Source organism: Streptomyces venezuelae (assembly GCF_008642315.1).
Lineage (GTDB): Bacteria > Actinomycetota > Actinomycetes > Streptomycetales > Streptomycetaceae > Streptomyces > Streptomyces venezuelae_D.
This window is the reverse complement of record NZ_CP029192.1, coordinates 6,654,513-6,766,978: the sequence shown is the minus strand read 5'-3', so window position 1 is coordinate 6,766,978 and position 112,466 is coordinate 6,654,513. Positions and strand designations below refer to the sequence as shown.

Here is a 112,466-nt window from a genome sequence, read left to right as displayed (position 1 = left end):
GGCGCCGCCCTGCCGGACGGTCCACAGGGACGCCTCCTGGCCGTCGGAGGAGACCGCCTTGCTGGCGAGGAACTCCATACGGGCGATGGGTGCGCCCTTCTTGCCCGCGACGAAGTCCGCGGAGAGGTAGTACACGGGCACGGTCCCGCCCTCGACGCGCGGGTCGGCCGCGGCCTTGGCGACCGCTCCCTCCCTCGCGAAGAAGCGGGAGAGCGTGTCGAGGTTCTCGGGCGCCTCCGCCGCCCGGTGCGCGGCGTCCCGGGACGCGGCGGAGGGCGCGGCGGGGCGGGTGTCGGCGGAGGCCGCGGGGGCGGCCAGACCGAGGAGCAGCGTGGCGGCGGTGCCCGCGAGCGCGGCTCTCACCAGCCGGCCGGACAGGGGGTGGGAAAGGTGACGGGTCATCGCTGTCACGCCCCGATCCGGTAGAGCGAGTGGGTCCAGGAGAAGGTGTTGTTGTCGACGTACCAGGCGTGCGAGGCCCAGTTGTAGCGGTCGTTGGAGGGCCAGGGGTCGCCCCAGTAGACCCAGCTGCTCGCGTCGTCGTAGCCGTACAGGACGTGCATGTGACCGCCGCCGTTGGACCACTGGATGCGGGTCTCCACCGGGCGGCCCGCGTCGATCTCGGCCTTCACGGTCGGATAGCGCAGCCATCCGGTGACGTACGAGCCGGAGTTGATGCCCGCCCAGCGCAGGCCGTTCTGCACGTTGCCGAGGGTGGCCTGGTTGTTGGGGCACTCGGTGTTCTGGTTCCGCCCGAAGGCGGCGTTGCAGAACTGGTTCTGGCTGTAGTTGCGGCCCATGTAGGTCGCGATGGTGTTGCCGCCCGCGGCCCAGCACCAGTTGGTCTTCTGCTGGGCCTGCATGGTGATGTTCAGCCGCTTGGCGGCGAGAACGGACGGACCGGCGGCGTTCTTGCCTGTGCTGGAGTCCGTGGTGGTGCCGCTCGCCGTGCGGGCCTCGGGCGCGGCCGACGTGGCGGGGGCGGTGTCGAGCGGGGCTGCCGTGGCCGTGGCCACCGGCGCGGCGAACAGGGCCGCCGTGACGACGGCGAGCGCGGAAAGACATCTCTGTCTGCCGGCGCCGCCGCTCCTGCTGTGTGGTGAGCGCATCGCGTTCCTCCCGTGCGGGTGGGGTTGGAGGAGCGCGTCCGGACGCTTCGATTGAGCATCAAGTGTTGTCGGGTGCAGGTCAACACGCTTCAATGCGGAATTACTTGGGCCGTGAACGGCGGCGTACGGATGTGAACGCGGGCCGTGCGTCCACCTGGCAGCCCGCCCCCACCGGCGCGAACGCCGGAACGGCAGATGTGAACGTTCACAAGAGGAGCCCGTTTTGCGGCACGGCACACCACGCGCGGCGGAACCCGGACCCGAGGCGCCCGCGGACCTGGAGGCCGCCCTGCGCACCGGTCCCTTCCACCTCGCCCTGCGCACCGCTATCGCCACGCGGCGCCTGCCCCTGCAGCGCATACGCCACCATCTGGTCCGGCACGGCGTCAACGTAGGGGTGACGAGCCTCAGTTACTGGCAGCAGGGCGCCCGCCGGCCGCAGCGCCCCGAGTCCCTGCGCGCCGTACGCGCCCTGGAGGAGATCCTCCAGCTCCCGGAGGAGTCACTGATCAGGCTGCTCGTGCGGCCGGCCGAGCGCGCCGACCGGGCCAGGCCCGCCGCCCGCTCGTACCGCTCCCTGGTGGAGGCGTCCGACGTGCTGCGCTCCCTCCTGACCGACCTCGGCTCGCCGGTCGACGGTGGACTGCATACGATCGGCCACCACGAACGCGTACGGATCGGGGCGGAACGCGAGATGCTCGGCCGCGATTCACAGCACATCGTGCGCGCCCACCGGGACGGCGTCGACCGCTACGTGGCCATCCACCACGGCGATCCCGGGTGCGCCCCCGACCGCGTCCGGGTGCTCGCCCTGGAGAACTGCCGTACGGGCAGGGTGCGCTGGCACAAGGGCACGGGGGTGCTGGTCGCCGAGCTGCTCTTCGACGCCCGGCTGCGCGCGGGCGACACGCATCTGTTCGGCTACGGCTTCGAGGACGGCACGGCCGGGGCCGCCACTGAGTACATGCGCGGCTTCACCTACGCGGGCGGGCAGTACGCACTGCAGATCCGGTACGACGAGACGGCGCTGCCCGTACGCTGCCACCGCTTCACCCAGCACTCCGCCGCGGCCCCGCGCGGCGGCCGCCAGGAGCTGACGCTGAGCGGCAACCACCGGTCGGTGCACGTGGTCGAGCCGCAGGTGCGGGCGGGGATCCTGGGAATCGCGTGGGACTGGGAGTGAACCCGGGCCCACGGCCGCGACGGGGTCCTACGCCTTCTTCACCGGACCCGCGATGATCTTGCCGTTGGCCACCTTCACCGGCACCTCGGGAAGCGGCTCGTTGGCCGGCTCGTGCAGCACCTTGCCGTTGGTGGCGTCGAACTCGCTGCCGTGACACTGGCAGACCAGCTTGTGCCCCTCCAGGTTCTGGATGGGGCAGCGCGCGTGGGTGCAGATCGTGCTGTACGCCTTGTACTCGTCGTCGGAGATCCGGCTGACCACGACATTGCTGTCCTTGTACAGCTTCGACGCGCCCACCTTCACGTCGTCGGCCTTCCCGAGGTCCACCGGCGCGGTCGGCGCCGACCGGTTCGACCCGTCGCCGGACGAGCAGGCGGTGAGCCCGAGTCCGACGGCCGGGGCGAGAGCGGCGGCCCGCAGCACGGTACGGCGGGCGTGGGGGGTGCCGGACATGGTGTCTCCACAGGTCAGGAGGGCATCGGTGACGGATCAGACCATACCGGTGCACCGGGTTCCGACCGGGTCGGGCACGACCGTGCCCGAGTCCTGCCCGGTTCCGCACGCGGCCCCGCGGACGGCCTAGCCTGGGCGCGGCGAGCCCACCCGGACGGTGCCCGAGAGGAATGACCCGTGATTGTCGTCGCAGGAGAGGCCCTGATCGACCTCGTACCGCAGGACGCGGGCGGGGAGCCGGACAGTGCGCGGCGGGCCGGCGAGGACGGAGGCGCGGGGCTGCCCGCGCTCGCGCCGCGCCTCGGCGGCGGCCCGTACAACACCGCCGTGGCGCTCGGCCGGCTCGGCTCCCCCGTGGCCTTCTGCTCACGCGTCTCCCGGGACGCGTTCGGCGAGGCGCTGCTGGACGGGCTGCGTGCGGCCGACGTCGACGTGACGTCCGTGCAGCGCGGTCCCGAGCCGACGACGCTCGCCGTCGCCTCGATCGGCGCGGACGGCTCGGCGGGGTACTCCTTCTACGTCGAGGGCACGGCCGACCGCCTCTTCGAAGCGCCCGACCACGGCTCCCTTCCCGACGGGGTGCGGGCGATGTCGTTCGGCACCTGCTCGCTCGTCCTTGAACCGGGCGCGAGCGCGTACGAGGGGCTGATGCGGCGGGCGGCGGCGAGCGGTGTCTTCACGGCACTCGACCCGAACGTCCGCGCCGGTCTGATCCCCGACGCGGACGCCTACCGCACGCGCTTCAAGAGCTGGCTGCCGTCGGTGACGCTGCTCAAGCTGTCGCGGGAGGACGCCGAGTGGCTCGGCGGCACTCCGCACGAGTGGCTGGCCGCCGGGCCCGCGGCCGTGGTGGTCACGCACGGCGGGGACGGTCTGGCGCTGTACACCCGGGACGGTACGGAGCTGCGCGTGCCCGGCGAGAAGGTCGACGTCGTCGACACGATCGGCGCGGGCGACACCGTCAACGCGGCGCTGCTGCACGGCCTTCACGCCCGGGACGCGCTGTCGGACGGGGCGCTGGCCGGTCTCGGCGCGGAGGGCTGGACCGACGTGCTGCGGTTCGCGGCGCGCGCGGCGGCACTCACGTGCTCCCGGGCGGGCGCGGAGCCGCCTTACGCGGCGGAACTGGGCTGAGCGGACCCCGGTCGGCCGCGCAGCCGTGTCCGTCAGCGCCCGTTGAACGACCCGTGCCGGCCCGCCCCCGCCGCGAACCGTGCCGCTCCTTGTGCCGCGTCGGCCAGGGAGTGCAGGCCGTGGGCCAGCTCGCCCGCCATCGCCTCCTCCTCGGGCAGACCGCTCTGTTCGAGCAGGGAGAGCCGGTCACGCCGCATGCAGGTCTGCGGGAACGCGGCGATCTCGGCGGCGAGGCGCTCGGCGGCGGCACGTGAGGTTCCCGTGGGCACGGTCCGGTTGACCAGGCCCATGCCGAGCGCCTCCGCGGCGCCCACCGGGCGGCCGGTCAGGATCAGGTCGAGGGCGCGCCCCTCGCCGATCAGCCGGGGCAGTCGCACCGTCCCGCCGTCGATGAGCGGGACGCCCCAGCGACGGCAGAACACCCCGAGGACGGCGTCCTCTTCGGCGACGCGCAGGTCGCACCAGAGGGCGAGTTCGAGGCCGCCCGCGACGGCGTGGCCGGAGATCGCCGCGATCACCGGTTTCGTCAGGCGCATCCGGGTGGGGCCCATGGGGCCGTCCCCGTCCTCGGTGACCGTGTTGCCGTCGGGGGTGCCGATGGCCTTGAGGTCCGCGCCCGCGCAGAAGGTGCCGCCCTCGCCCCACAGCACGGCGACGGAGGCCTGCGGGTCGGCGTCGAAGGCGCGGAAGGCGTCGGCGAGCGCGCGGGCGGTGGGCCCGTCGACAGCGTTCCGCGCGGCGGGGCGGGACAGCACGATGGTGGTGACGTGGCCTGCGCGTTCGCTGCGTACGGGCATGGGGCAAGCCGACCATGGAACGGGCTGCCGGACAAGGAGTGTTCGGGCCGCCACTCCCCCCGCGTACGACGACGCGCCCCGCCCTTGGTGAGGGGCGGGGCGCGTCGTACGGATGGGGCGTCGGCGAGGCGCCGCCCGCGGTGGGCGGAGCGCTGTCGGCCGTGGCCCGACGCCGATCAGGCCTTGCGGGCCCGCGTGGCCTTCTTCGCGACGGCCTTCTTCGTGGAGGCAGTCTTCGTAGCGGCGGTCTTCTTGGCGACCGTCTTCTTGGCCACGGTCTGCTTGGCGGAGGCGGCCGACTTTGCGGCGGCCGCCTTCTTCGTGGCCGCACCGGAACCCGACCCGGCACCCGTCCTGGCCGTGGCCGTCTTCTTCGTGGCCGTGGCGCTCGCCGCCACCACCTTCTTGGCGGTGGCCTTCTTGGCGGCGGACTTCTTCGCGGGAGCCTTCTTCGCCGCCCCGCGCCCCCGCGAGGGCACCGCGTCGCTGATCCGGTCCGCCGCGATGATGTCCCGCAGGAACTTGCCGGTGTGGCTGGCCGGGACCCCCGCGACCTCCTCGGGCGTGCCTTCGGCGACGACGAGACCACCGCCGTTGCCGCCCTCGGGGCCCATGTCGACGACCCAGTCGGCCGTCTTGATCACGTCGAGGTTGTGCTCGATGACGATGACCGTGTTGCCCTTGTCGACCAGGCCGGAGAGGACCGTGATCAGCTTGCTGATGTCCTCGAAGTGCAGACCGGTGGTCGGCTCGTCCAGCACGTACACGGTCCGGCCCGTGGACCGCTTCTGGAGTTCGGACGCCAGCTTCACGCGCTGGGCCTCGCCTCCGGAGAGCGTGGGCGCCGACTGCCCGAGGCGCACGTACCCGAGGCCGACGTCGTGGAGCGTCTTCAGGTGACGGGCGATGGCGGGGACGGCCTCGAAGAAGCCGAGCGCTTCTTCGATCGGCATGTCGAGGACCTCGGCGATGGACTTGCCCTTGTAGTGCACGTCCAGCGTCTCGCGGTTGTAGCGCGCGCCGTGGCAGACCTCGCACGGCACGTACACATCCGGGAGGAAGTTCATCTCGATCTTGATCGTGCCGTCGCCGGAGCAGTTCTCGCAGCGGCCGCCCTTGACGTTGAAGGAGAAGCGGCCGGGCAGATAGCCCCGGACCTTCGCCTCCGTGGTCTCCGCGAAGAGCCTGCGGACGTGGTCGAAGACTCCCGTGTACGTCGCCGGGTTCGACCGCGGGGTGCGGCCGATGGGCGACTGGTCGACGTGCACGACCTTGTCGACCTGGTCGTCGCCGTCCACACGCGTGTGGCGGCCGGGGACGGACCGGGCGCCGTTCAGCTCGCGGGCCAGGTGGGTGTAGAGGATGTCGTTCACGAGCGTCGACTTGCCGGAGCCCGAGACACCCGTGACCGCGGTGAGGACGCCGAGCGGGAAGGAGACGTCGATGTCCTGGAGGTTGTTCTCGCGGGCGCCGTGCACCGTGAGCTGCCGGGACGGGTCGGCCGGGCGGCGCACGTCGGGCACCGGGATGGCCTTCTTGCCCGACAGGTACTGCCCGGTGATCGACTTGTCGTTGCCGAGCAGCTCCTTCATGGAGCCGCTGTGCACGACCTTGCCGCCGTGCTCGCCCGCGCCGGGGCCGATGTCGACGACCCAGTCGGCGACCTTGATCGTGTCCTCGTCGTGCTCGACGACGATGAGGGTGTTGCCCATGTCGCGCAGGCGGACGAGGGTCTCGATCAGGCGGTGGTTGTCGCGCTGGTGCAGGCCGATCGACGGCTCGTCCAGGACGTACAGGACGCCGACCAGGCCGGAGCCGATCTGCGTGGCCAGGCGGATGCGCTGGGCCTCGCCTCCGGAGAGGGTGCCCGCGGCACGGTTGAGCGAGAGGTAGTCCAGGCCGACGTCGACCAGGAACCGCAGGCGCTCGTTGACCTCCTTGAGGACCCGCTCGGCGATCTTCTTGTCGCGGGCGCCCAGCCGCAGCTCGGCGAGGAAGTCCGCGCAGTCGCTGATGGACATCGCGGAGACCTCGGCGATGGACTTCCCCATGACCGTGACGGCCAGGACGATCGGCTTGAGGCGGGTGCCCTCACAGGTGGGGCAGGGCACCTCGCGCATGTACCCCTCGAAGCGCTCGCGGCTCGCGTCGCTCTCGGCCTCGCTGTGGCGGCGCTTGACGAAGGGGACGGCGCCTTCGAAGGCGGTGGTGTAGACCCGCTCGCGGCCGTACCGGTTGCGGTAGCGGACCTCGATCTGCGTCTTGTGGCCGTTGAGGAGGGCCTTCTTGGCGCGCTGCGGGAGTCCGGCCCAGGGCATGTCGGTGGAGAAGCCGAGGGCGTCGGCGAGGGCTCCGACGAGCCGGCCGAAGTACTCCTTGGTGTGGCCGTGCGACCAGGGGTGGATGGCGCCCTCGTCGAGGGACTTGTCCTCGTCCGGGACGATCAGCTCGGGGTCGACCTCCATGCGCGTGCCGATGCCGGTGCAGTCCGGGCAGGCGCCGAAGGGCGAGTTGAAGGAGAAGGAGCGGGGCTCCAGCTCTTCGAAGGACAGGTCGTCGTACGGGCAGTAGAGGTGCTCCGAGTACATCCGCTCGCGCTCGGGGTCGTCCTCGGGGAGGTCGACGAAGTCGAGCACGACCATGCCGCCGGAGAGGCCGAGGGCCGTCTCCACGGAGTCGGTCAGGCGGCGCTTGGCGGAGTCCTTCACCGTGAGGCGGTCGACGACGACCTCGATGGTGTGCTTCTCCTGCTTCTTGAGCGTGGGCGGCTCGGAGAGCTGGATCGTCTGTCCGTCGACCCGCGCGCGGGAGTACCCCTTCGTCTGGAGGTCGGCGAAGAGGTCGACGAACTCGCCCTTGCGCTCGCGCACCAGCGGCGAGAGGACCTGGAAGCGGCTGCCCTCGGGCAGCTCCAGGACCTTGTCGACGATGGCCTGCGGCGACTGCCGCGAGATCGGGCGGCCGCACTCGGGACAGTGCGGCTTGCCGATGCGCGCGAAGAGCAGGCGCAGGTAGTCGTACACCTCGGTGATCGTGCCGACCGTGGAGCGCGGGTTGCGCGACGTCGACTTCTGGTCGATGGATACCGCGGGCGAGAGGCCCTCGATGAAGTCGACGTCCGGCTTGTCCATCTGGCCGAGGAACTGCCGGGCGTACGAGGAGAGGGACTCCACGTACCGCCGCTGGCCCTCGGCGAAGATCGTGTCGAACGCGAGCGAGGACTTGCCCGACCCGGAGAGTCCGGTGAAAACGATGAGTGAGTCGCGCGGGAGGTCGAGCGAGACGTTCTTGAGATTGTGCTCGCGCGCGCCACGGACGATGAGACGGTCGGCCACGCCGGGTCCGCACCTTTCTTGAGAGAAGAGACAGGGGGCAGAACCCCCGTCGTTCACAGACTAGGGCGAGCCACTGACAACGCCGGGCCGCTTCCCTGGTTCCACATGCACAACAAACCCGGACCTTCAAGAATGCCCGATGCCGCCCTCGACCATATAGCACGCGTATTCGATTTGCGGCCGTCCTGAGAGCCCTTCACCCGAACGTGTGGCGCAGCTATCGTCGACCGCATGATTGATCATGTGCGCGACCTGGCGTCTGTACGTGACGCGACCGACCGGCTGCTCAGCGCAGCGGCGAAACTGAACAACGATTCGACTGCCGAGCCGTCACGGCTCCCCGGCTGGAGCCGCGGACACGTCCTCGCCCACATCGCCCGGAACGCGGACGCCCTGGTGAACGTCCTCGCCGGGCGGCCGATGTACGAGAGTGCGCAGGCCCGGGACGCGGACATCGAGCGGGACGCCCCGCGGCCGCTGGACGCGCAGCTGGCGGACGTGCGCGAGAGCGGGGCCCGCTTCCTGGCGGAGGGCGAGCGGCCCGCCGACTGGTCCCGCACCGTGGAGCTGCGCAACGGCGTCACGGACTCGGCGGCGCGGGTGCCCTTCCGGCGCTGGGTCGAGGTCGAGCTGCACCACGTCGACCTCGGCATCGGGTACGAGCTCGAAGATCTGCCGACGGAGTTCGTGCAGCGTGAGATCGCGTTCCTGACGGCACGTTTCTCGGGGAACCCCGACGTCCCGCCCACCCGGATCACGGACGGCACGCACGCGTGGGACACCGGCAGGCAGGGCACTCCCGAGGTCACCGTCTCCGGGTCCGCGCCCGACGTGGTCGGCTGGCTGGCCGGCCGCCGCGACGGCACCGCGCTCACGGCCGAAGGGGGCCTCCTGCCCGCTCTGCCCCCGCTATAGGCTGGCGCACATGACGTACAGCGGAGCGGTGAAGGTCGGCGGGCCCGCGGATGTGCACGAGCTGCCGGACCTGATGATTTCGAAGGTCGCGGTCGGGCCGATGGACAACAACGCCTACCTGTTGCGCTGCCGGGCCACCGGCGAGCAGCTGCTGATCGACGCGGCGAACGACGCCGAGACACTGCTGACGCTGATCGGTGACGACGGCATCGCGTCCGTCGTCACCACGCATCAGCACGGCGACCACTGGCAGGCCCTGTCCGCCGTCGTCGGGGCCACCCGGGCGCGGACCTACGCGGGCCGCGAGGACGCCACCGGCATCCCCGTCCCGACGGACGTCCTGGTCGACGACGGCGACACGATCACGGTCGGCCGCGTCACGCTGACCGCGCGGCACCTGGTGGGCCACACCCCGGGCTCGATCGCGCTGGTCTACGACGACCCGCACGGCCACCCGCACGTGTTCACCGGCGACTGCCTCTTCCCGGGCGGCGTCGGCAACACGTGGAAGGACCCGAACGCCTTCGCCAGCCTCATCGATGACGTGGAGACGAAGATCTTCGGGACGCTGCCGGACGAGACGTGGGTCTACCCAGGCCACGGCGGCGACACGACGCTCGGCGCCGAGCGGCCGCACCTCGCCGAATGGCGCGCGCGGGGCTGGTGACCCGAAGGGGTACGCGTCACGCCTGGCCGGCGGCGACCAGCGCCGCCACCCGCTCCACCGCGAACGCGTACCCCTGCACACCGCACCCCGCGATGACGCCGTCGGCGCGCAGCGACACGTAGCTGTGGTGCCGGAACGCCTCGCGCTGGTGGATGTTGGAGATGTGCACCTCCAACACGGGCATGCCGTCACAGGTGTTGAGGGCGTCCAGGATCGCGACGGACGTGTGGGAGTAGGCCGCGGGGTTGATGACGATGCCGACGTGGTGCTCGCGCGCCTCGTGGATCCAGTCGACCAACTCGCCCTCGTGGTTGCTCTGCCGCAGGTCCACGGTCCCACCGTGCGCCGCGGCGGCCTTGGCGCACAGGGCCTCGACGTCGGCGAGGGTGTCCGTGCCGTAGATCTCGGGCTGGCGACGGCCGAGGAGGTTCAGGTTCGGGCCGTTCAAAATCATGATCGGGGCGGTGGCGAGGCTGCGCGTCATAAAGGAGGTCTATCACGCGCCCCACGCGCGCGGGGGACCGCACGAGACAGGCGCGATCGCCAAGCGTTACCACTGGTGACTATGGGTAGTTGACGCGGCATGCACCGAACCGCACCACCCTCACTGCCGCGTCTCGCGGCCGCCTCGCTCGCCGGGACCGCCATCGAGTTTTACGACTTCTTCATCTACGGGACGGCGGCGGCGCTGGTCCTGGGGCCGCTGTTCTTCCCGACCTTCTCGCCGCTCGCCGGAACCCTCGCCGCCTTCGCGACCTTCGGAGTGGGGTTCGTCGCGCGCCCGTTGGGGTCCGTCCTCTTCGGGCACATCGGGGACCGGCACGGACGGCGGCCCGTCCTCGTCGCGTCGCTGCTCCTCACCGGCGTCGCCACGGTCGCCGTCGGCTGCGTCCCCACGTACGAGTCGATCGGGATCGCCGCACCCGTGCTCCTTCTCGTCCTGCGCTTTCTGCAGGGGCTCGGGCTCGGCGGCGAGTGGGGCGGTGCCGTGCTGCTGACCGCGGAGCACGCGCCCGCCGAGCGGCGCGGGCTGTGGGCGAGCTTCCCGCAGGTCGGACCCTCGGTCGGGTTCCTGCTCGCCAACGGCATCATGCTGGCCCTGTCCGCCACGCTCACCGAGGCCCAGTTCGCGGCCTGGGGGTGGCGGGTGCCGTTCTGGGTCGCGGGGCTGCTCGTGGCCGTGGGCCTCGCGCTGCGCAGCTCGCTCGCCGAGAGCCCGGACTTCCTCGGCCTGCGCGAGCACGCGCGCGTGCCGCTCGCCGAAGTGGTGCGCGGCCACTGGCGCCTCGTCCTCCTGACGGCGGGCGCGCTCGCGGTGGGATACGCGGTGTTCTACGCCGTGACGACCTGGTCGCTCTCGTACGGGGTGGAGGAACTCGGCGTCAGCCGCACCGTCATGCTCGGCTGCATCATGGCGGTGGTCGTGGTGAAGGGCGCCCTGACGCCGGTGGTCGCCGTGCTGGGCGACCGTTACGGGCGGCGGCCGTTGTGTCTGCTCGGGTGCGCCGCGACGGCCCTGTGGATGTTCCCGATGATCGCGCTGCTCTCGACCGGGCAGCCGTTGCTGATGTTCACCGGGTTCCTGGTGGCGATGCTCGCGTTCATCACGATGTTCGCGGTGATCGGCGCGTATCTGCCGGAGCTGTACGAGCCCCGGATGCGGTGCACGGGCGCCGCGGTCGGCTACAACCTCGGCGGGGTGGTCGGCGGCGCGCTCACCCCGATCGTGGCGACGGCGGCGGCGCAGGGGGACGGGACGCCGTGGGGCGTGGCCGCGTATCTGACGGGGGTCGCGCTGCTGAGCCTCGGCTGCTTCGCGCTGCTGCCCGAGACCCGTCCCGTCCCGGTTCCCGATCCGGCCGCCGCTACGGGGTGACGGCGAGTTCCAGGAACGCCGCGAACAGCACCAGGTGGACGCCGCCCTGGAGCGGCGTGGCGCGTCCGGGCACGACCGTCAGGGTGCCGACGATCACGGTGAGCGCGAGCAGCACCATGTGGGTCGAGCTGAGCCCCAGCACGAGCGGTCCCGACAGCCATACGGAGGCGATGGCGACGGCCGGGATGGTCAGTCCGATGCTGGCCATCGCCGAGCCGAGGGCGAGGTTCAGGCTGGTCTGGACGCGGTCGCGGCGGGCGGCGCGCACGGCCGCGATGGTCTCCGGGAGCAGCACGAGCAGCGCGATGATCACACCGACGACGGCGTGCGGCATGCCGGCGCTCTCCACACCCGACTCGATCGTCGGGGACACGCCTTTGGCCAGGCCGACCACTCCGACCAGCGCGAGCCCGAGCAGTCCCAGGCTCAGCAGCGCCTCCTTGGAGGAGGGGCCTTCGGCGTGGCTGTCGGTGTCGATGACCTCGCCCTGTTTGGTGAGGGGCAGGAAGTAGTCGCGGTGCCGCACGGTCTGGGTGGTCACGAAGATGCCGTAGAGGACGATCGAGGCGACCGCGGCGAAGGTGAGCTGGGCCGTGGAGAACTCGGGGCCCTGCTTGGTGGTGGTGAAGGTCGGCAGGACCAGACAGAGCGTGGCCAGCGTCGCGACGGTGGCGAGGGCGGCGCCGGTGCCCTCGGGGTTGAAGACGGCGACGCGATGGCGGAGGGCGCCCACCAGGAGGCAGAGCCCGACGATGCCGTTGCAGGTGATCATCACGGCGGCGAAGACGGTGTCCCGCGCGAGGGTGGTGCTCTTGTCGCCGCCGTCGGCCATGAGGGTGACGATCAGCGCCACCTCGATGATCGTGACGGCGACCGCGAGGACGAGTGAGCCGAAGGGTTCGCCCACCCGGTGCGCGATGACCTCGGCGTGGTGGACGGCGGCGAGCACCGCCCCCGCGAGGATCAGCGTCACCACGGCGACCACCACGCCGGGCAGGTCCCGCCCCCAGGTGAGGGCGAGGAGAACGATGGCGAGGACCGGCACCACGGCCGTCCACTGCATGCCGAGCGCCCGGAGCCGAGTGACCATGACTCGATGCTGCCCCGGGCGCTCTGGTGCCGCTACTCGGTGCCTCCCGCCCGGTGAGGGGCGGGAGGGGTGCCGTCAGGCCTCGACGCTGTCCTTGCGGGCGTCGTCCCCGGCCTCGGCGGCCGCCTGCTGCTCCTGCTTCTTGGAGGCGATGAGGCTGGTGATCGTGGTGATCACCAGGACGCCGCAGATGACGCCCAGCGAGACGGGAATGGAGATCTCGGGGACGTGCACCCCGTTCTCGTGCAGGGCGTGCAGGACGAGCTTCACGCCGATGAAGCCGAGGATCACCGACAGGCCGTAGCTGAGGTGGACCAGCTTCCTGAGGAGTCCGCCGATGAGGAAGTACAGCTGGCGGAGGCCCATCAGGGCGAAGGCGTTCGCGGTGAAGACGATGTACGGGTCCTGGGTGAGGCCGAAGATCGCCGGGATGGAGTCCATCGCGAAGAGCACGTCGGTGGTGCCGATGGCGAGCATGACGACCATGAGCGGCGTCATGATCTTCTTGCCGTTCTTCCTGACGAACAGCTTCGTGCCCTCGTACCGGTCCGAGACGCCGAACTTCTTCTCGATGGACTTCAGGAGGCGGTTCTCCTCCCAGTCCTCTTCCTCCTCGTCGGCGCGGGCCTCCTGGATGAGCTTCCAGGCGGTGTAGATCAGGAACGCGCCGAAGATGTAGAAGACCCACGAGAAGTTGGCGATCACCGCGGCGCCGGCGGCGATGAAGATCGCACGCAGCACCAGGGCGATGAGCACGCCGAACAGCAGCACGCGCTGCTGCAGGTGGGAGGGGACCGAGAACTTCGCCATGATCAGGATGAAGACGAAGAGGTTGTCCACGGAGAGGGACTTCTCGGTGATGAAGCCGGCGAAGAACTCGCCCGACGCCTGGCTCTCGCCCGCGATCAGCAGGCCGAGTCCGAAGAGCGCCGCGAGGACGATCCAGACGATCGTCCAGATTCCGGCTTCCTTGATCGACACGTCATGGGGCTTGCGCCCGATGAAGAAGTCGACCGCGATCAGGGCACACAGACCGAGAACGGTCGTCACCCACAGGGTCATTGAAACGTCCACTGCGCCTCCGGCGTCGTACGGCTACTGATCAGCGTCGTCGCTGCCGGAGGTCTCTTCCACCCGAGGCGGTCGCCGCCATGTGTCGGGCCGACGCCCCGGGACCGATGGCGGTCCGTATTGACGGGTACGTCGCAGCCGGGAGTACTCCCCTCCGCAGGTAGAAGCGTACGCGAAATACCAAGCATTGGTAAAGGAGACGGCAAACAAGAGCCAAAAGCCCTGGTCAGGGCGGCACAAAAGTCGCTTTGACGTCAACGCCCGCCGTTGCGTCGGGCCGTGGCGACCCGGTCCAGGAGCTGCCGCAGGATCTGGCTCCCCCGCGGGATCACCGGCGGGTCGTACGTCCACGTGTGCCCGACCCACGGGTCGGCGAGGTGGTCGTCGGGCACCGGCGTCAGCCGCAGCAGCGCACGCCACAGCGGGTCGAGCAGCGGCCCGTACGCGGCGGCGTCCTCGCGGTCGGCGACCATCATGAGGTGGACGCCGACGGCCGGGCCCTCGTCCGCGAGGTAGCGCAGCTGGGTCACGGCGCGGTCGTCGAAACCGTGCGGGAAGTCGTTGACGATCAGGAGCTGCTCGGCGATGTCCAGATCCGGCGGCAGCGCGTCGGCGGCACCGCCTCGGACGGCCATCTGGACCAGGTCCACGCGCTGCGTGAGCCCGCCGAGGACGTCCGCGACGCCCGCCGCCCCGGTGGCCGGGGGCCCGGCGAGCACACCGGCCTCCACGAGCGGGGCGAGCGAGGACGCGGCGGCACCCGCCGCGTCGATGACGTGCACCTGGAACTCGCCCGCCGGATAGGCCGCGAGGAGCCGCGCCGCGTGCGCCACGGCGGTGTCCATGGCCAGCCTGCGCAGCTCGGCGGAGTCGGTGAAGGAGTTGGTGAGGGCCTTGCCGCTGTCGATCCACAGGCCGCGCTCCAGCGGCAGCCGGACGAGCATCGGGATCCGCAGGTCGACGCGCTCGGGCAGATGGAGGTCGCCGAGGCGCAGCGCCATGGGGATCTCCATCGGCGCCCGGTAGGCGTGCCAGGCGGGACTGCTCCACGACGCGTACGCCGGGGGCAGGGCGGGCTCGACGACGTCGGCCTCGGCGGCGAGCTGGGCCAGGTCGCGGTCGAGGGCGGCCCTGGCCCGCGCGACGAGGTCGGCGTGCTTGGCGCGGGCGCTCTCGCGCGCGGCGTCACCGGCGCCGCCGATGCGGCTGCGCGGGTCGGAGAGGACCTTGTCGAGCTCCTGCTCCATGCGGGAGTCGGCGAAGTCGACGGCGCTGCGGTACGCCGCCGTGGTGCGGGCCAAATCCTCGAACATGCCCCACACCTGGTTGTAGAGCCGCTCCTCCATGGACCAGCCGGTGGCGTCGCCCGCGACGGGCTGGGCGGGCTCGCCGGGGCGGGCCGGCGGCACGGCGGGCGGGGGCGGCGGGGGCGCTGTGGTCTGGCGTCGCGGGTGCGCGTAGTTGACGGGGCCGCCGCTCGGCTGGTCGGCGGGGGCGAGGGGGGTGTCGTCGGCCTGCTGCCGCGCGGGGTGGCCCGGTGCGGCGTCGGGGTGGCCCTCGGGCGGCGGGGCCGAGCGGCCGTCCTGGCCCTGTGAGGCGGTGCGCACCCGGGTGCCGTCGGCGGGGCGGGGCGGCGGGGCGGCCACGGAGCGGGCCAGGCCCTGGGCGACCGCTTCGTTGATGGCGGCGGCCAGCTCGCGGGCCTGGGGCAGGCCCTGGTCGGTGAGCATGTCGGCGAGGCCGCCCGCGTACCCCTGGCCGACGGCGCGGACCTTCCAGGCACCCTGGCGGCGGTAGAGCTCCAGGGCGACGACGGCGGACTCGGCGTCCAGGTCGGTGATGGTGTAACTGGCGATCTCGGTGCCGTCGAGTCCGGTGACCGCGACGAAGGGCGCCGCGAGGGCGCGGAACGTGGCCGGGCCCTCGACGCCGACGGGCAGCGCGAGCAGGACGCTGACGCGGTGCACGGTGTCCTTGAGGGCGCCGAGGTCGACGACGAGCCGGTGGTCGGCGGCCGCCTGCTTGGACACCTCGATGCCCGGGAGGGTGGGCGAACCGGGGTGGGCCACCCACTCCACGCCGTGGACCCGGCCCCGGTCGTCGCCGAGCGTGGCGCCCGCGACGACGGGGCGGCCCGCCGACACGCGGATCTCCAGGCGGGTCCCGGGAAGCGGGTGGTTCTGCCCCCGCACCAGCTCGGCCGTCATCGCGTTCGTTCCCCCTTGTACGTACGGATGGTGCTTGCGGAGCCGGTGGCGTTCGTGTGACTCCGGTTACTGCCGTGGTGCTGGTTGCTGCTGGTGGCGCCGGTTGTTGTTGTCGTGCTTTACAGGTGCGGCAGGATCGACGGCATCAGGTCCTGGAAGGTGCGGCCGTTGGCCGGGGTGCCGATGGCCGTCATCTGCCAGCCGGCGCCCGCCCGGTGGACCTTCGCCATGATCTGCGCGGTGTACTGGCCGCCGCCGTCCAGGGTGTAGCGCGCGAGCTCCTGGCCGTTGGTCTCGTCGACCAGACGGCAGAACGCGTTCTGCACCTCCTGGAAGGTCTGGCCGGTGAACGAGTTCACCGTGAAGACGATCTGGTCGATGTGGACGGGGATCCGCTGGAGGTCGACGAGGATCGCCTCGTCGTCCCCGCCCGCGCCGACGCCGCCCACGAGGTTGTCGCCGGTGTGCCGCACCGAGCCGTCGTCGCTGACCAGGTGGCGGAAGAACACGACGTCCACCGGCTGCTTGTCCGCGAACAGCACCGCCGAGGCGTCCAGATCGACCTCACGGGTCCGCGAGCCGAACAGGCCACGGCGCGGAGCCGCCTGCCACCCGAGTCCCATGCGCACCGCGGTCAGGGCGCCCCCGTCGTCCTTCTGCAGGCTGATGGCCTGACCCTTGGTCATGTTGACCGTCACGCGCTGTCCCCTCTCGAACTGCCTGGGCAACCGCCTCTTGCGGTTGCCCAGCACCTTATGCACTCCGACCTGCGAAGCAGCACTCCGGGGCGCACATTGTGGCGGTCTTGCAACAGACCGGGCAGTACGCCGTTTCCCGGGCCCCAGGCGTGTTCTCCAGGCCCCGGCGACACAGCCTCAGGCCTGGCCCGCCTCCCGCATCTGCCGCAGCTCCTTCTTCATCTCAGACACCTCGTCGCGCAGCCGGGCCGCGATCTCGAACTGCAGGTCGGCGGCGGCCGCGCGCATGCGCTCGGTCATCTCGTCGATCTGCTCGGCCAGCTCGGCGGCCGGGCGGTCGGTCGGGACGGTCTCCGCGCCCTTCTTGCCCTTCGCCTTGCCCTTGGCGGGCGCGGCGGCCTTGCCGGCCTTGGCCGCCTCGCCGCCGAGCGCGGGCACCGGGGCCTTGCCGGCCTTCGCCTTGCGGTAGTCCGAGCCGAGGAGCTGCTCGGTGTCGACTTCCTCGCGGGCGATCTGCGACACGATGTCGTTGATCTTCTTGCGGAGGGGCTGCGGGTCGATGCCCTTCTCCTTGTTGTACGCGATCTGCTTCTCGCGGCGCCGGTTGGTCTCGTCGATGGCCTTCTCCATCGCCGGCGTGATCTTGTCGGCGTACATGTGGACCTGACCGGACACGTTGCGCGCCGCGCGGCCGATGGTCTGGATCAGGGAGGTGCCGGAGCGCAGGAAGCCCTCCTTGTCGGCGTCGAGGATCGCCACGAGGGAGACCTCGGGGAGGTCGAGTCCCTCACGCAGGAGGTTGATGCCGACCAGGACGTCGTACTCCCCCGCCCGCAGTTCGCGCAGGAGCTCCACGCGGCGCAGGGTGTCGACGTCGCTGTGGAGATAGCGGACCTGGATGCCGAGCTCGAGGAAGTAGTCCGTGAGGTCCTCGGCCATCTTCTTGGTGAGCGTGGTGACCAGGACGCGCTCGTCCTTCTCGGTGCGCGTGCGGATCTCGTGCACCAGGTCGTCGATCTGGCCCTCGGTGGGCTTGACGACGACCTCGGGGTCGACGAGGCCGGTGGGGCGGATGATCTGCTCGACGAAGCCGTCACCGCGCGAGAGCTCGTACTTCCCCGGGGTCGCCGAGAGGTAGACCGTCTGCCCGATGCGGCCGAGGAACTCCTCCCACTTCAGGGGACGGTTGTCCAACGCGGAGGGCAGTCGGAAACCGTGGTCCACGAGGGTGCGCTTGCGGGAGGCGTCCCCCTCGTACATCGCGCCGATCTGCGGGACCGTGACGTGCGACTCGTCCAGGACCAGGAGGAAGTCCTCCGGGAAGTAGTCGAGGAGGGTGTTGGGGGCCGTGCCCGGGGCGCGGTCGTCGAAGTGCATCGAGTAGTTCTCGACGCCGGAGCAGGAGCCGATCTGGCGGAGCATCTCCAGGTCGTACGTCGTGCGCATGCGCAGGCGCTGGGCCTCCAGCATCTTGCCCTGCTTCTCCAGCTCGGCGAGGCGCTCGGTGAGCTCCTTCTCGATGCCGGTGACGGCCTTCTCCAGGCGCTCGGGACCCGCTACGTAGTGCGAGGCGGGGAAGACGTACAGGTGGTCGTCGTCGCTGATGACCTCGCCGGTGAGCGGGTGCAGCGTGGAGAGCGCCTCGATCTCGTCGCCGAACATCTCGATGCGCACGGCCAGCTCTTCATAGACCGGGAAGATCTCGATGGTGTCGCCGCGGACGCGGAAGGTGCCGCGGGTGAAGGCCAGGTCGTTGCGCGTGTACTGGATGTCGACGAAGCGGCGCAGGAGCTGGTCGCGGTCGATCTCCTCGCCGACCTTCAGGGGGACCATGCGGTCCACGTACTCCTGCGGGGTGCCCAGGCCGTAGATGCAGGAGACGGAGGCGACCACGACCACGTCGCGGCGGGTCAGCAGCGAGTTGGTGGCGGAGTGGCGCAGACGCTCCACCTCCTCGTTGATCGAGGAGTCCTTCTCGATGTACGTGTCCGACTGCGGAACGTACGCCTCCGGCTGGTAGTAGTCGTAGTACGAGACGAAGTACTCGACGGCGTTGTTGGGCAGTAGCTCGCGGAATTCGTTCGCCAGCTGGGCGGCCAGTGTCTTGTTCGGCGCCATCACGAGGGTGGGGCGCTGGAGCTTCTCGATCATCCACGCGGTGGTGGCCGACTTGCCGGTGCCGGTCGCGCCGAGCAGGACGACATCCTTCTCACCCGCACGGATGCGCCGCTCGAGGTCGGCGATGGCGGTCGGCTGGTCGCCGCTGGGCTGGTACGGACTGACGACCTCGAAAGGTGCCACCGTGCGTTCGATCTTGGATACGGGCCGCATGGAATCCACCGTACGACCCCGCACTGACAACGGGGCGGGACCGGCCGTCCGACGGCGCCCCGGTTCGGTCCCGCGGGGCCCGGCCGGCCGGGGCCGGGCTCACCAGTTCTGCGGGCTGCGGGAGCCGGGGCGGGTTCGGGAGCGGGGGCGGGTCCTGCGGCGGGGGACCGGCACATGGCGGTCGCCGGAGCGCGGGACGGGGTAGGCCTGCCGGGTGCGGCTGCCGTTCGCGGGGTTCCTGACGTCCGCCTGGCCGCCCATCACCATGAGCGGGTCGAACATCACGATGACGCCCGCGAGGAGCAGGAAGGCGAGCGGCCCGATCATCATGGGCGCGAGGATCTCGGCGGGCGAGTCGCCGGGCGGGGCGGCACCCGAGCCGTGCAGATGGACGCTGAGGCCCGCCATGCCCATGTAGTGCATGCCGCTCACGGCCAGGCCCATGACGAGGCTGGCACCGAGGCTCCACAGGATCCCTCTGACCTGTCCGGCCGCCCAGAGCGCGGCGGTCGCGGCGACCATGGCGATCACCACGGACGCGGCGACGGTCAGGGTGTTGTACTCCAGCGTCCCGCGCAGACGCATACCGGCCATACCCAGGTAGTGCATGGTGGCGACGCCGAGTCCCGTGACCGTCCCGCCGGTGAAGAGGGCGGTGCCCGTCGCGCCGCGGTAGCCGACGATGAAGATCCCGATGCCGACCATGACGATGGCGACGGCGAGACTCGCGAAGGTCAGCGGCTTGTCGTAGTGGATCGGGGCCTCCTCGACGGTGAAGCCCATCATCGCCACGAAGTGCATGGTCCAGATCCCGGAGCCGATCGCGGCCGAGCCGAGCGCCAGCCAGCCGGGCCGCCACGAGTGCTCGACGAGGAGCGATCTGGTCGTGCAGCGCAGCCCGAGCGCCCCTCCCAGACACGCCATGAGGTAGGCCACCACCGGCGTGACGACTCCGTAGCTGAACCCGTCGACCGTGCCCTGCATGCCCGGTAGCCCTTCCGCCTGTTGTGACCAAATGCCCTGAATACGCCCCATGCACCCCCTGCCGGCGGCCATCTGAAAGACCGTCGGCTGAGGCTGAGAGTAAAGCTCAGCCCGGAACGTACGAACGATTTTCCGGCAAAGAATCGCCATCCCCACGCGCGGGGTCCTCGTCTTTGACGACTCCGTTCAACCTGTGGCCATCCTGCACCTGTCTCCCGTTGGCCGTGGACTGTCACTCTCAAGCGGTCCGCGATCACACGACGCGAGGAGTACCCGTGTACGCACGTGCTGCCGCCACCACCGCTGCCCTTCTGGGAGCCGGTGCACTCGTCCTCCCCACCGCCACCGCCAGCGCGCAGACCCCGGCGCCGAGCACCGTCAAGCACGACCGGCCGCTGGTCGTCGCCCACCGCGGCGCATCGGCCTACGCCCCCGAGAACACCTTCGCGGCCATCGACAAGGCCCGCGCCATGGGGTTCCGCTGGGTCGAGAACGACGTCCAGCGCACCAAGGACGGCGAACTGGTGATCATGCACGACGACACCCTGAAGCGGACGACGAACGTCGAGGAGGTCTACCCCGGCCGCTCCCCCTGGAAGGTCAAGGACTTCACGGCGGCCGAGATAGCCAAGCTCGACGCGGGCAGCTGGTTCAGCGAGAAGTACGCGGGGCAGCGCGTCCCGACCCTCAAGCAGTACATGCGCCGGGTCTCGCACAACCACCAGAGCCTGGTCTTCGAGTTCAAGAAGCCCGAGCTGTACCCCGGCATCGAGAAGCAGGGCCTGCGCGTCCTGCGCAACGAGGGCTGGCTCGACAAGCACCACGTGAAGAGCAAGCTGGTCATCCAGAGCTTCAGTGCGGACAGTGTGAAGACGGTGCACAAGCTGCGGCCCGACGTGAAGACCGGTTTCCTCGGCACCCCGTCGGTCGCCGAGCTGCCCGCCTACGCGCGCTTCGCCGACCAGATCAACTCGTCGCACACGACCATCTCGGCCGCGTACGTCTCCGCGATCCACGCCCTCAAGGGCCCGCACGGCAAGCCGCTGGAAATCTTCACGTGGACCGTGAACGACGCCCCGAACGCCAAGCGGGCCGCGGGCTTCGGCGTGAACGGGATCATCACCAACACGCCGGACGTCGTGCGCAAGGCGCTGCGCGAGGACTGACGGACCCGCGTTGTCAGTGGGCGGTCGTACGGTGGTCGACATGAACGCCATGGCGCAGGACCAGCGTGCGGCCGTGTGGGCCGTCGTCGACAGCGACATCGGACCGCTGCTGCTCGTCGCGACCGGCGAAGGCCTGGTCACCGTGGGCTTCCACGCCACGGAGGCGGTGCGCGAGAAGACCCTGGACCGGCTCGGCTCCCGCCTGGGTGCCGAGCCGGTCCACGCACCGGACTCGCCCCTGCTCGCCGGGCCGACGGCGCAGCTCCGGGAGTACTTCGCGGGCGACCGGCACGACTTCGAGCTGCCGCTCGACTGGTCCATGGTCACCGGCTTCAACCGCCAGGTGCTGCGCGAACTCGCGGACGGGGTGCCGTACGGGGCAGTGGTGGGCTACGGGGACCTCGCCCGCCGCGTCGGCAGTCCGGGCGCGGCCCAGGCCGTGGGGCTCGCGATGGGCGCCAATCCGCTGCCGGTCGTGGTGCCGTGCCACCGCGTGGTCGAGAGCGACGGCGGAATAGGCGGCTTCGGAGGCGGCCTGGAGACCAAGCGGCAGCTGCTCGCCCTCGAAGGGGTGCTCCCCCAGCCACTGTTCTGACCCGGTTCAGCGTTCCCGGGGGCGCGACCCCCCTGGCACACTGCGTCAGTGACTTCGACCGTCGACGCCCCTGACATACCCGGCCCGGAGGCGCTCGCCGCCCTGCGCCGCCGCACGAACGCGGTGCTGATCGCCAGTCAGATCCTGGGAGGCCTGGGCGTGCCGATCGGCATCGCCCTGGCTCCGATGCTGGCCACCGACGTGAGCGGGACAGAGGCCCTGTCCGGTCTCGCGCCGACGGCCTCCGTGGCGGGCACGGCCCTTCTCTCGCTGCCGCTCGCCGCGCTGATGAACGCGCGCGGACGGCGCGCCGGTCTCGTCCTCGCCTATGTGATCGGCGCGCTGGGCGCGGGACTCGTCGTGTGTGCCTCGGTCGTCGAGAGCTTCCCGCTGCTGCTGCTCGGCATGGCGGCCTTCGGCGCGGGCTCGCTGGCGACACTGCAGGCACGTTTCGCCGCGGCCGATCTCGTGGAGCCCGACCGGCGCGGGCGTGCCATCTCCCACGTCATCTGGGCCACGACGATCGGTTCGGTGCTGGGCCCGAACATCTCCGCGCCCGCGAGCCGGGTCTTCACCGACACGTCGATCCCGAAGGAGGCCGGTCCCTTCCTCTTCGCCGCCGGGATCTTCGCGGCCGCCGCCGTGCTGGTGGCGGTGCTGCTGCGGCCCGATCCGCTGCTCACGGCCCGTGCGCTGGCACCCCAGGAGAGCGGCACCGCACAGAGCCGTTCGCTGAAGGCGGGCATCGCGGCGGTGGCCGCCTCGCCGATGGCGCGGCTCGCCCTCGTGACGGTGGCCGCCTCGCACACCGTGATGGTCTCGATCATGGTGATGACCCCGGTCGACCTCGGACACCACGGGGCGAGCCTGCAGCTGGTGGGGCTGGTCATCAGCGGCCACATCGCTGGTATGTACGCGTTCTCGCCGGTGATGGGGTGGCTCGCCGACCGGTTCGGCAGGCTCTCCGTGATCGGGCTCGCGGTGGGACTGCTGTGCTGCGCCGCGCTGCTCGCCGGCACGGCGGGGCCGAGCCACGGCCAGACCGCCGCCGGACTCTTCGTGCTGGGCCTCGGCTGGTCCGCGGGCCTGGTCTCCGGCTCGGCGCTGCTCACCGATTCGGTGCCGCCGCCCGCACGGGCGGCCGTGCAAGGGCTCTCGGACCTGACGATGAACGCGGCGGCGGGCATCGGCGGCGCCGCCGCGGGTCTGATCGTCGCGCGCGCCAGTTACGGCTGGCTCAACCTGGTCGGCGTCTGCCTGCTGCTGCCGATGGCCGCGCTCGCCCTGCGCCGGGCGCTCAAGAAAGCGTGAGGCGCGGCGCCGGGGCGGGCGCGAGGACGGTCACGGAAGCGTGCTGAGGACGGTCACGGGAGCGTGATGTGGTACGCCTTGCGCAGCGTCTCGTGCACCGTCCAGGTCGTGCGGTCGCCCTCGCGCAGCACGGCCGCGTCGCCCGGGCCGACCTCCAGGGTGTCGCCGCCCTCGACGGCGACGGTGGCGCGTCCGCTGACGACCACGAAGAGCTCGTTGGCCTCGGTGTCGGTGACCACGCCCGGCGTGATCTGCCAGATGCCGCGCAGCTGCTTGCCGTCGGCGGACTCCCACAGCACCTTGCCGGTCACGACCGGGTCTCCCGAAACGATCTGGGCCGGGTCGAGCGGCTCGACCTCCAGCTCGACGTCCGGAATGTGCACGGCAAAAGACGCAACAGTCTGATCATTCGTGGTCATGGCCGGTCACCCTAGCCCGGGGCCGGGAGGCCCCTCGCCGCCGGGGGTTTGACGGAAGGCACCGCCCGCCAGGGATGAGGGGAGACCCGACAGGCAGGAGGCAGGCCCGTGCTGGTGGTGTCCGAAGAGGTGCGGACGGCGGTCGCGGAGCGCCGTCCCGTGGTGGCCCTGGAGTCCACGATCATCGCGCACGGCCTGCCGAGGCCGCGCAACCTCCAGGTGGCCGAGGAACTCGAAGCAGTCGTACGGGACGAGGGTGCCGTACCGGCGACGATCGCCGTGCTGGACGGCGTCCCGCGCGTCGGCCTGACCAAGGACCAGTTGCAGCGCGTCGCGAACGACGACGGCATCCGCAAGCTCGGCCACCGCGATCTGCCCCTCGCCGTCGCGACGGCCGCGAGCGGCGCCACGACGGTGTCGGCGACGGCGCTGCTCGCCGCACGCGCGGGGTTGCGCGTGTTCGCCACGGGCGGGCTCGGCGGGGTGCACCGGCAGTGGACGCAGGCGCAGGACGAGTCGGCCGACCTGGGACTGCTCGCCCGCACGAGGATCGCGGTGGTGTGCGCGGGCGTGAAGTCGATCCTGGACGTCGGGGCGACGCTGGAGCGCCTGGAGACGCTGGGCGTCGCCGTGGCGGGGTACGGGACCGACCGCTTCCCGGGCTTCTACCTCGCCGACTCCGGGCATCCGGTGGACTGGACGCTGCGCACGCCCGGCGAGGTCGCCGAGGTGATACGGGCCCAGGACGCGCTCGGCGGCCCCGACTCGGCGCTCATCGTGGCCAATCCGGTGCCGCGCGCCGAACAGCTCGATCCCGCGCTCCACGCGCGCGTGCTCGCCGAGGCGCTGACGGCGTGCGAGGAGCGGGGCATCACCGGGCAGGCGATCACGCCGTTCCTGCTGGGCGAGTTGGTGCGACGCACCGGGGCGCGTCGCTCGAGGCCAACCTCGCGGCGGTCCGCGGCAACGTGCGGCTCGCGGGGCGGGTGGCGACGGCCTGGGCGGGGCGTTGAGCGGACGGGCCGACGGCGCCGTACCGGGCGCGCTGCTGGTCGTCGGGGACGTCGTCACCGACATCGTGGCCCGGCACCGTACGGCGCTCGTACCGGGCACCGACACCGCGGCGGCCATCCGCACCGTGCCGGGCGGCGCGGGCGCCAACGTGGCGTGCTGGGCCGTGTATCGGGGCTGCCGCGACGTACGGTTCGTCGGCCGGGTCGGCGCCGAATCGGCGGCGTGGCACGAAGCGGCCCTCACGCGCGCGGGGGTGCGGTCCCGGCTCGTCGTCGACCCCGGGGCGCCGACGGGGACGGTGATCTGTCTGGTGGACGGGGGCGCCGCGGCGGAGCGGACGTTCCTCACGGACAGCGGTGCCGCGCTGCGGCTGTCCCCCGCCGACTGGTCGTCCCGGGACCTCGACGGCGTCGCCCTGCTGCACCTCTCCGGGTACCTGTTCTTCGCGGAGCCCGGCCGGGCGGCTGCCCGCGCGGCGCTCTCGGCGGCCCGCGCGCGTGGGGTGCCGGTGAGCGTGGATCCCGCGTCGGCGGGGTTCCTCGCGGAGACGGGGCCGGAGCGCTTCCTGTCCGCGGTGGACGGGGTGGCGGTCCTGCTGCCGAGCCGGGACGAAGCGGAGCTCCTCACCGGCCTGCCCGACCCGGCGGACGCGGCAGCGAAGCTGAGCCTCCACTTCCCGTCCGTCGTGGTCAAACTGGGCGCGGAGGGAGCACTGGTGGCCCGGAACGGCGAGGTCCTGCACCGCGTCCCCGCACCCCTCGCACGGCCCCGCGACTCGACGGGGGCGGGCGACGCCTTCACCGGCGCGTTCCTGGCCGCGCGGCTGACCGGGGCGGATCTGCGCGAGGCGGTGACGGCGGGATGCGAGGCGGGGGCGCGGGCGGTGCAGCGGACCGGCGGCAGACCTCCGGACCCGGCGACGGGGGCGTGACGCCGTGCGGCGACCGACCCGCGGCGAGGTCCTCGACGCCGCTTCCGCCGCGGGCTCCCCGCGGCCCGGCGGCAGACTGCGCCGCGGAGCCCGAGCGGGTGGCACGCACGCACCGGTGGTCACCCGGGGGCGGCCGCCCGCCCCCCCTACGCCTTTCTGCCCCAGGCCGACACCAAGGGTGCCGTCGCCAGGTCCAAGGTGCCCGTCGCCACCGTCGACACGTGGTGGTCGATGTCCTCGGACGTGGCCAGGCCCGCCGCGGTGAGGTCGGGGCGCAGGTGCTGGAGCGTCGCCGCTTCCAGCGCCGCGGCGGCCGGGGAGGCCAGTGGGAAGTACACGTCGGACGCCACCTGACGCAGACCCGCGTCGCGCAGGAGGCGGGGCAGCCTGCGTCCGTACGCGAGGTCCGTGCCCCGCTCTGTGAGAAGCGCGTGCACCCCTCGGCGCAGCCGGTTCGCGGCCTCCTGGGCGGGCCCGTGCTCGTCGGGGCAGGCCAGCGGCTGGAGCGCGAAGTCCGGTTCCTCGACGAGGAGCCTGCCGCCGGGCCGCAGCGCCCTGAGCATCGACGCCAGCGCCCGCTCCCGGTCGGCCACGTCGGCCAGCACGAGCCGCGCGTGCACGAGGTCGAAGCCACCGACGGGCGGCGGGTCGGCCGCGATGTCGTGGATCCGCACCTCCAGGGGCGAGCGCGCGGCACGCGTCTGCCAGGAGATGTCGATGTCGGTCGCGAGGACCCGTCCCGTGGGCCCGACCCGCTTGGCGAGCCAGGAGATCACGGACGTGCCACCCGCCCCGACCTCCCAGCAGCGCCAGCCCGGCCCGATGCCGAGGCGCTCGGCGTGTCCGAAGGTCGTGGTGTCGAAGAGCGCGGCGAAGGCGTCGGAGCACGACCGCGCCCCTGACGACCCGGAGTCGGAGAGCTGACGGTGGTCGGAGAGCGCACGGGGACCTGGGTACTGCCGGGGGTCGAGGAGGTGACCGTCGATTCGCGTCATGCCGCGATCATCCCAGTTGTCCCGCTTGCTCCCGGGAGGCAGAACCGGACAATCCGGAACGGAGTCCTCCGTTCCCCCAGGCCTTCGCGTGCCGTCGCGCCGTACTGGCAGACTGGCACGCCAAATCGTCGGTGCGAGGAGCCCACATGTCGATGGCAGGCAATCTGCGCAAGGTGACCGGCCTGCGCAAGGTCGGCGGTCTGCGCGGGGTCGGCGGCCTCCGTAAGGTCGCGCGGCTTGCCCGCCGCGGAACGCGTGTCGATTTGAGCCACCCGGCCCGCTCCCCGCTGGGTTCGTCGGTGGTGAACTGCGTGACGTACCGGGACGGTGTGCGCCAGCCGCCCGGCCGCGACCTGGTCGATTCGGTGGAGCGCATCCGCAGGACCGGTGACGGCTTCGTCTGGCTGGGACTGCACGAGCCGACGGAGGAGGAGTTCGCCGACATCGCCGACCTCTTCGGACTGCACCCCCTCGCCGTCGAGGACGCGGTCCACGCGCACCAGCGCCCGAAGGTGGAGCGGTACGACCAGACGCTGTTCGCCGTCTTCAAGACGGTCTGCTACGTGGAACACACCGAACTGACCGCCACCAGCGAGGTGGTGGACACCGGCGAGATCATGGTCTTCGTCGGCCGGGACTTCGTCATCACGGTCCGGCACGGCCGGCACGGCTCGCTCGGCCCGATGCGCGAAGAGCTCGAATCCTCGCCCGAGCAGCTCGCCCAGGGCCCGGCCGCGGTGCTGCACGCCCTCGCGGACCACGTCGTGGACGGCTATCTGGAGGCGACCGACGCCGTGCAGTCGGACATCGACCAGGTGGAGACCGACGTGTTCGCCCCGGACGGCGCCCGGACCGACCCCGGCCGCATCTACCAGCTCAAGCGTGAACTGCTCGAACTGAAGCGGGCGGTGGTGCCGCTCGGCCGCCCCCTCCAGGTGCTCGCCACGCAGCCGATGCGCGTCATCGCCCCGGAGATACAGGCGTATTTCCGGGACGTCGACGACCACCTGAAGCGGGCCACCGAACAGATCGCCGCCTTCGACGAACTGCTGAACTCGATCCTCCAGGCGCATCTGGCCCAGGTGACGGTCTCGCAGAACGAGGACATGCGGAAGATCACCGCGTGGGCGGCGGTCATCGCAGTCCCCACGATGGTCTGCGGCATGTACGGCATGAACTTCGACCACATGCCGGAGCTGCACTGGCGGTTCGGCTATCCGCTGGTCATGTCCTTGATCGCGGTGGCCTGTGTGGCGCTGTACCGCGGCTTCCGGAGGAACGGCTGGCTCTGAGGCGGACCCCCCGCCGTCCGTCCCGCTCCCCCGGCCGTCCCGCTCCCCTCGACGTCACCCCTTGGCGTACACGCTCTCGACCCAGCCCGCGAGCTGGTCGTCGGTGAGGTGGACCGCCAGGTCGGCCTCGCTGATCATGCCGACGAGCCGCTTGTTCTCGATCACCGGCAGCCGGCGGATCCGGTGGCCCTGCATCTCCCGCAGGACCGCGTCGACGTCGGCGCCCGAGTCGATCCAGCGCGGGGTGCCCTTGGCCATCTCGCCCGCGGTGATCCGGGACGGGTCGTGCCCCATCGCCACACAGCCGATGACGATGTCGCGGTCGGTGAGGATGCCGCAGAGCCGTTCGTTCTCGTCGCTGATGGGCAGGGCGCCCACGTCGAGTTCACGCATCAGCTGCGCGGCGCGGTCCAGGGTCTCGTGCTTCGGGATCCACTGGGCACCCCGGTGCATGATGTCTCCGGCGGTGGTCATCACTGCCTCCGTTGCCGGGCGGTGTGCGGAGCGGCGACGCGAGGGCGCGCCTGGTCCCGGCCCACCCATTGTCACGGCGGGCCGACGGGCACGCATCCGGAGTGCTGCCCTCACTCCCGCCACGCGGGGTGGCGCGGATCGTCCGCGCGTACCACCACGTCAGCCGCCGCCGCGGGGTCGACCTCCGACTCGTACCGCTCGAAGGCCGGCAGCGTCCACCGCTCGCCCTCCGGCGTGCGGCGCGCCAGGGCGCCCGGCGAGAGCCGCACGTGCAGGGTCAGGTCGAACGGGAACCAGTGGCCGAGGAGCAGCGGGCCGTGCAGCAACAGCACGCCGCCGGGCGGCAGCCGCACGTACGGGCTGCGGGTCGCCCGGTCGGCCACCGGGTCCCACAGGTCGGGCAGGACGCGTCCCGTGCCGCCGGGGTCGAGCGGGCCGAAGACCTCGCGCCACAGGGCGCCGGTGTCGAACCACCCGCTGTAGTACGCCTCCACGTCCTCGTGGCCGTACTCGAACCGCAGCGACGCGGGCCGCAGGAAACCCTCCGTGCCGACCACCAGGGCGCTCCGCCCCCGCAGCCGCAGCGCGTCGGCCACCCGGTGCGCCAGCTCGCCGGTGCCGCCCGCCCCGTCGGCGGGCGCCCCGTCGACGGCGACGCGCGGCCAGGAGCCCCCGTCGGCCGGTTTCAGGTCGAGCAGGCGGTCGGCGAGCGTGTCGGCCAGTCGTTCCCAGGTGATCGGTTCGAGTCGCACGGGCCCATGATGCAGAACGGCGCCGCTTCGCGGGGACCGGCCCCGGGGATGAACCGGGCATGGCGAGCCCACCCGACCCTCCCGCCGGACCTCTGGTCGTCCAGCCGTTGAAGCGGCGGTGCTGCGCGGAGTGCGGCGCAGGACCGCTCCCGCTGCTCGCCCTGGAGGGCGGCGAGCCACGCTGCCTGGACTGCGCCGACCTCGGGCACCTCGTGTACCTGCCGCGCGGCGACACCGCGCTCACCCGTCGGGCCCGCGAGGGCAGCGGCCTCTCGGCGGTCGTCGTCCGTTTCCACCGCCGCCGCGGCCGGTACGAGCGGCAGGGCGTCCTCGTCGAGGAGACCGCGCTGGCCCGCGCCGAGGAGCGCTGCCTCGCGGACGCGGAGGCCCGGGCGCGGCGCCGGGTCAGGGACGCGCCGCGCCGGGCCGCGGAGGACGTGCGGTTCACGGCGGCGTTCGCCGCGGAGATCCACCGGCTCTTCCCCGGCTGCCCCCTGGACCGCGCCCACGCCATCGCCGCGCACGCGTCGGTGCGGGGCAGCGGCCGGGTCGGGCGGAGCGCGGCGGGGCGGGCCCTGTCGAAGAGCGCGGTGACGGCGGCGGTCACGGCGGCGGTACGCCACACGGCCACGCCCTACGACGAGCTGCTGATGAGCGGAGTGCCCCGCGGGGAGGCGCGGCGCCGGATCGCCGCCGCGGTCCAGTCGACCCTGCGCGCCTGGCGCGAGCCTTGAGGCCCGATCCGGGGTCACAACCGGAATCCGATCCGTGCGAGACGACGGCGCATGCGGCCGCGAGCGTCGCGTATGGCATTCGTCGACCCGTGGCAATTGACTTGTGGTGACGGGGCGCCGCCCTGGAGGATCACTCGCCCCGCCCGCCATCGGGCGCAACCGCCCCAGTCCCCACGGGAGTTGTCATGATCGACGGACCGTACTTCGTGCTCACCGTGCTCGGGGCGCTCGCCTGCGGCCTCGCCGCCGGAGTCTTCGCCGCGTTCTCGACCTTCGTGATGAAGGGCCTCGCCGCGCTGCCTCCGGCCCAGGGCATCGCCGCGATGAACCGCATCAACGTCTCCGCGGTCACCCCGGCCTTCATGGCCATCTTCCTGGGGGCGACGGGGCTGTGCGTGGTGCTGGCCGTCGTGACGTTCGTGCTCTGGCCCGACGAGGGCACCTTCGAGCTGCTGCTCGGCAGCGCGCTCTACGTCGTCGGCTCGTTCGGGGTGACCGTCGTGGCGAACATTCCGCGCAACGACGCCCTCGCGAAGGTGGACCCGGACAGCGCGGAAGGCGCCGCGTACTGGCGTACGTACGTCAGCGAGTGGACCGTGTGGAACCACGTCCGCACGGGCGCGTCGCTCGCCGCGACGGCCGCCTTCATCCTGGCCCTCACCTGACCTGGTCCGACCGAGGGCCGGGCGGCATCAGGGCTTGCGCGCCACCGCTCCGTACCCCGGTGTGGGGCCGTTCTCCGACTCCGGTGTCCACTCGCCCAGTTCCGGTTTCCAGCGGTCGAGGACCGCCACGCCGGGCACCACCAGCTCGTACTTCTCGAAGAAGCGTTCCACCTCGGCCTGCGAGCGCAGCGCCAGCGTCAGACCGCGCGCCTTGTAGAGCTCGCCGGCCTCTTTCGCCGTCTCCGGGGTGAAGTCGGCCGTGCCGTGCGACAGCATCAGGTGGCTGCCGGCGGGCAGCGCCCGCATCAGCCGCTCCACCAGCTCGTACGCGCCGTCCTCGTCCGCGACGAAGTGCAGCAGCGCGACCAGGCACAGGGCGACGGGCCGTTCGAGGTCGAGGACCTTCGAGGCCTCTTCGAGGATCCTCTCCGGCTCGCGGAAGTCCGCCTGGATGTACTCGGTGACGCCCTGCGGCGTCGAGCGCAGCAGCGCCTCCGCGTGGGCGAGGACGATGGGGTCGTTGTCGCAGTAGACGATCCGGGATTCGGGGGCGATGCCCTGGGCGATCTGGTGGAGGTTCGGCTCGGTCGGTATGCCGGTGCCGATGTCCAGGAACTGCCGTACGCCCTGGGAGGCGAGCCAGCGCGTGGCGCGCTGCATGAACGCGCGGTTGGCCCGCGCCGTCGTCAGGACCCGGCCGTCCATGGCGACGAGCTGCCGGCCCATCTCCTCGTCCACGGGGTAGTTGTCCTTGCCCCCGAGGAACCAGTCGTACATCCGCGCGGGGTGCGGCTTGCTGGTGTCGATGTACGACGAGTCGGTCATGCGAACTCCAAGCGGGGGCGAGGGAGGCGGACGGCGGCTACGACAGCAGGAAGTCCGCCTCGCCGGCCTTCGCGCCCTGGATGAACGCGTGGATCTCCCCGTAGGTGTAGATGAGCGCGGGACCGTCGGGGTCGGCGGACTGGCGCACGGCGACGCGTCCGTCGTCCAGCTTCATGGCTTCCAGGCAGTTGCCGCCGTTGCCGCCGCTCCAGGGCTTGTGCCAGCCCTCGGTGCCCAGGTCGCGGGCGGGCATGCCGTTGTAGATCCGGGACTCCCTGATCTCGCTGCGCGAGTCGTCGCGGGCCCCGGGTGAACGCGGACCGGCAGGGCGCGTTCCGGATCGGTGTCGGTCCATGTTCACAGCTCCTTGCGGAGGTCCCGGAGGAGCTCCTTCGTGCGTTGTGCGGTGGCGGCCTGCGCCGCCATGCGGTCCATGACCTCGAGGTGGGTCGCCACCTCTGTGCGCGCGTCGAGGTAGACGGCGCCGGTCAGGTACTCGCTGTAGACCATGTCGGGCAGCTCCGCCATGGCGAAGCGGAAGAGCACGAACGGTCCGAACGTGCCGGGATGCGGGCCCGCCGCGAAGGTCGCGACCTGCAGGGTGACATGGGGCAGTTCGGCGGCTTCGAGGAGCCGGTCGACCTGGTCCCGCATCAGGTCCGCGTCGCCGACGGGCCTGCGCAGCGCGGTCTCGTCCATCACCACCCACAGGCGGGGCGCGTCCGCACGCGTGAGCAGCGCCTGACGCTCCATCCGGAGCGCCACGTACCGCTCGATGTCCGCGGGCCGGGTCTGGCCGATGGCGCCGGAGCGCATCACCGCGCGCGCGTACTCCTCGGTCTGCAGGAGTCCCGGCACGAAGTGGGGTTCGTACGACCTGATGAGGCTCGCGGCCCCCTCCAGGCTGACGTACATGCTGAACCAGTTCGGCAGGATGTCGTGGAAGCGCTGCCACCAGCCGGGCTTGTTGGCCTCTTCGGCGAGCATGACGAAGGCGTCCGCCTCGTCGTCCGCGACTCCGTACGACTTCAGGAGCAGCTGGAGATACGGGATCTTCAGCGCGACCTCGGCCGTCTCCATCCGGCGGACGGTGGCCGGGGCGACGCGCAGGATCTTCGCCGCCTCCTCGCGTTTCAGGCCCGCGCTCTCGCGCAGGTCCTGCAGGCGACGACCGAGAACGACCTGGCCGACGGTCGGCGCGGACCGCGGTTCGCTCACGTCTCCTACCTCCACCTGACTCCGCGTTGCCTCAACTCACACCGCACCGCGAGCTGTAGCGAGCAGTGTGCCATGTGCCGTCTCGGAGGAACACGCCACTGTGCACTTTTCAGAGTGGGTCTTGCCAAGGTGTTCTGGGCGGGGCGATAGTGGAGAGCGTGACTCCGCCCGCGCCGTTACGAACCGAAGCCACCGAAGGCCGTCCTGGCGATCTCGCCGAGGCGTTGCCCGAGGGCGCCGAGGTCTGCGTCAGTTTCGCCCTCGCACCTCGTCCGGGCTCCGTCGCACAGGCCAGACGCCTGATGCGGACGCAGCTGGACGGGTGGGCGGTGCGCGACGACGACGCCTGCGACGCGGCGGCACTCGTTCTCTCCGAATTGGTCACCAATGCCGTGGTGCACACCGCGAGCCGGCGGATCATCTGCGAGCTCTGCGCGGATTCGGAGAAGCTGCGAATAGCCGTACGTGACGAGGGCTGCGGTTCAGGGATGCCGCGCCCGGTGCACAGGGGGGCCGACGATGAGCACGGGAGGGGATTGCTTCTCGTCGACGCGGTGAGCAGCGCGTGGGGCGTCCACGACGCGGGGCCCGATTTCGGGCGCACGGTGTGGGCGGAGTTGCGGCGGACGACGTCATCGGTGACGACGGCAGCGGCGGCGTACGCGTAAAGGCACAGAACGGAACGATCGAGCGTGGCAGCAGCAGTGGCACGGGCGGGGGGCATGTGAGCGCGGGTACGGTGCGGCCGTTGGACTTGAACACCTTGGTCCGTCTGTCGCGACGGCGGCAGCGCGCCGGGAGACGACCGGCGCCACGACCCCTGCGGCTCGACCTGCCCGAGGGGATGACCGAGCCGCTCGGCTGCGACGCGGTGGCGGTGCCCGCGGCGCTGGGACCCGGACTGATGTCCCGGCTGCCCCGGGTGGGGTGCGTGTACGAGGACGGAGCGCGGTGGTGGTGGATCGTACCGGCGGACTCCGACGTGGCCATGGAATGGCCCGCGCCGGCCGCGTACTCGGCGGGGGCGGTGGTCCGGGACGCGGACCGTCGTCCGGTGCTCATCAACCGTCCTGCGGACGACGTTCCCTATACGCCGCCGATTCCCCTGTATCTGGCGCTGTGCCGGGTCACGGGGACGGTGCCGGGGTGGTCCCGGGCCCTCACGGTGTAGCCGCTCCGTGTCCGCGGGTGCGTGGGGGCTCGTCGCGCAGTTCCCGGCGCCCCCGGGTCGGCCGGTGCACTCGGCGGCGGGACGCACCAGCCCCCGTGCCAGGCTGCCACTGCCACCGTCTCGGGTACGCGCACGATCACCAGGAAGGCGTCCGACGCGAGATCCATGACGACCTCGGCGGGCTGGCCCTCCTGCCGCCGGTCCCGCGCGAACTCCTCCGCGGGCCACGAGCCGCGCGGTCCGCCCGCGGGAAAACGTTCCAGTACCACTCGACCGTTCATCATGATCCCTGTCCCCCGTCGTCGTTCCGTTGCGCGCGCCGTTCTCGCGTGCGCCGTATCGAAGAGAACGCGTGGGACGGTCCCATGGATGCGCGACGTGACGGAATCGAGACGGAGTCGGGGCATTTCCCAGGGTTTTCCCCGGGGGGAACTCCTCAGTCGTCGTACTCGTCGTGGTATCGCACCCGTGGGCTGCCTGCCGGTGCCCCGTACACCGAGGCACGCCCCGCGGGCTGCTCCCACTCCTCCTGCCGGCCCAGCGCGGTGAGGTCGAGGAGGCTCGTCGTGGAGCCGATGCCGTCCAGGCCGCGGGCGAACGTCGCGTACGTGTGGAAGATCCGGTCGCCGTACCGCAGGAAGCAGTTGATCGCGGGCACGTCGTGCGGCTCGTCGGGCGAGGACGCCAGGAAGTCGTAGTTGAAGTCGCCGCCGTTGGTCGAGTACCAGGGCACCGTCCAGCCCATCCGCGCCTTGAACGTCAGCAGCTTGGTGAACGGCGCGCGGGAGACCGCGACGAAGTTCGTGTTCCGGGCCCGCAGGTGAGCGAGGTGCCCGATCTGGTCGAGGAACCCGGAGCAGCTGCGGCAGCCCGCGTCCCATTCGGGCGCGAACATGAAGTGGTAGACGACCAGTTGGTCCCTGCCGTCGAACAGGTCGAGCAGGGTCGCCTTCCCGTCGTAACCGTCGAAGTAGTACTCCTTGTCGACCTCGACCATCGGCAGCCCGCGCCGCTCGGCGTTGAGCGCGTCCCGCGCGCGGGTTGCGGCCTTCTCCTTGGCCAGCAACTCCTCACGCGCGGTGAGCCACTCCTCGCGCGTGACGATGTCCGGAAGTCCCATGGTGTGTCTCCTCCACCCGTCGGGCGCGTACGTCTTCGATACGTCTGCGAAGGGTGGACCGACGGGCTTCGCGGAACTCATCGCTCGCGGGCGAAGAAGTTCCGGAGAACTTTCAGAGCGTCACGGGAAGTTCACGCAGACCCCTGGAACGCAGCGACGGGCGCCACCTGATCTCGTCCCTGGGGACGGCGAGGGCGAGGCGCGGGAAGCGTTCGACGAGGGCGCCGACCGCGATCTCGGTCTCCAGCCGGGCCAGGGGCGCGCCGAGGCAGTGGTGGATGCCGTGGCCGAGGGCGACGTGCCCCGCGGTGGCCCGGTCGAGGTCGAGGCGGCCGGGGTCGGGAAAACGGCCGGGGTCGCGGTTGGCGGAGCCGAGCGACAGCAGCACGGTCTCGCCCGCGGGCACGGTGACGCCCGCGATCGTGATGTCCTCCACGGGGAAGCGGCGGATGGCGAGGGGCGCGGGCCCGTCGTAGCGCTGGAACTCCTCGACGGCCGCGGGGAGTCGGGCGGGATCGGCCCGCAGGGCGGCGAGCTGCTCCGGGTGGTCGAGGAGGGCGAGGACGGCGTTGCCGATGAGGTGGACGGTGTTCTCGTACCCGGCGAAGAGGATGAGGAAGGCGAGCGACATCAGCTCGTCCTCGCTCAGCCGGTCCCCCGCGTCCCGGACGGCGATCAGGTCGGAGAGGAGGTCGTCGGCGGGGTGCTGCCGCTTGTCGGCGAGGAGCCCGGTGAAGAAGCCGAGCATCGCGACGACGGCGTGCTTCGTCCTCTCCGGGTGCGCGGGGTCGGGTGACAGGAGGGCGTCGGTCCACTCCCGGAAGTCGCGCCGGCTGCCGTCCGGCACGCCGAGGAGGTCGCAGATGACGGTGATGGGCAGCGGCGCGGCGTACGCGGCGACGAGGTCGGCGCGGCCGAGCGGCTCGACGGCGTCGAGGAGTGCGTCGGCCGTACGCCGGACGGGAGCACGCAGCTGCTCGACGCGGCGCCGGGTGAAGGCCCGGCCGACCAGGCTCCGGACGCGGGTGTGGTCCGGCGGGTCCATGTTGAGGAGGTTCGCGTCGAGTGCGGGCGGCAGCGCGAGCCCTCGGTAACCGCCGGGCAGCGCATGGCTCTTGTCGAGCGAGAGCAGCGGGTTCGCGAGGGCCTCGCGGACGTCGTCGTACCGGGTGACGAGCCAGGCGGGTTTGCCGTCGGTGCCGGCGATCCGGTGCACGGGGGCGGTGTCGCGGAGCGGTGCGTACGTGCCGTAGGGGTCGTCGACGATGCCGTGGGCCGGGTCCTGGTGTGCGGGCTCATCCTGGGGGCCGGGGGTCGAAATCGGGGTCGGGGTCCCGTGGGTGCTCGTCGCCATGCGTCCCACTCTAGGCAGCCGCCGCTACCCCTCGTACTCCTGGATCCGCTTCCCGTGGCTGCGGTCGACGAGTTCGGGCAGCAGGCCGCTCAACTCGCCCACGACGGCCGCTACATCGAGGGTCAGCAACTCGCGGTCGTGCATGAGGACCCGTCCGGCCACGATGGTCGTGCGTACGTCGCCGGAGCGGGCGCTGTGCACGAGCGTGGCCGCGAGGTCGTGCACGGGCTGGGTGTGCGGACCCGTCAGGTCGACGAGGATGAGATCGGCCCGCCGCCCCGCCGCGAGGCTGCCGATCTCCTCCCCGAGCCCGACGGCCCGCGCGCTCTGCAAGGTGGCGTGGTCCAGGGCCTGGCGGGCGGTGAGCCAGGTGGGATCGCGCTCCACGGACTTCTGGACGAGCGCGGTGAGCGTCATGGACTCCCACACGTCGAGGGTGTTGTTGGACGCGGCGCCGTCCGTGGCCAGGCCGACCGGGACGCCCGCGTCCCGCAGAGCCCGTACGGGTGTCGTGTCCCAGCCGAACTTCAGGTAGCCGCGGGGCGCGGAGGCGACGGCGACGCGGCCCCCGGTGCGTTCCGCGGCCCGGCGCAGGACGGGCAGGTCACGGGCGGTGTCGAGGCCGGTGACGTGGGCGAGCAGCACGTCGGTGCCGGCGTCGAGGAGGCCCGCGCGTTCCAGGATCTCGATGGGGGTGCGGCCGTGGCGGGCCAGGCTGTTGTCGGTCTGCTCCCGGTTCTCGGCGGCGTGGATGTGGACCAGGAGGCCGTGCTGACGGGCGAGTTCGGCGGTGGCGGCGAGGTCGGACTCGTCGACGGTGTAAGGGGCGTGCGGGGCGAGGCAGGTGGTGACGCGTCCGCCCGCCGCGCCCTGCTGCCGAAGCGCGAAGTCGAGGGAGGCGGCGCGGCCTTCGGGGCCCTGCGTGCTGAAGTAGGCCTGGCCGAGGACGGCGCGCAGGCCGCTCTCGTCGGTGGCGGCGGCGACCTCGTCCATCGCGAAGTAGTGGTCGGCGAAGGTGGTGACGCCGGCGCGGATCATCTCGGCGCAGGCGAGCCGCGCGCCGAGCCCGACGACGCGCTCGGTGAGGTTGGACTCGACGGGCCAGATCCAGTCGTTGAACCACGTGTGCGCGGGCAGGTCCTCGGCGAGGCCGCGCAGGGCGACCATCGGCGTGTGGGTGTGGCAGTTGATGAGGCCGGGGAGGGCGAGGGTGCCGCGAGCGTCGATGTGTGCGGCGGGGGCGGGACCGTCCCCCGGGCCGGGGCCGCCTGCGGTGACCGAGGTGATGATTCCGTCGCGTACGGCGATCGTCGCGTCCTCGACGAAGACGATCTCCCCTCGCGGATCGTGGGTCAGCGCGGTGCAGCCGATGATGACGAGGTCGGCGGGGCCGTCGGGACCTTCGGGGCCGGGCGTGATGAGTCCGTCGGGTCCGGGCGCGGGAGGCGGCGTCATCTTTTCAAGGTAGTGCGAGTGCGCATCCGGCAGCCCTGTCGCGGGGACGGTTTCGCGGGCACGCTGGCCCCACCCGCCGATCGGCCGAGGGGACACGGACCAGGGAGTCGGCGATGATCATCGGCACGTGGAACCTGGAGAACCTCTATCGCCCCGGCGGGCAGTTCGGCCCCAAGGACAAGGCCGCGTACGAGGCGAAGCTGGCCTCGCTCGCGGCGACGATCACCGCGTTGGGGCCGAGCGTTCTCGGGGTGCAGGAGGTCGGCGACCCGGCGGCGCTCGACGATCTGGCTGGCCTGCTGGAGGGCACCTGGCACGTCACGCTGTCGCAGCACGCGGACGAGCGCGGGATACGGGTCGGCTTCCTCACCAGCCTCCCCGTCTTCGTCGTCGCCGACGAGGTCGGCTTCCCGGAGCCGGTGCGGCCGGTGCAGGTCGACGACTCGGGCCGGACGGCGGCGCGGGCCGGGCGGGGCGTCCTCGCGGTGACGGTGTCGACGCGGGCGTTCTTCTTCGACGCGGTCGTGTGCCACCTCAAGTCGAAGCTGCTGTCGTACCCCGGCGGGCGCTTCTTCCCGCACGGCGAGGGGGAGCGCGCGCGGTACGGCGCGTACGCCCTGAACCGCCGCGCGGCCGAGGCCACGGTGGTGCGCGCGGTCGCCGACGAGCGGCTGCGGGGCGACGGGCGGGAGCACGGGGTCGCCGTGCTCGGGGACCTCAACGACGAGGTCGGGGCCGCGACGACGCAGATCCTGCTCGGCCCGCCCGGCTCCGAGATCGGCACGCCGGGCTTCGACCGCCCGGACAAGGGCGACGCGACGCGGCTGTGGAACGTCGCACCGCTGATCCCGGCCGACCAGCGCTTCTCCCGCATCCACGCGGGCCGCCGCGAACTCATCGACCACGCGCTGGTGAGCCGCGGCCTGATGGACCAGGTCCGCGGCGCGGGCACGGGCGCGCCGGGCGCCGCGGCGAGCGCGCTGCCGTCGGTGGAGGACGGGGATCCGGGGGTACGGAGGGACGCGCCGGGGTCGGACCACGCGCCGGTGTGGATACGGATTCAGCCTTAGGGGACGGTGCGGGGCGCGGGACGCCCGGGGGCGTTTGCGGGGTGACGCACGTGAGTCGGGGGGACGCACGTGGGCCGAGGTGACGCACGTGGGTCCGGGTGACGCACGTGGGTCGGGGCCGAACGGGAGCCCTAAGCTTCGCCCAGTCACCTCACCCGTCGCCGCCCGCCCTCAGGAGCCCCCACCGTGTTCGACCCCGCCCCGGAGCACCCGTCCTCGGCCTCGTCCTCATCCTCGGCGCCGTCCCCGTTCCCGTACCCGTACCCCGAGAGCCACAGCAGTGACTCCGAGGCGGCGCCCGCCCCGCACGCGCTGCTCGCGCCCGTGCTCGGACTGCTGGGCCGGTGGAGCGGCCGGGGCCGGGGCGAGTACCCGACGCTGCCCGCTGACTTCACGTACGCGCAGGAGGTGACGTTCAGCCACGACGGCAGGCCCTTCCTCCGCTACGAGGCGCGGGCCTGGCTGCTCGACGCCGACGACGCCCCGCTGCGCCCCGCGGCGCGGGAGAGCGGCTGGTGGCGGCTGCAGCCCGACGGCCGGATCGAGGCTCTGGTCACCCAGCCCACCGGCATCGCGGAGATCGCGGTCGGCTACGCGGCCGACGGCACGGTCGACCTCTCCACGCACGACGTGGCGCTCACCCCCACCGCCAAGAACGTCACGGCGACCCGCCGCCGCTACACGCTGACCGACGACGGCACGCTCACCTTCACCCACGACATGGCCGCGGTGGACCAGCCGTTGCAGCACCACCTCTCGGCACACCTGCGCCCCACGAAGTGAGCACGGAGACACACGAACGCACGCGCGCGGAGGAAGCCCGGGCGGCGAGCACGGGGGCGGCGGACTCGGACGGCTGGCCCGACCTCCCCGGCGACACGGCCCTCACGATCCGCATCCCCGAGGCGAACCCCTTGGTACGGGCCGGTTTCCCCGCCCACGTGACCGTGCTCTACCCGTTCCTCAACGAGTCCCGCTTCACCCCGGGCACCCACGCCGACCTGACGGACCTCTTCGCCGCCCACCCCGCGTTCACCCTCACGTTCGACGAATTCCGCCGCTACCCGGGCGTCCTGTACCTCGCCCCGACCCCCGAGACCCCCGTGCGCGCCCTCACCCGGTCCCTCACGGCCCGCTGGCCGGAGGCGCTCCCCTACCGCGGTGTCTTCACCCCACCCCTGGCCCCCCACCTCACCCTGGCGAACGACGAGGGCCCGGAAACCTACGAGGCGGCCTACGACACCCTGCAGTCCCAACTGGCCCCGTCCCTCCCCCTGACCAGCCACGTGGACACCGTCCACCTGATCGTGACGGACGGCCCGGGGAAGGGTTGGCGGGACCTCAGGACCTACCGGCTGGGGACGGGCCGGGTGTCACACCCGCGTGAAACCAACCGAGGGCCAAACAGGCCATAACGCAGGAATAAGGGCATCGGGCGCTCGCGGGTCCGCTACGGTTTGCCGCCGTCCGAACCCCCCTGCTCGTCGGAAAGGGAACCCCCATGGCCCTCACCCTCCCCCGCCTCTCCGGCACCCGCCTCGCCGTGGCCGCCGTGGCGACCACCGTGCTGGCCGTCGGCGCCCCCGCCGCCTACGCCTCACTGGACGACGAAGCGAAGTCCGCACCGTCCGCGTCCTCGTCGGTCGCCGCGTCCACCGTCGCCCGTGGCAAGCCCTTCACCGAGACGCGGCTCTTCTTCGGCACGGAACGCCCCGACGGCGGGCCCGCCGTGACGGACAAGCAGTTCATGGCCTTCATCGACAAGGAGGTCACGCCGGGCTTCCCCGACGGGCTGACCATCCAGAACGGGCGCGGCCAGTGGCGCGACTCCAACGGCAAGATCGAGCGGGAGCGGTCGTACGAGCTGATCCTCCTGTACCCGACGCCCGAGGCGCCCAAGCGGGACGTCCAGATCGAGGAGATCCGCAGCGACTACGAGAAGAAGTTCGCGCAGGACTCGGTGGCGCGGCTGGACGAGCGGACCCGGGTCGACTTCTGACCGACGGGGCGAAATTCGCTGGCGCACCGTCACCGGCGGCCGCAGGCTGAGCTCCTGTGAACCACCATATCCGTGCCCTGCACACCGACAAGACGATCACCGTCTACCAGGCGTACGCCCCCGCACTCGGCCTCCCCGCGGCCCGCACCGGGCGGTTTCCCGCCGCCTGGAAGCGGGACCGCATGACGTGGATCAAGCCGTCGTTCCTGTGGATGATGTACCGCTGCGGCTGGGCGACCAAGGAGGACCAACAGACGGTCCTGGCCGTCGAGATCACCCGCGAGGGCTTCGACTGGGCACTTCGCAACGCGTGCCTCTCCCACTACGTTCGCGGTCTCCACGCCGATCAGGCCGCGTGGAAGCGCGAGTTGCGCCGCTCCCCCGCCCGCGTCCAGTGGGACCCGGAGCGCGACCTGCACCTCAACGCCCTCCCCTGCCGCAGCCTCCAACTGGGCCTCTCCGGCGAGGCGTCCCGCAGCTTCGCGGACGAGTGGACGGTCTCGATCACCGACGTCACCGACCGCGCGCGGGAGATCCACGGGCTCGTACGGGACGGGGAGGAGGAGGCGGCGGCGCGGCTGCTGCCGGAGGAGCGCCCGTACCCGGCGGGCGACGAGCTCCTGGCGCACCTCCAGGCCTGATCTACGCCTCCGCCACGCCGGCCAGCGCCCCCACTGGGTCGACGTCCGCCTCCCCTTCGGGCCACCAGTCGTCGCCGCCCGGCTCGCTCCGGTACGGGTACCAGCGGCCGTCCGTCCCGTAGCGGAGCTGGATCGTGCCTTCCGCGTTGGTGAGCTGGTTGCGGTGGATCGTCATCCGGGGCAGGTCGGCGGCGACCAGGGCGCCGCGGGCCCGGTCGAAGGGGCCCGCCGGCGGGTCCCAGGGGGATTCCAGGGTCGCCAACCCCTCCTCGCCGCCCTGTCGCCAGGCCGCCGCCGCGCGGGACAGGTCCGCGGGGGTGTGTCCCACCGACCTTGCCAGTTCGGCGAACTGACGGCTGAAGGTGCGGCGACCCGTGAGGCCCGGGTGCGAGGCGGCGAGACGGACGGCATCGTGCCAGGGAGAGTCGTCCCCCGGGAACGGAAACGGATTCGCTCGTGCGCCCGTGCCCGCGCCGACCTCCGCCGTGAGGAACGTGTGGGCCCGGCGCGCCGCGTCCGTGATCAGGAACTCCAGCGCCGTCGGGTCCGGGGCACCGGGGAGCGCGGGAAGGACCGGCGCCTCCCCCGGATGGGACGGCGGCGCGAGCGGGGCGGGCAACGGAGACGGATACGCCGTATCGAGCGCCTCACGGGCCAGGACGCCGGGGAGGACGGGGGCGTCGTCGCCGGGGTGTGACCGCTGTCCCCCGGACGCGACCGGGCCGCCGTCCGAGACAGGCTGAAGTGCGGCGTGCGGCAACGGGCCGCCACTTGGAGGCGCGTGGCGTGCCTTGCGAAGCACGGGGTCGCTGCTCGAAGGCGCGTGCGGTGTTCCGGGAAGGGCAGGGTCGCCATCCCGGGACGGCTGGTCTCCACCGGGCAGGGTGGGGCCACCGTCCGGGGGCCGCTGGTCTCCACCGGGCAGGGTGGCGCCGCCATCCGGGGCCCGCTGATCCCCGCCAGGCAGGATGGCGCCACCGTCCGGGGGCCGCTGATCTCCACCGGGCAGGATGGCGCCACCATCCGGGGCCCGCTGATCTCCGCCAGGGAGCGCCGGCTCGCCCTCTGGATGTGGCTGGCGTTCGCCGGGGGGCGTCTGGCGAGCGGCCTCCGCCATGGACCTCCGTGTCTTCTCCGCGTCCGCCGCGCGGCGCTCTCCGGCCGCCTCCACGTCCGCGACGCCCCGCTCTCCGGCCGCCTCCCCCTCCACGCCTCGGTGCTGCCCAGTCGTCGCGGGCTCCGCGTCCCGGCGCTCCCGCATGACCGCCACCCCCCGGAGCTCGTCCGTAGTCCCCGCCCCGCGCAGCGCCTCCGCCGCCTCCGCCGCTCCCCTCCGGGCGTTCCTGCGTGACAGTTCGTCCAGGAGGTCCTGTTCCTCGCCGCCTCGCAGCAGCAGGAGAACGAAGGGGTCCGCGTCCAGGAGGCGGGCCGTCTGGTAGGCGAGGGCCGCCGCGTGTTTGCAGGGGTGGCCCCGGTCGGGGCACGTACAGGAAGGGGAGAGTTCACGGGCGCCGGGGAGGAGCGGGACGTCCGCCCGGTCCGCCGCGTCGGCCAGCGCGTGCGGCATCTCCTGGTCCAACAGCGCGGCGATGCGCGCGGGATCCGTGGCGACCACGTCGAGGAAGCGGTCCCAGTGTTCGGGAAGCATCGTCCGCAGGCGGATCTCCGCGCGGTACGGCCGCGGACGGTTGCCGTGGACGTACGCGACGATGCGGCCCGGCGCGACGGTGATCGTGTCGACCGCGCCGTCGCGCGCGTACGTACGGCCGCGGGCCAGCCGCGCCTGGTCCAGGGCGCTCTCCTCCAGCGCGTCGACCCACGCGTTGCCCCACCAGGACGTGGCGAAGGGCGCCGCGGGATCGGGGTGCTTCGGCAGGGCGGGGAAGACGCGGCCGCTGCCCATGCGGCTCGTCTCGCTCATGCCGCTGGCCCAGCCGAGCCCACCACCCCGTCCCGAACCACCACCCCGCAACGAACCACCGCCCCGTCCCGAGCCACCACCCCGCACCGGCCCACCACCCCGTCCCGAACCGCCCCGCGGCATCATGCCGCCCTCCTCAGTGCGACCAGGTCCGCCAGTTCCGCGTCGGACAGTTCCGTGAGCGCCGCCTCGCCGCCGTCACCGAGCACCGCGTCCGCCAACGCCTGCTTGGCCGCGAGGAGTTCGGCGATGCGGTCCTCGACCGTGCCCTCGGTGATCAGTCGGTGGACCTGGACCGGCTGGGTCTGCCCGATGCGGTAGGCGCGGTCGGTGGCCTGCTCCTCGACGGCCGGGTTCCACCAGCGGTCGTAGTGGATCACGTGGCCCGCCCGGGTCAGGTTCAGGCCCGTGCCGGCCGCCTTCAGGGAGAGCAGGAAGACCGGGACCTCGCCCGACTGGAAGCGGTCCACCATCTCCTCGCGGCGCGCGACCGGCGTACCGCCGTGCAGGAGCTGGGAGGCGATGCCGCGCGCGGAGAGGTGCGCCTCCAGGAGGCGTGCCATCTCCACGTACTGCGTGAAGATCAGGACGGCGCCCGCGCTCTCCGACTCGGCGAGGATCGTGTCGAGGAGCTCGTCGAGGAGTTCCAGCTTGCCCGAGCGCGGGCGGCCCGTCCGGGTCGTGAGCATGCCGTCCTTCAGATACTGCGCCGGGTGGTTGCAGATCTGCTTGAGCGCCATCAGCAGCTTCATGACGAGGCCGCGCCGCGCCATGCCGTCCGACGCCTCGATGCGGGCGAGGGTCTCGCGCACCACCGCCTCGTACAGCGAGGTCTGTTCGCGGGTGAGGGTCACCGGGTGGTCGGTCTCCGTCTTCGGCGGGAGCTCCGGCGCGATGCCGGGGTCCGATTTCTTGCGGCGCAGGAGGAAGGGACGGACCAGGCGGGCGAGGCGGTCCAGCGCTTCGTCGTCCGCTCCGGACCCTGACGGGTCGCCGCCCTCCACCAGGCGTGCGTGGCGGGCCCGGAACGCCTTCAGGGGGCCGAGCAGACCCGGTGTCGTCCAGTCGAGCAGCGCCCACAGCTCGGAGAGGTTGTTCTCGACGGGGGTGCCGGTGAGCGCGACACGCGCCGGGGAGGGGATCGTGCGCAGCGCCTTCGCCGTCGCCGCGTACGGATTCTTGACGTGCTGTGCCTCGTCCGCGACGACGAGACCCCATGTCCGGGCGGCCAGTTCGGGCGCGCTCGTGCGCATCGTGCCGTACGTGGTGAGGACGAAGCCGCCGGTCAGGCCGGTCAGGGTGCGGCCCGTGCCGTGGAAGCGGCGGACCGGCTCGCCGGGCGCGAACCGTTCGATCTCGCGCTGCCAGTTGCCGAGCAGCGAGGCCGGGCAGACGACGAGCGTCGGTGCCCCGGAACCACCGTCCCGCGCGCGGTGCAGGTGCAGGGCGATGACCGTGATCGTCTTGCCGAGGCCCATGTCGTCGGCGAGGCAGCCGCCGAGGCCGAGGGAGGTCATGCGGTCGAGCCAGGCGAGACCCTTGAGCTGGTAGTCACGGAGGGTCGCGTGCAGGCCCGGCGGCGGGGCCGGTACGTCGAGGTCTCCCGTCACGCGGTCGCGCAGCCGCGCCAGCGCGCCGACCGGCACGGCGGGCACCTGCTCGCCGTCCACCTCGGCGGTGCCGGTCAGCGCGACCGACAGGGCGTCCACCGGGTCGAGCAGGCCGAGGTCCCGCTTGCGCGCCTTGCGGACGAGTTCGGGGTCGACGAGGACCCATTGGTCCCGGAGCCGGACGACCGGGCGGTGCGCCTCCGCGAGGATGTCGAGCTCCGCCTCGGTCAGCGGGTCGTCCACCTGGTCGCCGAGCGCCAACTGCCAGCGGAATTCGAGGAGTTCCTCGGTCTTGAAGAAGTCGAAGTTGTCGGCCGCGGTACCGGGGGCGGGGCGGACGACGGCGGTGGCGGTGAGGCCCCGGGTCAGCTCCCTGGGCCAGTGGACGGCCACGCCCGCCGCGGCGAGGCGGCCGGCCGCGGCGCCCAGGAGGTCGTACAACTCGTCCTCGCCCAGCGGGAGTACGTCGGGGCGCGGGCGTTCCAGGAGCCTGCCGAGCGGAGGCCACACGCGGGCGGCGCGGCGCAGCGCGAGGAGGGTGTCGACGCGGGCGCGCGGCCCGAAGTGGTCGGTGCCGGCCCAGAGCTCCGGCACGTCCGCGACGAGCGCGGGGTCGGCGAGGCTGTGCACCTGCACGACAGCGGCGGCGGGGCCGGCGACGGAGGGACGGACCTCCGCGCGGGCGGCCCCCGTGTCGCCGCCATCCCCGTCGGCGACATCCTCCCGGGAGCCCTCGCCCCCGTCGGCCCGGTCGCCCCCGTCGAACACATCGTGCGCCTGCAGGTCGAGGCGCAGCGACACGCGTACCCCCGCGTCCATCCCGGCGGCCACCTCGGCCGCCCACTCCCGGGCGCCCGGGAGGTGCTGCGGCTCGCGCGCGGCGAAGGGCGCGCCGACCGCGTGCGCGGCGGCCGGGGTGCGGGGCAGGGCGTCGAGCACCGCGTCCACGAAGGCTCTGAGCAGGGCGAACGGCTGCGGGAGCAGCAAGGGGCCCGTGCCGCGCCGGGGCAGCGGCACCGCGTGGGCCTCCGCGGGGAGCGCCGCGGCGATCGCGCGCAGGTGGACGACGTCGGCCTCGTCCAGCGGCCCGGCCCGCCACGCGTCCACGTCTCCCGGGGTCAGCCCGGGCAGCAGCCTGCCCCGCGCCGCCAGGTGCAGCGCATGCCGGGCGGCGGCGCCCCAGCAGGCCACCGCCGGGTGCGGACGCTCGGCACCGAGCAGCAGCGGCACCGCTTCGGCGACCGGCAGGAACAGCGCGGGCACGGTACGGCTCCGCGCGCCCTTGCCGTGTTTGCGGGCGACGACGAGGTCACCCCGCACGCCGATGTCGACCTCCGGCCCGCCCCCCGGGTCCGGGTTCCAGAAAGCGACCCGACCTTCCCGCGGCACCTCCGCCGGAAGGAAGACGGCAGCGCACGACCGCACGAGAGCGGCACGGGCGCGTACGAGAGCGGCGTCGCCACCGGCGTCCGGCACCACGGCCCCCATCGTCACCACCGCCTAGCTCAGCCCCTGCTCACGCACCTGTCACTCGTGCTCGCCACCCTAGGCGAGGCCACTGACAACGCCGCCGCAACCGGCCGCCACCTCGAACCGGAACCCCGCCGACGCCCGGCCAGTACCCCGCCAGCACCCTGGCCCCCACACGCACCACCCGCCCCACATGAACACTGGCAGGAAACTTTCCTAACAATAATTCATCCCGAGTTATTGACGCGCACATGCCGCATCGCCAGGATTCCGGATTGACGGTTCGGCACCCCCCCACGCCTCCCGAGGAGACGGACATGCCGCTCACCCTTCGCACGACCATCCCCATCGCCGCCGGCGCCTCGCTCGCCCTCGTCGGCGGCGTACTGCTGTGGTCCCCCGCGGGGGAGGCCGACGCCTCCCCCGCGGCGGCCCCCGCCGCCGCCCGCGCCGGGTTCACGGCGGTCGCCGCGGGCGACATCGCCGAGCAGTGCACGGCGAGCAGCAGCAGCTGCAAGCACCCCAAGACCGCCGCTCTGGTCAAGCAGATCAACCCGTCCTTCGTGCTGACCATGGGCGACAACCAGTACGACGACGCGCGCCTGAAGGACTTCCAGAAGTACTACGACAAGAGCTGGGGCGCCTTCAAGAGCAAGACGCGGCCCGTCCCCGGCAACCACGAGAGCTACGACCCGGCGGGCGCGTTCAAGGGCTACAAGTCCTACTTCGGGTCCGTCGCCTACCCCGACGGCGAGAGCTACTACAGCTTCGACCAGGGCAACTGGCACTTCATCGCCCTCGACTCCAACAACTTCGACGACGACGAGCAGATCGACTGGCTCAAGGACGACCTCGCCGCCAACTCCAAGAAGTGCGTGGCCGCGTACTGGCACCACCCGCTCTTCTCCTCCGGCGAGCACGGCAACGATCCGGTCGGCCGCCCGGTCTGGAAGCTGCTCCAGGCCAACAAGGCCGAGCTGGTGCTCAACGGCCACGACCACCACTACGAGCGGTTCGCCCCGCAGAACGCGGACGGCAAGGCCGATGCCGACGGCATCGTCGAGGTGCTCGGGGGCATGGGCGGCGCCAATCCGTACGACATCGAGGAAGTGCAGCCCAACAGCCAGAAGCGGCTCACCGACACCTTCGGTGTCCTGAAGCTGAACTTCACCGACACCGGCTTCTCCTGGAACCTCGTGGCCACGGACGGCTCCACGAAGGACACCAGCCCGTCCTACAACTGCCGCTGAGCCGGACGAACGCGAACGCCATGTATCTGGCCACCACCGACGCGGTCGCCAAGGCCTCGGAGCAGGAACAGTCCGGGGCCCGGCGCGGCCGCGTCGCGGGACCCGTCCTCGCGCTCGGCGCGGTCAGCCTGGTCACGGACATCTCCTCCGAGATGGTCACCGCCGTCCTGCCGCTCTACTTCGTCCTCCAACTCGGCCTCTCCCCCCTACAGTTCGGCTTTCTCGACGGGCTCTACAACGGAGTCACGGCGCTGGTGCGGCTGGCCGGCGGGTACGCCGCCGACCGCGGCGGCCGGCACAAACTCGTCGCGGGCGGCGGCTACGCACTCTCCGCGCTCTCCCGGCTCGGGCTGCTCCTCGCGGGCGGTGCCACCGCGGGGATCGGCGCGGCGCTCGCCGCCGACCGCATCGGCAAGGGCGTGCGCACCGCGCCGCGCGACGCCCTCATCTCGCTGAGCAGCCCGCCCGACACGCTGGGCCGCGCCTTCGGAGTGCACCGGGCGATGGACACGACGGGCGCGCTGCTCGGGCCGCTCGCCGCGTTCGCGCTGCTGTGGGCGACGGCCGACGCGTACGACGCCGTGTTCGTCGTCAGCTTCTGCTTCGGGCTGCTCGGGGTGCTGATGCTGGTCGCGTTCGTGCCGGGACACCTGTCACCGGCGCTCCCGCGATCACCGCACCCCGCCCCCGAACGACAGCAAACCGAACGACAACGAACCCAACCCTCCGCCCCACGCCCTCGCGCCCTGCACCTGCTCCGCGTCCCCGCCTTCCGGCGCGTCCTGGTCGCGGCGGCGCTGCTCGGCGCCGCCACCATCGGCGACGCGTTCCTCTACCTCCTCCTCCAGCGGCGGCTCGACTTCGCCGTCTCGTGGTTCCCGCTCCTGCCGCTGGGCGCCGCCGCCGTGTACCTGCTGCTCGCCGTCCCCGCGGGGCGGCTCGCCGACCGCGTCGGGCGCCGCGTGCCGTTCCTCGCCGGACACGTCGCACTGCTCGGCGGTTACGTCCTCCTGCTCGCGCCCACCGACGGCTGGCCGCTCCTCATCGGCGTACTGCTGCTCCTCGGGGTCTTCTACGCGGCCACCGACGGCGTGCTGATGGCGCTGGTCGCCCCCGTGGTCGCCCAGGAGCGGCGGGCCAGCGGCATGGCCGTCCTGCAGACCGGCCAGGCGCTGGCCCGGCTCGTCGCCGCGGCCGGGTTCGGCGCGGCGTGGACGCTGTGGGGCGTCGAGACCGCGCTGACCTGCGCGGTGCTCGCCCTGACAGCGGCGGTCGCCGGGGCGGCGGTGCTGCTCCCGCGGTCGGACACATCTTCCGGAGGCTCCACGTGAAGCCACAGTCCCCTTCCGACTCCCACTCCCCCTCTCCGTCCCTCCGCTCCCGCGTCGTCGCCGTGGCCGCGGCGGCGGCCGTCCTCGCGGGTGTCGCCGTCACGTACACGCTGCAGGCGGCCGAGCGCGCCGAATCAGCCGACGCGACCTCGGAGTTCGGCCTGGACCGGGGCAAGCTCTACTTCCGCAGCACGACGGAGACCGCGGGCCGGATCGCACGCGTCCCAGTCTCCGAGGGCGGGGGCGGCGGCGCGCGCACCACCGGCGGCCCGTCCTGCGAGCGCTTCTACGCCGCCTCGGGCACGGGGCTCTGCCTGCAACGCAGGCCCGGTATACCGCCCAAGTCGTACGCGGTCGTACTGGACGACCGGCTTCGCGAGAAGCGCCGGATCGCCCTGACCGGCATCCCCAACCGGGCGCGCGTCTCCGCGTCGGGCCGGATGCTGTCCTGGACGATGTTCGCCACGGGCGACTCATACGCGGGCTCGTCGTTCTCCACCCGCACCTCGATCCTGGACACCCGTACGGGTTACCTCATCAAGAACATGGAGGAGATCCCCCTCACCCTCGACGGCCGCCGCTACCACTCCCCCGACGTCAACTACTGGGGCGTGACCTTCGCGAAGGACGACAACCGCTTCTACGCGACGGTGTCGACGAAGGGCAAGACGTACCTGGTGCGGGGCGACATGGCGAAGTGGTCGGCGACGGCCTTGCGTTCGAACGTCGAGTGCCCGTCGCTCTCCCCCGACAACACGCGCATCGCCTTCAAGAAGCGGGTGCGCGAGGGCACGCGGGACCCGTGGCGGCTGTACGTCCTCGACCTGCGCACGATGCGCGAGCACCCCGTCGCCGAGCGGCACAGCGTCGACGACCAGGCGGCCTGGCTGGACGACGACACCCTGGCGTACGCCCTGCCGGGCGGCGGCGGCCGCAAGCAGGACATCTGGTCGACGCGGGCGGACGGCTCCGGGAACCCCACGCTCCGTATCCGTGGAGGGAGTTCACCGGCGGCGGTGCGGTGAGCCCCCCTCGGGAAAATCGGATGCGTACGCGCTGGCGACCCCGCACGCTCGCTCCATGACCGCACCTGAACGCACCGTCGTCCCCACCCTCTTCCCGCCTCCCGGATACGCCCACGCCGCCGTCGTCGAGGCCGGCACCCGGCTCGCCTTCATGGCGGGCTCCGTCCCGCTCGATCCCGACGGCAGGCTCGTCGGGGAGGGCGACATCACCCGGCAGACCGCGCAGGTCGTCGCCAATCTCGACGAGGCCCTGCGCGCGGTGGGAAGCGACCTGTCGCAGGTGGTCGCCAGCACGGTGTACGTGGTCGGTGACGAGCCCGCGGCACTGAGCGAGGCCTGGGACGTCGTGCGCGGTTCCGCCCTGCACGACGGGCCGCACACGTCGACCTTGCTCGGCACGTCCTGCCTCGGCTACCCGGGGCAGCTCGTCGAGATCACCGCCACCGCCGTCGTCCCCGACCGGCCCTAGCCGCGCGCCCGTCGGGCCATGCCCAGTGCGTACTCCGGCCACCACTGGCCTGCCCGCGGGCCGCCCCGGCACGTGCCGTCCGACTCGCCGGGACGCTTGATCCACAGGTAGGCGTCGAGGGAGGGGTCACCGGTTCTGGTGGTGGGGGGCGTGCCGAGGGCGCGGCCGGGCGGGTTGCACCAGGCCTGGGGGCCTTGGTAGGGGCCGTTTCCGTTGCGGCTGCTGTCGATGACGAAGTGCTTGCCGCCGCCGAGCTCCCGGGCGAGACGGTGCGCGTACGCGGAACTGGTCGCGTCGGTCTGGTGGTTGGAGACGTTCAGGGCGAAGCCGTCGGCCTTGGCGATGCCTGCCCTGCGCAACGGGGCGACCAGGCGCCGTTCGTCCGGGATCCAGCTCGCGTTGCCCGCGTCGAGGTAGACCCTCGTGTGCGGCTGCCGCTTCAGGCGCTCGACGGCGTGGGCGAGCAGCCCGTACCGCTCGGCCGCGTCCGCGCGCGGGCAGCCCGCCACCAGTTGGGCGACGGCGTCCGGTTCGACGATCACGTACGCGCCGCGCGAGCCGAGGCCCGCGGCGAAGTCGTCGATCCACCGGCGGTAGTGCGCGGCGTCGCGGGCCCCGCCCGACGAGTACGCGCCGCAGTCCCGGTGCGGAACGAAGTACGCCACGAGCACCGCCGTGCGCCCCGCCCTGGCCGCTGCCTCGACCTGCGACCGCACCACGGCGCCGGCCCCGTCGCTGTGCAGCCAGACCGCCTGGGGTTGCCCCGCGATGCGCTCGATGAGCCGCGCGTCCGCCTCCCGCCCCGCCCGCCGCCACTCCGCCACCTGCCGCACGGCTGCGCTCTGCGGGTCGACCCAGAACGCGGGAGCGGTGCCTTCGGCGGGGGCGGCTGTTTCGGCGGGGGCGGTGTCGGCAGGGGCGATGTCGGCGGGGGCGGTGTCGGCAGGGGCGGGAGCGAAGCCCATTCCGCCCAGGAGAAGCGCAGCGGCAAGGCCCACCCGTAGGCGGAGGCGGCGGGAGGATGACGGGGACACCGGGCGGCTCCAGTGGCTCGGCGCCGGTCCTGCCCGGCGCTTTCCCGGAGTGTGCGGTCGGCCCGCCGCCGCAGCGCCGCACACCCCCGCCGCCGCGGCCACGGTTCACCCGAAAATCACTCCGACGGCGGCTCCGGGATCACGCCGGACGGAACCGGTCCGTCGCCGCTGTCAGCGCCTCCGCGATACCGCGCGCCCCCGCGTTGTGCCCCGCGAGGTCGACGAGCACGAGTTCGCTGTCGGGCCACGCCTGTCGCAGCCGCCACGGGATGCCGAGGAGGTTCCCGAAGTCCAGGGTGCCCTGGACCAGCACGCCCGGGATCCCCCGGAGGGAATCCGCGTCCCGCAGGACGACCTCGTCGCCGCCCAGCCAGTGGTCGTGGGCGAAGTAGTGCGTGACGGTGCGTGCGAAGCCGGCCCGGAAGGCGGCGTCCTCGTAGCGCGGCACGGACCGGGGAGGCGCCGGTACGCAGGCCGTCTCCCAGTCCGTCCAGGCCCGCGCCGCGGTGGCCCGTACCTCCGGGTCGGGTGACTCCAGGAGGCGGTTGTACGCGGCGGCCAGGTCCCCGTCCCGCTCCGCCTCCGGCACGCCGTCGCGGAACGCCTCCCACGCCTCGGGGAAGACCCGGCCGAGCCCTCGCGTCAGCAGGTCGACTTCGGCGCGGCTACCCGTGGCGAGCCCCGTGAGGACCAGTTCGGAGACGCGGTCCGGATACGTCTGCGCGTAACGGAGGCCCAGCACGGACCCGAACGAGACGCCCCACACGAGCCACTGCCCGATGCCGAGGTGGCGCCGCAGCAGCTCGAGGTCGGCGGTCAGGTGCTTGATCGTGTTGACGCCCATGTCGGCCGCCGGGTCGCTCGCGTGCGGCGTGGAGCGGCCGGCGCCGCGCTGATCGAGCAGGACGATCCGGTACGCATCAGGGTCGAAGTACCGGCGGAAGAAGGGCGTACAGCCGGAACCGGGGCCTCCGTGCAGCACCACGGCCGGCTTGCCGTGCGGGTTGCCGCAGGTCTCCCAGTACACGCGGTTGCCGTCGCCGACGTCGAGCATGCCGTGGTCGTAGGGTTCGATATCCGGATAGAGAGCCATCGGGGCAGGGTAACCGCGCCCCGTCTCACTCCGCCTTCGCGTTTCGCATGCGCCCGTAGGCGTACACGCAGCCCGCGAGCGCCAGGTCGGAGAGGAGCATGAACCCGATGGAGTACGAGTCCTTGGCGCTGTAGATCGCGCCCATGACCAGCGGCGGCAGGAACCCGCCGAGACCGCCCACCGCGCCCACGATGCCGGTGACGGAGCCGACCTGCGGCTGCGGGGTCACCTGGGAGACGAGGGCGAAGACGCTGCCGCTCGCGGTGCCGAGGCCCGCCGCCATGAGCAGGAAGCAGATCGTGCCCGTGGGGTTCAGCCGCGGGTCGAAGGCCTGCACGACGGCGAAGAGCGCGACGACCGCGAGGGCGACCGTGGTGACCGTGGCCGGGTGCATCCGGTCGGAGAGCCAGCCGCCGATGGGCCGGAAGATCACGGTGACGAGCGCGAACCCGGCGGCCTTGGTGCCCGCGTCGGTGGGCGAGAGGTCGTACCAGGTCTTCAGGTACGTGGGCAGGTACACCCCGAAGGCGACGATCCCGCCGAAGCCGATCGCGTACAGGGCGGAGAGCTCCCACGTCACCCTCAGCCGTCCCGCCTGGCCGAGGCGGGTGCCGAGGGAGCTGGTGGGGACGGGCCGGTCGGGGCGGTCGGTGATGAGGAGCAGGGCGAGCACCGCGAAGGCGGCGAGCGCGATGGCCACGACGATGAACGGGAGGTTCTCGCCGTGTTTGGCGATGCGCGGGGTGAAGTAGCCGGAGAGCGCCACACCGCCCATGCCCATGCCGAAGACGCCGAGGGCGAAGCCCCTGCGGGCGGGCGGGAACCAGGAGTTCACCAGCGGGATGCCGATGGCGAACGTCGTGCCGCCGAGGCCGAGCAGGAAACCGACCGCGAGCATCGCGCCGAAGCTGTGCTTGGCCGGGATGATCAGCAGCACCGGGATGATGGTGAGCGCCGAGACGAGCGGGAACATCTTCTTGGCGCCGTAGCGGTCGGTGAGGGCGCCGACCGGGACGCGGCCCAGCGAGCCGACGATCACCGGCACGGCGACCAGCAGCGACTGCTCGAAGGAGCTCAGGTTCAGCCGGTCCTTGAAATCGCTGCCGAGCGGCGCCACCAGGTCCCACGCCCAGAAGGTGAGTGTGAAGCCAATGGTCGCCATGGCCAGGTTGCGGTAGGCGGCACCGGAGGGCTTGGCCGCGGGGGAGCCCGCGGGGGCGGCACCGGAGTGCCCGGCCGCCGGCGTGCCGGAGGGCTTGGCTGCGCGAGTCTCGTCCACGTCCTCACGCTAGGAAGCAGCACCCGGCGCGGCTCACTCTGCTGGGCCGTTCGGGTGCAGCCCCGCCTCGAAGGCCGCCGTGCGCAGCACCTCCCGCAGCATCCGGGGGGTGAGGCGGCCGGTGAACGTGTTGCGCTGGCTGACGTGGAAGCAGCCGAAGACGTCCAGCGGCTCCTGCTCCGGGCGTGCCGGGTCGCCCGCGAGCCGTACGTGCGCGCCGTGCCCGAACGTCGGGCGAGGCCTCGGCACCTGCCAGCCCGCCGCGGCGAAGGCGGGGAACGCGGCCTGCCAGCCGAAGCCGCCGAGCACGATCACCGCCCGGAGGGTCGGGGCGAGCAGTCGCAGTTCGCTCACCAGCCAGGAGCGGCACGTGTCGCGCTCCTGTGTGGTGGGCTTGTTGGCGGGCGGCGCGCAGTGCACGGGTGAGGTGATGCGGGTGCCGTACAGCGTCAGGCCGTCGTCGGCGCTCTCCGCGTGGGGCTGGGAGGCGAGCCCGACGTCGTGGAGCGCCGGATAGAGGAACGCGCCGGAGCGGTCGCCGGTGAACATCCGTCCTGTGCGGTTGGCGCCGTGCGCGGCGGGCGCGAGGCCGACGATGAGGAGCGCGGCGTCGTGCGGCCCGAAGCCGGGCACGGGCCGCCCCCAGTAGTCCCAGTCCTCGAACGCGGCGCGCTTGGTGCGCGCCACCTCCTCGCGCCACGCGACGAGGCGGGGGCAGGCGCGGCACTCGGTGATCCGCTCGTCCAGTTCGCTCAGGCCGTCCATGCCCCCACCGTACGTACGCCCGCGCCCGTGCCGCGCCGGGCGCCCGCTCAGGTCACCGCGGCCCCCAGCGCCACGAACCCGCAGATCAGCACGGCGAGAACGGCGAGCAGCGGCCACACGAAGCGCAGGTACTTGTCGTAGCCGACCTTCGCGAGCGCCACGCCGCCGATGGTGACGGCGGTGGTCGGCACCCAGAGGTTCATCCAGCCGCTGGCCGACTGCCAGGCGGTCACGACGACCGCCCGCGAGACGCCGGCGAAGTCGGCGAGCGGGGCGAGGATCGGCATGGCGAGCGTGGCGTGGCCCGAGGTGGAGGGGATCAGGAAGGCGAGCGGCAGGTTCACCAGGAAGACGATGACGGCGAAGACCCCGGAGGACGTGCCCTTCACGACCCCTTCGATGGAGTGGAGCACGGTGTCCGTGATCTTCGAATTGTTCATGATCGTCGTGACGCCGCGGGCGAGCAGGATGACCAGCGCGGGCGAGACGAAGTCGGCCGCGCCCTGGATGATCGTCGAGCTGAGCCGCTGCTCCCCCATGCGCGCGACGAGCCCCACGAGGACCGCCGCGCACAGGAAGAGCGCGGCCAGCTGCGGGAAGGACCAGCCGAGTTCGAAGCCGTACGGTGTCGCGTCGGCCTTGCCGGTCAGCGCGCTCGACCAGGGCACGACCGAGAAGATCATGAAGGCGAAGACGAGGGCCGTGGCGACGAGCACCGCCTTGTGCAGACCGGTGAGCTCGGGCACCTCGGACGCGCCGTCGGCGGCCCGCTCGCGATCCCGGTCGCCGGGCAGGAAGCCGGAGAGGGAGCGGTCGGGGTCGCGTCGCACGCGTTGCGCGTAGCGGATGACGTACGCGACGGTGACGCCGGTCAGCACGACCCACATGGCGGCGCGGAGCACGATGCCGTCACCGAGCGAGATGCCCGCGGCGGACGAGGCGACGCCCGTCGCGAAGGGGTTCACCGTCGAGCAGAGCACCCCGACGCCCGCGCCGAGGATGATCGCGCCGACCGCGGTCATGCGGTCGTACCCCAGGGCAAGCATCAGCGGCACGATCAGACCGTAGAAGCCGAGCGTCTCCTCGGCGAAGCCCTCGACCGTGCCGAGCAGCGAGAACACCACCATGACACCGGCGATGAGCAGCGCCCCGCGCTCGCGCAGCCGGTGTGCGAGCCGTCCGATGCCCCGGTCGAGCGCGCCGGTCGCGAAGACGACGGTGATGAACGCGCCGATGGCGAGGACGAAGAGGAAGACGCCCGCGCTGCCGTACAGCGCGCCGGTGTTGTCGGGCGCGACCAGCGAGGTCTTCTCGTCCTGGATGCCGTACAGCCCGTTGACGGGCGACAGGAAGAGGTCGTTGAGGCGGTCGACGAAGGACTGACCGGAGTCGACACGGTGGTAGGTGCCCTCCACGGGAGCGCCCGACTTGTTGCGGTCGTACTGCCCCGACGGGACGAGGAACGCGAGCAGCCAGACCGCGACGGTGACGACGGCGAGGACGGTCAGGGCGCTGGGGAAGGTCCACTTGCCCTTGGCGGGCGGGTCTCCGGGCGGCCCGTCGCCCGGTTCCTCTGGCTCTCCCGGACTCCCTCCCACGGGCGTCTGCGTCGTACTCACGCGACACCGCCCCCTGCCTGCCGGAAGCAGGCCGCGTACTCCCGCACGAAGGCGCACATCGCGATGACCGTGCCGCGCAGCTCCGAGAAGAGGACGCGCTCGTTCGGGGCGTGCAGATTGCACATGCCGTCCTGCGCGCCGAACAGCAGCACCTCGGCGCCGGGCGCCGCCTTCGCCAGCCCGTTGACGAGCGGAATGGACCCGCCGGTCGCCACGTACGAGGCGTCCTGTCCCCAGCCCTCCCGCAGCGCGGTGAGCGCGGCGCGATAGGCGGGACCGCCGGTGGCGGCCTCGAAGCCGGGTCCGGTGTCGCCGGGCGTGACGGTGAGCGGAACGCCGAAGGGTTTGAGGGTACGCAGGTGCTCGACGAGCCTGTCCTGCGCCTCCCTCGGGTCCTGCCGAGGGTGGAAGCGGAGGTTCAACTTGGCGCGCGCGTACGGCACCACGGCGGAAGCGGCGTGCTGCACGCTCGGCGCGTCCAGACCGATGACGGTGATCGCGGGCCCGCTCCACAGCCGTTCGCCGAGGCTGCCGCTGCCGACGAGCGGCACGCCCTCGCGCACGCTCGCGAGCGAGCGGAACTCCTCCTCGGTGTACGACGTGCCGCTCCACTCCTCGCGCCGCAGCCCTTCGACGGCGACGTCACCGTGGACGTCGTGCAGGGTGGCGAGGGCCTTCAGGAGGACGAGCAGCGCGTCGGGCGCCGCCCCGCCGAACTCGCCGCTGTGGCGCGGCTCGTCGAGGGTGCGGACCTCGACGGTCACCTCGGCCGCGCCGCGCAGGCCGGTGGTGAGGGTGGGGGTGCCGGGGCGCAAGTTGCCGAGGTCGGCGATGACCATGGCGTCGCAGGCGAACCGCTCCGGGTCGGTGGGCGGGTAGTCGTCGAAGGCGCTGCCGTACTCCTCCTGCCCCTCGACGACGATCTTGATCCCGACCGGCGGCCGCCCTTCGTACGCCCGCACCATCCCGAGGTGCGCGATGACGTTGGACTTGTCGTCCGCGATGCCCCGGGCGCGCAGCCCGCCCTCGACCGGCGTCGGCTCGAAGGGCGGCGACTTCCAGAGCGACGCGTCGCCGGGCGGCTGCACGTCGTAGTGGCCGTAGAGCAGCACGGTCGGCGCGTCCGGCGACGGCGGCGGGATCTCCCCGTAGATCACCGGTGCGGTGTCGGGCAGATCGAGCCGCTCGACGCGCGGAACCCCGGCGTCGCGCAACAACCCGGCCACCAGGTCGTGCGCCTCCTGGACCGGCTCGGCGGGAAACCCGGGAAACGCGATCGAGGGGATCGCGGCGAGCCGTTCCAGGTCGGCGCGGAGACCGTCCATCAGACCGTCGACGGTGGCGACGGTGGCTTCGAAAGACGTCATGGGCAGCACTCCCGGGAGTCGCGTGACATGTCCGCACGTCCGGGCCGTGACGACGTCCGGACCGTTTTGATGCGATCGGTCCGCATTATCGGCGGCCCGGGTCAGCGGATTACGGACGGCTCGCCGGGAGCCGGCCATGCCACACCGAAGCGGGACTAGGGTCGACACATGGCTTGGGAGATTTCAGGAGAGGGCGCGTGGGGCGGGGAGCTGGAGGGTGGCCGGGATACCGGTCCGGGTGACGGCCCACCTGCCGACTCCGACTCCGGCTCCGACTCCGGCGCCGGGCTCGGGGACGACTCGGGTGGCGGACCGCCCGCCGAGCCGTGCAGCCGTCCGGGCACCGGGCCGATGGACGGCTCGGAGAACGCGCCGGGCACGAGGCCGGGGGCCGGCCCTCGGGGCGAGGGGTCCGTGCGCGTCGACAGCTGGATCTGGTCGGTCCGGCTGGCCAAGACCCGCTCGGCGGGTGCCGCCGCGTGCAAGGGCGGCCACGTCCGGGTCAACGGGGAGCGCGTCAAGCCGTCGTACGGCGTGCACGTGGGCGACGATGTGCGCGTACGACAGGCCGGCGGCCGGGAGCGGATCGTCGTCGTGAAGCGTCTCATCCGCAAGCGCGTCGGCGCGCCCGTCGCCGTCGAGTGCTACGTCGACAACTCACCGCCCCCGCCGCCCCGCGAGGCGGCCGCCCCCGCGGGCATCCGCGACCGCGGCACCGGCCGCCCGACGAAACGCGACCGCCGCGAGATGGAACGCCTCCGGGGAGCGGAGGGCCAGGCCCCGGGCGGGCCTTGGAGGACCGGCGGGTCCCGGAGGACCGGCGCGGCCCGGCAGAACCGGCGGGAGCCCGGAGGACCGGCGCGGCCCGGCGGGACCGGCAGGGCCCTGCGGAGCCGACCTGGCCTGGCGAGACCGGCCGGGCCCCACGGGAACGACGGGGCCGGCGGGACCGACAGAGCCCGCAGGACCGACCGAGCCCGGCATGACTCCGGAGAACCCGGCGCGGCCCGGCAGGACCGACAGGACCCCTGAGGACCGGCGCGGCCCGGCAGGACCGGCAGGGACCGGCAGGACTGGCAGGGACCGGCAGGACCGGCAGGGACCGGCAGGACCAGCGCCGCCCTGCGAAACCGGCCTGGCCCGGCCGGACCGGGCGGGCCCACCCGCACCGGCTGGCGTCGCCTCACGCCAAAGGCACCGCCCGCACCCACGTGCCGTCGTCCGTCAGGTACGCGTCGACCTTCAGGCCCGCCTCCGCTAGCGCCGCCTCGAACTGCTCCTTGTCGAGGGGTCTGGCGCGGAACGTCTGGGTCCATTCGGCGTCCGGGAACACGTACTCCGCGCGCACCTCGTTCACGCCGTCGCCGACCGGCGTCGCCGACACGATCCGCACCGTGTAGCCACCGGGGTCGACCCGCTCTCTCGGCAGGTTCGTGTGGTAGTCCGCGCCCTCCCGCTGGATCAGCACGCAGCCCCGGTCCGTGACGTGGTTCCGGCAGACGCGCAGCATCCCGCGCCGGACCGCCGCGTCCCCCGTGTGTACGAGGAACGACGCGAGCATCACCACGGGGAACTTCTCGTCCAGGTCGAGCTTCTCGATGGGGCTGCGGACGGTCCGCACCCCGCCGTCGAGCACGGCGACCTTCTCCAGCATCTCGGCGGACTCGTCCACGGCCGTCACCCGGAAACCCCGCTCCAGGAGCGGGCGGGTCACCCGTCCCGCACCGCAGCCCAGTTCCAGGATGTGCGCCCCGGCGGGCACCGCGGCCTCGATGACATCGGGCTCGTCGCCGACGGACAGGCGCGTGTACAGCTCGACCGCGCACCCGTCCGGCGTGATCGCGCCGGGCCCCGTCCCCTCGTATCCCTCACGCATCTCCACGCTCATGCCCGGCCCAACGAAGCGTGCGGCACGTCCGGTTCCCGGCGCCCGTGCCGTCCCGTCGGCTACAGCGGGAACCAGCCATGCCCCGTGTACCAGTGGCCGCCCGCCCGCAGATGGTCGCCCACCGCCCTCTCCACCCGCGTACGCCTGGGGAGTTCGGCCACGGGAAGGTCCCGGTCGCCGAAGACGAAGGCGACGGGGTCGCCGTCCGACGGCTCCTGCCCGTACCCCGCCGCCGGACGGAATCGCCGCTGGAAGCGGACGATGTTCGAATCGGCGGGAAGGTGGTCCAGCAGCTGCGGGTCGAGCAGCCAGGAGTGGCAGACGGCTGTCTCGAATCGTTCCTCGGGGAAGTGGCGGGCGAAGAAATCCCGGGCCAGAGACAGCGACCGGTCACAGGCCTCGGGCGTCAGCGCGCCCCGGAAGTCGGTGATGTGGACGTTCAGGCACAGGTCCCCCGGCCCCGCCCGGTGCCCGGCCGCCGCGGTCGCGCCGCCCATCCGCTCGCCCAGCACCGCACGCTGGAACTGCAGCCGCCCCAACTGGTAGAGCTCGCCCCGGAAGTGCAGGCCGAGCCAGTCGGGCACGAGGAGCCCCCGACTGCCGCGCGCCCTGCGGTGCACGGCCAGATGGCGCCCGAGGTCGGCGAGAGTGCGCCGCGAGACGTCGTCGGGGATGCCGCGGCCGTGGTGGTACGCGCGTACGTGCTCCAGCGCCGCCACGTACACGTACACGAAGAAGCAGCGCCCGAGCTCGCCCCACACCTCGGCCAGCCGGGACGGCACGGGCGGCTGCCAGCCGACGACCTTCCCCATGTCGCGCACGACGGCGTCCACACAGCGGTCGAGCAGCCGGCGCGCCTCCGGGTCCGCCCACAGCCGGCCGCGCAGCGCCACGAGCGGGTTGATGTCCTCGTGCGGCACGGCGAGGTCGAGGAGCACCTCCGGCAGCGCGTCGGCGTCCGGAAGCACCGCGGCGGCCCGCGGCTCCCCCGCGCTCTCCAGATCCCTCAGCCACGCGGCGAGGTGTTCGTCGGCCCTGAGCGCTTCCAGCACGTTCTCACCCTCTTTATCCTGTAAAGGAGGAGATGACCTCCCATGATGCGTACAGGCAGTGAACCGCTGACCGCGCGCAGTCCCCTGCGGATGCGTTTCTGGTTCAGCGTATGGGGCCTGGCCTGGGCCGTCTTCGGCACCGTGGCCTTCGCGCTCGCAGGAAGGACGGGGTGGGCAGCGGTGTGCGGGGCGCTGCTGGTCGTGATCGCCGCCGACCTGGCGTGGGTCGTACACCGGATGCGACAGGGCCCGCACTACCAGCCGGGCCGGGACGTACCGCCGTACGACCCACCGGGCGCCCGGTAGCCCGGACGAACGCCGCCGCTCGCCTACTCCTCGTCGAAGCGGGCCGCCGCCACGTACTCGGGCTGCGGGTCGAGGGCGGCCGCGAGCCGGAAGTGGCGGCGGGCCTGCTCGGGCCGCGCCCCGCGTTCGTAGGTGCGGGCCAGCGCGAAGTGCGCGAACGCGTTGTCCGGCTCACGCTCCAGGACGATGCTGAACTCCAGCTCGGCGGCGCGCAGTTGCGCGGCGGCGAAGAAGGCGCGGGCCCGCAGCAGACGGGCGGCCGTGTTCTCGGGATGGGCGGCGATGACGGTGTCGAGCAGTTTCACCGCGCCGCGCGGGTCCCGGGCGGCAAGAAGCTGCTCAGCCGCCCGGAAATCGATGACATGGGTCTCCGGGGTGATTTCGGGCACGCCGGACTCCTTCCCTCGCTCCCCCGCGTCAACGCCCGCCGCACCCCGGCCTATTCCGCACGCGCGTGAACACGGGCCCCACGCGCGCGTGACGCTGTCTTCCCGACGCCCCCCTGCGCTCGCCCGACTTCCCTGCCTCAGCCCACCGCCACGGCGAGAACCGCGCCCAGCACCATCAGCGCGACGCCCGCACCGACGAAGGCCCGGTCGAGGCCGGTGCGCTCGCCGCCGATCAGCACGGTCTCGCGCGGGTCCTCCACGTCGTACGCGATGCCGACGCGGTCCCCCGCGGCAAGCGGCGCCCGACGGCTCGGCGGTACGGGCGACACCACCTCGACGACGCGTCCGTCGCCCGTCTCGAACTGCAGCGTGGGCCGCTCGGCACCGGGCAGCGCCGCCTTCACCAGAGCCTGCGTGACGGCTCCGCCCGCACTGATGCGCCGCGTCCGCCGCAGGCCGTACGCACCGGCCAGCGCCGCGACCAGCCCTCCCAGAACCGTGAACGCCGCCAGAACGACCACTGCCACCGCCCTCCCCGAGACTGTCGCCGCCGCTGTGCGGGTGCTACGCGCGTGCCCTTCGTTCCAGGTCCGCCCAGACCTCGCCGACCCGCTCCGAGAGGCCTTCCAGGGGGCCGTCGTTGTCGATCACGACGTCCGCGATCTCCAGGCGCTTCTCGCGGGTGGCCTGGGCGGCCATCCGCGCGCGTGCGTCCTCTTCGCTCATGCCGCGCAGCCGCACCAGGCGGTCCAACTGGGTCACGGGGCTCGCGTCGACGACGATCACGAGGTCGTAGAGCGGCGCGAGGCCGTTCTCGGCGAGGAGGGGCACGTCGTGGACGACGACGGCGTCGTCGGACGCGGCCTGTTCGAGCTCGGCAGAGCGTGCTCCCACCAAGGGGTGCACGATCGCGTTGAGGGCGGCCAGTTTGTCGGCGTCCGCGAACACGACGGCACCCAGCTTCGGCCGGTCGAGCGAGCCGTCCGGAGCGAGGACCTCCGGCCCGAAGGTCTCGACGACGGCCGCGAGACCGGGAGTTCCGGGCTCCACGACCTCCCGCGCGATCTTGTCCGCGTCGATCAGCACCGCTCCGGACGCGACGAGCAGCCGCGACACCTCGCTCTTGCCGGCACCGATGCCGCCGGTCAGGCCAACTTTCAGCATGCCCGGAAGCTTAGGCCCTGGCGTTACGCGTCGCCCTCGCGCTCGGCGAGGAAGCGTTCGAAGTCACGGCCGATCTCGTCCGCCGACGGGATGTCCAGCGGCTCGGCGAGCATGTTGCCCCGCTCCTGTGCGCCCGCCGCGGCGTCGTACTGGTGCTCAAGACCCTGCACGAGCGCGACGAGTTCCTCGTCGCCCTCCTGGATCTGCCGGTCTATCTCGGTCTGCGTCCGGTGCGCCTCGGTGCGCAGTCCGTGGGCGACGGTCGGCAGCACCAGGCCGGTCGCGGCCGTGATGGCCTCCAGGACCGTCAGGGCGGCGTCGGGGTACGCGGAGCGCGCGATGTAGTGCGGCACGTGCGCGGCGACGCCCAGCACGTCGTGGCCCGCCTCCAGGAGGCGGTACTCCACGAGGGACGCCGCGCTGCCCGGCACCTGGGCCTCGTCGAAGGGGCTGCGGTGGCCCGGCACCAGGTCGGTGCGGTTGCCGTGCGGGGTGAGGCCCACGGGGCGCGTGTGCGGGACGCCCATGGGGATGCCGTGGAAGTTCACGGAGAGGCGCACGCCGAGCCGCTCCACGATCTGCTGGACGGCGGCGGCGAACCGCTCCCACTCGACGTCGGGCTCGGGCCCGGAGAGCAGCAGGAAGGGCGCACCGGTGGCGTCCTGGACGAGGCGGACGTCGAGCGTCGGCACCTCGTAGTCGCTCCAGCGGTCGCGGCGGAAGGTGAGCAGCGGGCGTCGGGCGCGGTAGTCCACGAGCCGGTCGTGGTCGAAGGTGGCCACCACCTGCCCGGGAAGGCTGTCCGTGAGCCGCTCGACGATCTGGTCGCCGGTTTCGCCCGCGTCGATGTATCCGTCGAAGTGGTAGAGCATGACAAGTCCGGCCGACTCCTGGGCGAGCGCCATGTCGACGACGGCGAGGCCCTTCGGCTCCCATGCGTACAAACCCTGCGGATCAAGCACTGTGACCGCTCCTCCTCGTGTTCGTAGTGAAGAACACGCGCAGCGTCACGTGCATTCCCGGCCGTCCTTGCCCGGCCACGGAGTTGAAGAACTGGTCCATACCTTGACGCGGACATGCCCCAGCTCTACGTTCATAGGCACATCCAGTGTTCACGTACGAGAACATCTCCATGCACACTCATCGGACCCGTCGACGGGAAGGCCACCCCCATGCGCACCCGACGTCCCCTGCTCACCGCCCTGTTCGCCACAGCAGCCGCCACAGGAGCCCTGGCCGCGCCCTCCGCGGCGGCCGAGACATCACCGTGGGCGCGAGCCATCGAGGTATCCACGGCCGCCGAGCTGAAAGCGGCGCTCGGCGACGCCTCCCCCGGCGACACGATCCACCTAGCCGACGGAACGTACTCCGGGAACTTCAAGACCTCCGTGGCGGCGAGCGCCAACTCCCGCATCACGCTGACCGGTTCGTCGAAGGCGGTGCTCAAGGCCGGCGGTGGCTACGGCCTCCACCTGAACGGCGCCGCGTACTGGACCGTGAAGGGAATCACCGTCACCGGCGGCCAGAAGGGCATCGTGATCGACTCCGCGCGCGGCGCCGTCGTGGACACCGTCACCGTCCACGGCCTCGACATGGAGGGCGTCCACTTCCGTAAGTCGAGCAGCGACGGCGTCATCAAGAACTCACGGATCTACGACACCGGGAACGACGACCGCGGCATGGGAGAGGGCGTCTACGTAGGCACCGCCAACACGCTCTCCGACAAGAGCGACCGTGTCCAGATCCTCGGCAACACCATCGGCCCGGACGTGGGCGGCGAGGCGGTCGACCTCAAGGAGGGCACCACGGGCGGCAAGGTCTCGGGCAACACGTTCGACGGCAAGGGCCTGACCGGCAACCACTACGACGACTCGTGGATCGACGTGAAGGGCAACGACTACGTCATCGAGAACAACACGGGCAAGAACACCACGAACAACGGCTATGAGACGCACTCCCAGCAGTCCGGCTGGGGCTGCGGCACGGTCTTCCGCGGCAACAGGTCCACCCTGACCGGCGCGACGGGCGACAAGCAGCTGGCGATCAACGTGACGAACCAGAGCGGGTCGTGCAGGACGACGGTCCACGCGAGCAACACGGTGACGGGCGGCAAGGGCCTGACGAACGTCGAGGTGACGCCCTAAAGAGCAACGTCCAGCAGGGACGAGCTCTTTAGGGGCGCGGGGAACTGCGCGCCCAGCCCCCCACAGAGCCGCACCCGAAACGAAAAGAAGCGGGCCCGCACCTCCGAAGAGGTACGGGCCCGCAACGTTCAACTGCTACCGCCTAGAGGCGAGCCTCAGCTCTGGCCACCGGCAAGCTTCTCGCGCAGCGCGGCGAGCGCCTCGTCGGAAGCAAGGGCGCCGGAGTTGTCGTCCGACTCCGAGGAGTACGAACCGCCGCCGCCGGTACCGGCGGACGGGGCCGCGCCGGCCGGAGCCGCCGCACCCTCGGCCTCGGCCTGGGCGTCCGCCTCGCGGGACTTGATGACCTGGGCCTGGTGCTGCTCGAAGCGCTGCTGCGCCTCGGCGTACTGGCCCTCCCAAGCCTCGCGCTGGGTCTCGAAGCCCTCGAGCCAGTCGTTCGTCTCGGGGTCGAAGCCCTCGGGGTAGATGTAGTTGCCCTGGTCGTCGTAGGACGCGGCCATGCCGTACAGGGTCGGGTCGAACTCGACGGCCGACGGGTCGGCGCCGAAGGACTCGTTGGCCTGCTTCAGCGACAGCGAGATCCGGCGACGCTCGAGGTCGATGTCGATGACCTTGACGAAGATCTCGTCGTTGACCTGGACGACCTGCTCCGGGATCTCCACGTGGCGCTCGGCCAGCTCGGAGATGTGGACCAGGCCCTCGATGCCCTCGTCGACGCGCACGAACGCACCGAACGGAACGAGCTTGGTGACCTTACCGGGAACGACCTGCCCGATCTGGTGCGTGCGGGCGAACTGCTGCCACGGGTCTTCCTGCGTCGCCTTGAGCGACAGGGAGACACGCTCGCGGTCCATGTCCACGTCGAGAACCTCGACGGTGACTTCCTGGCCGACCTCGACAACCTCGGAGGGGTGGTCGATGTGCTTCCAGGAGAGCTCGGAGACGTGCACGAGACCGTCGACACCGCCGAGGTCCACGAACGCACCGAAGTTGACGATCGAGGAAACGACGCCGGAGCGGACCTGACCCTTCTGCAGGGTCGTGAGGAAGGTCTGGCGGACCTCGCTCTGGGTCTGCTCGAGCCAGGCACGGCGGGACAGGACCACGTTGTTGCGGTTCTTGTCCAGCTCGATGATCTTGGCCTCGAGCTCCTTGCCCACGTAGGGCTGAAGGTCGCGGACGCGGCGCATCTCGACGAGGGAGGCCGGCAGGAAGCCACGGAGGCCGATGTCGAGGATGAGACCACCCTTGACGACCTCGATGACGGTACCGGTGACGATGCCGTCTTCTTCCTTGATCTTCTCGATCGTGCCCCAGGCACGCTCGTACTGAGCGCGCTTCTTGGACAGGATCAGACGGCCTTCCTTGTCCTCCTTCTGGAGAACCAGGGCCTCGATCTCGTCACCGACGGCGACGACCTCGTTCGGGTCGACGTCGTGCTTGATGGAGAGCTCGCGGCTGGGGATGACGCCTTCGGTCTTGTAACCGATGTCGAGCAGGACCTCGTCCCGGTCGACCTTCACGATGACGCCGTCGACGATGTCGCCGTCGTTGAAGTACTTGATCGTCTCGTCGATCGCGGCGAGGAAGGCTTCCTCGTTACCGATGTCGTTGACCGCTACCTGCGGGGTGGTGGCGGTGGTCTCGGTGCTGCTCGTCATGTGGGTAAGGGCTCCGGTACGGACATTGAAGTCGTAGGTACTGCAACGCCGGAGCCGATTTCGCACTCTGTAGAAGCCGGACAGCCTTGGAGACGCGACTTCCGCGAAACGGAAGGCGCCTCGACAACCGAGGGGACATGCAACAGACGCGAGCGCAGCCTGCTATGTCTGAGGAGCGCAGGCTCGCAGCGCAACTTGTAGCATACGGGGGCAGCCGGACAGGGTCAATGCGCGAAGGCGCACACCCGGGGCGGATCGCCGCATACCCGGCACAAAACCTGTCGCATGAGGCCACACGGGCCGCACCGCGCCCCCTTCGCGACGAGGTTTCGACGGAAGACACGGAAGAGTACGACGATGGAGCCGATCATCCAAGAGTCCGAGCTGCCCGAACCCGAGGCCACCCGGCGTGACGCCGACGTCACGGAGAGCAGTCGCGCGAACCGCGGCTGGTGGGACCGGAATGCCGACGACTACCAGATCGAGCACGGCACGTTCCTCGGGGACGACCGTTTCGTGTGGGGTCCCGAAGGGCTCGACGAGGTGGAAGCGGAACTGCTCGGTCCGCCCGAGGAGCTCAAGGGCAAGGACATCCTGGAGATCGGCGCCGGCGCCGCCCAGTGCTCGCGCTGGCTGGTCTCGCAGGGCGCGCGGCCGGTCGCGCTCGACCTCTCGCACCGCCAGCTCCAGCACGCGCTGCGGATCGGCGGAAACGTTCCCTTGGTGCAGGCCGACGCAGGAGTGCTCCCCTTCAAGGACAACTCCTTCGACGTCGTCTGCTCCGCCTACGGCGTGATGCCCTTCGTCGCCGACGCCGTGCAGGTCCTCAAGGAGGTGCGGCGCGTGCTGCGGCCCGGCGGCCGCTTCGTCTTCTCCGCGACGCACCCCATCCGCTGGGCGTTCCCGGACGAGCCGGGCCCGGAAGGCCTCTCCGTAGCGGCCTCCTATTTCGACCGCACTCCTTACGTCGAGCAGGACGAGCAGGGCAACGCCGTCTACGTGGAGCACCACAGGACGATCGGCGACCGCGTGCGGGACATCGTGGCCGCCGGGCTCCGCCTCGTCGACATCGTGGAGCCGGAGTGGCCCGCCTGGAACACCCAGGAGTGGGGCGGCTGGTCCCCGCTGCGCGGAAACCTGATCCCGGGGACGGCCATCTACGTGTGCGTACGAGACTGAGTACGTGATCGGTCTCCGTAACGAAGCACTGGACCTGCCGGTACGCGACGCGCTGCCCGCCCTCCGCTCCGCTCTGGAGGGGCCGGGCAGCGCCGTGCTGTGTGCCCCACCGGGGACGGGCAAGACGACGCTGGTGCCGCTGGACCTGGCCGGGCTGCTCGACGCCTCGCGAGGAGCACGCCGCGTCGTCGTGGCCGAGCCGCGGCGGATCGCGGCGCGGGCGGCGGCGCGGCGGATGGCGTGGCTGCTCGGCGAGAAGGTGGGCGACAGCGTCGGCTACACCGTGCGCGGCGAGCGCGTGGTGGGCGCGCGCACGCGCGTGGAGGTCGTCACGACCGGTGTCCTGCTGCAGCGGCTCCAGCGGGACCAGGAGCTGTCCGGTGTCGACGTGGTCATCCTCGACGAGTGCCACGAACGGCATCTGGACGCGGACACCGTGGCGGCGTTCCTGGTGGACGTGCGGGCGGCGCTGCGGCCCGAGCTGCGTCTGGTCGCGGCGTCCGCGACGACCGACGCGGAGGGCTGGGCGCGGCTCCTCGGGGACGCGCCCGTGGTCGAGGCGCGCGGGACCGCGCACCCCGTGGAGGTGGTGTGGGCGCCACCGCCGCGCGCGGTGCGGCCGCCGCACGGGATGCGGGTCGATCCGGCGCTGCTGTCCCACGTGGCGTCGGTCGTGCGGAGGGCGCTGGCCGAGCGGGACGGGGATGTCCTGTGTTTCCTCCCCGGGGTCGGCGAGATCGCGCGGGTCGCCGGGCAGCTGACGGGCCTCGGCGACGTGGAGGTGCTGCAGGTGCACGGGCGGGCGCCCGCGGCGGTGCAGGACGCGGTGCTCGCCGGTTCCGCGGTCCGGCGCGTGGTGCTCGCGACGTCGGTGGCGGAGTCGTCGTTGACGGTGCCCGGGGTGCGGGTCGTGGTGGACTCGGGGCTGGCACGGGAGCCGCGGGTGGACCACGCGCGGGGGCTGAGCGCGCTGACGACAGTGCGGGCCTCGCAGGCGGCGGGGCGGCAGCGGGCAGGGCGTGCCGGGCGTGAGGCGCCGGGGGCCGTGTACCGGTGCTGGGCCGAGGCGGAGGACGGGCGTCTGCCGCGTTTTCCCGCCCCGGAGATCAAGGTGGCCGATCTCGCGGCGTTCGCGCTGCAGGCGGCGTGCTGGGGCGATCCCGACGCCGCCGGGCTCGCACTCCTCGATCCCCCGCCGGGCGGTGCGATGGCGGCGGCCCGTGAGGTGCTCGCGGCGGTCGGGGCGGTGGACGCGGAGACGGGCCGGGCGACGGAGCGGGGGACGCGGATGTCCCGGGTGGGGCTGCATCCCCGCCTCGCGCGGGCCCTGCTCGACGCGGCTCCCGTCGTCGGCACCCGGCGTGCGGCTGAAGTGGTGGCTCTCCTGAGCGAGGAGCCGCCGCGCGAGTACGGGGACGATCTGGCGGCCGCGTGGCGGGCGGCGCGCGGCGGCACGGACGCGTACGGGTCGCGGTGGCGGACCGAGGCACGGCGCCTGGCGTCGTCGGCACCTGGCGGGGCGTCCAAGGGGGACGGGAGCGACGAGTACGCGGCCGGCCTGGTGGCGGCCCTCGCTTTTCCGGAGCGGGTGGCCAGGAGTGTGGGCGGCGGGACGTATCTGATGGCGGGCGGGACCCGGGCCGAGGTGCGGCAGGGGTCCGCGCTGTCCGGGGCGCGGTGGCTCGCGGTGGCCGTCGCCGACCGTCCGCTGGGTGCGGGCCACGCGCGCGTGCTGCTCGCGGGGCACGTCGACGAGGACGTGGCGCGTGAAGCGGCGGCCCCGCTGTACTCCGAGGGCGACGAGGTGGCGTGGAGCGGCGGCGACGTGGTGGCGCGGCACGTGGAGCGGCTCGGCGCGGTGGAGCTCGCGGTGCGCCCCTTGAAGGAGTCCGCTCCGCGGCTGGTGCGGGAGGCGCTGCTGACCGGGCTGCGGGAGGAGGGGACGGGGCTCCTGAAGTGGTCGCGGGGCGCGTGGGAGCTGCGGGAGCGGCTCGCGTTCCTGCACCGCCACCTCGGGGCGCCCTGGCCCGACGTATCGGAGGACGCGCTCCACGCGCGCGTGGACGAGTGGCTGGAGCCGGAACTGTCCAGGGCACGGCGCCGGGCCGACCTGGCGCGGATCGACGCCGGGCAGGGGCTCGGGCGGCTGCTGCCGTGGGCGACGGGTGAGGCGACGCGTCTGGACGAGCTCGCCCCCGAGCGCCTGGAGGTGCCGAGCGGGTCCAGGATCCGGCTCGACTACTCCGACCCGGGACAGCCGGTGCTCGCCGTCAAGCTGCAGGAGATGTTCGGCCTCGCCGAGACCCCGCGCGTCGCGGACGGCACGGTCCCCGTCGTCGTCCACCTCCTGTCCCCCGCGGGGCGCCCCGCGGCCGTCACCGCGGACCTGGCCTCCTTCTGGCGTTCCGGCTACCGCGCGGTCCGCGCCGACCTGCGCGGCCGCTACCCGAAGCACCCGTGGCCCGAGGACCCGGCGACGGCCGAGCCGACCCGCTACACCAAGGCCCGGCAGGCCGCGCGGGGTTCCGAGGGCTGAGGCTCCCGGGCCGGTTCCCTAGGCGTTGACGGGCTCCGGTTCGGGGTCGCTCTCCGCCGTGGGGGCCGGGTCGCCCGGCCTGCGGCTGCGGGCCTCGAGCCAGAGGGAGAGGGCCAGCAGGAGGATGCCGGTGCCGAGGAAGCCCCAGGGGAGGTACGAGGTCAGCAGGAGGACCAGGACGCGCTGGGACTTGACCAGGTCGACGGTGTCCTTGATGTAGTCCTCGCGCATCTTCACGTGCCCGGAGAAGACGGTGACCTTGTCGCGGTCGCCCAGGAGCGTGCCGCCGCGGAGTTCGTTGTTCTGGATCTCCTCTCCGTAGACGGGCGCTCCGGTGGTGGGTTCGACCCAGAACTTGCGGACGGTGGTGTACCAGCGGGTGGTGCCCGTCTTGGCGAGGGACTCCGGAGTGATGCCTTTGACGGGCATCGTCTTGGGGAAGGGCACTTTGGTCCAGGGGATGGTCTGCTCGAAGTAATAGACCTTCAGGCCGCGGAAGTTCTGGGTGCCCTTGTAGTGGATGGGGCGGGTGATGCGGGCCTGCGCGTCGAAGTACTCGTAGTCCCGCTTCTCGGTGAGGAAGGGCCACTTGAACTCGATGCCCTCGCGTTTGACGGGGTCCCCGTCGACCGCTTCCCCGGTGGCGTGGACGGGTTCCTGGCTGTGCGCGTCGAAGATGTACCGCTCGGGGATCTTGGAGACCATCTTGCCGTCGTCGTCCTGGACGTAGGAGAGCGCGTCCCAGACCACGACGTCGCGGTCGGCGGTCTTCTCGATCTTCTCGGAGGCCTCGACGTTGCCCTTGAGGGTCTGCACGATGGTGACCTTGTCGATCTTCTTGGCCTTCATGGAGCCGTAGTCGATGAGGGTCGGGTCGTTCGCCTCCAGGACCGCCTCCTGGTACTGGCTCGGCGGGATCTTCGCGAGCCGCGGGAACGCGTACCAGCGCATGAGCGGGGACATGGCCGTGCAGAACACGGCGAACGCGAGCAGGACGAGGCTGGCCTTGCGGCGCATCGCGGCGGCCCTCCCTACGTCTATGGGTGCTTGGGGACAGTGGTGAGGAGCGGCTCGGGGGACGTCTCGCCCGGTGGGGCGCCGATCGCCGTGATGGTCAGGACCAGGGCGAGCGCGACGGCGAGACCTGCGGCGGCGGCGATGAGAGCGCGCATGCGGGGCCTCCCGATTCGGCGTACGGCCGGAACTGATAGGTCGTCAGGCCGGGCACCGTAGCAACGGACGGGCGAGATGAGAACACGTTGCACAAACACGGGACCGCCCCTCCGCCGTGGTCGGCGGAGGGGCGGTCCTGTGGAGTCGCGGGGCGGGCCGCTCGGGCCCGCCAGGGTCAGGCGCCGGGCGAGGCGCTCGGGGACGCGCTGGGCGAGGCACTGCCGTCGGTGGAGTCCGACGGCGACGGCGTCGCGTCGGGCTCCGGCGCGGTCACCTTCAGCTCGACGGTCAGCGTGGCGCCGCCCTCGGTGACGATGCGCAGGAGGTACGTGCCCGCCGCGTCGTCCGCGTACATCTTCGGGAGCTTCAGCACGCCGTTCGCGTCGGTCTTCAGCCCCGTCAGGGTACGGACCGGCTTGCCGTCCGTACCCTTGAAGTACGGGCCCTTGTCGTTGGCGGACGCGTCCGTCGCCGACTTGATCATCGTGGCGGTCGCCGCGACGCCGTCCGCGACCTTGCCCTTGTGCGTCGCCTTGACCTCGACCTGCTCGGCGAACTCCTTGCCCGTCTCGCAGACCAGCGGCTTGTCACCGGTCCTGGCGAGCGCGTCGGCGACGCGGGCGAGGGCCCGCGCCTCGAAGTCGACACGGGACGCCGCCTTGCCCGGGACCCGGGCCTGCACGACGAACTCGCCGGCCTTCTGCCCCGCCTTCAAGACCGGCGCGGTGGCCTTGCCCTGGGAGTTCGTGGTGACGGTGACACTCCGCACGCCACCCTCGAAGCGGGCGTCCGTGTCGCCGGACACGGTGAACCGCACCTTCACCTTGGGCACGAAGTCGCCGGACTCGCTCAGGGCGCGCACCGCGACGCGCTCGCCGAAGGCGCTGCCCGTCTTGGCGACGAGGTCGCCCGTCCCGGCGTTCGCCAGCGCGTCGACGTCCGCGGGCGTGGGCTTGTGCGAACCGCCGCCACCCGGCGGCTTCGGCTTGGTGCTGCCGCCGCCGTTGCCGTTCCCCGGCTTGCCGTTGCCGCTGCCCGGCCGCGGCTTCGGCTTGGGCGACGGCGTGTGCGACGGGGTCGGGTCCGGACGCAGGCCCGGGTAGCGGGTGTCGCTGCGGTCGTCCGGCAGGACACCCGTGCCGTCGGGAACCTCGTGAGTGCCCCTGCGGTAGGCCTCCAGCCACGACAGGACCGTGTGCAGGTAGTCCGTCGACCGGTTGTAGCTCAGGATCGCCTTGTGCAGGTCGGCCTCGACGGACAGGTCGCGGCCGTTCGCGCACAGGTAACGGCCCGCGGCGAGCGCCGCGTCGTAGATGTTGTTGGGGTCCTTGTCGCCGTCGCCGTTGCCGTCCTGGCCCCAGGTCGCCCACGTCGACGGAATGAACTGCATCGGGCCGACGGCACGGTCGTGCGTGGTGTCGTTGTCGTACGCGCCCTTGTCCGTGTCGGTGATCTTCGCGAAGCCGTTGCCGTTCAGGGGCGGGCCGAGGATCGGCTTGATCGTCGTGCCGTTCGCGTCGACGTTGCCGCCGCGGGCCTGGCCGGACTCCACCTTGCCGATGGCGGCGAGGAGTTGCCAGGGCAGGTTGCAGCCGGGCTTGTCCTTGTTGAGGGCCGTTTCGGCCTTCTTGTACGCGTCGAGGACCGTGGCCGGCAGGCCCGTCTCGTCCTCCTTGTCGCCCCCGTTCGGAGCGGTCGGCGGGACGGGGCTCTTCAGGCGCGGCAGATCGGTGTAGTACGGGGAGTCACCGGTCGCCGAATCGCCGGACGGCGGCGGGGTGTCGGCCGCGCCCGCGGCAGGACCCTCACGCCCCACATCCGTCACGCCCGGTGCCTGCGACGCGGCGAGGGCCGCCACCGCCGCCGCGGCCACCGCGGCGGTCACCGTTCCTCTGCGCAGCCGCCTGCCGATTACCGGCGCCATGACCGAGCCACCCCTCCCCATTGACGACTGTTGCGCGTCGCCCCACCCCCGGTGCACGCTTCTTCTACGGCCGCGCAGCAGTCCTGCGCGTACACGCCTGCTTTCGCACGCGCGTGCTCTCAGTGGATCGACTCAGCCGACACTACGACAACTTCACGCGCCCAGGCACCCGTTCGTGCCCGGTTTTTACCGGTTGGCCTGGCGGCCGCGACAGCTCTGTTACGCAGCGGGGTCCCACGTCTCCCCGTCCGGCTCCACCGAGCCGTCCGGGACCTCACTGATCTCGCTCTCCGGGGTCAGCCCCTGCCCGGCAGCGCGGCCCTTGTTCAGGCCGCGGTGCACGGCCTGCGCGATGCGCTCGACGGTCCGCACGCCGTACGCCATCGTCGGGTTCCCATGGCTGAGCACGACGATCCGGTACGTCCGTCCCGCGCCCTTGAACACCCCGACGCTGTGCACGCGCCAGCCGAGGGTGGCGCGGGGCAGCCAGCCGTTCTTGAGGTGGGCGCGGACACCGTGCGGCATGCCGGCGGGCACCCCCCAGCGCTGGTCGCGCCGCACGTCGGCCATCTGCCGCAGACCGTAGGCGCGCGCACGCTCCTTCAGTACGTCACGTGCGTGACGGGCCCCCGTCAGCACGCCGAGGAGCCGCATCTGGTCGGCCGCGGTGGTCCGGGTCAGGCCCCAACGGCCGTACGGGCCGAGCGTGGTGGACGTCGTGCCCACGCGGCGCAGGAAACGGTTGAGGTAGGGGTGGCCCAGGTCGTTCCAGAGCCGTCCCGCCGCGGTGTTGTCCGACGTGGTGATCATGGGGCGGATGCGGCGGCGCTCCCACGCGGTGAGGTTGCGGCTCCACTCCTGCGCGCGGCGCAGCGCGGCCTCCATCATCAGGACCTTGGTGACGCTCGCCGCGTCGTAGCGCCGGTTCGCGGCGAGGTGACAGGCGAGGCCGGTGCGGGTGTCGTGGACGGCGACGGAGACGCTGCCCGCCCTGGACGACAGCGCCGCCCGGATGTCCTTGGACATCCGGGCGGCGAGAGTGCGGTCCTGGTCCGCCGTGCAGAGGGCGGCGCTGCTGCCCTGCTGAGGCCTGCTGGCCTCGGCGGCGGTTACGGGTATGGGGGCCAGGAGGGCCGTCGTGAGCGCCGCGGCGAAGGCTGCGCGGCAGTTGCGCAGGTGAGAAGCCATGCGGTCATCCTGACCCTGGGGGGTCAGGGGGGCGCCTCCTTGGGGGCCACGCGGGTGAGACCACACTCCCGCCGCGCGTCCGACGGTGCCCGACCGCGCAGTTCCCCGCGCCCCTTAAATACGGGCCGCCTGTCGGGTGCGGGTGCGTCGTGGTCGATCGCGCAGTTCCCCGCGCCCCTAAAACCGGGCGTCTGTTGAGTGCGGGTGCGTTGTGGCTTGTCGCGCAGTTCCTCGCGCCCCTGGGGGGCGCGAGGAACTGCGCGAACGGCCACAACGGGCCGGCAGCCGAGTTCGCACCCACCGATCCCCGGCCCGGGAGGGCTAGTGCGCTGCGGACTCCCAGTTCGGACCGACCCCCACCGACACATCCAACGGCGCTCGAAGCGACACCGCCCCCGCCATCTCCCGGCGAACCAGCTCCTCCACCTTCGCCCGCTCGCCCGGAGCGATCTCCAGGACGATTTCGTCGTGGACCTGGAGCAGCATGCGGGAGTCGAGCTTCGCCTCCGTGAGCGCCCCGTGGACGTTCAGCATCGCGATCTTGACGATGTCCGCCGCCGTGCCCTGGATCGGCGCGTTCAGAGCCATCCGCTCCGCCATCTCGCGGCGCTGGCGGTTGTCGCTGTTCAGGTCGGGGAGATAGCGCCGACGGCCCAGCATCGTCTCCGTGTAGCCCGTGGCGCGGGCCTCGTCGACCGCGCGGCGGAGATAGTCGCGTACTCCACCGAACCGTTCGAAGTACGTGTCCATGAGCGCACGCGCCTCGCCCGCCTCGATGTTCAGCTGCTGGGAGAGACCGAACGCCGACAAGCCGTACGCCAAGCCGTACGACATCGCCTTGATCTTGCGGCGCATCTCCGCGTCGACCGCCGAGCCGTCCACGCCGAAGACTTGCGAGGCGACCGTCGTGTGCAGGTCCTCTCCGGAGGAGAACGCCTCCAGGAGACCCTCGTCCTCGGACAGGTGCGCCATCACGCGCAGTTCGATCTGGCTGTAGTCCGCCGTCATGAGGGACTCGAAGCCCTCGCCGACCACGAAGCCGCGGCGGATCGCCCGGCCCTCGTCCGTACGGACCGGGATGTTCTGCAGGTTCGGGTCCGTGGAGGAGAGCCGGCCCGTCGCCGCCACCGTCTGGTTGAACGTGGTGTGGATGCGGCCGTCCGCGGCGGTGGTCTTGATCAGGCCCTCGACCGTGACGCGCAGCTTCGCCTGCTCGCGGTGGCGCAGCATGATGACCGGCAGTTCGTTCTCGGTCTGCGCCGCGAGCCACGCCAGCGCGTCCGCGTCCGTGGTGTATCCGGTCTTCGTCTTCTTCGTCTTGGGGAGGTTCAGCTCCCCGAAGAGGACTTCCTGCAGTTGCTTGGGAGAGCCCAGGTTGAACTCGTGGCCCGCCGCCGCGTGCGCCTCCTTCACGGCCTGCTGCACCGCGCCGGCGAACTGCTGCTCCATGGCCTGCAGATGCTCACGGTCCGCGGCGATGCCGTGCCGCTCCAGGCGGGCCAGGAGCGCCGACGTCGGCAGCTCGATGTCCGTGAGGAGGTCGCTCGCGCCGACCTCCGTCAGCTTCTCGCCGAAGGCGGTGCCGAGGTCGAGGATGGTGCGGGCCTGCGACATCAGGGAGTCGGCCTCGGCCCGGTCGTCCTCCTCCGTACCGAACGCGAGCTGTCCGTCGGCCGCGGAGGCGGGCGCCAGCTCACGGCCCAGGTACTCCAGGGACAGCGCGTCCAGCGCGAAGGAGCGCCGACCGGGCTTCACCAGGTACGCGGCGAGGGCCGTGTCCATGGTGACGCCCGCCACCGTCCACCCGTGCTCGGGGAAGACCCGCATGACGCCCTTGGCGTTGTGCAGGACCTTCGGCTTGGTCGGGTCGGCGATCCACGCGGCGAACGCGTTCTCGTCGGCCTCGTCCAGCGTCGCCGGGTCGAACCAGGCGGCCGCACCGCCGGCCGCGGCCAGCGCGACCTCGGTGACCGTGCCCGTGCCGAGCTGCCACGTGTCGACCGTGGCGAGCCCCAGGATCGCGTTGCCGTGCTCCGCCAGCCACGGCGCGAGCCCGCCCGCGCCGAGCACCGACCCGTCCAGCTCCACACCCGGCTCGGCCGGAGCCTGCTCGGCCTCCTCCGCACCCGGGTCGACGGCGAGCAGCCGCTCACGCAACGACGGATTGCGGATCTCCAGGGTGTCCAGGACCATCGCGAGCGCCGTCCGGTCGTACGGAGCGCGCTCCAAGTCGGTGACTGTCTTGGGCAGTTCGACGTCGCGCACCATCTCCGTCAGGACACGGTTCAGCTTGACCGACTCCAGGTGGTCGCGGAAGTTCTGCCCCGCCTTGCCCTTGACCTCCTCGGCACGCTCGACGAGGTCGGCGAACGAACCGAACTGGTTGATCCACTTCGCGGCGGTCTTCTCGCCGACCCCGGGGATGCCGGGCAGGTTGTCCGACGGGTCGCCGCGCAACGCCGCGAAGTCGGGGTACTGACTCGGGGACAGCCCGTACTTCTCCTGGACCTTCTCCGGCGTGAAGCGCGTGAGCTCAGAGACGCCCTTCGTCGGATACAGCACCGTCACGTGGTCCGTGATCAGCTGGAAGGAGTCACGGTCACCCGTGACGATCAGCACGTCAAAACCGGCCGCCTCCGCCTGCGTGGCCAGCGTGGCGATCACGTCGTCCGCCTCGAACCCGTCGACCGCGAACCGCTCCGCGTGCATCGCGTCGAGCATCTCGCCGATCAGCTCGACCTGCCCCTTGAACTCGTCGGGGGTCTTGGAACGGTTCGCCTTGTACTCCGGGAACTCCGTGGAGCGCCACGTCTTGCGCGACACGTCGAACGCCACCGCGAAGTGCGTGGGCGCCTCGTCGCGCAGCGTGTTCGCCAGCATCGACGCGAAGCCGTAGATCGCGTTCGTCGGCTGGCCCGTCGCGGTCGTGAAATTCTCCGCGGGCAGCGCGAAGAACGCCCGGTACGCCAAGGAGTGCCCGTCCATGAGCATCAGGAGCGGGCGCCGCTCACCACCGGCCTGGCCGCCCTTCGCCGCCGCGGTCTCGGACTTCTTCTTCGCTGCTGTTTCTGCCACGTCCCCGATCCTGCCACGCCCCACTGACAGTCCGGCTCCACCCGGCCCCGGCCCCCCGCATTGTCACCGGCACGTGGGAGGATCGGAGACGTAGCTCACGCACGTGCTCGAAGGGGAGCCGACCATGGCAAGCAAGCCGCCCAAGGGCGATCCGGTCCAGGACGCGCCGCAGGTCGCCGAGGTCCAGCACGCGGCCGCCGGCCTCCCCGCCATCGGCCACACCCTGCGCATGGCGCAGCAGCAGATGGGCGTGCGCCGCACCGCCCTCACCCTGCTCCGCGTCAACCAGAAGAACGGCTTCGACTGCCCCGGCTGCGCCTGGCCCGAGCCGGACCACCGGCACAAGGCGGAGTTCTGCGAGAACGGCGCGAAGGCCGTCGCCGAAGAAGCCACGCTGCGCCGCGTCACCCCCGACTTCTTCGCCGAGCACCCCGTCGCGGACCTCGCCACCCGCAGTGGGTACTGGCTGGGACAGCAGGGCCGCCTCACCCACCCCATGTACCTGCCGGAAGGCTCGGAGCGGTACGAGCCGGTGTCCTGGGACCGGGCCTTCGACATCATCGCCGAGGAGATCGCCGCCCTCGACTCCCCCGACGAGTCCGTCTTCTACACCTCGGGCAGGACCAGCAACGAAGCCGCGTTCCTGTACCAGCTGTTCGCCCGCGAGCTCGGCACGAACAACCTCCCCGACTGCTCCAACATGTGCCACGAGTCGTCCGGCTCCGCACTCACCGAGACCATCGGCATCGGCAAGGGCAGCGTCCTCCTGGAGGACCTCTACAAGTCGGATCTGATCATCGTCGCCGGACAGAACCCCGGCACGAACCACCCGCGCATGCTCTCCGCCCTGGAGAAGGCCAAGAACAACGGCGCGAAGATCATCACGGTCAATCCGCTGCCCGAAGCGGGCATGGAACGCTTCAAGAACCCGCAGACCCCGCAGGGCATGCTCAAGGGCACCGCCCTCACCGACCTCTTCCTGCAGATCCGCCTCGGCGGCGACCAGGCCCTCTTCCGCCTCCTCAACAAGCTCATCCTGGAGACCGAGGGCGCCGTCGACGAAGAGTTCGTCCGCGAGCACACCCACGGCTACGAGAACTTCGTCGCCGCCGCACGCGACGCCGACTGGGACGACACCCTGCGCGCCACCGGCCTCGACCGCGCACGCATCGAGGAAGCACTGAGCATGGTGCTCGCCTCCAAGCGCACCGTCGTCTGCTGGGCCATGGGCCTCACCCAGCACAAGCACTCCGTGCCGACCATCCGCGAAGTCGTCAACTTCCTGCTGCTGCGCGGCAACATCGGCCGCCCCGGCGCCGGCGTCTGCCCCGTGCGCGGCCACTCCAACGTGCAGGGCGACCGCACCATGGGCATCTTCGAACGCCCCGCGCCCGCCTTCCTCGACGCCCTGGAGAAGGAGTTCGGCTTCGCGCCGCCCCGCCACCACGGCCTCGACGTCGTCCGCGCCATCCGCGCCCTGCGCGACGGCGACGCGAAGGTGTTCTTCGCGATGGGCGGCAACTTCGTCTCCGCCTCCCCCGACACCGACGTCACCGAGGCCGCGATGCGCCGCGCCCGCCTCACCGTCCACGTGTCGACGAAACTCAACCGCTCCCACACCGTCACCGGCGCCCGCGCCCTCATCCTCCCGACGCTCGGCCGCACCGAACGCGACCTCCAGGGAAGCGGCGAACAGGTCGTGACCGTCGAGGACTCCATGGGCATGGTCCACGCCTCCCGCGGCCGCCTGGAGCCCGCGAGCGCGCAGCTCCTCTCCGAGCCCGCCATCGTGTGCCGCCTCGCCCGCCGCGTCCTCGGCGAGACGTCCCGCACACCGTGGGAGGAGTTCGAGAAGGACTACGCGACCGTCCGCGACCGCATCGCACGCGTGATCCCCGGCTTCGAGGACTTCAACGCCAAGATCGCCCGCCCCGGCGGCTTCGCCCTGCCCCACGCCCCGCGCGACGAGCGCCGCTTCCCCACCGCCACCGGCAAGGCCAACTTCACCGCCGCCCCCGTCGAGTACCCGGCCGTCCCGAAGGGACGGCTGCTGCTCCAGACCATCCGCTCCCACGACCAGTACAACACCACGATCTACGGCCTCGACGACCGCTACCGCGGCATCAAGAACGGCCGCCGCGTCGTCCTCGTCCACCCCGAGGACGCGGCCGACCTCGGCCTCACCGAGGGAACGTACGCCGACCTCGTCAGCGAATGGCAGGACGGCGTGGAGCGCCGCGCCCCCGGCTTCCGCATCGTGCACTACCCGACGGCACGCGGCTGCGCCGCCGCGTACTACCCCGAGACCAACGTCCTGGTGCCGCTCGATGCCACCGCGGACACCAGCAACACCCCTGCCAGCAAGTCCGTGGTCGTCCGCCTGGAACAATCGGCCGTCGACTGAGCGTTTGCTCAGTCGACAGGTGCGACGACGAACGAACGGAGCCTGGCCCCATGGGCGAGCAGCACAGCGTGAAGTTCCCGCAGGAAGTCCTCGACGAGTACGCATCGCTCGGGGTCGACCTGCCCTCCCTGTTCTCGGCCGGACACCTCGGCACCCGCATGGGCGTGCAGATCCTGGAGGCCTCGGCGGAGCGCGTCGTCGGCACGATGCCGGTCGAGGGCAACACACAGCCGTACGGACTCCTGCACGGCGGCGCGTCCGCGGTGCTCGCGGAGACCCTCGGCTCGGTCGGCGCGATGCTGCACGGGGGCGCGCAGAAGCTCGCCGTCGGCGTCGACCTGAACTGCACGCACCACCGCGGCGCCCGCTCCGGCCTGGTCACCGGCGTCGCGACGCCCGTGCACCGGGGCCGCTCCACGGCGACGTACGAGATCGTGATCAGTGACGAGCAGGACAAGCGGGTGTGCACCGCGCGTCTGACGTGCATGCTGCGGGACGCGGGGAACACCACGGGCTGACCCCGCACGGGCGGGGACGGTGGCGCGGTGAGGCCGACGTGCACATTGTCGGAGCGGGCGGCTTCGGTCTAGCGTCTCTTCATGAGGCACCGGATATCGCTCTGTGCGCTCGTCCTCGCCGCCCTCACCGCCGTCGCCGGATGTGGTGATTCCGGATCCGGCGAACCCGATGCGGCCCGGAGCCGCTCCCAGGGCTCCACGTCCCCCGCCGACCTGTGCACCACGATCATCACCAAGTGGGCGCACAAGATCTACGACTCGGGGGACAAGACCTACGGCGACTATCAGTCGATGGGCCTGTCGAACGGGCAGTACCTCATCCTGCGCGACATCCTCGACGCCGCACGCGCCGAGCGCAGGCGTGAAACAGACGCCGCCGGGCGGAAGTTGATCGGCCGTCAGGCGCGCGAGCGGTGCGCGGAGCGCAACCGCGACGGCGGGCCGAGCGGCGGGCCGTGGACATGATGGCCATCGGACCGGTCGAGCCGGGCGAGGACACCTACGACCACGAGTCCGCACGCCCCGGCCGCCCCCGGCCGAGACCGCCCCGGTTCCGCCGCACCACCCTCGCCGCCGCGACAGCCGCGATCATCGGCGCCGCCGCGATCGGCTTCCACGTGACGCGACCGGAGCCGCCACCCCCACCGCCCCCGCCGTGGCCGTCACAGAGCGTCTCCGTGACGTACGAGGGCGACATGTCGCGCCCCCGCGCCGGGGACCGCACGTTCTCCTTCGCCGTCGCGTTCGCGCAGGAGTCGGGACCGCCCGCGACCGTCCGCCGGATCGCCCAGCCGTCGGCGGCCCTTTCGGTCAGCACGTCCCCTCTCACCCCTTTCGAGGTCAAATCGGGATCACCCCGGAAGTTGATCATTACGATGCACATTCGCGAATGCGGAGAAGTGCCCCGGAATGCGGGACTCCCTTTTCTCGAAGTAACGCTGCGTAATGTGCGCGCAAACGAGAAGCAGAGTTACATCCTGGGTCCGGAATACGCGAATGATCTTTCCGCCGCCCTCACGGCCGCATGCCCACGAACACCGCTGTCATGAGTCAAACTGCATTACAGTCCTGCAAGTTGCCCTGGGGTTTCTCAGCATGCGGATACGTCGAGATCCACCGAACAAGGCCATATTCAGCCCCAACCGCCCCCCGCGTTCCAGCCCGGAATACTCCGTGGCATAACAAGAGCGTCACAGCCTTGGCCCGACCACTCCACCAAGAACAAAGGCGCCCTTAGAGTCACGGCCAGTCACCGCGCCCACCGGATTCCTGTCAGTTCGGTTCCGCGCTCGACTCGGCATCCCAACAAGGGACAGCCGTGCCAGGGGAAAGGACTGATCGTGCGTCAACGTTCGCTCATAGCCATCACCGCTGCACTCACCGCGGGGGCTCTCACCCTCACCGCCTGTGGCTCGCGCGACGACAAGGACGACGGAGACGAGGCCGGTGGCGGCACCACCGTGGTCATCGGCGTCGACGCGCCACTGACCGGCGAACTCTCCGCGCTGGGCCTCGGCATCCGCAACTCCGTCGACCTCGCCACCAAGCAGGCCAACGCCAAGGAGTACGTCGACGGCGTCACGTTCAAGATCGAAGCCCTCGACGACCAGGGACAGCCCTCGTCCGGCCAGACCAACGCCACCAAGCTCGTCGCCGACAAGGACGTCCTCGGAGCCGTCGGCCCCCTGAACTCCTCCGTCGCCGAATCGATGCAGAAGGTCTTCGACGACGCCAAACTCGTCCAGGTCTCCCCCGCCAACACCAACCCCGCCCTCACCCAGGGCCCGGACTGGAACGGCGGCAAGAAGGCACGCCCCTACAAGTCCTACTTCCGCACCGCCACCACGGACGCCATCCAGGGCCCGTTCGCCGCCCAGTACCTGTACAACAAGGCCAAGAAGAAGAAGGTCTTCGTCGTCGACGACAAGAAGACCTACGGAGCCGGACTCGCCGCCACCTTCAAGGACGAGTTCACCAAGCTGGGCGGCAAGGTCGTCGGCACCGAGCACATCAACCCCGACACCAAGGACTTCGGCGCCGTCGCCACCAAGATCCGCAACAGCGACGCGGACCTCGTCTACTACGGCGGCGAGTACCCCCAGGCCGGACCCCTCAGCAAGCAGATGAAGCAGGCCGGCTCCAAAGCCCCCCTCGTCGGCGGCGACGGCATCTACAGCGCCGACTTCATCAAGCTCTCCGGCAAGCAGGGCGTCGGCGACTACGCCACCTCCGTCGGCCAGCCCGTCGAAGAACTGCCCTCCGCCAAGGAGTTCATCGCCAACTACAAGAAGGCCGGCTTCAAGGAAGCCTACGAGGCCTACGGCGGCTACTCCTACGACAGCGCCTGGGCCATCATCGAAGCCGTCAAGAAGGTCGTCGACGACAACGACGGCAAGCTCCCCGACGACGCCCGCGCCAAGGTCATCGACGCCATGAAGGGCGTCTCCTTCGACGGCGTCACCGGCAAGGTCTCCTTCGACGAATACGGCGACGCCACCAACAAGCAGCTCACCGTGTACCAGGTCAAGACCACCGACCCCAAGAGCGGCTGGAAGCCCGTCGAGTCCGGCACCTACACCGGGAGCAACTGACCCCGGCCCGTAGCCCACACGACAACCCCCGCGCGGGGCGCCGCAGACAAGCGCCCCGCGCGGCGTCGCATCCGTCGCACGAAAGACTCGGAGGACTGCGGTGCACGAACTGCCGCAACAGCTGGTCAACGGCCTGCTACTGGGATCCATGTACGGCCTCATCGCCATCGGCTACACAATGGTCTACGGCATCGTCCAGCTCATCAACTTCGCCCACGGCGAGATCTTCATGACCGGCGGATTCGGCGCCCTCACCGTCTGGCTCTGGCTCCCCGCCGGCACCAGCGTCTGGGCCGCCCTGCCCCTCATGCTCATAGGCGCCATCTTCGTCTCCACCACCATCGCCATCGGAGCCGAACGCTTCGCCTACCGCCCCCTGCGCGGCGCACCACGCCTCGCCCCGCTCATCACCGCCATCGGCCTCTCCCTCGCCCTCCAGCAAGCCGTCTGGGCCTGGTACCCCGAAGCGAAGTCGGCCCGCTCCTTCCCCGAACTCCCCGGCGGCTCCATCCACATCGGCTCCGTCACCATGCAACCCGGCGACGTCTTCCTGCTCATCACCGCCCCCATCTGCATGGTCGCCCTCGGCTGGTTCGTCATGAAGACCCGCATCGGCCGCGGCATGCAGGCCACCGCGCAGGACCCCGACACCGCCAAACTCATGGGCATCAACACCGACCGCGTCATCGTCGTCGCCTTCGCCATCGGCGCCGCCTTCGCCGGCATCGCCGCCGTCGCCCGCGGACTCAAATACGGCCAGATCGACTTCCGCATGGGATTCATCCTCGGCCTCAAAGCCTTCACCGCAGCCGTACTCGGCGGCATCGGCAACATCTACGGCGCCATGATCGGCGGCGTCGTCCTCGGACTCGCCGAATCCATGGCCACCGCCTACATCAACGACGTACCCGGCATGGACAAGCTCGGCGGCCAGTCCTGGGCCGACGTCTGGGCGTTCGTACTCCTCATCGTCGTACTCCTCGTCAGGCCCCAAGGCCTCCTCGGCGAGCGCGTCGCGGACAGGGCGTGACACCAATGACCACACACACCACCACGGCCGACAGCCCCCAGCCGCACAAGGAGAAGCCCCCCACCGGGCTCATCCCCATCCCCGTCGGCCCCGCCCGCGCCCTCACCACCGGCGGCGGCATCCTCACCATCATCTCCACGTTCATGGCCTGGACCTGGACCGCCAAATTCCCCGGCGACCTCACCGTCTACGGCTACCCCGGCGGCCTCCAAGTCCTCGTCCTCATCGCCGGCGCCCTCACCACACTCCTCGGACTCGCCTCCTACGGAGTAAAAGGCCTGCGCACCATCGCCCCCGCCGGCACCGACGCCGCACTCAAATACGCCGCCATCGCCGCGTTCACCACCGCCTGGTACACGATCATCGCGATCAGCGACACACTCGGCGGCCTCGCCAACCTCGAACCCGGCGGCTGGATAGCGGCCATCGCCACCCTCACCGCCCTCATCGGCGCCCTCGCCCTCCCCTTCCACCGGCCGCACACCTACCCGGTCGACGAAGAGGACAGCACCTGGGAACAGTTCAAACACCGCTGCCGCAACGCCAGCACCATCACCAAGGGCGCCTTCGCCGCCGACACCACCCCGGCACCGGCCCGCAAACTCAACTCGTACCTCGAAATCCTCATCATCATCGCGGCCCTCGCCGTCGGCCTGCTCGTCTTCACCTACGGCATCGGCACCGAATACGACGAACTCTTCATCGGCTTCCTCCTCACCGTCGGCTTCTGCTTCGCCGCACTCGCCAAAGCCGGACTCGTCGCCCAGGTCTCCACGTACACCGCACGCCACCGCAACGTCACCCTCACCGGCGCCTTCCTCGCCGCCGCCGCATTCCCCTTCACCCAGAGCGACGACCAATACGCCACCATCGGCGTCTACATCCTCATCTTCGCCACCGTCGCCCTCGGCCTGAACATCGTCGTCGGACTCGCCGGACTCCTCGACCTCGGATACGTCGCCTTCCTCGGCGTCGGCGCCTACGCCGCCTCCATGGTCTCCGGATCGCCTTCATCCCCCTTCGACGTCCACCTCCCCTTCTGGGGCGCCATCCTCGTCGGCGCAGGCGCATCCCTCGTCTTCGGCGTCCTCATCGGCGCCCCCACACTCCGCCTCCGCGGCGACTACCTCGCCATCGTCACCCTCGGATTCGGCGAAATCTTCCGCCTCGCCGCCAACAACTCCGACGGCTCCTCCGGACCCGACATCACCAACGGATCCAACGGAATCTCCTCCATCCCCAACCTCAAAATCTTCGGCTTCGACTTCGGCGTAGAGCACAGCATCCTCGGCCAGACCATCGGCCGATTCGCCAACTACTTCTTCCTGATGCTGCTCATCACCCTCGTCGTCGTCCTCGTCTTCCGACGCAGCGAGAACAGCCGCATCGGACGCGCCTGGGTCGCCATCCGCGAAGACGAAACCGCCGCACTCGCCATGGGCATCAACGGCTTCCGCGTCAAACTCATCGCCTTCGCCCTCGGCGCCTCACTCGCCGGCCTCGCCGGTACGGTCCAGGCGCACGTCACCTACACCGTGACGCCGGAGCAATACCAGTTCGCGAACTCCGTGCCCCCCAACTCCGCCTTCCTCCTGGCAGCCGTCGTCCTCGGCGGCATGGGCACCATCAGCGGCCCCCTCGTCGGCGCCGCACTGCTCTACCTCATCCCCAACAAACTCCAATTCCTCGGCGACTACCAGCTGTTCGCCTTCGGACTCGCACTCGTCCTCCTCATGCGCTTCCGCCCCGAAGGCCTCATCCCCAACCGCCGCCGCCAACTCGAATTCCACGAGGCCGAACTCAGCCCCGGCGAGACGCCGCCACCCGCAGCCCTCAGCAAGACAGGGGTCTGACCCATGACCACCGACACCACCAAAGAGGACCGCACCCCCGCCACCCCGGCCGGCGAAAACGTCCTCGACGCCCGCGGCGTCACCATGCGCTTCGGCGGCCTCACCGCCGTACGCTCCGTCGACCTCACCGTCAACAGCGGCGAAATCGTCGGCCTCATCGGCCCCAACGGCGCAGGCAAAACCACCTTCTTCAACTGCCTCACCGGCCTCTACATCCCCACCGAGGGCGAGGTCCGCTACAAGGGCGACATCCTCCCCGCCAAATCCTTCAAGGTCACCGCGGCAGGCATCGCCCGCACCTTCCAGAACATCAGGCTCTTCGCCAACATGACGGTCCTGGAGAACGTCCTCGTAGGCCGCCACACGCGGACCAAGGAAGGCCTCTGGTCGGCCCTGCTGCGCGGCCCCGGCTTCCACAAGGCGGAGGCGGCGTCCAAGGCCCGCGCCCTGGAGCTCCTGGAGTTCGTCGGCCTCGCCGACAAGGCCGAACACCTCTCGCGCAACCTCCCCTACGGAGAACAGCGCAAGCTGGAGATCGCCCGAGCCCTGGCGAGCGAACCGGGTCTCCTTCTCCTCGACGAGCCGACGGCCGGCATGAACCCCCAGGAGACCCGCGCCACCGAAGAACTCGTCTTCGCCATCCGCGACATGGGCATCGCCGTCCTCGTCATCGAGCACGACATGCGCTTCATCTTCAACCTCTGCGACCGCGTCGCCGTCCTCGTCCAAGGCGAAAAACTCGTCGAAGGCACCAGCGAAACCGTGCAACAGGACGACCGCGTCATCGCCGCATACCTCGGCGAGCCCTTCGAGGAGAACAACAAATGACCGCACTCCTTGAGGTCGAGGACCTCCGCGTCGCCTACGGCAAAATCGAAGCCGTCAAAGGCATCAGCTTCAAAGTCAACGCCGGAGAAGTCGTCACGCTCATCGGCACGAACGGCGCGGGCAAGACGACCACGCTCCGGACATTGTCGGGACTGCTGAAGCCCGTGGGCGGCTCCATCAAGTTCAACGGCAAGCCGCTACGGAAATACCGCGCCGACCAGATCGTCGCGCAAGGCCTCGCCCACTCCCCCGAAGGCCGCCACATCTTCCCCCGCATGACCATCGAGAACAACCTCCGCCTCGGCGCCTACCTCCGCTCCGACAAGGCAGGCATCGAAAAGGACATCAACCGCGCCTACGAACTCTTCCCCATCCTCGGAGAACGGAAGAAGCAGGCCGCGGGCACGCTCTCGGGCGGCGAACAGCAGATGCTCGCCATGGGCCGCGCGCTGATGTCCCAGCCCAAGCTCCTCATGCTCGACGAACCCTCCATGGGACTCTCGCCGATCATGATGCAGAAGATCATGGCGACGATCTCCGAGCTCAAGGCCAACGGCACGACCATTCTCCTGGTCGAACAGAACGCCCAGGCCGCGCTCTCCCTCGCCGACCACGGCCACGTCATGGAGGTCGGCAAGATCGTCCTCTCCGGCACGGGCGGGGATCTTCTGCACGACGAGTCCGTGCGGAAGGCATACCTCGGCGAGGACTGAGCCGCACACTCCGTCCCACGCCGACGCGAAGAGGCCCGCACCCCCATCGACGGGGGTGCGGGCCTCGGCACGAACGCAGGGGCTACGGACTAGCCCTTCGACGCCTTCTTCTCCTCGGCGTCCTCAATGACCGCCTCCGCGACCTGCTGCATCGACAGCCGACGGTCCATCGACGTCTTCTGGATCCACCGGAACGCGGCGGGCTCGGTGAGGCCGTACTCCGTCTGCAGAATCGACTTCGCCCGGTCGACCAGCTTCCGCGTCTCCAGCCGCTGCGAGAGGTCCGCGACCTCCTGCTCCAGCGCCTTCAGCTCCGTGAAGCGGGACACGGCCATCTCGATGGCCGGCACGACGTCGCTCTTGCTGAACGGCTTCACCAGGTACGCCATCGCGCCGGCGTCCCTCGCGCGCTCCACGAGGTCGCGCTGCGAGAACGCGGTCAGCATCAGTACGGGGGCGATGGACTCCTCGGCGATCTTCTCCGCCGCGGAGATGCCGTCCAGGACGGGCATCTTCACGTCCAGGATCACCAGGTCCGGCTTGTGCTCGCGGGCGAGCTCGACGGCCATCTGACCGTCACCGGCCTCGCCGACGACGCTGTAGCCCTCTTCCTCCAGCATCTCTTTGAGGTCGAGCCGGATCAGGGCCTCGTCCTCGGCGATGACGACGCGGGTCGTCAGCGGAGGCACGTGCGACTTGTCGTCGTCCGACGCGTCGGTGGGCTGGGGCGACTCGGGGGCGGTCACGGGGGCTCCTAGATCAGGGCAGGGGTGCAGCTCCCAAGAGCCTACCTAGCTGCGGTATGGTGGGTGGGCAGCGGGTCAGGGTAAACCTTTAATTCGCTGGGCCCCGGTAGTCCAATTGGCAGCAGACGAAGGTCTCAAACACCTTACAGTGTGGGTTCGAGTCCCACCCGGGGCACTTTTCCTTTATCTCCAAGGTCAGCACCTGCAAGCGGATGTTCCCGTTCCCGTGAACATCCGCTTTTTGCTGCGCCCCGGAGATCAATTCCAAGCAGAGTGAGCTCATGTACGACATGGGCACATGCAAGCGGGCCCTGGCCCTCGTCGGCCAGGGCCGCAGCCTGAACTCCGTCAGCAAGGAGACCGGCGTCTCCAGAGCCGCCATCCGGTCCTGGCAGACCCGCATCGAGCCGCTCGAACGCGGTCGCGCCGACCCGTGCCCTCGGTGTGCGGACGAGCCGCGCGCTCCCGAGGACCCCGCTGCGTATTCGTACCTGCTGGGTCTCTACCTCGGCGACGGCTGCATCAGCCATCAGCGCCGGGGCGTCTATTCCCTACGGATTTCCTGTGCCGATGTGTGGCCCGGCCTCATCGACGCCTGTGCCAAAGCCGTCTCGGCCGTACGTCCGACGAACAAGGTGTGCCGCGTCCAGAGCACCGGCTGCCAGTACGTCACTTCCTGGAGCAAACACTGGCCCTGCCTCTTCCCCCAGCACGGCCCCGGCAAGAAGCACGACCGCAAGATCGCCCTCGAACCCTGGCAACAAGGGATCGTCGACGCCCACCCGTGGGACTTCGTCCGCGGGCTCATCCACTCCGACGGGTGCCGCATCACCAACTGGACGACCCGCCTCGTCGGCGGCGAGCGCAAGCGCTACGAATACCCCCGCTACTTCTTCACCAACGTCTCCGACGACATCAGGGAGCTCTTCACCCGCACCCTCAACACGCTCGGCGTCGGCTGGACGCACTGCACCCGGCACGGGAACCCGTACAACATCTCCGTCGCCCGCAAAGCCGACGTGGCCCTCATGGACGTCCACGTCGGCCCGAAACACTGAACCGCTACTTCGGACTGTCGTCCTCGCCGATGTGGTGGATGCGGACCAGGTTCGTGGAGCCGGGGACCCCGGGCGGGGAGCCCGCCGTGATGACGACGACGTCGCCCTTCTGGCAGCGGCCGATCTTGAGCAGCAGCTCGTCCACCTGGTCGACCATCGCGTCGGTGGAGTCGACGTGCGGGCCGAGGAGGGTCTCGACGCCCCACGTGAGGTTCAGCTGGGAGCGTGTCGCCTTGTCGGGGGTGAAGGCGAGGAGCGGGATGGGTGAGCGGTAGCGGGAGAGGCGGCGGACCGTGTCGCCGGACTGGGTGAAGGCGACCAGGAACTTCGCGCCGAGGAAGTCTCCCATTTCCGCTGCCGCGCGGGCGACGGCGCCGCCCTGGGTGCGGGGCTTGTTGCGTTCCGTGAGTGGGGGCAGGCCCTTCGCGAGGATGTCCTCTTCCGCCGCTTCGACGATGCGGCCCATCGTCTTGACGGTCTCGATGGGGTACTTGCCGACGCTCGTCTCGCCGGAGAGCATCACCGCGTCCGTGCCGTCGATGACGGCGTTGGCCACGTCGCTTGCCTCCGCCCTCGTGGGGCGGGAGTTGTCGATCATCGAGTCGAGCATCTGCGTGGCGACGATGACCGGCTTGGCGTTGCGCTTGGCGAGTTTGATCGCGCGCTTCTGGACGATCGGGACTTGTTCCAGGGGCATTTCGACGCCGAGGTCGCCTCGGGCGACCATGATGCCGTCGAAGGCGGCGACGATGTCTTCGATGTTGTCGACGGCCTGGGGCTTTTCGACCTTGGCGATGACGGGGAGTCGGTGGCCTTCTTCGTCCATGATGCGGTGGACGTCTTCGATGTCGCGTCCGCTGCGGACGAAGGAGAGGGCGATGACGTCGAAGCCTGAACGCAGGGCCCAGCGGAGGTCGTCCTGGTCCTTGTCGGAGAGGGCGGGGACGGAGACGGCGACGCCGGGGAGGTTGAGGCCCTTGTGGTCGGAGACCATGCCGCCTTCGATGACGGTGGTGGTGACGCGGGGGCCGTCGACGGCGGTGACCTCAAGTGTCACCTTGCCGTCGTCGACGAGGATGCGTTCGCCGGTGGTGACGTCGTCGGCGAGGCCGTCGTAGGTGGTGCCGCAGAGTTGGCGGTCGCCTTCGACGCCGTTTTCGACGGTGATGGTGAACTCGTCGCCGCGTTCGAGTAGTACGGGGCCTTCGCGGAAGCGGCCGAGGCGGATCTTCGGGCCTTGAAGGTCGGCGAGGATGCCGACGCTGCGTCCTGTCTCCTCGGAGGCCTTTCGCACGCGCTGGTAGCGCTCCTCGTGCTCGGCGTGGGTGCCGTGGCTGAGGTTGAAGCGTGCCACGTCCATTCCGGCTTCGACCAGGGCCTTGATCTGGTCGTACGAGTCGGTCGCGGGTCCCAGGGTGCAGACGATTTTCGCTCGGCGCATGGTTCGACCCTAGGCCTTACCCGTGGGTAGAGAATTGGTCGGGGGTGACTACTCAACAACCTTTGCATGAAGGGTTATTGACAAGTGTTGAATTGTGCGGGGCGCCGCTCCGATGAGCGTTACGACAGGTGCGGTGGGGTCATCGTGAAGCGGGCGTTGACGGTCGCGTAGACGTGTTGGCGTTGGGGTTCGAGGTCGAGGGGCGGGGCTTCGGTGAGGTCGGGGGCGCCTCCGTAGGCGACGGCGGAGCGCATGCCGCCGGCGAATCCTCCGTAGCTCGGGGCGGGGGGACTGTCGGCGCCGATGTCGGCGAGTTCGACGAGGGCGGCGAGGCCGGTGCCGAGTGCTTCGGCGTATTCGCGGGCGCGTTGGACGGCTTCGCGGACGGCTTGCTGCCGGGCGTGGCGGTGGGTGGGTGAGTCGGGTCGGAGGGCCCACCAGGGTCCTTCGACCTGGGTGAGGTCGAGGTCGGCGAGGCGGGTGGTGAGTTCGCCGAGTGCGGTGAAGTCGGTGAGTTCGGCGGTGGTGTGGACGCGGCCGTGGTAGGCGCGGATGCGTTCGCCGCGGCCGTGTTTGGTGAGTTGGGGGCTGATGGAGAAGGTGCCGGTCTCGATTTTCTCGACTGCTTCGCCGTAGGTCTTGATGAGGTCGAGGACGGTGGTGTTGCGGTGGGTGAGGTCGTTGAGGGCGTCGCGGCGGTCGGTGCCGCGGGCTTGGACGGTGATGCCGATGCGGGCGATTTCGGGGTCGACTTCGAGGTGTGCTTCGCCGCGGACGGCGAGGCGGGGGGCGTCGGGGGTGCCGTAGGGGGTGGCGGGTGCGGGGTGCTGGTCTGTGTCCATGTGGTCACTCTCGCATCGCGTGGGCGTACCGGACAGTCATCGGATCGCAACCTGCGGGGTCTGTTGCCCGTGTGGGGGTCGGGGTCAGAATCTACGCGCGTTAACCATGTGCGTTGAGCGTGGCCCCGTGGCCCTGACGAGGAGTACAGAGATGCCGTTGAACCGCAGGAAGTTCCTGGGCACGTCCGCCGCGACGGGTGTGGGTGTGGCGGTGACGGGTGCGGTTGTGGCGCCGTCGGCCGCGTCCGCGCACGGCGCCGGGAGGCCCGCGCGGCGGGAGCGGCGCTACTCGTTCACCGTGCTCGGTACGACGGATCTGCACGGCAACGTGTTCAACTGGGACTATTTCACGGACAAGGAGTTCGACGACAAGGATCACAACGATGTGGGTCTGGCGAAGATCTCCACGTTGGTGAACCGGGTCCGTGCGGAGAAGGGCCGCCGGAACACCCTCCTCATCGACGCGGGCGACACGATTCAGGGTACGCAGTTGTCGTACTACTACGCGAAGGTCGATCCGATCACGGCGAAGCGTGGTCCGGTGCATCCGATGGCGCAGGCGATGAACGCGATCGGGTACGACGCGGCGGCGCTCGGCAATCACGAGTTCAATTACGGTATTCCGGTGTTGCGGAAGTTCGAGGAGCAGTGTGATTTCCCGCTGCTGGGTGCGAACGCGCTGGATGCGAAGACGCAGCGGCCGGCTTTCGCGCCGTACTTCATGAAGCGGCTCCGTACGCCGCACGGTCGTGATGTGAAGGTGGCGGTGCTGGGTCTGACGAATCCGGGTATCGCGATCTGGGACAAGGCGAACGTGCAGGGGAAGATGACGTTCCCGGGTCTTGAGGAGCAGGCGGCGAAGTGGGTGCCGAAGCTGCGGTCGATGGGTGCGGACGTGGTGATCGTGTCGGCGCATTCGGGGTCGAGTGGCACGTCGTCGTACGGCGATCAGTTGCCGTATGTGGAGAACGCGGCGGGTCTGGTGGCGGAGCAGGTGCCGGGGATCGACGCGATTCTGGTGGGTCATGCGCACACGGAGATTCCCGAGTACTTCGTGGAGAACAAGAAGACGGGCAAGAAGGTCGTGCTGTCGGAGCCGTTGAAGTGGGGGCAGCGGCTGACGTTGTTCGACTTCGATCTGGTGTGGTCGAAGGGCCGCTGGACGGTGGAGAGGGTCGGCGCGGAGGTCCTGAACTCGAACACGGTCGAGGAGGACAGGAAGGTCACGCGGCTGCTTGCGGACGAGCACAAGAAGGTCGTGGCGTACGTGAATCAGGTGATCGGTACGTCGACGGCGGCGATGAGCACGGCCGAGGGTCCGGTGAAGGATGTCGCGATCATCGACCTGATCAACCTCGTGCAGCGGGAGACGGTCGCGGAGGCGTTGAAGGGTGGGGCGTACGCGGCGCTTCCCGTGTTGTCGCAGGCGTCGTGTTTCTCGCGTACGGCGCAGATTCCTGCGGGTGAGGTGACGATTCGGGATGCGGCGGGTCTGTATCCGTTCGAGAACACCCTGGAGGCGCGGCTGCTGACGGGTGCGCAGGTGCGGGAGTATCTGGAGTTCTCGGCGCGGTATTACGTGCGGACGCCCGCGGGCGGTCCGGTGGATCCGGCGAAGCTGACGAATGCCGACAACACGCCGGATTACAACTATGACGCGGTGAGTGGTCTGACGTATGAGATCGACATCGCGAAGCCGGTGGGTTCGCGGATCGTGGATCTGCGGTTCGAGGGCAAGGAGCTGGATCCGGAGGCGGAGTTCGTGCTCGCCGTGAACAACTATCGGGCGAGTGGTGGCGGCAACTTCCCGCACATCGCGAAGGCCAAGCAGTTGTGGGCGAATTCGGAGGAGATCCGTAACACGATCATTGGCTGGGTGAAGGCGAAGGGGACGGTGGACCCGGGTCAGTTCGCGTCGGTGGACTGGAAGCTGACCCGGGACGGCACGCCCGTGTTCTAGAGCGTGAGCGTGGCGAGGTCGACGGAGTCGGCGAGGGCCTTGGCTCCGGCGTCGTTGACGTGCAGGCCGTCGCCGCTGTCGTAGTCGTCGTGGATCCGGTCGGGGTCGGCCGGGTCCGCGACGGCGGCGGCGAAGTCGGCGTAGGAGTCGAAGGGGCTGTCGGTGCCGCGGAGCCAGTCATTGATCTCGCGGGCGACGGCGACGCCTTCGGGGGTGGAGTAGCCCTCGTAGATCGTGTCCTTGTAGGGGCCGACGGTGGTGGCGGTGGCGGTGAGCCCGGCCGCGTGGATGCGGTCGGCGAGGGCGGTGAGGCCCGCGATGAGGTCGGCCGTGGTGGGGATGGGGGCGGGTTCGGGGTAGGTCTCCTGGCCGGGGATGCCGAGGTCGTTGAGGCCGAAGTGGATGAGTACGTGGGTGACGCCGGGGACGTCGAGGGCGTCGCGTTGCAGTCGGGCGAGGGCGTGTTCGCCGATCTCGTCGGTGAGCAGGCGGTTGGCGGAGAGGCCCTGGTTCACCACCCAGCCGGTGCTTCCGGCGTCGCGCAGGCGGTTGTTGAGCAGGTCGGGGAAGCGCTGGTCGGTGTCGGCGGTGGTGCCGGTGCCTTCGAACCAGGAGTCTCCGAAGGCGACGGCGATGCGGGTGCCGGCGGGGGCGAGGACGTCGGCGCCGGTGATGTAGTGGCGGGTGGCGAGCTCTTCGAGTCCTTCGATGCCGTCGAGGGTGTCCGCGGTGAGGGCGTTGCCGGGGGCGGCGTATCCGGTGCGGAGGGGGACGGCGGAGTAGGTGGAGAGGCCGGTTTCGTCGGGGAGCCAGAGGGTGAGGGTGAGCTCGTCGCCCGCGGTGACGGGGCCGTCGACGGGGTCGCTGACGAGCTCCTCCCCCACTGGGATGGTGAAGTCCTCGGCGCCTGCGAACCGGACGGGGGTGTCGCTGCCGCTGTCGATGCCGCTTCCTTCGGTGCGTCTGGCGAGGTGGGCGCCGCCGATGTGGAGGGGTTCCTTGCCGTAGCGGTTGCTGAGGCGGATGCGGAGGGCGGTGCCGCCGCCGTCGAGGCGGATGGTCTGGCGGAGGGTGTGTCCGTCGAAGCCGCGGAGTCCGAAGAGGTCGATGATCTCGTACGGGCTGACGACGGCGGAGCGGAAGGCTGCGGTCCAGGCGGCGGTGGAGTCTGTGGTCATGGTGGTCTGAACGGGTGCGCGGGGCCTGCTATTTCGCTGCTGGGCCCTTTTTGCGGAGGAATATTCGCGGACGTATGAGCGCTTGGGGCCGGACAATTCAGCCCATGAACGAGGAACTTGCGACGCTGTTGGAGCCGGTGCTCCGCGATGTGAAGGCCACGTGTGCGGTGCGGGTGAGGGTCCGCGAGGAGTGGGACGCCGCGGTCGGTGAGCTGGTGATGCTCTATGGTCCCGACGGTTCGGGTGCGGGGCTCGTGCCGCGGTTCGGGGCGAGTGATGCGGAGCAGGTGGCGGACTTCGCGGATCAGGCGCAGGACTGGGCGGTCGAGGCGCTGTGTGCGGAGTTGAAGCCCGCTGTGTGGCCGGAGTGTCCGGAGCACCCCGACGCGCATCCGTTGGCGGCCGGGGTGGTGAGGGGTGTCGCGGTGTGGTCGTGTCCGATGTCGCGGCGGGTGGTGGCGCGTGTCGGGGAGCTCGGGGGGCCGGTCTCGGGTGTGGTCACGTCTTGAGGCGTACGAGGTTGGTGCGTTGTTCGCCGATGCGGGCTGTGGTGTTGGTGGGGCGGTCGGGGGTCTGGAGGCCGAAGCTGGTGAAGGCGGTGCGTTGTGGCTGGGGGTAGGGGTTTCGGCCGGTGAGGCTGTTGAGGATGGTGGCGCTGCGCCAGGCGGCGAGGCCGAGGTCGGGGGTGCCGACGCCGTGGGTGTGGCGTTCGGCGTTCTGTACGTAGACGGAGCCGGTGACGGAGGGGTCGAGGACGAGGCGGTACTGGTCGTCGATGCGGGGGCGGGCTGAGGAGTCCTTGCGGATGTAGGGGTCGAGGCCGGCGAGGAGTTGGTCGAGGGGGCGTTCGCGGTAGCCGGTGGCGAGGACGACGGCGTCGGTGGTGAGGCGGGAGCGGGTGCCTTGTTGGAGGTGTTCGAGGTGGAGTTCGACGCGGGTGGTGGCGACGCGTCCCGCGGTGCGTACGGAGACGCCGGGGGTGAGGACGGCGTCGGGCCAGCCGCCGTGGAGGGTGCGGCGGTAGAGCTCGTCGTGGATGGCGGTGATGGTGTCGGTGTCGATGCCTTTGTGGAGTTGCCATTGGTGGGGGACGAGGCCGTCGCGTACGGCTTCGGGGAGTGCGTGGAAGTAGCGGGTGTAGTCGGGGGTGAAGTGTTCGAGGCCGAGCTTGGAGTACTCCATGGGGGCGAAGGCTTCGGTGCGGGCGAGCCAGTGGATCTTCTCGCGTCCTGCGGGGCGGGTGCGGAGCAGGTCGAGGAAGATTTCGGCGCCGGACTGTCCTGAGCCGATGACGGTGACGTGGTCGGCGGTGCGGAGGAGTTCGCGGTGGTCGAGGTAGTCGGCGGAGTGGATGACGGGGACGGTGGGGGCTTCGGCGAGGGGTTTGAGGGGGTCGGGGATGTAGGGGGCGGTGCCGATGCCGAGGGCGATGTTCCGGGTGTGGGTGCGGCCGAGGGCTTCGGCTTCGCCTTCGGTGTCGAGTTGGGTGTAGTCGACTTCGAAGAGGTCGCGTTCGGGGTTCCAGCGGACGGCGTCGATCTGGTGTCCGAAGTGGAGTGCGGGGAGGTTTTCGCTGACCCAGCGGCAGTAGGCGTCGTATTCGGCGCGTTGGATGTGGAAGCGCTCGGCGAAGTAGAAGGGGAAGAGGCGTTCGCGGGTTCTGAGGTAGTTGAGGAAGGTCCAGGGGCTTGTGGGGTCGGCGAGGGTGACGAGGTCGGCGAGGAAGGGGACTTGGAGGGTGGCGCCGTCGATGAGGAGTCCGGGGTGCCAGTGGAAGTCGGGGCGTTGTTCGTAGAAGGCGGTGTCGAGTTCGGTGAGGGGGTGGGCGAGGGCGGCGAGGGAGAGGTTGAAGGGGCCGATGCCGATGCCGACCAGGTCTCGGGGGTTTTCGGGGGTGGTGGTGGGCGGTTGGGGGCCGGGGTGGTCGGGGGTGCCGGTCATCGGGGGTCGGTTCCTTTCGTGGGGTCGGTGGAGGTGGGGGTGGAGAGGGTTTCGGAGGTGTGTGTCGCTGCGGCTTCTTCGACGAGCTTGAGGAGTGCGCTGAGGTCGCCGGGGCGGGTGTGGGGGTTGAGGAGGGTGGTCTTGAGCCAGCGGCGGCCGTCGAGGTCGGCGCGGCCGAGGACGGCGGTGCCTTCGGTGAGGAGGCGTCGTCGTACGTGGGCGATGTGGTCGTCGGTGGCGTGGGTGGGGCGGAACAGGACGGTGCTGATGGCGGGGGTGTCGTAGAGCTCGAAGGCGGGGTGGGCGTCGATGAGTTCGGCGAACTGCCGTGCCTGGTCGCAGACTTGGTCGACGAGTCGGCCGAGTCCGGTGCGGCCGAGGGCTTTGAGGGTGACGGCGATTTTGAGTACGTCGGGGCGTCGGGTGGTGCGCAGGGAGCGGCCGAGGAGGTCGGGGAGGCCCGCGTCGGTGTCGTCGTCGGCGTTGAGGTAGTCGGCGCGGTGGTTCAGGGCGTCGAGGTCGTGGGGGTCGCGGACGGCGATGAGGCCTGCGGCGGCGGGTTGCCAGCCGAGTTTGTGGAGGTCGAGGGCGACGGTGTCGGCGCGTGCGATGCCGTGCAGTTGTGTTCTGCGGGTGTCGCTGAAGAGGAGTCCTCCGCCGTAGGCGGCGTCGATGTGGAGGCGGGCGCCGTGGGCTGCGCAGAGGTCGGCGATGTCGTCGAGGGGATCGATGAGGCCGGCGTCGGTGGTGCCTGCGGTGGCGGCGACGAGGCAGGTGCCCGGGGGGCCGCCGAGTTCGGTGAGGGCGTCGTCGAGTGCGGCGGGGTCGAGGGTGCCCGCGGGGGCGGGCACGGTGACGGGTTCGGGGAGTCCGAGGAGCCAGGCGGCGCGGGTGAGGGAGTGGTGTGCGTTGGCGCCGGTGATGAGGCGGACGGGGCCGCGGGTGGCGGGGGCTTCGCGGGCGAGGAGCAGGGCGAGCTGGTTGGCTTCGGTGCCGCCGGTGGTGATGAGGGCGTCGCCGTTGTCGTGGATCTGGGCGGCGAGGGCGCGGGTGACGAGTGTTTCGAGGGCGGTCGCGGCGGGGGCCTGGTCCCAGGAGTCCATGGAGGGGTTGAGGGCGGACGCGGCGAGGTCGGCGGCGGTGGCGACGGCGAGGGGTGGGCAGTGGAGGTGGGCGGCGCAGAGGGGTTCGGCGGGGTCGGCGGCGCCTGCGGTGAGGGTGTGGACGAGGGTGCGGAGCGCTGTTTCGGGGCCGGTGCCGTGGTCGGGCAGTACGGGGTGGGTGGCGGCGTGGACGTGTGCGGCGACGGCTTCGGGGCCGCCTGCGGGGAGGGGTCCGCCGCGGGCGGTGGCGCCTGTGCGGAGGGCGTGGAGCGCGATGTCGAGTAATGGCTCGAGGGCGTCGGCTCCTTGGGCGCCGCCGGCGAGGGGCGGCGGGGTGTGCGGGGTACGCGGGGTGCTCATGGGGCTGTCCTTCGGGTGCGCGTACAGGGGCACCAGCCTGTACGCCGCGTGAGGGGTTCGCCCGAATACCGCGACGAAGGGAACCCGAAAGTGGTACTGCCGTGCGGAGAAAACGTGTGGGGGTGCGGGGAGTGCTAGGGCCTGTGCCGGGCGTCGCGGGGCAGGCGGGACTTCCGACACAGGCCCTAGGGGTGTCCCGGGGGGGCGGGACGGCGATCCTGCCGGGTTCCGGCTGAGCCGGGGGCGGGGCGCTGCCCCCTCCCCCAGCGCCGCCACACGCCCCGGCTCCCGAGGTCGGGGGGAAAGGCACACTCCCCCGCCCGCCCCCGGCCGGTCTCAGCCCACCTCGTCGGCCGTGTCCGCCCCGCTCTCCCGTACGCGCAGCGCCCGTGCCAGGTCGTCGAGTTGGTCGACGAGCTTGCGGCGCAGGGCCGGTGTGGGGTCGGCGTCGCGGAGGCAGCGTTCGCCGAGGCGGAGGGTTTCGGTGTCGACGATAGGGGCGGGGAAGGCGTACCGTCCCGCGGCTTCGGCCATGGCGGGCCCGCGGCGTGCGGCGAGGGCGACGGCGTCTTCGTAGTAGCGGGGGACGTATTCCCTGACGAGGTCGGCCTGTTCGGGTTGCCAGAAGCCTTGTGCGGTGGCGGTGAACAGGTAGTTGGACAGGTCGTCGGAGCCGAACATGGCGTCCCAGGCGGCGCGTTTGGCGGCGGCGTCGGGGAGTGCGGCGCGGCAGCGGGCGGCGCCTTCCCGGCCGGTGGCGCTGGGGTCGCGTTCGAGTTCGGCGGCGATCGCGGTCTCGTCGGTGGCGTCGAGGACGGCGAGGCGGGTGAGGACGCGCCAGCGCAGTTCGGGGTCGAGTTCGGGTCCGCCGGGGACGGTGCCTTCGGTGAGCCAGGCCTGGAGGGGTGCGGGCTGGGTGGCGACGTCGATGTAGCCGCGGACGGCGGTGAGGCGCAGGCCGGGGTTGGTGCCGTCTTCGGTGCGGCGGATGAGGTCGCGGCAGAGGTCGCCGAGGACGGCGAATGCGGCGGGGCGTTGGGCGGGGGTGGCGATGCGGTCGGCGATGTGGAGCGTGGCGAAGCCGAGGACGCCTTGGACGATGGCGAGGTCGGTTTCCTCGGGGAGGTGGGCGCGGGCGGCTTCCAGGTAGGCGGTGCCTTCGAGTTCGCCGTCGCGGACCATGTCGCGGAGGCTGTTCCACAGGACGGCGCGGGTGAGGGCGTCGGGTACGCCGGAGAGGCCGCGCAGGGCGGTTTCCTCGGAGACGTCGTCGAGGCGGATCTTGGCGTAGGTGAGGTCCTGGTCGTTGGGGACGATGAGGGCGGGGCGGCCGCCGTCGCGGGGGGTGTCGGTGCCGGTGGCGGGGACGTCGGTCTCGAAGCGTTCGCGCAGGACGAGGGCGGGGGCTCCGGAGAGGTCGCGGTCGTAGACGCCGACGGCGATGCGGTGGGGTCGGCCGCCTTCGTGGTCGGGGCCGCTGTCGCGGTCGACGGTGAGGGTCCAGGTGCGGCCGGTGTGGGTGACCTTGGGGGTGAGGGTGTCGACGCCGGTGGTGCGCAGCCACGCTTCGGCCCAGGCGTGGACGTCGCGATCGGTGGCGTGGGCGAGGGAGTCGATGAAGTCGGCGAGGGTGGCGTTGCCGAATTTGTGGCGGGCGAAGTGGGTGTTGATGCCGGCGAGGAAGTCCTTCTCGCCGAGCCAGGCGACGAGCTGGCGGAGGGCGCTGGCGCCCTTGGCATAGGAGATGCCGTCGAAGTTGAGCATCGCGGAGGCGGTGTCGGGGACGGCGTCGGGGTCGGGGGCGACGGGGTGGGTGGAGGGGCGTTGGTCGGCGTCGTAGCCCCAGGATTTGCGGGAGATGCCGAAGTCGGTCCACGGGTCCGTGGATGGGGTGTCCCCTGCTCGAACGGAGTTGAGAGCTTGGGGAAGGGTGGCTTCCGCGGTGGTCTGGAAGCCCATGTACTCGGCGAAGGACTCGTTGAGCCAGATGTCGTCCCACCAGCGGAGGGTGACGAGGTCGCCGAACCACATGTGGGCCATTTCGTGGGCGATGACCATGGCGCGGGTCTGGCGTTCGGTGTCGGTGACGGCGGAGCGGTAGATGAATTCGTCGCGGAAGGTGACGAGTCCGGGGTTCTCCATGGCGCCGGCGTTGAATTCGGGGACGAACGCCTGGTCGTAGGAGTCGAAGGGGTAGGGCTCGTCGAATTTCTCGTGGTAGCGGTCGTAGCAGGCGCGGGTGATGTCGAGGATTTCCTCGGCGTCGGCGTCCATGTAGGGGCCGAGGGAGCGGCGGCAGTGGATGCCGAAGGGCAGGCCGCGGTGTTCGGTGCGGACGGTGTGCCAGGGTCCCGCGGCGACGGCGACGAGGTAGGTGGAGATGAGGGGGGTGGGTGCGGCGCGCCATTTTCCGGTGCCGAGGTGTTCGGTGGTGCCGTTGGCGAGGACGGTCCACTGTTCGGGGGCGGTGACGGTCAGCTCGAAGACGGCTTTGAGGTCGGGCTGGTCGAAGGCGGCGAAGACGCGCTGCACGTCTTCCATGAAGAGCTGGGTGTAGAGGTACGTCTCGCCGTCGGTGGGGTCGGTGAAGCGGTGCATGCCTTCGCCGGTGCGGGAGTACCGCATGGTGGCGTCGACGCGGAGTTCGTGTTCGCCGGGGGTGAGGGCGTCGAGGGCGAGCCGGTTGTCGACGAGTGCGGTGGGGTCCAGCGATTGCCCGTCGAGGGTGACGGAGCGCAGCTCGGCGGGCTTGAGCTCGACGAAGGTGGCGCCTTGGGTGCGGGCGCTGAAGCGGATGACGGTGTGGGAGTCGAAGGTGTCGCGGGCGGGGTCGGCCGCCCGGGTCAGATCGAGCTCGACCGTGTACCGGTGGACGTCGATGAGCTGGGCTCGGGTCTGCGCTTCGTCGCGCGTCAGTACGGGCATGGGGGCCATGCTGCCCGATGGCACCGACTTAGTCGTAGGAGTTGTTTCCGGTGGACCGTGCCGCCCGGCCGGTACGCCGGGAGTGGTGGGGTGACCCGCTGAATGGGGGTGTCCCGCGTGCGGCCCGGCGTGCGGGGTCGGTGAATGAGGTGGGACGTACTGACGGAACCGCTTTGTTCAAGGGAGAATCATGCGTACTCGCACCACCCTGGCCTGTGTCGGGCTGGCCGCCGCCGCTGTTTTCGGGCCGCTCGCGACGGCGGGTACCGCCGTCGCCGCGGATCCGCCGCCGCCCACGGCTCCGACGGCTCCCGCGGCCCCGGACGCCAAGATCCTGGAGACCGTCTGCGCGAGCGTGCAGAAGGCCATCGAGCAGATCGCCGCCGTTCAGGTCGTCAAGGTCGACGGCCTGGACCCGGCCGCGATCCACGACCAGTGCATGCAGTCCGGGAAGGTCTCCATGCCGGACCCCGTGAAGGAGCCCGCGAAGCAGCCGGGGGCCGTGTCCGGTCCCGAGGAGACCGAAGCCGGCGGTGTGGTGCTGGACCAGGGCGGCCTGCACCTGGGCGGCATGGACCTGGGCGGCGTGCGCCTGAATCCCCTGGATCTGGGCGACGCGGGTCCGGCGAAGACCGGGTGACCGGGGGCGCCCGGGGTGTGTTACGCCCTGGGCGCGTCGCCGCCGACCAGGCTGTTGTCCGCGATGCTCTCGTGGTGCCTGATCACCTCGGCGATGATGAAGTTGAGGAGCTTCTCGGCGAACGCCGGGTCGAGTTTGGCGCTCTCGGCGAGTTCGCGGAGGCGGGCGATCTGGCGTGACTCGCGGCTGGGGTCGGCGGGCGGCAGGTGGTGCTGGGCCTTGAGGTGGCCGACCTGCTGGGTGCACTTGAAGCGCTCGGCGAGCATGTGGACGACGGCGGCGTCGATGTTGTCGATGCTGTCGCGCAGGCGGGACAGCTCGGCGCGCACGGCTTCGTCCGCGGCCTGGGCGGGGGTCGTGCCGTTCACGTGGTCGTCGCTGGTGTGGCTGGTGGTCATGGTCCCCGAGCCTACGTGGCGGCTCCGGGGCCGCCACCGGCGGAAGAGCGCAAAATGGGTGGGTGCTCGGGGTCGGGTATCTGGTGGGACCAGCCGCCGGGTACGGCCCTTCCCTGCTGGTCGCGGAAGCGTACGGGGGCCATTCCGACCCGGCGGGTGAAAAGGCGGGAAAAGTACGCCGGGTCGTCGTAGCCGACGCGGCGGGCGACGGCGGCGACGGGGAGTTCGGTGGCGGCGAGGAGTTCTTTGGCGCGGCCGAGGCGGATGCCGAGGAGGTAGTCCTTGGGGCTGCATCCCGCGCCGCGTCGTACGGCGGTGCGCAGTTCGGCGGGGGTCATGCCGTGCCGGGCGGCGTGTTCGGCGACGGACAGGGGCTGGAATGCGTCGCGGGCGAGGGCCTGGAGGACGGGGTCGCCGTCGGGGGCGATGTCGGCGCGGGCGCGGCGCAGGGCGACGAGGAGTTCGTGGACGGCGGCGCCGGTCTCGACTTCGAGGAGGGGGTTGCCGCGGCGGGCGGCGCGGGCGATGCGGGCGACGACGGCGCGGGCGCCTGCCGCGTCGGAGAGGGGGACGACGGGGCGGGTGGGTTCGATGTAGCCGAGTTCGGTGTACGTGGTGGTGGCGGGTCCGGTGAAGTCGACGAAGCACTCGTCCCAGCCGGTGTCGGGGTCGGGTCCGTAGTGGTGGCGGGCGCCGGGGGTGAGCCAGATCAGGGCGGGTGCGGTGACGGTGGTGCGGCGGCCGTCGGGGCCGCGGAACCAGCCGCCGCCGGAGCTGATGACGACGGCGACGTGGTGGTCGAGGGTGCGGGGGCCGACGGTCGGCAGGAGGCCGTGCTGCAGGCCGACGCCGAGACAGGCGAGGCCGAGTTTGTGGTGGGCCGGGCTGGGGGTGAAATACCGCATCCACGTGTGGTACATCCGCGTGCGTCCCTTTCGTCCGGGCGCTGGCCCGCTCCTTGCGTCCAACCGGGCTCGATCTTTGTCCATGGACCCTGCGGCCCGCCAGAGGTGATCGTGGGCGGGACGTGAGCGAGAGGACGCGATGAACGGGTTCAGGGTCGGCGAGGACGATTTCGAGGTGGACGGGCGGCCGGTGCGGCTGTTGTCCGGTGCCATGCACTATTTCCGGGTGCACGAGGCGCAGTGGGGTCACCGTCTCGCGATGCTGCGGGCGATGGGCCTGAACTGCGTGGAGACGTACGTCCCGTGGAATCTGCACGAGCCGCGCCCGGGCGTGTACCGCGATGTCGAGGCGCTGGGCCGGTTCCTGGACGCGGCTCACGAGGCGGGCCTGTGGGCGATCGTGCGGCCGGGCCCTTACATCTGCGCGGAGTGGGAGAACGGGGGGCTTCCGCACTGGTTGACGGGTGCGGTGGGGGCGCGGGCGCGGACGCGTGACGAGGAGTACGTGGGGCATGTGAGCCGCTGGTTCCGGCGGCTTCTGCCGCAGGTCGTGGAGCGGCAGCGGCACCGTGGCGGTCCGGTGATCATGGTGCAGGTCGAGAACGAGTACGGCAGTTACGGCTCGGACGGGGTGTATCTGCGGCGGCTTGCGGATCTGCTGCTCGCGGCGGGCGTCGAGGTGCCGTTGTTCACGTCGGACGGGCCCGAGGACCACATGCTGACCGGGGGTTCGATTCCCGGGGTGCTGGCGACGGCCAACTTCGGGTCGGGTGCGCGGGCGGGCTTCGGGACGCTGCGCGGGCACCGGCCGAAGGGTCCGCTGATGTGCATGGAGTTCTGGTGCGGCTGGTTCGATCACTGGGGTGCGGAGCATGTCGTGCGGGGCGCGGAGGACGCCGCGGCGGCGCTGCGCGAGATCCTGGAGTGCGGTGCGTCGGTGAATCTGTACATGGCGCACGGCGGTACGAACTTCGCGGGCTGGGCGGGCGCCAACCGGGGCGGCGGTGCGTTGCACGACGGTGAGCTGCAGCCGGACGTCACGTCGTACGACTACGACGCGCCCGTCGACGAGTTCGGCCGGGTGACGCCGAAGTTCTGGGCGTTCCGTAAGGTCCTCGCGGAGTACGCGTCCACTGCCCTGCCGGAGCCGCCTGCCCCGCTGCCGTCGCTGGGCGAGCCCGTGTCGGCGGCCCTGTCGGAGTGGGCGCCGCTGGACGCGGTCCTTGACGTGCTGGGCTCTCCGGAGGCGGAGCACGCCGTTCCGCCCACGTTCGAGGAGCTGGACGTGGATCGCGGTCTGGTGCGGTACGCGGTGACGGTGCCGGGGCCGCGTGAGCCGTATCCGCTGAGTGTGCGGGGGCTGCGGGATCGGGCGGTGGTGTACGTCGACGGGGAGCGGGCCGGCGTTCTCACGGAGGGCACGCCGACGCTGCTCGACCCGGTGGCGGGGCACGCGCGCGTGGAGCTGTGGGTGGAGTCCTTGGGGCGGGTCAATTACGGGCCGCGGACGGGTGAGTCCAAGGGGATCACCGGGGGGATCCTGCACGAGCGGCAGTATCTGCACGGGGTGCGGGCGCGGGCGCTGCGCCTGGACGCGTTCGACGTGGCGTCGGCGGTGCGGGCGGTTCCGGTGGCGGGTTCCGGGAAGGGGCGGCCCGGTCTGTACCGGGGCACGGTGGAGGTCTCCTCGCCGGGTGACGCGTCCCTGGCGCTGCCTGGCTGGACCCGCGGCTTCGTGTGGGTGAACGGCTTCAATCTGGGCCGCTACTGGTCGGCGGGGCCGCAGACGACGCTGTACGTGCCCGGTCCTGTGCTGCGGGCCGGGGCGAACGAGGTGTGGGTTCTGGAGCTGGAGGAGGGCGGGGAGACGGTCCGGTTCGCGTAGGGCTCCCGCCACGACCGGGCCCGCCCCCTCCACGGGAGAGGGGGCGGGCCCGTTGCGCGGCTCGGATTCTCAGACCTCACTGACCTCGAACGCGTCGAGCACGAACTCCGCCTTGCCGTCGTCGCCGGTCTTGCGCAGGCCCACCCAGGCCTCGCCCTTCGCGGGGGCGGTGAACTCGTAGGAGAGCGTGGTGGGGCCGGTGGCGACCGGCACGTCCTTGCGGTCGAGTTCGCGGGGTGCCGGTTCGTCGACGGCGGTGATCCAGGCGTACTGGCCCGCCTTCTCGTTCTCGTACCGGAAGGAGACGCGGTACCGCTTGCCGGGTTCGAAGCGGACGGTGTGCGGGACGGTGCGGTACACGAGCCCGGTGTTCTCGCCGCGTGACTTCAGCGAGTTCGTGCCGTCGATGACGTCGTCGATCGCCTTGCCGTTCCAGCCGCGCTGTGTGTACGGGGCGTGGCGCTGCGCGATGTGGGTGCGCGGGTCGGTGACGTCGCCCGCGTCGCCCTTGACGAAGGGGCCCCAGCCCTGCGGGACGTGCTCGAAGTCCTCGTGGGCGAGGGTGGCGCGGGGCAGCTTGGCGGGGCGCGGGGTCGCGGTGATCCGTACGTTGTCGAAGCGCACGCGTGCGTCGCCCGCCGCGGCGCGCAGCGTCAGCTCGGCCGTGCCGCCGCCTTCGGGGACGGTGAAGTGCGTGAACATGCGTTGGAAGCGGGTGCCGTGCTTGCGGTCGGCGGCGACGTAGTTCCCGGCGGTGGACGTGTCGGTGGAGTTGGCGGCGGTGATGCCGTCCGCGGTGCGCACCTGCAGGGTGGCGGTGCGCCGCTCCCCCGGCTTCTCGCCGACTTCGACCTGCACGGACGCGACGTAGGTGCCGGCCTTGAGGCGGGCGAGGCGCTGTCCGACGGAGGCGGCGCCGCCCGCGCCGATGACCAGTTCGTGGTCGCCGAGGGGGCTGAGTTCCACGGAGGCGGGGCCGGTGACCTTCCACCCCTTGAGGGACCCGGAGTGGAATCCGGGGTCGTGCAGGGGGGTGCCCTGGCCCCAGCGCGGGTCGGGCGGGGCGGCGGCGCGCTCGCGGTAGAGGACGTAGGGCTGTTTCGGCTCCGCCTTGAGGGTGACTTTTCCGCCCACTACGGAGACGTACGACTCGAAGACGCGCCCTTGGTCGGTGAGCCGGTGGAGCGCCACGCGGGAGCGGCGTGCCCAGCCACGGGGCAGCTGCCAGGTGCTGGTCCCTCCGGAGGGGTTGTAGTGGTACAGCTTGGCGGGGTCGTCTGCCTTGCGGGGTTCCCAGGGCAGGAGGTAGCGGCCGTCTTCGTAGACGACGTTTCCGTCGGTGGTGATGCGGCGCTTTCCGGTGGCGTCGGAGACGGTCGTACCCGGTTTCCCGAAGAAGCTGATGTCGTGCTCGCCCCACGTCTTGACGGGGTACGCCTGGAGGTATTTGGCGGGCAGTGAGTGGGTCCAGATCAGGGCGTAGAAGGCGTGCCAGTCGGTCTTGCCGACCCAGCCCTCGAAGTTGCCCATGCGGGCGACGCCCAGGAGGGTGGGCCACTTGTCGGCGAAGACGTCCTTCTGGTGGTTGCGGACGAAGCGGATGAGGCGGGAGTTGATGCCGCGTGAGGTGTCGCCCCCGTAGTCGGTCTCGGTGGCCCAGTGCGACCAGATCGCGGAGCGCTCGAAGCCGTGGCCCCACTCGGTGGTGATGGTCCAGCCCTGTTCGCGGAAAGCGCGCTGGAGGCGGTCGGAGGTCCAGCCGGACTCGCGGAACACGTCGATGTAGAGGGCGTTCAGGCCGGGGTGGGTCTGGGCGCGCAGGTCGGCGAAGCGTTTGACGATGTCTCCGGAGACAAGGTCGCGGCGTTGGTCGATGCGGTAGCTCTGGTCGAGCCAGTCCCACTGTTCGTTGTTCTTGTCGACGAGTTCGTCGGAGAACGCCTTGGCGACGGGGTACGACTCGGTGGCGTTGACGTGCACGCTGAAGTCGCTGTTCCACTTCTTGCCCTCGCGGACCAGGGTGTTGAGGTCGTCGAGGCCGCCCGCGCGCGTGTTGTAGTTGTCCGCGTAGTCGGGGTGGGCGGAGTCGTGGCCCTCGGACTGGTAGCCCTTGAGGAGCGTGTACTGGCGCAGCCCGTCGGTCGCCAGGTGGATGCGCTTGACGTTGTCGAGGGTGGCGAGGAACGGGTTGGTGGCCTGCGAGGCGAAGTTGAAGGGGATGTGCGGGACGACCCGTAGGTGCTGCTCGTCGGCGCCGAGGGGGGTGACCATGATGTCGCGGAAGGCGATCGCGGCGTCCTGCCAGTCGACCTTGCCGTCGCCGTTGCGGTCACCGGTGATGACGACGGTGGCGTACGGGAGGGGTTCGGTGGCATCGATGGGGGCGGTGGCGGCGCGGTGCGTCCACTGGCCGGGCGCCAGACGTGCCTCGGCGTGGTCACCGGCTCGTACCGTCTCGCGCCACAGGCGCCCGTTCTCCCAGGTGGTGCCGGCCTCGGAGGTGGGCTTGTCGTAGACAGTGTTCGTCTCGACGGCGCCGCCGAGGCGGTCGTGCGCGACGACGGCGTACGCGCAGCCGGTCGGCGCCTCGGCGGGCGTGTCCTTCGCGGGTCGTACGAGGGTGTCGCCGCTCTTGGCCTTGTCGAGCTGCACCTTGGCGGCGAGGAGCGCGGCGCCGGGCTGGTCGCTGCGCACGGCGAGCAGGGTGAGTCCGGGGATGCGCAGGGTGCCGACGCGCAGCGCGGCCGTGTCCGTGATCTTCGTGACGCGCCAGTGGACCTGTCGGCCCTCGACCGTGATCTCGACGTCGATCCGGGTGCCGCCGTCGAAAGTCAGGACGTACGCGGCGCGTGAGCGGCGCGTCGTGACGGTGACCTTGGGGGTGTGCTCGGCCTCGTCGATGAGGACGGTGGCGGGGGCGTCGGCGCGGCCGTGCAGCAGGGCGCCGCTCGCGCGGTCGGTGTACGAGACGATGCTCGGGAAGGCGGTGGCGACGCGCACGTCCAGGTCGGCGGAGCGCAGGACCGCCTCGGCCGCGGGGCGTCTTCCGGTGCCGGGTGCGGCGGGTGCGGCGAACGCGCTGCCGCCCGCGCCGAGGGCGACGCCCATTCCGGCGATCGCGCCGGTGGCGACCACGACTCGACGGCTCGGCCCTGACCTGTCTGACGGCGGCATGCGGCACCCCTCCACGGGACGGAATTCGTGCCGCTCACCATGCGTCGGGTGGGGCGGACGCGCCCATGGACAAAGGAGGGACAGGTCTTGGACTAACCGTCGGGGCCGCGGAGGCCCCGACGGCGTCCGGCCTCAGAGCTGCGAGGCCGCCGTGGCTATGGCACCCGCGAAGGTCGACACCTCGGTGTAGACGCCGGGGTACTGCGGCCGCGCGCACCCGTTGCCCCAGCTGACGATGCCGACCTGGATGTACGCGCCGGTGTCGTCCTTGCGGAACATGGGGCCGCCCGAGTCGCCCTGGCAGGTGTCCACGCCGCCCTGGGCGAGCCTGCCCGCGCAGATCTCCTCGGCGGGCGTCAGCTCGTTGCCGTAGGCGGCCTGGCAGTCGGCGTCACTGACGAACGGGACGGTCGCCTTCATGAGGTAGCGCTGCTGGGCGCCGCCTTCCCTGGTGGCGCCCCAGCCGGCGACGGTGAAGTCACCCTTGTTGTACTTGGTGTCCTTGGCGATCTTCAGTGTGGGCAGGTCGATCGGCTTCGCCAGCTTGATGAGCGCCCAGTCCTTGCCTTTGCCGTTGTAGCCCGGCGCCTGGAGGACCTTGGTGGACTTCACCTTGATCGCGGAGCTGCTCTGCAGGTCCACGGCGCCGGCGGTCGCGGTGATGCTGGTGTTGTTGCCGGAGCCGTCCACACAGTGGGCGGCGGTCAGCACGATGTTCTGCGCGTACAGAGCGCCGCCGCAGCCCATCGAGAGACGGACCATGAACGGGAACTCACCCTGCTGGGCGCGGGTGCCGCCGACGACGCTCGGGCTCGGCTCCGGGCCCGGGTGCGGGGCCGCCTGGGCGGCGACGGGCTGAAGGCTGACGGTGGCGAGCGCGATCGCGCCCAGGGTGGCGGCTCTCTTCACTCCACGCATCTTGGTCTTCAACTGGCTCTCCTTGGTGGGGGGTTCGCGGGGCAGTGCACGCGTGACGAACCCTGCCGTCCCAGTCGCGCCGTCACTGGATGCGCGTGGGTGACATGTGCCCGCCAAAGCGTTGTTGCGGATTATGGAGATCGGTGTCCGCTCACGACAAGGGGCGGTTTCCGGCCACGGCGTGTCGCCGGGATCCGGTCGGGGCGAGGCGAGCGCCGTACAGTTGAGGCGGATCGCGATGCCCGGGCAGGGCCGGTCGCGGTGTCCGGTGGGTGGCGTCAGGAGGTACGGACGTGACGGTCGACGGCGGTCCAGTCGTGCACGGCTACCCCCATCTGGAGACCGTGCGCGCCGCCGTCACGGCGCTCTACAAACGCCTCTCGTACGACACCGTGCACTCCTTCGAGGCCAGCGTTGCCCCCGCCGACGTGGCCTTCGGCGACCAGGACGACCTGCACCTCGGCGCGCAGCGGGTGGCCCGCGAGATGGTGCGGCACCTGCACCTGCCCGACGCCCGGATGATCGTCGGCTTCCGCGAGATGCAGCACGCCGCGTCCGTCGAACTCGCCGCGGGGCCCGAGTACTTCATCGAACTGAACGACCGCTTCCGCACGCATCGCAGGGACATCGGCGCGGCCCTCGCCCACGAGGTCATGCACGTGTATCTGCACCGGCTCGACCTGTCGTTCCCCGGCACGCGCGACAACGAGATCCTGACCGACACCGCCACCACGTACCTGGGCGCGGGCTGGCTGCTGCTCGACGCCTACCGCGAGGACGGCGCCTCCTCGCAGAAGCTCGGCTATCTGACCCCGGAGGAATTCGGATACGTCCTGGCCAAGCGGGCGTTGGCGTTCGGCGAGGCGCCGGAGACGTGGTTCACCAGCGCGCAGGCCTACACGGCGTACACGAAGGGGCTCGCCCAGGCCCGCCGCGACGAGCAGCAGCCGCCGCTGACGGCGGCGGGGTGGGCGGGGCGGCGGCGGTACGCGAAGGACCGGCGGTACGCGCGCGAGCACGGGACGGCGGGGCGGGGCGGGGCGACGGCGAACGGAGGGGCGGGGGCGTCGGGGGCCGCGGGGGCGTACAGCTTCTCCGACGACGGCGACGGCAGCGGCGGTCGCGGCGCGCTCCGCGTGACGTTCCCCTGTCCCACCTGCCATCAGCGGATCCGGGTGCCGGTGCGGGGCCGGATGCGGGTGCGGTGCACGCTGTGCCGGACGGTGCTGGAGTGCGACACGTAGCGGCTCGCGGCCAGGTGATCAGTCCTGGGACCAGTGCCCGGGACGGTGGAGGGCGGCGGGGAGTCTCGTACGGTCGTCGCCCTTGGCCGCGTTCACCTGCGACTGGGTGAGGAAGAGCGCGCCGGTCAGGTCGGCGCCCCGCAGGTCCGTGTCGCGGAAGTCCACGCCGATGAGGTCGGCCGCCCGCAGGTCGGCGTCGCGCAGATCGGCGCCGATGAGGTACGCGCCGCGCAGGTCGACGCCCTTGAGGTCGGCGCCCTTGAGCCGCGCGCCGATGAGGTCGGCGCCCCTGCGGTCCTTCTTCTTGGCACCCTTGCCGCCCTTGCCGCCCTTCCCTCCGCGACCGCTCTGGCCGTGGTGCTCGGCACGGACGAGTTCGCTGGTGCGCAGCAGGAGCGTGTTGACGACCTGGCGGTGCGCGGCGACGTCCGTCCGGGCGACCGCGTCGGGGCTGCCCTGGGCCAGCCGCTCGGTCTCGGCGAGGACGCGCTCCAGGTCGGCGGCGATCGGCCGGGTCTGCGGGTGGGTGAGCGCCTCGGTCAGGTACCAGAGCAGTTCGTGGATCTGCCGCATGAGCGGGAAGACCTCGAACATCTGGCGCGCGGTGGCCGGATCCCGACGCCAGTCGCGCCCCTCGAAGGTGCCCTGGGAGACCCGCTGCCCCGCACCGAAGCAGTCGAACACGGTGCAACCCCGGTAACCCTTGTCCCGGAGGTCGCGGTGGATGCCGCACCTGAAGTCCTCCGCCAGGTTGCCGCAGGGCTCGCCCGCGTCCTTGTTCACGGGGAAGTCCGAGGACTTGGAGAAGGTGAGGGCCACGCAGCACAGCCCGGAGCAGCTGCCGCAGTCGGCGCGCAGGGCCGCACGGTCGTCGTCGAGCAGGGGCAGGGCGACGGGTTCGCGCTCCGGTGTCATCGGGCGGGCTCCTTCCGGCGCGCCCGCAGCCTCGGCGAGGGGCTGCGGGCGGTTCTCGTACTGGTACGACGGGAAGCGGTGTCACGCCGCGGAGCGGCGGCCTCCCTGTGCTCCGCCACCGGCGCGCCCGCGGCGGGCACGACCGCCGCCGCCGTTGCCGCCGGCCCCGGCGGAACCGCTCCTGGCCTGGCCGCCCTGGCCCTGACCGCCCTGGCCCTGACCCTGACGGGGAACCCTGCGCTGCCCCTGGCCCTGACCCTGGCCCGCGGCAGCGCCTCCGGCGCCGCGCGGACGCCGGCGCCGCTGGGCGCCGCCCCGTGCGGCGGGCTGCTGCTGCGGCTGCGGCACCTCGATGACGACCGGCACGCCGGAGGGCTCGCGCGCCCCGGTGATCCGCACCAGCTCCTCGTCGGAGGAGGTGACGCGGGCCGTGTTCGGGCGGATCTCGGCGTCGGTCATGAGCCGCGTCATCTCGCGCTTCTCGTCGGGCAGGACGAGGGTGACGACGCTGCCGGACTCGCCCGCACGAGCGGTGCGGCCGCCGCGGTGGAGGTAGTCCTTGTGGTCGGTGGGCGGGTCGACGTTCACGACGAGGTCGAGGTCGTCGACGTGGATGCCGCGGGCCGCGACGTTCGTCGCGATCAACGCGGTGACCTGGCCGTTCTTGAACTGGTCGAGCGTGCGGTTGCGCTGCGGCTGCGAGCGTCCGCCGTGCAGTCCGGAGGCGCGGACGCCGTTGGCGAGGAGCCGCTTGGTGAAGCGGTCCACGGCGCGCTTGGTGTCCAGGAACATGATCACGCGGCCTTCGCGGGCGGCGATGCGCATGGCGACGGCCTTCTTGTCCGTCTCGTCGGCGACGTAGAGCACGTGGTGCTCCATCGTCGTCACCGCGCCCGCGGACGGGTCGACGGAGTGCACGACGGGATCGGTGAGGAACATCCGTACGAGCCGGTCGATGTTCTTGTCGAGCGTCGCCGAGAAGAGCATGGTCTGGCCGCCCTGCTCGACCTGCTTGAGCAGCGCCGTGACCTGCGGCATGAAGCCCATGTCGGCCATCTGGTCGGCCTCGTCGAGGACGGTGACGCGGACCCGCGACAGGTCGCAGTCGCCGCGCTCGATGAGGTCCTTGAGGCGGCCGGGGGTGGCGACGATGATCTCCGCGCCGCGGCGGAGGGTGCTCGCCTGGCGGGTGATGGAGAGGCCGCCGACGACGGTGGCGAGGCGGAGGTTGACCGCCGTCGCGTACGGGGTGAGCGCGTCCGTCACCTGCTGGGCCAGCTCGCGCGTGGGGACCAGGACCATGGCGAGCGGCGACTTCGGCTCGGCGCGGTGGCCGGCGGTGCGGGCCAGGAGGGCCAGGCCGAAGGCGAGGGTCTTGCCGGAACCGGTCCGGCCGCGGCCGAGGATGTCGCGCCCGGCGAGGGAGTTGGGGAGCGTGGCTGCCTGGATCGGGAAGGGGTCGGTGACCCCCTGGGCGGCCAGCGTCTTCAGGAGGGCCTCGGGCATGTCCAGCTCACCGAAGGCCTCGACGGCGGGCAGGGCGGGCGTGACGCTCTCGGGCAGGGCGAACTCGCCGCCCTGGACCGGCTTCGGCCTGCGGTTGCCGGACTTCCTCGCGCCGTGCGCGGAGCCCTTCGCCTGGCCGGACGGCCGTCCCCTGCCGCCGGTGTTTCCGCCTGCGGTGGCGGGGCGCTTGCGGGCGGGGCGTGCCGGGCGTTCGGAGCGGTTCATGCAGTAATGCCTTCCTGGTCGCTGGACTTCCGGACCTCTGAGCCGGTGCGGCTCTGGGCCCGGTTGGGCCCGATGACAGCGCAAGCCGAGGCCCGCACCTTCCGGTGCGGGCCTCGGCTGTGAGGTTCGCGCGCTGCGACGATCAGGCAGGAACGATGTTCTCGGCCTGCAGGCCCTTCTGGCCCTGCGTCACCTCGAA

99 protein-coding genes, 1 tRNA gene and 1 pseudogene (2 of these 101 cut by a window edge) are annotated in these 112,466 nt (G+C 71.3%); 44 read left to right on the top strand and 57 right to left on the bottom strand.

Annotated elements, in window-relative coordinates:
- Together DEJ48_RS29755 and DEJ48_RS29750 are read right to left on the bottom strand one after the other, a co-directional pair.
- Positions 1–402: the start of a hypothetical protein gene (locus DEJ48_RS29755; RefSeq protein ID WP_223832250.1), read on the bottom strand. It extends 435 nt beyond the left edge of the window; the window shows 402 of its 837 coding nt (coding positions 1–402); its start codon is at positions 400–402; its stop codon lies off the left edge, out of view.
- A 5-nt stretch (positions 403–407) separates the two neighbouring features.
- A complete protein-coding gene (locus DEJ48_RS29750; protein ID WP_150219280.1) occupies positions 408–1,109 on the bottom strand; it encodes a papain-like cysteine protease family protein in 702 nt (233 codons plus the stop codon).
- Between the two features lie 223 nt (positions 1,110–1,332).
- On the opposite strand from DEJ48_RS29750, the gene DEJ48_RS29745 reads away from it, so the two are divergent.
- Positions 1,333–2,292 carry a hypothetical protein gene (locus DEJ48_RS29745; RefSeq protein ID WP_150219279.1) on the top strand — a complete coding sequence of 320 codons (960 nt, stop codon included), beginning with the start codon at positions 1,333–1,335 and terminating at the stop codon, positions 2,290–2,292.
- 27 nt (positions 2,293–2,319) lie between these two features.
- On the opposite strand, the gene DEJ48_RS29740 is transcribed toward DEJ48_RS29745, so the two are convergent.
- On the bottom strand, positions 2,320–2,745 hold the full coding sequence (locus DEJ48_RS29740; protein WP_150219278.1) for a Rieske (2Fe-2S) protein: 426 nt from the start codon (positions 2,743–2,745) through the stop codon (positions 2,320–2,322).
- Between the two features lie 177 nt (positions 2,746–2,922).
- Between DEJ48_RS29740 and DEJ48_RS29735 the strand changes: the two genes are divergently transcribed.
- Positions 2,923–3,879: a carbohydrate kinase family protein gene (locus DEJ48_RS29735; RefSeq protein WP_150219277.1), complete on the top strand. Its 957-nt coding sequence runs from the start codon at positions 2,923–2,925 to the stop codon at positions 3,877–3,879.
- Between the two features lie 32 nt (positions 3,880–3,911).
- Here DEJ48_RS29735 and DEJ48_RS29730 read toward each other — a convergent pair whose 3' ends face one another.
- Positions 3,912–4,676 (bottom strand): crotonase/enoyl-CoA hydratase family protein, encoded by a 765-nt coding sequence (locus DEJ48_RS29730; RefSeq protein WP_150219276.1) that lies wholly within the window; start codon positions 4,674–4,676, stop codon positions 3,912–3,914.
- Between the two features lie 176 nt (positions 4,677–4,852).
- On the bottom strand, positions 4,853–8,011 hold the full coding sequence (uvrA, locus tag DEJ48_RS29725; RefSeq protein WP_150219275.1) for an excinuclease ABC subunit UvrA: 3,159 nt from the start codon (positions 8,009–8,011) through the stop codon (positions 4,853–4,855).
- Positions 8,012–8,242: 231 nt separating this feature from the next.
- Between uvrA and DEJ48_RS29720 the strand changes: the two genes are divergently transcribed.
- Positions 8,243–8,926 (top strand): maleylpyruvate isomerase family mycothiol-dependent enzyme, encoded by a 684-nt coding sequence (locus tag DEJ48_RS29720; RefSeq protein ID WP_150219274.1) that lies wholly within the window; start codon positions 8,243–8,245, stop codon positions 8,924–8,926.
- A 10-nt stretch (positions 8,927–8,936) separates the two neighbouring features.
- Positions 8,937–9,593, top strand: coding sequence for an MBL fold metallo-hydrolase (locus tag DEJ48_RS29715; protein ID WP_150219273.1), 657 nt, complete (start codon positions 8,937–8,939; stop codon positions 9,591–9,593).
- 16 nt (positions 9,594–9,609) lie between these two features.
- Here the strand turns inward: DEJ48_RS29715 and aroQ are convergent, their stop codons facing one another.
- A complete protein-coding gene (gene aroQ, locus DEJ48_RS29710) occupies positions 9,610–10,077 on the bottom strand; it encodes a type II 3-dehydroquinate dehydratase (RefSeq protein WP_150219272.1) in 468 nt (155 codons plus the stop codon).
- 99 nt (positions 10,078–10,176) lie between these two features.
- On the opposite strand from aroQ, the gene DEJ48_RS29705 reads away from it, so the two are divergent.
- Positions 10,177–11,469: an MFS transporter gene (locus DEJ48_RS29705; RefSeq protein WP_190537672.1), complete on the top strand. Its 1,293-nt coding sequence runs from the start codon at positions 10,177–10,179 to the stop codon at positions 11,467–11,469.
- Here the strand turns inward: DEJ48_RS29705 and DEJ48_RS29700 are convergent.
- From DEJ48_RS29700 to DEJ48_RS29675, 6 genes are all read right to left on the bottom strand, one after another.
- Positions 11,459–12,559: a calcium:proton antiporter gene (locus DEJ48_RS29700; protein WP_150219271.1), complete on the bottom strand. Its 1,101-nt coding sequence runs from the start codon at positions 12,557–12,559 to the stop codon at positions 11,459–11,461. The genes DEJ48_RS29705 and DEJ48_RS29700 overlap by 11 nt on opposite strands.
- 75 nt (positions 12,560–12,634) lie before the next feature.
- Positions 12,635–13,633 carry a TerC family protein gene (locus DEJ48_RS29695; RefSeq protein WP_150219270.1) on the bottom strand — a complete coding sequence of 333 codons (999 nt, stop codon included), beginning with the start codon at positions 13,631–13,633 and terminating at the stop codon, positions 12,635–12,637.
- Positions 13,634–13,884: 251 nt separating this feature from the next.
- Positions 13,885–15,837: a TerD family protein gene (locus DEJ48_RS29690; protein WP_150219269.1), complete on the bottom strand. Its 1,953-nt coding sequence runs from the start codon at positions 15,835–15,837 to the stop codon at positions 13,885–13,887.
- A gap of 119 nt (positions 15,838–15,956) precedes the next feature.
- Positions 15,957–16,535 carry a TerD family protein gene (locus tag DEJ48_RS29685; RefSeq protein WP_150166557.1) on the bottom strand — a complete coding sequence of 193 codons (579 nt, stop codon included), beginning with the start codon at positions 16,533–16,535 and terminating at the stop codon, positions 15,957–15,959.
- 177 nt (positions 16,536–16,712) lie between these two features.
- Positions 16,713–18,866 carry an excinuclease ABC subunit UvrB gene (gene uvrB / locus DEJ48_RS29680; RefSeq protein ID WP_150219268.1) on the bottom strand — a complete coding sequence of 718 codons (2,154 nt, stop codon included), beginning with the start codon at positions 18,864–18,866 and terminating at the stop codon, positions 16,713–16,715.
- A gap of 99 nt (positions 18,867–18,965) precedes the next feature.
- Positions 18,966–19,850 (bottom strand): MHYT domain-containing protein, encoded by an 885-nt coding sequence (locus tag DEJ48_RS29675; protein ID WP_150219267.1) that lies wholly within the window; start codon positions 19,848–19,850, stop codon positions 18,966–18,968.
- Between the two features lie 275 nt (positions 19,851–20,125).
- Between DEJ48_RS29675 and DEJ48_RS29670 the strand changes: the two genes are divergently transcribed.
- The 3 genes from DEJ48_RS29670 to DEJ48_RS29660 are packed head-to-tail and all read left to right on the top strand — an operon-like array spanning position 20,126 to position 22,922.
- Entirely contained in the window at positions 20,126–21,016 is an 891-nt protein-coding gene (locus DEJ48_RS29670; protein WP_150219266.1) for a glycerophosphodiester phosphodiesterase, read from the top strand.
- A gap of 40 nt (positions 21,017–21,056) precedes the next feature.
- On the top strand, positions 21,057–21,611 hold the full coding sequence (locus DEJ48_RS29665) for a methylated-DNA--[protein]-cysteine S-methyltransferase (protein ID WP_150219265.1): 555 nt from the start codon (positions 21,057–21,059) through the stop codon (positions 21,609–21,611).
- Positions 21,612–21,659: 48 nt separating this feature from the next.
- Positions 21,660–22,922, top strand: coding sequence for an MFS transporter (locus DEJ48_RS29660; protein WP_150219264.1), 1,263 nt, complete (start codon positions 21,660–21,662; stop codon positions 22,920–22,922).
- A 53-nt stretch (positions 22,923–22,975) separates the two neighbouring features.
- On the opposite strand, the gene DEJ48_RS29655 is transcribed toward DEJ48_RS29660, so the two are convergent.
- Positions 22,976–23,341 (bottom strand): cupin domain-containing protein, encoded by a 366-nt coding sequence (locus DEJ48_RS29655; protein ID WP_150219263.1) that lies wholly within the window; start codon positions 23,339–23,341, stop codon positions 22,976–22,978.
- 108 nt (positions 23,342–23,449) lie between these two features.
- Here DEJ48_RS29655 and DEJ48_RS29650 point away from each other — a divergent pair.
- Together DEJ48_RS29650 and DEJ48_RS29645 are read left to right on the top strand one after the other, a co-directional pair.
- A pseudogene (locus DEJ48_RS29650) lies at positions 23,450–24,354 on the top strand (pseudouridine-5'-phosphate glycosidase).
- Positions 24,351–25,286, top strand: a complete 936-nt coding sequence (locus DEJ48_RS29645) for a carbohydrate kinase family protein (protein WP_150219262.1) — start codon at positions 24,351–24,353, stop codon at positions 25,284–25,286. Before DEJ48_RS29650 ends, DEJ48_RS29645 begins: the two are co-directional and overlap by 4 nt.
- A 146-nt stretch (positions 25,287–25,432) precedes the next feature.
- Here DEJ48_RS29645 and DEJ48_RS29640 read toward each other — a convergent pair whose 3' ends face one another.
- Positions 25,433–26,281 (bottom strand): methyltransferase domain-containing protein, encoded by an 849-nt coding sequence (locus DEJ48_RS29640; protein WP_150219261.1) that lies wholly within the window; start codon positions 26,279–26,281, stop codon positions 25,433–25,435.
- Between the two features lie 146 nt (positions 26,282–26,427).
- On the opposite strand from DEJ48_RS29640, the gene DEJ48_RS29635 reads away from it, so the two are divergent.
- Positions 26,428–27,573 carry a magnesium and cobalt transport protein CorA gene (locus DEJ48_RS29635; RefSeq protein WP_150219260.1) on the top strand — a complete coding sequence of 382 codons (1,146 nt, stop codon included), beginning with the start codon at positions 26,428–26,430 and terminating at the stop codon, positions 27,571–27,573.
- A gap of 54 nt (positions 27,574–27,627) precedes the next feature.
- Here DEJ48_RS29635 and DEJ48_RS29630 read toward each other — a convergent pair whose 3' ends face one another.
- Entirely contained in the window at positions 27,628–28,047 is a 420-nt protein-coding gene (locus DEJ48_RS29630) for a CBS domain-containing protein (protein WP_150219259.1), read from the bottom strand.
- 110 nt (positions 28,048–28,157) lie between these two features.
- Positions 28,158–28,799 carry a uridine kinase gene (locus tag DEJ48_RS29625; RefSeq protein ID WP_150219258.1) on the bottom strand — a complete coding sequence of 214 codons (642 nt, stop codon included), beginning with the start codon at positions 28,797–28,799 and terminating at the stop codon, positions 28,158–28,160.
- 59 nt (positions 28,800–28,858) lie between these two features.
- Between DEJ48_RS29625 and DEJ48_RS29620 the strand changes: the two genes are divergently transcribed.
- Positions 28,859–29,533 carry a DUF2293 domain-containing protein gene (locus tag DEJ48_RS29620; RefSeq protein ID WP_150219257.1) on the top strand — a complete coding sequence of 225 codons (675 nt, stop codon included), beginning with the start codon at positions 28,859–28,861 and terminating at the stop codon, positions 29,531–29,533.
- Between the two features lie 185 nt (positions 29,534–29,718).
- On the top strand, positions 29,719–30,198 hold the full coding sequence (locus tag DEJ48_RS29615) for a DUF1772 domain-containing protein (protein WP_150219256.1): 480 nt from the start codon (positions 29,719–29,721) through the stop codon (positions 30,196–30,198).
- Between the two features lie 27 nt (positions 30,199–30,225).
- Here the strand turns inward: DEJ48_RS29615 and DEJ48_RS29610 are convergent, their stop codons facing one another.
- From DEJ48_RS29610 to DEJ48_RS29600, 3 genes are read right to left on the bottom strand one after another with little or no spacing between them, the layout of a single operon-like run.
- On the bottom strand, positions 30,226–31,023 hold the full coding sequence (locus DEJ48_RS29610) for an SAM-dependent methyltransferase (protein ID WP_150219255.1): 798 nt from the start codon (positions 31,021–31,023) through the stop codon (positions 30,226–30,228).
- Positions 31,024–31,060: 37 nt separating this feature from the next.
- The gene (locus DEJ48_RS29605) at positions 31,061–31,378 is read right to left on the bottom strand and encodes a DUF397 domain-containing protein (RefSeq protein WP_150219254.1); all 318 of its coding nucleotides are present in this window, start codon (positions 31,376–31,378) and stop codon (positions 31,061–31,063) included.
- Between the two features lie 2 nt (positions 31,379–31,380).
- On the bottom strand, positions 31,381–32,241 hold the full coding sequence (locus tag DEJ48_RS29600; RefSeq protein ID WP_150219253.1) for a helix-turn-helix domain-containing protein: 861 nt from the start codon (positions 32,239–32,241) through the stop codon (positions 31,381–31,383).
- 158 nt (positions 32,242–32,399) lie between these two features.
- Between DEJ48_RS29600 and DEJ48_RS29595 the strand changes: the two genes are divergently transcribed.
- Both DEJ48_RS29595 and DEJ48_RS29590 read left to right on the top strand, forming a co-directional pair.
- Positions 32,400–32,909 carry an ATP-binding protein gene (locus DEJ48_RS29595; RefSeq protein ID WP_223832249.1) on the top strand — a complete coding sequence of 170 codons (510 nt, stop codon included), beginning with the start codon at positions 32,400–32,402 and terminating at the stop codon, positions 32,907–32,909.
- An 80-nt stretch (positions 32,910–32,989) separates the two neighbouring features.
- Positions 32,990–33,412 (top strand): hypothetical protein, encoded by a 423-nt coding sequence (locus DEJ48_RS29590; RefSeq protein WP_223832248.1) that lies wholly within the window; start codon positions 32,990–32,992, stop codon positions 33,410–33,412.
- Positions 33,413–33,848: 436 nt separating this feature from the next.
- On the opposite strand, the gene DEJ48_RS29580 is transcribed toward DEJ48_RS29590, so the two are convergent.
- The 3 genes from DEJ48_RS29580 to DEJ48_RS29570 all read right to left on the bottom strand — a co-directional run bounded on the left by DEJ48_RS29580 (position 33,849) and on the right by DEJ48_RS29570 (position 37,341).
- The gene (locus tag DEJ48_RS29580; protein WP_150219250.1) at positions 33,849–34,532 is read right to left on the bottom strand and encodes a DUF899 domain-containing protein; all 684 of its coding nucleotides are present in this window, start codon (positions 34,530–34,532) and stop codon (positions 33,849–33,851) included.
- A gap of 112 nt (positions 34,533–34,644) precedes the next feature.
- On the bottom strand, positions 34,645–35,886 hold the full coding sequence (locus DEJ48_RS29575; protein ID WP_150219249.1) for a cytochrome P450 family protein: 1,242 nt from the start codon (positions 35,884–35,886) through the stop codon (positions 34,645–34,647).
- A gap of 24 nt (positions 35,887–35,910) precedes the next feature.
- Entirely contained in the window at positions 35,911–37,341 is a 1,431-nt protein-coding gene (locus DEJ48_RS29570; protein WP_150219248.1) for an amidohydrolase, read from the bottom strand.
- 113 nt (positions 37,342–37,454) lie between these two features.
- On the opposite strand from DEJ48_RS29570, the gene DEJ48_RS29565 reads away from it, so the two are divergent.
- The 5 genes from DEJ48_RS29565 (at position 37,455) to DEJ48_RS29545 (ending at position 41,051) form a co-directional block, all read left to right on the top strand.
- Positions 37,455–38,411 (top strand): endonuclease/exonuclease/phosphatase family protein, encoded by a 957-nt coding sequence (locus DEJ48_RS29565; protein WP_150219247.1) that lies wholly within the window; start codon positions 37,455–37,457, stop codon positions 38,409–38,411.
- Between the two features lie 186 nt (positions 38,412–38,597).
- Positions 38,598–39,194, top strand: coding sequence for an FABP family protein (locus DEJ48_RS29560; RefSeq protein WP_150219246.1), 597 nt, complete (start codon positions 38,598–38,600; stop codon positions 39,192–39,194).
- Positions 39,191–39,826, top strand: a complete 636-nt coding sequence (locus DEJ48_RS29555) for a 2'-5' RNA ligase family protein (RefSeq protein ID WP_150219245.1) — start codon at positions 39,191–39,193, stop codon at positions 39,824–39,826. The genes DEJ48_RS29560 and DEJ48_RS29555 overlap by 4 nt, the downstream gene beginning before the upstream one ends.
- A gap of 86 nt (positions 39,827–39,912) precedes the next feature.
- Complete coding sequence (locus DEJ48_RS29550; protein ID WP_150219244.1) at positions 39,913–40,410, top strand: DUF3574 domain-containing protein; 498 nt, start codon at positions 39,913–39,915, stop codon at positions 40,408–40,410.
- 56 nt (positions 40,411–40,466) lie between these two features.
- Complete coding sequence (locus DEJ48_RS29545) at positions 40,467–41,051, top strand: DUF4291 domain-containing protein (protein WP_150219243.1); 585 nt, start codon at positions 40,467–40,469, stop codon at positions 41,049–41,051.
- Position 41,052: 1 nt separating this feature from the next.
- On the opposite strand, the gene DEJ48_RS40475 is transcribed toward DEJ48_RS29545, so the two are convergent.
- Entirely contained in the window at positions 41,053–42,972 is a 1,920-nt protein-coding gene (locus tag DEJ48_RS40475; protein WP_223832247.1) for an SWIM zinc finger family protein, read from the bottom strand.
- 122 nt (positions 42,973–43,094) lie between these two features.
- Positions 43,095–46,070 (bottom strand): DEAD/DEAH box helicase, encoded by a 2,976-nt coding sequence (locus tag DEJ48_RS29530; protein WP_150219242.1) that lies wholly within the window; start codon positions 46,068–46,070, stop codon positions 43,095–43,097.
- A 299-nt stretch (positions 46,071–46,369) separates the two neighbouring features.
- On the opposite strand from DEJ48_RS29530, the gene DEJ48_RS29525 reads away from it, so the two are divergent.
- Genes DEJ48_RS29525 through DEJ48_RS29510 form a run of 4 tightly spaced genes read left to right on the top strand, consistent with a single transcriptional unit; the run spans position 46,370 to position 50,127 of the window.
- Positions 46,370–47,302, top strand: a complete 933-nt coding sequence (locus tag DEJ48_RS29525; RefSeq protein WP_150219241.1) for a metallophosphoesterase family protein — start codon at positions 46,370–46,372, stop codon at positions 47,300–47,302.
- A 20-nt stretch (positions 47,303–47,322) separates the two neighbouring features.
- Positions 47,323–48,633: an MFS transporter gene (locus tag DEJ48_RS29520; RefSeq protein ID WP_150219240.1), complete on the top strand. Its 1,311-nt coding sequence runs from the start codon at positions 47,323–47,325 to the stop codon at positions 48,631–48,633.
- Entirely contained in the window at positions 48,630–49,658 is a 1,029-nt protein-coding gene (locus DEJ48_RS29515; protein ID WP_150219239.1) for a hypothetical protein, read from the top strand. Before DEJ48_RS29520 ends, DEJ48_RS29515 begins: the two co-directional genes overlap by 4 nt.
- 55 nt (positions 49,659–49,713) lie before the next feature.
- Complete coding sequence (locus tag DEJ48_RS29510; RefSeq protein WP_150219238.1) at positions 49,714–50,127, top strand: RidA family protein; 414 nt, start codon at positions 49,714–49,716, stop codon at positions 50,125–50,127.
- On the opposite strand, the gene DEJ48_RS29505 is transcribed toward DEJ48_RS29510, so the two are convergent.
- The 6 genes from DEJ48_RS29505 to DEJ48_RS29480 all read right to left on the bottom strand — a co-directional run bounded on the left by DEJ48_RS29505 (position 50,124) and on the right by DEJ48_RS29480 (position 57,284).
- Complete coding sequence (locus tag DEJ48_RS29505) at positions 50,124–51,092, bottom strand: glycoside hydrolase family 6 protein (protein ID WP_150219237.1); 969 nt, start codon at positions 51,090–51,092, stop codon at positions 50,124–50,126. The genes DEJ48_RS29510 and DEJ48_RS29505 overlap by 4 nt on opposite strands.
- A gap of 208 nt (positions 51,093–51,300) precedes the next feature.
- Positions 51,301–52,254 (bottom strand): prolyl aminopeptidase, encoded by a 954-nt coding sequence (gene pip / locus DEJ48_RS29500; protein WP_150219236.1) that lies wholly within the window; start codon positions 52,252–52,254, stop codon positions 51,301–51,303.
- Between the two features lie 25 nt (positions 52,255–52,279).
- Complete coding sequence (locus tag DEJ48_RS29495) at positions 52,280–53,416, bottom strand: nitrate/nitrite transporter (protein WP_150221478.1); 1,137 nt, start codon at positions 53,414–53,416, stop codon at positions 52,280–52,282.
- A 150-nt stretch (positions 53,417–53,566) separates the two neighbouring features.
- A complete protein-coding gene (locus tag DEJ48_RS29490; RefSeq protein ID WP_150219235.1) occupies positions 53,567–54,298 on the bottom strand; it encodes a uracil-DNA glycosylase in 732 nt (243 codons plus the stop codon).
- A gap of 47 nt (positions 54,299–54,345) precedes the next feature.
- The gene (locus tag DEJ48_RS29485; RefSeq protein WP_150221477.1) at positions 54,346–55,896 is read right to left on the bottom strand and encodes a YfcC family protein; all 1,551 of its coding nucleotides are present in this window, start codon (positions 55,894–55,896) and stop codon (positions 54,346–54,348) included.
- Between the two features lie 17 nt (positions 55,897–55,913).
- On the bottom strand, positions 55,914–57,284 hold the full coding sequence (locus tag DEJ48_RS29480; RefSeq protein WP_150219234.1) for a M20/M25/M40 family metallo-hydrolase: 1,371 nt from the start codon (positions 57,282–57,284) through the stop codon (positions 55,914–55,916).
- A gap of 168 nt (positions 57,285–57,452) precedes the next feature.
- Between DEJ48_RS29480 and DEJ48_RS29475 the strand changes: the two genes are divergently transcribed.
- On the top strand, positions 57,453–58,316 hold the full coding sequence (locus tag DEJ48_RS29475; RefSeq protein WP_411757494.1) for an RNA-binding S4 domain-containing protein: 864 nt from the start codon (positions 57,453–57,455) through the stop codon (positions 58,314–58,316).
- Positions 58,317–58,467: 151 nt separating this feature from the next.
- On the opposite strand, the gene DEJ48_RS29470 is transcribed toward DEJ48_RS29475, so the two are convergent.
- Together DEJ48_RS29470 and DEJ48_RS29465 are read right to left on the bottom strand one after the other, a co-directional pair.
- Entirely contained in the window at positions 58,468–59,160 is a 693-nt protein-coding gene (locus DEJ48_RS29470; RefSeq protein WP_150219233.1) for a class I SAM-dependent methyltransferase, read from the bottom strand.
- 71 nt (positions 59,161–59,231) lie between these two features.
- Positions 59,232–60,140 (bottom strand): acyltransferase domain-containing protein, encoded by a 909-nt coding sequence (locus DEJ48_RS29465; protein ID WP_150221475.1) that lies wholly within the window; start codon positions 60,138–60,140, stop codon positions 59,232–59,234.
- 129 nt (positions 60,141–60,269) lie between these two features.
- On the opposite strand from DEJ48_RS29465, the gene DEJ48_RS29460 reads away from it, so the two are divergent.
- Positions 60,270–60,530 carry a DUF6343 family protein gene (locus DEJ48_RS29460; RefSeq protein WP_150221474.1) on the top strand — a complete coding sequence of 87 codons (261 nt, stop codon included), beginning with the start codon at positions 60,270–60,272 and terminating at the stop codon, positions 60,528–60,530.
- A gap of 23 nt (positions 60,531–60,553) precedes the next feature.
- Here the strand turns inward: DEJ48_RS29460 and DEJ48_RS29455 are convergent, their stop codons facing one another.
- The 4 genes from DEJ48_RS29455 to DEJ48_RS29440 all read right to left on the bottom strand — a co-directional run bounded on the left by DEJ48_RS29455 (position 60,554) and on the right by DEJ48_RS29440 (position 63,045).
- Positions 60,554–60,919 carry a tetratricopeptide repeat protein gene (locus tag DEJ48_RS29455; RefSeq protein ID WP_150219232.1) on the bottom strand — a complete coding sequence of 122 codons (366 nt, stop codon included), beginning with the start codon at positions 60,917–60,919 and terminating at the stop codon, positions 60,554–60,556.
- 137 nt (positions 60,920–61,056) lie between these two features.
- Positions 61,057–61,446 (bottom strand): DUF3592 domain-containing protein, encoded by a 390-nt coding sequence (locus DEJ48_RS29450; RefSeq protein ID WP_223832246.1) that lies wholly within the window; start codon positions 61,444–61,446, stop codon positions 61,057–61,059.
- A gap of 37 nt (positions 61,447–61,483) precedes the next feature.
- Positions 61,484–62,083, bottom strand: a complete 600-nt coding sequence (gene coaE / locus DEJ48_RS29445; protein WP_150219231.1) for a dephospho-CoA kinase — start codon at positions 62,081–62,083, stop codon at positions 61,484–61,486.
- Between the two features lie 23 nt (positions 62,084–62,106).
- Positions 62,107–63,045, bottom strand: coding sequence for a PAC2 family protein (locus tag DEJ48_RS29440; RefSeq protein WP_150219230.1), 939 nt, complete (start codon positions 63,043–63,045; stop codon positions 62,107–62,109).
- 210 nt (positions 63,046–63,255) lie between these two features.
- Here DEJ48_RS29440 and DEJ48_RS29435 point away from each other — a divergent pair, with 210 nt between their 5' ends.
- Positions 63,256–64,227, top strand: a complete 972-nt coding sequence (locus DEJ48_RS29435; RefSeq protein ID WP_150219229.1) for a right-handed parallel beta-helix repeat-containing protein — start codon at positions 63,256–63,258, stop codon at positions 64,225–64,227.
- 155 nt (positions 64,228–64,382) lie between these two features.
- Here the strand turns inward: DEJ48_RS29435 and rpsA are convergent, their stop codons facing one another.
- Positions 64,383–65,891, bottom strand: coding sequence for a 30S ribosomal protein S1 (gene rpsA / locus DEJ48_RS29430; protein WP_150183547.1), 1,509 nt, complete (start codon positions 65,889–65,891; stop codon positions 64,383–64,385).
- Positions 65,892–66,248: 357 nt separating this feature from the next.
- Here rpsA and DEJ48_RS29425 point away from each other — a divergent pair, with 357 nt between their 5' ends.
- Together DEJ48_RS29425 and hrpB are read left to right on the top strand one after the other, a co-directional pair.
- Positions 66,249–67,070: a class I SAM-dependent methyltransferase gene (locus DEJ48_RS29425; RefSeq protein WP_150219228.1), complete on the top strand. Its 822-nt coding sequence runs from the start codon at positions 66,249–66,251 to the stop codon at positions 67,068–67,070.
- 4 nt (positions 67,071–67,074) lie between these two features.
- Positions 67,075–69,606 (top strand): ATP-dependent helicase HrpB, encoded by a 2,532-nt coding sequence (gene hrpB / locus DEJ48_RS29420; protein ID WP_223832245.1) that lies wholly within the window; start codon positions 67,075–67,077, stop codon positions 69,604–69,606.
- Between the two features lie 18 nt (positions 69,607–69,624).
- On the opposite strand, the gene DEJ48_RS29415 is transcribed toward hrpB, so the two are convergent.
- The 5 genes from DEJ48_RS29415 to polA all read right to left on the bottom strand — a co-directional run bounded on the left by DEJ48_RS29415 (position 69,625) and on the right by polA (position 76,882).
- A complete protein-coding gene (locus DEJ48_RS29415; protein ID WP_150219227.1) occupies positions 69,625–70,623 on the bottom strand; it encodes a DUF3068 domain-containing protein in 999 nt (332 codons plus the stop codon).
- 20 nt (positions 70,624–70,643) lie between these two features.
- Positions 70,644–70,778, bottom strand: coding sequence for an SPW_0924 family protein (locus tag DEJ48_RS29410; RefSeq protein WP_107098168.1), 135 nt, complete (start codon positions 70,776–70,778; stop codon positions 70,644–70,646).
- 176 nt (positions 70,779–70,954) lie between these two features.
- On the bottom strand, positions 70,955–72,703 hold the full coding sequence (locus DEJ48_RS29405; RefSeq protein WP_150219226.1) for a lytic murein transglycosylase: 1,749 nt from the start codon (positions 72,701–72,703) through the stop codon (positions 70,955–70,957).
- 219 nt (positions 72,704–72,922) lie between these two features.
- Positions 72,923–73,891: a serine hydrolase gene (locus DEJ48_RS29400; RefSeq protein ID WP_150219225.1), complete on the bottom strand. Its 969-nt coding sequence runs from the start codon at positions 73,889–73,891 to the stop codon at positions 72,923–72,925.
- Between the two features lie 321 nt (positions 73,892–74,212).
- Entirely contained in the window at positions 74,213–76,882 is a 2,670-nt protein-coding gene (gene polA, locus DEJ48_RS29395; protein WP_411757552.1) for a DNA polymerase I, read from the bottom strand.
- 208 nt (positions 76,883–77,090) lie between these two features.
- On the opposite strand from polA, the gene DEJ48_RS29390 reads away from it, so the two are divergent.
- The 3 genes from DEJ48_RS29390 to DEJ48_RS29380 all read left to right on the top strand — a co-directional run bounded on the left by DEJ48_RS29390 (position 77,091) and on the right by DEJ48_RS29380 (position 80,353).
- A complete protein-coding gene (locus DEJ48_RS29390; RefSeq protein WP_150219223.1) occupies positions 77,091–79,370 on the top strand; it encodes an FdhF/YdeP family oxidoreductase in 2,280 nt (759 codons plus the stop codon).
- Between the two features lie 50 nt (positions 79,371–79,420).
- Positions 79,421–79,888 carry a PaaI family thioesterase gene (locus DEJ48_RS29385; protein WP_150219222.1) on the top strand — a complete coding sequence of 156 codons (468 nt, stop codon included), beginning with the start codon at positions 79,421–79,423 and terminating at the stop codon, positions 79,886–79,888.
- A gap of 81 nt (positions 79,889–79,969) precedes the next feature.
- A complete protein-coding gene (locus tag DEJ48_RS29380) occupies positions 79,970–80,353 on the top strand; it encodes a hypothetical protein (protein WP_150219221.1) in 384 nt (127 codons plus the stop codon).
- Positions 80,354–80,387: 34 nt separating this feature from the next.
- Here DEJ48_RS29380 and DEJ48_RS39870 read toward each other — a convergent pair whose 3' ends face one another.
- Positions 80,388–80,705 carry a hypothetical protein gene (locus DEJ48_RS39870; RefSeq protein ID WP_190537669.1) on the bottom strand — a complete coding sequence of 106 codons (318 nt, stop codon included), beginning with the start codon at positions 80,703–80,705 and terminating at the stop codon, positions 80,388–80,390.
- Between the two features lie 523 nt (positions 80,706–81,228).
- Between DEJ48_RS39870 and DEJ48_RS29370 the strand changes: the two genes are divergently transcribed.
- From DEJ48_RS29370 to DEJ48_RS29350, 5 genes are all read left to right on the top strand, one after another.
- On the top strand, positions 81,229–82,479 hold the full coding sequence (locus DEJ48_RS29370; RefSeq protein ID WP_150219220.1) for a branched-chain amino acid ABC transporter substrate-binding protein: 1,251 nt from the start codon (positions 81,229–81,231) through the stop codon (positions 82,477–82,479).
- A 100-nt stretch (positions 82,480–82,579) separates the two neighbouring features.
- A complete protein-coding gene (locus DEJ48_RS29365) occupies positions 82,580–83,509 on the top strand; it encodes a branched-chain amino acid ABC transporter permease (RefSeq protein WP_150219219.1) in 930 nt (309 codons plus the stop codon).
- A gap of 5 nt (positions 83,510–83,514) precedes the next feature.
- Positions 83,515–85,362, top strand: coding sequence for a branched-chain amino acid ABC transporter permease (locus DEJ48_RS29360; RefSeq protein WP_150219218.1), 1,848 nt, complete (start codon positions 83,515–83,517; stop codon positions 85,360–85,362).
- A 3-nt stretch (positions 85,363–85,365) separates the two neighbouring features.
- The gene (locus tag DEJ48_RS29355) at positions 85,366–86,190 is read left to right on the top strand and encodes an ABC transporter ATP-binding protein (protein ID WP_223832244.1); all 825 of its coding nucleotides are present in this window, start codon (positions 85,366–85,368) and stop codon (positions 86,188–86,190) included.
- Positions 86,187–86,903, top strand: coding sequence for an ABC transporter ATP-binding protein (locus tag DEJ48_RS29350; protein ID WP_150219217.1), 717 nt, complete (start codon positions 86,187–86,189; stop codon positions 86,901–86,903). Before DEJ48_RS29355 ends, DEJ48_RS29350 begins: the two co-directional genes overlap by 4 nt.
- A gap of 89 nt (positions 86,904–86,992) precedes the next feature.
- Here DEJ48_RS29350 and DEJ48_RS29345 read toward each other — a convergent pair whose 3' ends face one another.
- On the bottom strand, positions 86,993–87,649 hold the full coding sequence (locus DEJ48_RS29345) for an ANTAR domain-containing response regulator (RefSeq protein ID WP_150219216.1): 657 nt from the start codon (positions 87,647–87,649) through the stop codon (positions 86,993–86,995).
- A gap of 100 nt (positions 87,650–87,749) precedes the next feature.
- Between DEJ48_RS29345 and DEJ48_RS29340 the strand changes: the two genes are divergently transcribed.
- A tRNA-Leu gene (locus DEJ48_RS29340) sits at positions 87,750–87,824 on the top strand.
- 106 nt (positions 87,825–87,930) lie between these two features.
- Complete coding sequence (locus tag DEJ48_RS29335) at positions 87,931–88,707, top strand: transcriptional regulator (protein ID WP_150219215.1); 777 nt, start codon at positions 87,931–87,933, stop codon at positions 88,705–88,707.
- Positions 88,708–88,711: 4 nt separating this feature from the next.
- Here DEJ48_RS29335 and pyk read toward each other — a convergent pair whose 3' ends face one another.
- Together pyk and DEJ48_RS29325 are read right to left on the bottom strand one after the other, a co-directional pair.
- Entirely contained in the window at positions 88,712–90,148 is a 1,437-nt protein-coding gene (gene pyk / locus DEJ48_RS29330) for a pyruvate kinase (protein WP_150219214.1), read from the bottom strand.
- 119 nt (positions 90,149–90,267) lie between these two features.
- Complete coding sequence (locus tag DEJ48_RS29325; protein ID WP_150219213.1) at positions 90,268–90,990, bottom strand: SIMPL domain-containing protein; 723 nt, start codon at positions 90,988–90,990, stop codon at positions 90,268–90,270.
- A gap of 151 nt (positions 90,991–91,141) precedes the next feature.
- Here DEJ48_RS29325 and DEJ48_RS29320 point away from each other — a divergent pair, with 151 nt between their 5' ends.
- On the top strand, positions 91,142–92,950 hold the full coding sequence (locus DEJ48_RS29320; RefSeq protein WP_150221470.1) for a bifunctional metallophosphatase/5'-nucleotidase: 1,809 nt from the start codon (positions 91,142–91,144) through the stop codon (positions 92,948–92,950).
- Here DEJ48_RS29320 and DEJ48_RS29315 read toward each other — a convergent pair.
- On the bottom strand, positions 92,947–94,128 hold the full coding sequence (locus DEJ48_RS29315; protein WP_150219212.1) for a GDSL-type esterase/lipase family protein: 1,182 nt from the start codon (positions 94,126–94,128) through the stop codon (positions 92,947–92,949). The genes DEJ48_RS29320 and DEJ48_RS29315 overlap by 4 nt on opposite strands.
- Before the next feature lie 104 nt (positions 94,129–94,232).
- Here DEJ48_RS29315 and DEJ48_RS29310 point away from each other — a divergent pair, with 104 nt between their 5' ends.
- Positions 94,233–94,637: a hypothetical protein gene (locus DEJ48_RS29310; protein ID WP_150219211.1), complete on the top strand. Its 405-nt coding sequence runs from the start codon at positions 94,233–94,235 to the stop codon at positions 94,635–94,637.
- Here DEJ48_RS29310 and DEJ48_RS29305 read toward each other — a convergent pair.
- From DEJ48_RS29305 to pepN, 3 genes are all read right to left on the bottom strand, one after another.
- The gene (locus DEJ48_RS29305; protein WP_150219210.1) at positions 94,627–96,069 is read right to left on the bottom strand and encodes a lysine N(6)-hydroxylase/L-ornithine N(5)-oxygenase family protein; all 1,443 of its coding nucleotides are present in this window, start codon (positions 96,067–96,069) and stop codon (positions 94,627–94,629) included. The two genes, DEJ48_RS29310 and DEJ48_RS29305, sit on opposite strands and share 11 nt — an antisense overlap.
- Positions 96,066–97,532 (bottom strand): pyridoxal phosphate-dependent decarboxylase family protein, encoded by a 1,467-nt coding sequence (locus DEJ48_RS29300; protein ID WP_150219209.1) that lies wholly within the window; start codon positions 97,530–97,532, stop codon positions 96,066–96,068. The genes DEJ48_RS29305 and DEJ48_RS29300 overlap by 4 nt, the downstream gene beginning before the upstream one ends.
- A 336-nt stretch (positions 97,533–97,868) precedes the next feature.
- Positions 97,869–100,466: an aminopeptidase N gene (pepN, locus tag DEJ48_RS29295; RefSeq protein WP_150219208.1), complete on the bottom strand. Its 2,598-nt coding sequence runs from the start codon at positions 100,464–100,466 to the stop codon at positions 97,869–97,871.
- A 181-nt stretch (positions 100,467–100,647) separates the two neighbouring features.
- On the opposite strand from pepN, the gene DEJ48_RS29290 reads away from it, so the two are divergent.
- Positions 100,648–101,097, top strand: a complete 450-nt coding sequence (locus tag DEJ48_RS29290; RefSeq protein ID WP_150219207.1) for a hypothetical protein — start codon at positions 100,648–100,650, stop codon at positions 101,095–101,097.
- Between the two features lie 20 nt (positions 101,098–101,117).
- Here DEJ48_RS29290 and DEJ48_RS29285 read toward each other — a convergent pair whose 3' ends face one another.
- Positions 101,118–101,495, bottom strand: a complete 378-nt coding sequence (locus tag DEJ48_RS29285; protein ID WP_150219206.1) for a chorismate mutase — start codon at positions 101,493–101,495, stop codon at positions 101,118–101,120.
- Positions 101,496–101,506: 11 nt separating this feature from the next.
- Complete coding sequence (locus DEJ48_RS29280; RefSeq protein ID WP_150219205.1) at positions 101,507–102,415, bottom strand: helix-turn-helix domain-containing protein; 909 nt, start codon at positions 102,413–102,415, stop codon at positions 101,507–101,509.
- 124 nt (positions 102,416–102,539) lie between these two features.
- Here DEJ48_RS29280 and DEJ48_RS29275 point away from each other — a divergent pair, with 124 nt between their 5' ends.
- Positions 102,540–104,285, top strand: a complete 1,746-nt coding sequence (locus DEJ48_RS29275; RefSeq protein WP_150219204.1) for a glycoside hydrolase family 35 protein — start codon at positions 102,540–102,542, stop codon at positions 104,283–104,285.
- Between the two features lie 69 nt (positions 104,286–104,354).
- On the opposite strand, the gene DEJ48_RS29270 is transcribed toward DEJ48_RS29275, so the two are convergent.
- Positions 104,355–107,459: an endo-alpha-N-acetylgalactosaminidase family protein gene (locus tag DEJ48_RS29270; RefSeq protein ID WP_150219203.1), complete on the bottom strand. Its 3,105-nt coding sequence runs from the start codon at positions 107,457–107,459 to the stop codon at positions 104,355–104,357.
- A gap of 132 nt (positions 107,460–107,591) precedes the next feature.
- Entirely contained in the window at positions 107,592–108,377 is a 786-nt protein-coding gene (locus DEJ48_RS29265) for a S1 family peptidase (RefSeq protein WP_411757551.1), read from the bottom strand.
- Positions 108,378–108,670: 293 nt separating this feature from the next.
- Here DEJ48_RS29265 and DEJ48_RS29260 point away from each other — a divergent pair, with 293 nt between their 5' ends.
- Positions 108,671–109,621: a hypothetical protein gene (locus tag DEJ48_RS29260; RefSeq protein ID WP_150219201.1), complete on the top strand. Its 951-nt coding sequence runs from the start codon at positions 108,671–108,673 to the stop codon at positions 109,619–109,621.
- Positions 109,622–109,639: 18 nt separating this feature from the next.
- Here the strand turns inward: DEJ48_RS29260 and DEJ48_RS29255 are convergent, their stop codons facing one another.
- From DEJ48_RS29255 to DEJ48_RS29245, 3 genes are all read right to left on the bottom strand, one after another.
- Entirely contained in the window at positions 109,640–110,536 is an 897-nt protein-coding gene (locus tag DEJ48_RS29255; protein ID WP_150219200.1) for a pentapeptide repeat-containing protein, read from the bottom strand.
- Between the two features lie 81 nt (positions 110,537–110,617).
- On the bottom strand, positions 110,618–112,267 hold the full coding sequence (locus DEJ48_RS29250) for a DEAD/DEAH box helicase (protein ID WP_150219199.1): 1,650 nt from the start codon (positions 112,265–112,267) through the stop codon (positions 110,618–110,620).
- Positions 112,268–112,409: 142 nt separating this feature from the next.
- Positions 112,410–112,466, bottom strand: the end of a protein-coding gene (locus DEJ48_RS29245) for a cold-shock protein (RefSeq protein ID WP_030362889.1). The gene runs 147 nt beyond the window's last position; 57 of the gene's 204 nt are visible here — the last part of the coding sequence; its start codon lies off the right edge, out of view; it ends in the stop codon at positions 112,410–112,412.

What these genes read in the sequence shown, in the direction of transcription:
- DEJ48_RS29750 (WP_150219280.1), bottom strand. Translation starts at nt 1,109, where the DNA reads ATGCGCTCACCACACAGCAGGAGCGGCGGCGCCGGCAGACAGAGATGT.
- DEJ48_RS29740 (WP_150219278.1), bottom strand. Translation starts at nt 2,745, where the DNA reads ATGTCCGGCACCCCCCACGCCCGCCGTACCGTGCTGCGGGCCGCCGCT.
- DEJ48_RS29730 (WP_150219276.1), bottom strand. Translation starts at nt 4,676, where the DNA reads ATGCCCGTACGCAGCGAACGCGCAGGCCACGTCACCACCATCGTGCTG.
- DEJ48_RS29720 (WP_150219274.1), top strand. Translation starts at nt 8,243, where the DNA reads ATGATTGATCATGTGCGCGACCTGGCGTCTGTACGTGACGCGACCGAC.
- DEJ48_RS29715 (WP_150219273.1), top strand. Translation starts at nt 8,937, where the DNA reads ATGACGTACAGCGGAGCGGTGAAGGTCGGCGGGCCCGCGGATGTGCAC.
- aroQ (WP_150219272.1), bottom strand. Translation starts at nt 10,077, where the DNA reads ATGACGCGCAGCCTCGCCACCGCCCCGATCATGATTTTGAACGGCCCG.
- DEJ48_RS29705 (WP_190537672.1), top strand. Translation starts at nt 10,177, where the DNA reads ATGCACCGAACCGCACCACCCTCACTGCCGCGTCTCGCGGCCGCCTCG.
- DEJ48_RS29700 (WP_150219271.1), bottom strand. Translation starts at nt 12,559, where the DNA reads ATGGTCACTCGGCTCCGGGCGCTCGGCATGCAGTGGACGGCCGTGGTG.
- DEJ48_RS29690 (WP_150219269.1), bottom strand. Translation starts at nt 15,837, where the DNA reads ATGACGGCCGAGCTGGTGCGGGGGCAGAACCACCCGCTTCCCGGGACC.
- uvrB (WP_150219268.1), bottom strand. Translation starts at nt 18,866, where the DNA reads ATGCGGCCCGTATCCAAGATCGAACGCACGGTGGCACCTTTCGAGGTC.
- DEJ48_RS29675 (WP_150219267.1), bottom strand. Translation starts at nt 19,850, where the DNA reads ATGCAGGGCACGGTCGACGGGTTCAGCTACGGAGTCGTCACGCCGGTG.
- DEJ48_RS29665 (WP_150219265.1), top strand. Translation starts at nt 21,057, where the DNA reads ATGAACGCCATGGCGCAGGACCAGCGTGCGGCCGTGTGGGCCGTCGTC.
- DEJ48_RS29655 (WP_150219263.1), bottom strand. Translation starts at nt 23,341, where the DNA reads ATGACCACGAATGATCAGACTGTTGCGTCTTTTGCCGTGCACATTCCG.
- DEJ48_RS29640 (WP_150219261.1), bottom strand. Translation starts at nt 26,281, where the DNA reads ATGACGCGAATCGACGGTCACCTCCTCGACCCCCGGCAGTACCCAGGT.
- DEJ48_RS29635 (WP_150219260.1), top strand. Translation starts at nt 26,428, where the DNA reads ATGTCGATGGCAGGCAATCTGCGCAAGGTGACCGGCCTGCGCAAGGTC.
- DEJ48_RS29630 (WP_150219259.1), bottom strand. Translation starts at nt 28,047, where the DNA reads ATGACCACCGCCGGAGACATCATGCACCGGGGTGCCCAGTGGATCCCG.
- DEJ48_RS29620 (WP_150219257.1), top strand. Translation starts at nt 28,859, where the DNA reads ATGGCGAGCCCACCCGACCCTCCCGCCGGACCTCTGGTCGTCCAGCCG.
- DEJ48_RS29615 (WP_150219256.1), top strand. Translation starts at nt 29,719, where the DNA reads ATGATCGACGGACCGTACTTCGTGCTCACCGTGCTCGGGGCGCTCGCC.
- DEJ48_RS29610 (WP_150219255.1), bottom strand. Translation starts at nt 31,023, where the DNA reads ATGACCGACTCGTCGTACATCGACACCAGCAAGCCGCACCCCGCGCGG.
- DEJ48_RS29605 (WP_150219254.1), bottom strand. Translation starts at nt 31,378, where the DNA reads ATGGACCGACACCGATCCGGAACGCGCCCTGCCGGTCCGCGTTCACCC.
- DEJ48_RS29580 (WP_150219250.1), bottom strand. Translation starts at nt 34,532, where the DNA reads ATGGGACTTCCGGACATCGTCACGCGCGAGGAGTGGCTCACCGCGCGT.
- DEJ48_RS29575 (WP_150219249.1), bottom strand. Translation starts at nt 35,886, where the DNA reads ATGGCGACGAGCACCCACGGGACCCCGACCCCGATTTCGACCCCCGGC.
- DEJ48_RS29570 (WP_150219248.1), bottom strand. Translation starts at nt 37,341, where the DNA reads ATGACGCCGCCTCCCGCGCCCGGACCCGACGGACTCATCACGCCCGGC.
- DEJ48_RS29565 (WP_150219247.1), top strand. Translation starts at nt 37,455, where the DNA reads ATGATCATCGGCACGTGGAACCTGGAGAACCTCTATCGCCCCGGCGGG.
- DEJ48_RS29550 (WP_150219244.1), top strand. Translation starts at nt 39,913, where the DNA reads ATGGCCCTCACCCTCCCCCGCCTCTCCGGCACCCGCCTCGCCGTGGCC.
- DEJ48_RS40475 (WP_223832247.1), bottom strand. Translation starts at nt 42,972, where the DNA reads ATGAGCGAGACGAGCCGCATGGGCAGCGGCCGCGTCTTCCCCGCCCTG.
- DEJ48_RS29530 (WP_150219242.1), bottom strand. Translation starts at nt 46,070, where the DNA reads ATGGGGGCCGTGGTGCCGGACGCCGGTGGCGACGCCGCTCTCGTACGC.
- DEJ48_RS29525 (WP_150219241.1), top strand. Translation starts at nt 46,370, where the DNA reads ATGCCGCTCACCCTTCGCACGACCATCCCCATCGCCGCCGGCGCCTCG.
- DEJ48_RS29520 (WP_150219240.1), top strand. Translation starts at nt 47,323, where the DNA reads ATGTATCTGGCCACCACCGACGCGGTCGCCAAGGCCTCGGAGCAGGAA.
- DEJ48_RS29510 (WP_150219238.1), top strand. Translation starts at nt 49,714, where the DNA reads ATGACCGCACCTGAACGCACCGTCGTCCCCACCCTCTTCCCGCCTCCC.
- DEJ48_RS29505 (WP_150219237.1), bottom strand. Translation starts at nt 51,092, where the DNA reads ATGGGCTTCGCTCCCGCCCCTGCCGACACCGCCCCCGCCGACATCGCC.
- pip (WP_150219236.1), bottom strand. Translation starts at nt 52,254, where the DNA reads ATGGCTCTCTATCCGGATATCGAACCCTACGACCACGGCATGCTCGAC.
- DEJ48_RS29495 (WP_150221478.1), bottom strand. Translation starts at nt 53,416, where the DNA reads ATGGCGACCATTGGCTTCACACTCACCTTCTGGGCGTGGGACCTGGTG.
- DEJ48_RS29490 (WP_150219235.1), bottom strand. Translation starts at nt 54,298, where the DNA reads ATGGACGGCCTGAGCGAACTGGACGAGCGGATCACCGAGTGCCGCGCC.
- DEJ48_RS29480 (WP_150219234.1), bottom strand. Translation starts at nt 57,284, where the DNA reads ATGACGTCTTTCGAAGCCACCGTCGCCACCGTCGACGGTCTGATGGAC.
- DEJ48_RS29475 (WP_411757494.1), top strand. Translation starts at nt 57,453, where the DNA reads ATGGCTTGGGAGATTTCAGGAGAGGGCGCGTGGGGCGGGGAGCTGGAG.
- DEJ48_RS29470 (WP_150219233.1), bottom strand. Translation starts at nt 59,160, where the DNA reads ATGCGTGAGGGATACGAGGGGACGGGGCCCGGCGCGATCACGCCGGAC.
- DEJ48_RS29460 (WP_150221474.1), top strand. Translation starts at nt 60,270, where the DNA reads ATGCGTACAGGCAGTGAACCGCTGACCGCGCGCAGTCCCCTGCGGATG.
- coaE (WP_150219231.1), bottom strand. Translation starts at nt 62,083, where the DNA reads ATGCTGAAAGTTGGCCTGACCGGCGGCATCGGTGCCGGCAAGAGCGAG.
- DEJ48_RS29435 (WP_150219229.1), top strand. Translation starts at nt 63,256, where the DNA reads ATGCGCACCCGACGTCCCCTGCTCACCGCCCTGTTCGCCACAGCAGCC.
- rpsA (WP_150183547.1), bottom strand. Translation starts at nt 65,891, where the DNA reads ATGACGAGCAGCACCGAGACCACCGCCACCACCCCGCAGGTAGCGGTC.
- DEJ48_RS29425 (WP_150219228.1), top strand. Translation starts at nt 66,249, where the DNA reads ATGGAGCCGATCATCCAAGAGTCCGAGCTGCCCGAACCCGAGGCCACC.
- DEJ48_RS29415 (WP_150219227.1), bottom strand. Translation starts at nt 70,623, where the DNA reads ATGCGCCGCAAGGCCAGCCTCGTCCTGCTCGCGTTCGCCGTGTTCTGC.
- DEJ48_RS29410 (WP_107098168.1), bottom strand. Translation starts at nt 70,778, where the DNA reads ATGCGCGCTCTCATCGCCGCCGCCGCAGGTCTCGCCGTCGCGCTCGCC.
- DEJ48_RS29405 (WP_150219226.1), bottom strand. Translation starts at nt 72,703, where the DNA reads ATGGCGCCGGTAATCGGCAGGCGGCTGCGCAGAGGAACGGTGACCGCC.
- DEJ48_RS29400 (WP_150219225.1), bottom strand. Translation starts at nt 73,891, where the DNA reads ATGGCTTCTCACCTGCGCAACTGCCGCGCAGCCTTCGCCGCGGCGCTC.
- polA (WP_411757552.1), bottom strand. Translation starts at nt 76,882, where the DNA reads ATGCTCATGGACGGGCACTCCTTGGCGTACCGGGCGTTCTTCGCGCTG.
- DEJ48_RS29390 (WP_150219223.1), top strand. Translation starts at nt 77,091, where the DNA reads ATGGCAAGCAAGCCGCCCAAGGGCGATCCGGTCCAGGACGCGCCGCAG.
- DEJ48_RS29385 (WP_150219222.1), top strand. Translation starts at nt 79,421, where the DNA reads ATGGGCGAGCAGCACAGCGTGAAGTTCCCGCAGGAAGTCCTCGACGAG.
- DEJ48_RS29380 (WP_150219221.1), top strand. Translation starts at nt 79,970, where the DNA reads ATGAGGCACCGGATATCGCTCTGTGCGCTCGTCCTCGCCGCCCTCACC.
- DEJ48_RS29360 (WP_150219218.1), top strand. Translation starts at nt 83,515, where the DNA reads ATGACCACACACACCACCACGGCCGACAGCCCCCAGCCGCACAAGGAG.
- DEJ48_RS29355 (WP_223832244.1), top strand. Translation starts at nt 85,366, where the DNA reads ATGACCACCGACACCACCAAAGAGGACCGCACCCCCGCCACCCCGGCC.
- DEJ48_RS29350 (WP_150219217.1), top strand. Translation starts at nt 86,187, where the DNA reads ATGACCGCACTCCTTGAGGTCGAGGACCTCCGCGTCGCCTACGGCAAA.
- DEJ48_RS29335 (WP_150219215.1), top strand. Translation starts at nt 87,931, where the DNA reads ATGTACGACATGGGCACATGCAAGCGGGCCCTGGCCCTCGTCGGCCAG.
- pyk (WP_150219214.1), bottom strand. Translation starts at nt 90,148, where the DNA reads ATGCGCCGAGCGAAAATCGTCTGCACCCTGGGACCCGCGACCGACTCG.
- DEJ48_RS29325 (WP_150219213.1), bottom strand. Translation starts at nt 90,990, where the DNA reads ATGGACACAGACCAGCACCCCGCACCCGCCACCCCCTACGGCACCCCC.
- DEJ48_RS29320 (WP_150221470.1), top strand. Translation starts at nt 91,142, where the DNA reads ATGCCGTTGAACCGCAGGAAGTTCCTGGGCACGTCCGCCGCGACGGGT.
- DEJ48_RS29315 (WP_150219212.1), bottom strand. Translation starts at nt 94,128, where the DNA reads ATGACCACAGACTCCACCGCCGCCTGGACCGCAGCCTTCCGCTCCGCC.
- DEJ48_RS29310 (WP_150219211.1), top strand. Translation starts at nt 94,233, where the DNA reads ATGAACGAGGAACTTGCGACGCTGTTGGAGCCGGTGCTCCGCGATGTG.
- DEJ48_RS29305 (WP_150219210.1), bottom strand. Translation starts at nt 96,069, where the DNA reads ATGACCGGCACCCCCGACCACCCCGGCCCCCAACCGCCCACCACCACC.
- DEJ48_RS29300 (WP_150219209.1), bottom strand. Translation starts at nt 97,532, where the DNA reads ATGAGCACCCCGCGTACCCCGCACACCCCGCCGCCCCTCGCCGGCGGC.
- pepN (WP_150219208.1), bottom strand. Translation starts at nt 100,466, where the DNA reads ATGGCCCCCATGCCCGTACTGACGCGCGACGAAGCGCAGACCCGAGCC.
- DEJ48_RS29290 (WP_150219207.1), top strand. Translation starts at nt 100,648, where the DNA reads ATGCGTACTCGCACCACCCTGGCCTGTGTCGGGCTGGCCGCCGCCGCT.
- DEJ48_RS29285 (WP_150219206.1), bottom strand. Translation starts at nt 101,495, where the DNA reads ATGACCACCAGCCACACCAGCGACGACCACGTGAACGGCACGACCCCC.
- DEJ48_RS29280 (WP_150219205.1), bottom strand. Translation starts at nt 102,415, where the DNA reads ATGTACCACACGTGGATGCGGTATTTCACCCCCAGCCCGGCCCACCAC.
- DEJ48_RS29275 (WP_150219204.1), top strand. Translation starts at nt 102,540, where the DNA reads ATGAACGGGTTCAGGGTCGGCGAGGACGATTTCGAGGTGGACGGGCGG.
- DEJ48_RS29270 (WP_150219203.1), bottom strand. Translation starts at nt 107,459, where the DNA reads ATGCCGCCGTCAGACAGGTCAGGGCCGAGCCGTCGAGTCGTGGTCGCC.
- DEJ48_RS29265 (WP_411757551.1), bottom strand. Translation starts at nt 108,377, where the DNA reads ATGCGTGGAGTGAAGAGAGCCGCCACCCTGGGCGCGATCGCGCTCGCC.
- DEJ48_RS29255 (WP_150219200.1), bottom strand. Translation starts at nt 110,536, where the DNA reads ATGACACCGGAGCGCGAACCCGTCGCCCTGCCCCTGCTCGACGACGAC.
- DEJ48_RS29250 (WP_150219199.1), bottom strand. Translation starts at nt 112,267, where the DNA reads ATGAACCGCTCCGAACGCCCGGCACGCCCCGCCCGCAAGCGCCCCGCC.